Origin of the sequence: uncultured Thioclava sp. (assembly GCF_913064665.1) — a bacterium.
In the GTDB taxonomy this organism is placed as follows: domain Bacteria; phylum Pseudomonadota; class Alphaproteobacteria; order Rhodobacterales; family Rhodobacteraceae; genus Thioclava; species Thioclava arctica.
In genome coordinates, this window is sequence record NZ_CAJYBT010000005.1 from 57672 (window position 1) to 138544 (window position 80873).

61 protein-coding genes and 2 tRNA genes (1 of these 63 only partly in view) are annotated in these 80873 nt (G+C 60.8%); 20 read left to right on the top strand and 43 right to left on the bottom strand.

Annotation, left to right across the window (positions count from 1 at the left end; translation table 11 throughout):
• The 4 genes from QZ571_RS03200 to hemF form a co-directional block, all read right to left on the bottom strand.
• Window positions 1-17710, bottom strand: the 5' portion of a protein-coding gene (locus QZ571_RS03200) for a leukotoxin LktA family filamentous adhesin (RefSeq protein ID WP_295531662.1). Its footprint begins 2885 nt before the window's first position; only the first 17710 of its 20595 coding nucleotides appear in the window; its start codon is at window positions 17708-17710; its stop codon lies off the left edge, out of view.
• Window positions 17710-18399, bottom strand: coding sequence for a hypothetical protein (locus QZ571_RS03205; RefSeq protein WP_295531665.1), 690 nt, complete (start codon window positions 18397-18399; stop codon window positions 17710-17712). Before QZ571_RS03205 ends, QZ571_RS03200 begins: the two co-directional genes overlap by 1 nt.
• Window positions 18399-19103 carry a hypothetical protein gene (locus QZ571_RS03210; RefSeq protein WP_295531668.1) on the bottom strand — a complete coding sequence of 235 codons (705 nt, stop codon included), beginning with the start codon at window positions 19101-19103 and terminating at the stop codon, window positions 18399-18401. The genes QZ571_RS03205 and QZ571_RS03210 overlap by 1 nt, the downstream gene beginning before the upstream one ends.
• 971 nt (window positions 19104-20074) lie before the next feature.
• Complete coding sequence (gene hemF, locus QZ571_RS03215; protein ID WP_295531671.1) at window positions 20075-20974, bottom strand: oxygen-dependent coproporphyrinogen oxidase; 900 nt, start codon at window positions 20972-20974, stop codon at window positions 20075-20077.
• 111 nt (window positions 20975-21085) lie between these two features.
• Here hemF and QZ571_RS03220 point away from each other — a divergent pair, with 111 nt between their 5' ends.
• On the top strand, window positions 21086-21493 hold the full coding sequence (locus QZ571_RS03220) for a hypothetical protein (protein WP_295531674.1): 408 nt from the start codon (window positions 21086-21088) through the stop codon (window positions 21491-21493).
• 7 nt (window positions 21494-21500) lie between these two features.
• Here the strand turns inward: QZ571_RS03220 and QZ571_RS03225 are convergent, their stop codons facing one another.
• From QZ571_RS03225 to clpS, 3 genes are all read right to left on the bottom strand, one after another.
• Entirely contained in the window at window positions 21501-22310 is an 810-nt protein-coding gene (locus tag QZ571_RS03225) for an SDR family oxidoreductase (protein WP_295531677.1), read from the bottom strand.
• Between the two features lie 37 nt (window positions 22311-22347).
• A complete protein-coding gene (locus QZ571_RS03230) occupies window positions 22348-23394 on the bottom strand; it encodes a class I SAM-dependent methyltransferase (protein ID WP_295531680.1) in 1047 nt (348 codons plus the stop codon).
• A gap of 96 nt (window positions 23395-23490) precedes the next feature.
• A complete protein-coding gene (gene clpS, locus QZ571_RS03235) occupies window positions 23491-23814 on the bottom strand; it encodes an ATP-dependent Clp protease adapter ClpS (RefSeq protein ID WP_295531839.1) in 324 nt (107 codons plus the stop codon).
• Between the two features lie 122 nt (window positions 23815-23936).
• Between clpS and QZ571_RS03240 the strand changes: the two genes are divergently transcribed.
• Together QZ571_RS03240 and QZ571_RS03245 are read left to right on the top strand one after the other, a co-directional pair.
• On the top strand, window positions 23937-24659 hold the full coding sequence (locus QZ571_RS03240) for an HAD family hydrolase (protein WP_295531683.1): 723 nt from the start codon (window positions 23937-23939) through the stop codon (window positions 24657-24659).
• Between the two features lie 397 nt (window positions 24660-25056).
• Window positions 25057-26802, top strand: a complete 1746-nt coding sequence (locus QZ571_RS03245) for a serine hydrolase (protein WP_295531842.1) — start codon at window positions 25057-25059, stop codon at window positions 26800-26802.
• A gap of 130 nt (window positions 26803-26932) precedes the next feature.
• Here QZ571_RS03245 and ccoS read toward each other — a convergent pair whose 3' ends face one another.
• The 8 genes from ccoS to ccoN form a co-directional block, all read right to left on the bottom strand.
• Complete coding sequence (gene ccoS / locus QZ571_RS03250; protein ID WP_295531686.1) at window positions 26933-27094, bottom strand: cbb3-type cytochrome oxidase assembly protein CcoS; 162 nt, start codon at window positions 27092-27094, stop codon at window positions 26933-26935.
• 9 nt (window positions 27095-27103) lie between these two features.
• Entirely contained in the window at window positions 27104-29326 is a 2223-nt protein-coding gene (locus QZ571_RS03255; RefSeq protein WP_295531689.1) for a heavy metal translocating P-type ATPase, read from the bottom strand.
• A gap of 4 nt (window positions 29327-29330) precedes the next feature.
• The gene (locus QZ571_RS03260; RefSeq protein ID WP_295531845.1) at window positions 29331-29786 is read right to left on the bottom strand and encodes a FixH family protein; all 456 of its coding nucleotides are present in this window, start codon (window positions 29784-29786) and stop codon (window positions 29331-29333) included.
• Window positions 29787-29791: 5 nt separating this feature from the next.
• Complete coding sequence (ccoG, locus tag QZ571_RS03265) at window positions 29792-31240, bottom strand: cytochrome c oxidase accessory protein CcoG (RefSeq protein ID WP_295531692.1); 1449 nt, start codon at window positions 31238-31240, stop codon at window positions 29792-29794.
• A gap of 363 nt (window positions 31241-31603) precedes the next feature.
• Entirely contained in the window at window positions 31604-32485 is an 882-nt protein-coding gene (ccoP, locus tag QZ571_RS03270; RefSeq protein ID WP_295531696.1) for a cytochrome-c oxidase, cbb3-type subunit III, read from the bottom strand.
• Between the two features lie 32 nt (window positions 32486-32517).
• Window positions 32518-32718, bottom strand: a complete 201-nt coding sequence (locus QZ571_RS03275) for a cbb3-type cytochrome c oxidase subunit 3 (RefSeq protein WP_295531699.1) — start codon at window positions 32716-32718, stop codon at window positions 32518-32520.
• A 12-nt stretch (window positions 32719-32730) separates the two neighbouring features.
• Window positions 32731-33459 carry a cytochrome-c oxidase, cbb3-type subunit II gene (gene ccoO / locus QZ571_RS03280; RefSeq protein WP_295531702.1) on the bottom strand — a complete coding sequence of 243 codons (729 nt, stop codon included), beginning with the start codon at window positions 33457-33459 and terminating at the stop codon, window positions 32731-32733.
• A gap of 12 nt (window positions 33460-33471) precedes the next feature.
• A complete protein-coding gene (ccoN, locus tag QZ571_RS03285; protein WP_295531705.1) occupies window positions 33472-35073 on the bottom strand; it encodes a cytochrome-c oxidase, cbb3-type subunit I in 1602 nt (533 codons plus the stop codon).
• A gap of 258 nt (window positions 35074-35331) precedes the next feature.
• Between ccoN and QZ571_RS03290 the strand changes: the two genes are divergently transcribed.
• Both QZ571_RS03290 and QZ571_RS03295 read left to right on the top strand, forming a co-directional pair.
• Window positions 35332-36171, top strand: a complete 840-nt coding sequence (locus tag QZ571_RS03290; protein ID WP_295531708.1) for a universal stress protein — start codon at window positions 35332-35334, stop codon at window positions 36169-36171.
• 112 nt (window positions 36172-36283) lie between these two features.
• A complete protein-coding gene (locus tag QZ571_RS03295) occupies window positions 36284-36640 on the top strand; it encodes a DUF1428 domain-containing protein (protein ID WP_295531711.1) in 357 nt (118 codons plus the stop codon).
• A 52-nt stretch (window positions 36641-36692) separates the two neighbouring features.
• On the opposite strand, the gene fnrL is transcribed toward QZ571_RS03295, so the two are convergent.
• Window positions 36693-37439: a transcriptional regulator FnrL gene (fnrL, locus tag QZ571_RS03300; protein WP_295531714.1), complete on the bottom strand. Its 747-nt coding sequence runs from the start codon at window positions 37437-37439 to the stop codon at window positions 36693-36695.
• Between the two features lie 62 nt (window positions 37440-37501).
• Here fnrL and hemN point away from each other — a divergent pair, with 62 nt between their 5' ends.
• Complete coding sequence (gene hemN / locus QZ571_RS03305) at window positions 37502-38857, top strand: oxygen-independent coproporphyrinogen III oxidase (protein WP_295531718.1); 1356 nt, start codon at window positions 37502-37504, stop codon at window positions 38855-38857.
• 55 nt (window positions 38858-38912) lie between these two features.
• On the opposite strand, the gene QZ571_RS03310 is transcribed toward hemN, so the two are convergent.
• From QZ571_RS03310 to QZ571_RS03335, 6 genes are all read right to left on the bottom strand, one after another.
• A complete protein-coding gene (locus QZ571_RS03310; RefSeq protein WP_295531721.1) occupies window positions 38913-40139 on the bottom strand; it encodes a glycosyltransferase in 1227 nt (408 codons plus the stop codon).
• Window positions 40140-40141: 2 nt separating this feature from the next.
• Window positions 40142-41746 (bottom strand): ABC transporter ATP-binding protein, encoded by a 1605-nt coding sequence (locus tag QZ571_RS03315; protein ID WP_295531724.1) that lies wholly within the window; start codon window positions 41744-41746, stop codon window positions 40142-40144.
• On the bottom strand, window positions 41743-42852 hold the full coding sequence (locus QZ571_RS03320) for an ABC transporter permease (protein ID WP_295531848.1): 1110 nt from the start codon (window positions 42850-42852) through the stop codon (window positions 41743-41745). Before QZ571_RS03320 ends, QZ571_RS03315 begins: the two co-directional genes overlap by 4 nt.
• A complete protein-coding gene (locus QZ571_RS03325) occupies window positions 42852-44009 on the bottom strand; it encodes a microcin C ABC transporter permease YejB (RefSeq protein ID WP_295531727.1) in 1158 nt (385 codons plus the stop codon). Before QZ571_RS03325 ends, QZ571_RS03320 begins: the two co-directional genes overlap by 1 nt.
• A 32-nt stretch (window positions 44010-44041) precedes the next feature.
• Window positions 44042-45991 (bottom strand): extracellular solute-binding protein, encoded by a 1950-nt coding sequence (locus QZ571_RS03330; RefSeq protein ID WP_295531730.1) that lies wholly within the window; start codon window positions 45989-45991, stop codon window positions 44042-44044.
• 167 nt (window positions 45992-46158) lie between these two features.
• Window positions 46159-46713, bottom strand: coding sequence for a cytochrome c family protein (locus QZ571_RS03335; protein ID WP_295531734.1), 555 nt, complete (start codon window positions 46711-46713; stop codon window positions 46159-46161).
• 288 nt (window positions 46714-47001) lie between these two features.
• On the opposite strand from QZ571_RS03335, the gene QZ571_RS03340 reads away from it, so the two are divergent.
• On the top strand, window positions 47002-47871 hold the full coding sequence (locus tag QZ571_RS03340) for a prephenate dehydratase (protein WP_295531737.1): 870 nt from the start codon (window positions 47002-47004) through the stop codon (window positions 47869-47871).
• Between the two features lie 11 nt (window positions 47872-47882).
• Here QZ571_RS03340 and QZ571_RS03345 read toward each other — a convergent pair whose 3' ends face one another.
• Together QZ571_RS03345 and nudC are read right to left on the bottom strand one after the other, a co-directional pair.
• Window positions 47883-48356, bottom strand: a complete 474-nt coding sequence (locus QZ571_RS03345) for an SRPBCC family protein (RefSeq protein WP_295531739.1) — start codon at window positions 48354-48356, stop codon at window positions 47883-47885.
• Window positions 48357-48402: 46 nt separating this feature from the next.
• Window positions 48403-49416 carry an NAD(+) diphosphatase gene (nudC, locus tag QZ571_RS03350; RefSeq protein WP_295531742.1) on the bottom strand — a complete coding sequence of 338 codons (1014 nt, stop codon included), beginning with the start codon at window positions 49414-49416 and terminating at the stop codon, window positions 48403-48405.
• A gap of 217 nt (window positions 49417-49633) precedes the next feature.
• Between nudC and QZ571_RS03355 the strand changes: the two genes are divergently transcribed.
• From QZ571_RS03355 to QZ571_RS03380, 6 genes are all read left to right on the top strand, one after another.
• Complete coding sequence (locus QZ571_RS03355; RefSeq protein ID WP_295531744.1) at window positions 49634-51544, top strand: 5'-nucleotidase C-terminal domain-containing protein; 1911 nt, start codon at window positions 49634-49636, stop codon at window positions 51542-51544.
• Between the two features lie 180 nt (window positions 51545-51724).
• Entirely contained in the window at window positions 51725-52738 is a 1014-nt protein-coding gene (locus tag QZ571_RS03360) for an ABC transporter substrate-binding protein (RefSeq protein ID WP_295531747.1), read from the top strand.
• Window positions 52739-52800: 62 nt separating this feature from the next.
• Window positions 52801-53589, top strand: coding sequence for an ABC transporter ATP-binding protein (locus QZ571_RS03365; RefSeq protein WP_295531751.1), 789 nt, complete (start codon window positions 52801-52803; stop codon window positions 53587-53589).
• A complete protein-coding gene (locus QZ571_RS03370) occupies window positions 53589-54350 on the top strand; it encodes an ABC transporter permease (protein WP_295531754.1) in 762 nt (253 codons plus the stop codon). Before QZ571_RS03365 ends, QZ571_RS03370 begins: the two co-directional genes overlap by 1 nt.
• A gap of 137 nt (window positions 54351-54487) precedes the next feature.
• Window positions 54488-54562, top strand: a tRNA-Gly gene (locus QZ571_RS03375).
• A gap of 20 nt (window positions 54563-54582) precedes the next feature.
• Window positions 54583-54657: transfer RNA gene (locus tag QZ571_RS03380), tRNA-Gly, on the top strand.
• A 57-nt stretch (window positions 54658-54714) separates the two neighbouring features.
• Here the strand turns inward: QZ571_RS03380 and QZ571_RS03385 are convergent.
• Both QZ571_RS03385 and QZ571_RS03390 read right to left on the bottom strand, forming a co-directional pair.
• Window positions 54715-55029 (bottom strand): hypothetical protein, encoded by a 315-nt coding sequence (locus tag QZ571_RS03385; RefSeq protein WP_295531757.1) that lies wholly within the window; start codon window positions 55027-55029, stop codon window positions 54715-54717.
• A gap of 26 nt (window positions 55030-55055) precedes the next feature.
• The gene (locus tag QZ571_RS03390; RefSeq protein ID WP_295531760.1) at window positions 55056-55208 is read right to left on the bottom strand and encodes a hypothetical protein; all 153 of its coding nucleotides are present in this window, start codon (window positions 55206-55208) and stop codon (window positions 55056-55058) included.
• Between the two features lie 153 nt (window positions 55209-55361).
• On the opposite strand from QZ571_RS03390, the gene hisB reads away from it, so the two are divergent.
• From hisB to QZ571_RS03405, 3 genes are read left to right on the top strand one after another with little or no spacing between them, the layout of a single operon-like run.
• Window positions 55362-55949 carry an imidazoleglycerol-phosphate dehydratase HisB gene (gene hisB, locus QZ571_RS03395; protein ID WP_295531763.1) on the top strand — a complete coding sequence of 196 codons (588 nt, stop codon included), beginning with the start codon at window positions 55362-55364 and terminating at the stop codon, window positions 55947-55949.
• Entirely contained in the window at window positions 55949-56587 is a 639-nt protein-coding gene (gene hisH, locus QZ571_RS03400) for an imidazole glycerol phosphate synthase subunit HisH (protein WP_295531766.1), read from the top strand. Before hisB ends, hisH begins: the two co-directional genes overlap by 1 nt.
• The gene (locus tag QZ571_RS03405) at window positions 56584-57252 is read left to right on the top strand and encodes an adenine nucleotide alpha hydrolase (protein ID WP_295531769.1); all 669 of its coding nucleotides are present in this window, start codon (window positions 56584-56586) and stop codon (window positions 57250-57252) included. Before hisH ends, QZ571_RS03405 begins: the two co-directional genes overlap by 4 nt.
• On the opposite strand, the gene QZ571_RS03410 is transcribed toward QZ571_RS03405, so the two are convergent.
• Window positions 57253-57642, bottom strand: a complete 390-nt coding sequence (locus tag QZ571_RS03410; protein WP_295531773.1) for a DUF2147 domain-containing protein — start codon at window positions 57640-57642, stop codon at window positions 57253-57255.
• 162 nt (window positions 57643-57804) lie between these two features.
• Between QZ571_RS03410 and hisA the strand changes: the two genes are divergently transcribed.
• The gene (gene hisA / locus QZ571_RS03415) at window positions 57805-58524 is read left to right on the top strand and encodes a 1-(5-phosphoribosyl)-5-[(5-phosphoribosylamino)methylideneamino]imidazole-4-carboxamide isomerase (RefSeq protein WP_295531776.1); all 720 of its coding nucleotides are present in this window, start codon (window positions 57805-57807) and stop codon (window positions 58522-58524) included.
• A 22-nt stretch (window positions 58525-58546) separates the two neighbouring features.
• On the opposite strand, the gene QZ571_RS03420 is transcribed toward hisA, so the two are convergent.
• From QZ571_RS03420 to uxaC, 11 genes are all read right to left on the bottom strand, one after another.
• Window positions 58547-59422, bottom strand: coding sequence for a sugar kinase (locus QZ571_RS03420; RefSeq protein WP_295531779.1), 876 nt, complete (start codon window positions 59420-59422; stop codon window positions 58547-58549).
• Window positions 59419-60942, bottom strand: a complete 1524-nt coding sequence (locus QZ571_RS03425) for a UxaA family hydrolase (protein WP_295531782.1) — start codon at window positions 60940-60942, stop codon at window positions 59419-59421. The genes QZ571_RS03420 and QZ571_RS03425 overlap by 4 nt, the downstream gene beginning before the upstream one ends.
• The gene (gene uxuA, locus QZ571_RS03430) at window positions 60935-62125 is read right to left on the bottom strand and encodes a mannonate dehydratase (RefSeq protein ID WP_295531785.1); all 1191 of its coding nucleotides are present in this window, start codon (window positions 62123-62125) and stop codon (window positions 60935-60937) included. The genes QZ571_RS03425 and uxuA overlap by 8 nt, the downstream gene beginning before the upstream one ends.
• Window positions 62122-63561, bottom strand: a complete 1440-nt coding sequence (locus tag QZ571_RS03435) for a mannitol dehydrogenase family protein (protein ID WP_295531851.1) — start codon at window positions 63559-63561, stop codon at window positions 62122-62124. The genes uxuA and QZ571_RS03435 overlap by 4 nt, the downstream gene beginning before the upstream one ends.
• Window positions 63539-64282: a 2-dehydro-3-deoxy-D-gluconate 5-dehydrogenase KduD gene (kduD, locus tag QZ571_RS03440; RefSeq protein WP_295531788.1), complete on the bottom strand. Its 744-nt coding sequence runs from the start codon at window positions 64280-64282 to the stop codon at window positions 63539-63541. Before kduD ends, QZ571_RS03435 begins: the two co-directional genes overlap by 23 nt.
• Window positions 64279-65103, bottom strand: coding sequence for a 5-dehydro-4-deoxy-D-glucuronate isomerase (kduI, locus tag QZ571_RS03445; RefSeq protein WP_295531791.1), 825 nt, complete (start codon window positions 65101-65103; stop codon window positions 64279-64281). Before kduI ends, kduD begins: the two co-directional genes overlap by 4 nt.
• A gap of 11 nt (window positions 65104-65114) precedes the next feature.
• Window positions 65115-65420: a cupin domain-containing protein gene (locus tag QZ571_RS03450; RefSeq protein ID WP_295531794.1), complete on the bottom strand. Its 306-nt coding sequence runs from the start codon at window positions 65418-65420 to the stop codon at window positions 65115-65117.
• A 14-nt stretch (window positions 65421-65434) separates the two neighbouring features.
• On the bottom strand, window positions 65435-66715 hold the full coding sequence (locus tag QZ571_RS03455; RefSeq protein ID WP_295531797.1) for a TRAP transporter large permease: 1281 nt from the start codon (window positions 66713-66715) through the stop codon (window positions 65435-65437).
• Window positions 66716-66719: 4 nt separating this feature from the next.
• On the bottom strand, window positions 66720-67277 hold the full coding sequence (locus QZ571_RS03460; protein WP_295531800.1) for a TRAP transporter small permease: 558 nt from the start codon (window positions 67275-67277) through the stop codon (window positions 66720-66722).
• A gap of 62 nt (window positions 67278-67339) precedes the next feature.
• Window positions 67340-68320 (bottom strand): TRAP transporter substrate-binding protein, encoded by a 981-nt coding sequence (locus QZ571_RS03465; protein ID WP_295531803.1) that lies wholly within the window; start codon window positions 68318-68320, stop codon window positions 67340-67342.
• Window positions 68321-68348: 28 nt separating this feature from the next.
• Window positions 68349-69755 carry a glucuronate isomerase gene (gene uxaC, locus QZ571_RS03470; protein ID WP_295531806.1) on the bottom strand — a complete coding sequence of 469 codons (1407 nt, stop codon included), beginning with the start codon at window positions 69753-69755 and terminating at the stop codon, window positions 68349-68351.
• A gap of 101 nt (window positions 69756-69856) precedes the next feature.
• Here uxaC and QZ571_RS03475 point away from each other — a divergent pair, with 101 nt between their 5' ends.
• Window positions 69857-70570, top strand: coding sequence for a GntR family transcriptional regulator (locus QZ571_RS03475; protein WP_295531810.1), 714 nt, complete (start codon window positions 69857-69859; stop codon window positions 70568-70570).
• Here QZ571_RS03475 and QZ571_RS03480 read toward each other — a convergent pair.
• Both QZ571_RS03480 and QZ571_RS03485 read right to left on the bottom strand, forming a co-directional pair.
• Window positions 70525-73698 (bottom strand): efflux RND transporter permease subunit, encoded by a 3174-nt coding sequence (locus QZ571_RS03480; RefSeq protein ID WP_295531813.1) that lies wholly within the window; start codon window positions 73696-73698, stop codon window positions 70525-70527. The genes QZ571_RS03475 and QZ571_RS03480 overlap by 46 nt on opposite strands.
• The gene (locus QZ571_RS03485; RefSeq protein WP_295531816.1) at window positions 73695-75035 is read right to left on the bottom strand and encodes an efflux RND transporter periplasmic adaptor subunit; all 1341 of its coding nucleotides are present in this window, start codon (window positions 75033-75035) and stop codon (window positions 73695-73697) included. The genes QZ571_RS03480 and QZ571_RS03485 overlap by 4 nt, the downstream gene beginning before the upstream one ends.
• 308 nt (window positions 75036-75343) lie before the next feature.
• On the opposite strand from QZ571_RS03485, the gene QZ571_RS03490 reads away from it, so the two are divergent.
• The gene (locus QZ571_RS03490) at window positions 75344-76183 is read left to right on the top strand and encodes a crotonase/enoyl-CoA hydratase family protein (RefSeq protein WP_295531819.1); all 840 of its coding nucleotides are present in this window, start codon (window positions 75344-75346) and stop codon (window positions 76181-76183) included.
• A 53-nt stretch (window positions 76184-76236) separates the two neighbouring features.
• Here QZ571_RS03490 and QZ571_RS03495 read toward each other — a convergent pair whose 3' ends face one another.
• Window positions 76237-77892: an FAD-binding dehydrogenase gene (locus QZ571_RS03495; RefSeq protein ID WP_295531822.1), complete on the bottom strand. Its 1656-nt coding sequence runs from the start codon at window positions 77890-77892 to the stop codon at window positions 76237-76239.
• Between the two features lie 427 nt (window positions 77893-78319).
• On the opposite strand from QZ571_RS03495, the gene QZ571_RS03500 reads away from it, so the two are divergent.
• Window positions 78320-79150 (top strand): response regulator transcription factor, encoded by an 831-nt coding sequence (locus tag QZ571_RS03500; RefSeq protein ID WP_295531825.1) that lies wholly within the window; start codon window positions 78320-78322, stop codon window positions 79148-79150.
• A gap of 17 nt (window positions 79151-79167) precedes the next feature.
• Here the strand turns inward: QZ571_RS03500 and QZ571_RS03505 are convergent, their stop codons facing one another.
• Complete coding sequence (locus QZ571_RS03505) at window positions 79168-80631, bottom strand: oligosaccharide flippase family protein (protein ID WP_295531827.1); 1464 nt, start codon at window positions 80629-80631, stop codon at window positions 79168-79170.
• A gap of 20 nt (window positions 80632-80651) precedes the next feature.
• The coding region (locus tag QZ571_RS03510; protein WP_295531829.1) for a hypothetical protein at window positions 80652-80873 on the bottom strand (222 nt) is incomplete at its 5' end.

Sequence of the window (80873 nt, forward strand, 5' to 3'; positions counted from 1 at the left end):
TCAACGCCCCCGGTGACAGCGCAAAGGCCAATTGGCGATCGCTCCATGTGGAGCCACGCTTCAGGGCCGCGATATCATCGGGATGATCCACGGGGTTGTAGATATAGCCTGCGTCGTAGCTTGACGTAAGGCCACCAACTTCGGTGTTCAGGCGGTGATATTGATCGGTAAGTTGCGTCTGGTAATCCGCGATATCCACGCCCTGATCCACCAGTGTTTTATACTGCAAGGACGTCGGATCGAGTGTGTAATTGAACGTCGGATCATAGGCAGCACCGTTATCGGGCTGGCTTTGACGGATTTTCCAATAGGTTTTGTAGTCGGCATTGCGACCGCTCGCAAAAGCGTCAATCGCAAGCTGGACCTTGGCGGTATTTGCGGCAGAGCCCTTGATCAGCCCCAGCGAATTCCAATAGCCCAGCAATTCGTTATAGGTCCGGGTATCGACGGTCTGGATCGGGTTGTTGTCAAGGATCTGGCCCGTAGTGTCGAGCAAGACATCGCCGCCCAGCGACACGACCTGATCAATCAGCATCGTGCCATCGGCATTCCCGGTCCAAGCCTGCGCGCCCGTCCCCCAATCGCTTGCGGTGATCCCGATATCGCCCGACGCCAGAACGCTGAGCCCATATTCGGGATCGGGGTTCACAGCATCGCCGAAGTTGCGATTTGCCAGCGAATAACCGGTGTTCACCTGCAGCGGATTGGCGATCGAGCCGATCGCGCCGTTGCCAGCACTCAGCGTCACGCGCGGCGCTTGAATAAGAGCTGCGGTATCAACGATCGGATGGTTGGTGTTGGGCGCAATGAACTGCGCCGTCTGCCCGGCTTGAATGTCCTTGCCGACACTGATGTTGACATGGCCATCGCCCGCAGCGGGATTGCCCGCAGCCGTCACCCTTTGAATGAGAACGCCATTGGGCGCGTTCAGATTGACATTGCCCGCAGCCGCCGTCGCGATCAGCGCGCCGTTGCCATTTGCCGCACCGTCCATGCGCAATTGCACGGGGGCGGTCACACCGGCCCCGATCGAGCCTCCGGCCGTCAGCGCAACCCGGCGCGCCGTTACCAGCGCCCCCGGATCACCCGAAAGGATCGAGTGACCCGCACCGGTCGCTGCGATTTCAACATCCCCGTTGCGGGCACTGACCGGCCCATTCAGCGTCACTTTCGTGGGCGATGTGATCGATACTGCGGCCGTATTCTGACCGATAAAGTTGATCGCAATCGGGTAATCAGCCTTGAGGGCGTAGGTCTTGATGGTCGTGTAATACTGATCCAGCAGGTAGCTCGTGGTAACCGTGGAATCGATACACAGCGTCCACCAGTTACAGCTCCGGCTGCTTTGCCCCGTCTGCTTGTAGCTCGAGCGCGGATCGCTGAACGAGAAGTCGCCCGTCACCAACTGATTGGGATTATTCGGATCTGTGACGGGGTCAAAGTTCAGGCTGCTATTGGGCGTTTCGGTGTAGTTCGTCGGGCTGGTGAGCAGGATCGCAGGCGCGTTGGCTCCCGTTCCGCTGCTCGTCACGATCGTTCCGTTAGAGGCTTTGAACAGAGTCGTCCCGGTCGGCGTATAGTCTTGGCTCAGATAGGTGCCGTCAGCCAGGCGCGTATCGGCGAGGACATTCGGCGCGCCGATAGACGAGAAGCTGGTATTGCTGCTGATCTCAAGCGCACTTGAGCCAAACAATTGCTGGCTCTTGGTCTGCACATTCACCTGAAGACGATAGTCTGTCGACGTCGTCCAGATGTAGCGCAGGTTGGAGGTTGTAGCATAGCTTGTCGCACGGTCCGCGCCGCTGACCGCGACCGGAGAAAGCGTTTGCCCCGCATAGCTGGGAATGCCCGTCGCCGTGTCCAAAGTCCCGGTTTGCGTAGCCACCATGATCTGGCCCGAGGCCTGTCCGGGCACATAATCGCGCGTATAAACAGTGTGTTTGACGTTGACCTTGGTTGGCAGGGATGCCGCGTCCACATGGGTAATGTCGGTGATGTCGATCACCCCGGCAGTGCCGCGACCCAGCGTTCCGCTCGTATCTGCGCCAGCGTCGATCGTCTGAAGAACCAGCGGGATGTTGCTGGCATTGGACACGTTGATCCGCCCGAAACCGTCCAGAACATTGAGCTGTCCGCCGCTTGAAGCGGTGTTCAGGATCTGGCCATAGAGCTGGATATAGCCACCATGCACCTCGGCGCCATTGACGACATATTCCGCATTATCAACGTCATAGCTGGCGCCAATATTATCGCCAGGGCTTGCGACTACCTGATAGGCAAGACTGCTGGCGCTTGTCGCTGCTTTGTAGGCGTTTGCCTGCGCGATCTTGAATTCCAGCCGTGGGGTCACACCCGTGCCGCTAATGTAATCCTTGATGTTGATCATCTGCGGCTCGCCGCCGCCCGATACCGGGATCACATAGATCGGGTTTGTCGAAGCATCGCGCGCGATCGCCTCATTATAGTCGGTAATCGCGGCTCTGAGTGCCGTGGTATCAAGCCCGATCGGGTTGAGATTGAGCGTGATCACCTGCCCTTGATTGTTGGTCACTGTGGTGATCGCAGAGGGCGTCCCGCCAGCGGTAATGCTTGCGCGGTAGGCATCAGATTTCGCCTTGATCGCGGTTGACGAGACGCCGATCTGCATTGGATCAAGCGCCGTAAGCGTCGGATCCGCCGCCAGATTCAGCGACAGATCCACGATGCCTGACTGGATCGTGCTGTTGATGTTGAGATAGCGCGCGCTGATCGAGATCGCACCATTCGCAACAATGCCGATCCCGGCCTCGGCGGCGCTTTTGGGATTGTTGAAGCTCGCCGGATCGCCACCGATATGGTCAAACCCATTAACATAGCTAGAGACGAAATCGCCGTTCTTCGCCAGAATATTGACCGATCCGGCATTGATCGCGCCATAGACAAAGATATTGCCGTATTCGCTGGTAAGATCGACCGTCCCATCGACGTTGTTGACCACTCCATTGACGATCAGATCCGGCGGAGCCAATCCGCGCTGGTTTGCGGGCCAAGAGATGCTGGTCGGGTTGTAATTATTCGTCAAAGTCACAATTGGCCGACTGCTTGTCAGACCAGTGATAACCTGACTGAAGTTGCTTGAACTCGGCTGGCCGGGTGCGAAGGCGGCAACATCTTCCTTCGAATTCACAAGCACATCATTCACCCGGACATGGCCCGCGTCATAGGACGGCATCGTGATATTGTTGACCTTGAGCGTCGCGGCCGTGTTGTTGGTCACGTTGATCTCGGCATTGCCGGGGGCAGACAGAATGCCCGTGCCGCCACCCGTCACGATATTGCCCGACAGGTAAATATTGCCAAGCCGCGCCGCGACATCATGCAAGGTGATCATCGGCGTTGAGGGGGCCGCAGCCGGGGCGGTCGAAGCCCCGGGAATCTGTGCGTTCAAATCTGCGATTGTCGCGGCCAAAGTCGAGGCTTGCGTGGCGAAGGTCGCGATCGTGTAGCTGCCAGCCGTCGGCGCGCTGCCGGTCAATGTCGAGACGCGGTCGCTTACCGTCGAATTCACCGAGCCAAGTGCCGTCGTCCAAGCGTTCACGAATGTCTTTGCGTTGGCCACGACGTTGAGATTGTTCTTCACAGCTCCCGTCGTGACGGCTCCGCCATTGGCACGTGTCGTCAGGTTCGTGAGATTGGTATTGATCGTACCCATCTTGGTATTGAGGTTGTCACTGGCGGTCTTGATCGCGGTGTTATTGGTGACGATCGTGTTGAGCTTTGTCGCGATCTGCCCCTGTGCCGTGCTCACCTGTGCCGTGGTGGAACTTGGGTTGTTGATGATCGCGATCAGGCCCGTGATATCCGCTTGCAGCGCCTCATTTGCCGCCTGCTTCGTCTTGATGGTTGATTGATAGCCAGACGCGTCCGACAGCGCATTCGCGACATTGCCGTCATACGTGTTGTAATCCGCAATCAAAGCCTGGGCTGCGGCATAGTCCGGGTTCGGCTTGGTCCCGCCACTTCCATCGGGAATGGTCGCAGGTGTCGCGACGGCGGCCGTATAGGCCGACAAGGTCGCTGCCTGTGCGCGCGTCGCCGCGACATAAGACGTATAATCGTTTGCCGTCCCGTTGTCATAGCTGTCCGCGATACTGCTTGGCAGCGCGTCACTGACGACAGTCGCCTGATTGGTGAAGCCGGTCGTGACCCCATCAAGCTGAACCTGTGTGGCGGTCTTTTGGTCGATCAGCTGCTGCTTTTCCGACTTGCCCGCCGCATAGGCGACAAGGCTGAAATTGCCACTGGCATCGCGCGTCCCAAGTCCAAGTGCGATCAACTTCTGCTCAAGGAAGTTGATTTCGTTCTGATATGCGCCAAGCGCGACCGTGTCGCCCTGCGTATTCTTGATCAGCAGGTTCAACTGGTTCAGGCGCTGGATGATCACCGAATTATCCGCCGTGATCGTGCTGCGGTCGATCCCATTCTCGCCGATCGTGCCGCTGATAGCGATGCACGAGACGTTGGCGGGGTCGCAGGACGCGCCATAATTCAGCGTCAGCGATTTGAATTTCTGCAGCCCCGTCGCAACCAGACCCTTCAGGTCGAGACGTCCGGTCCCGGTATTGCTGGTGGTGCCACCGTGATAGTCAAAGGTGACTTCATCGCCGCCAAACAATTCGCTTACAGCACTCGCCGCTGCAGCCAGAGCCTGACGGTAAATGTCGGTGCCCGTGCCAACCGCAGACAGCGTGATATCGCCGCGATCCGCGCCGATCCTGATGTTACCCGCAGCCAGAATGCCTTTCAGCGGCGGCGGATTCGTATTGTCCGATGTGCCCTGCGTCACGCTCGCATTGTCGGTCAAATTGGCCTGAGCATCGGGTGAACCCGCAATTGGGATGGCGGAATTGTTGTACAGATCGATCGTGGTGTGCAGATTCACCGTCGAACGCGCACCCGTCGGGCTGCGGCCCGCATAGATATTGACCGTCGCGTGGCTGGGCAGCGAGCCATCCGCTGGCGTGATCCCGTCGCTCGCCGCAATGCGGGCATCCGTGCCAATCGCGACCGTATTCGCGACCCCAAGATTGGCCCAGGAATGCCCATCCGGCGCCCCCGCAACCCCATAGGTGGTCGCAGCGCTGCGGCCATCCATCTCGGACTGGTTCCAAGCGCCGATATTGATATCACCCACATCGACCAGCAAGGTGGCGTTTGAGCCGATATTGACAGTCGCGTTTTGGGTGGCCCCAAGTTCGACCACCGAAGACGCGGTCGCAATCGCGCCAGCCGAATCCAGCTTGGCTTTTTGATGCGTGATCAGCTCGTTATAAGCCTCGACCTGCAACAGCGAGAGACCCGCAGTCGGCAGCAGCAAGCGAATGTCGCTATCCGCGCCAACATTGGCTTGGGTGTCTTGCGTGACCGAGACTTTCACCTTGCCCGCCGGCAGGTTCAACAAACCGCCCGAGCCGGAATCCACGTTCCAAGCAGCGTTATCGGCATTGAAAGCAGGAATCACCGCGTCGGTCAGCGAATACGCCGTTTGACCTAAGAAGAAGTTATGCGCTTTGCTTGCAGCCTTGATCGAAAGTTTGGCCGCGCGCACCCAAGCGTTGTCGCCCAGATAGGCATTTACATCGGTATTGACCGTATGGTCCATCAAAGCGCCGCTGGCCCCAACAAGCGAGGCTTGCGTGCTATCCACAGAGCCGCCGAAAATTGCACTATGGGTGGCGTTGATATCAACAAGACCGTTGATCACGCTGATCAGGAATTTATGGCTGGCCGAGCTGGTGTCGATATAGGCCTCGGTCGTGCCGGTCGCCGATGTCACACCCTTGGACGCGGCCCCCGCGACCACCCCGCCCGAGCCCGCAACGGCCGTAGCAAAGTTGCTATCGGTCCCATTCGCCGCGACGGTGAGGTTCCCTGCGGTGACCCCATTCATGTCGCTCACTGTGGCGCGCGTGTCGGTCGCAGATGTTGACTTGGCGTTGTTGCTGCCAAGGGCTGCGATGCCAAACACATAGCCGGTCGCATCCGCAGTTTGATGTGTTGTGGAATTGGCCTTGATCTCGACCAGACCGCTCGCATTGATGGTGCTGCCAGAGACATTCGTCTCGGCCTTGGAGTCATTCAGACTTTGGGCATCGCTGCCCGCCAGCCCGACGAGAGCCCCTGCAACCGCAACGGCATCGGCCGTGTTGCTGCCTCCGGTGATCGTCGTCGCGATGTTGACCGAGCCGCCATCCAGAACCGAGCCGCCGTGAACGTCATTGGCCAGCGTAGCCTTAAGCGTGGAATGGGCCAGCGAAACGCCCGCAGCCAAGCCACCCGAAAGCGCCGCGCCACCCGCATCGGTCGAGGCGCTGTTATTGGCGCTGACCGTGCTTGCGATCGCGCCGCTGGTGTAGATCTGTGCCGCGTTCATCTCGGTCGCGACCGTGGTGGTCACATTCCCCGTGGAAACCGCGCCCTGCAAAGCCGCGCCAATACCGCCCCCTGCTGCAACCGTCTTGGAAATGACGCCATCATTCGACGAGGCGCCAAGCGCCACGCTTGCGCTGCGCGACACATCGGTCCCGATGGTGACGCCCTGATCACTTGTCGCCCCTGACGCATCCGCCCCAAGCGCGGATTTGGTTTGCCCGCCGATGCTTGCTTTCGCGACCGAAACCCCTGCCGCGCCCGAAATTCCGAACGACAGCCCCAAGGATTTGACATCAATCGTGCGCGTCGAGGTGGCATTCACGGCAGCCGCACCGCTCAGCGCGATGTTCGCCCCGTTGATATAGGCGTAAGTATCTGAATCATCGGAAATAACCGATACAGCCGCGGCCAGCCCGAACCCACCGGCAGCCCCCACCACTGCATTCGTCTTCAGCGCATGAAGGGTCTGCGCATTCAGCGTCAGCCCCGCCGCAGAGATATTGGCCGCTCCTGAAAGCTGCGCGGTGTTGGTCGTATCGACATTTTGCACCACGATGCCCGCGCCAACCCCGGCGACACCCGCCGCCGCAGCCCCCGCCGTAAAGGTCGTGTTCAGCGCGTCATAGCTGCGCACGCCCAGCGCGTTTCCTGCCGTGATATTGGCTCGTCCGATATTGGCCGAGGTGCCCGCCGGAACCGAAAGCCCCGTGCTTGGCGCAGTGTCGAGCGTGATCGCCTCGCGCGCGGTCTGTGCGCGTGTGCTTGCGTCTTTCACATGGCTGTCGGTATCGCTGCTTGCAAACAGGCTGCTCACACCGGCCCCAGAGTTGTCATTGGTCTGACCGCTGGCTTGATCGGTGATATCATTGAGCGTGAATTTGCCATCGCTGGCATCGCTCATCTTGTCATCGGCCTCACCGCCCGGGGTGATCCCGTTGCCATAGTCATACACCGCGATCGCAGCCCCGATCGACACAACCCCCGCAGCGCCCGCCACGATAACCGAGTTGCCTGCCTTGTTGGACAACGCATTAACCAGAACATCATTCTTCGCAGTCATGGTGACATTATCAGCGACACTCGCGCTGGTCGTGGTCTTGATCACACCGACATCCACGGTGCCCGCAAGCCCGACAAAACCAACGGCAAGGCCACCGGCATAGACGTTGGAGATCGACGTATCGCGCGCCGTCACAATCACATCTTGCGCACCCGAAGCGCCCGCTTGCGCCACATTCTGGTTGATCTGCGCATTGGCCCCGATATTGGCCGTGGTCGTGATATTTTGCAGCTGCACCGTCACGACACCGCTGATCCCGGCATACAGCCCGCCCGATGCCGAAGCGGCAATCGACAGGTTGCTCTCGCCCGAGGTCGCCGCGACGTTGATCCCGCGCGCCGCCATGGTCGAGGTCATATTGGTCCCGGTGTAACCCGCAAAGCTGTTGGCGCTATTGCCAAGCGCCGTCACATTGGCATTTGCCGCGATATCAGCCGTCGTGGTCTTGTTGATCGACAGCACACCAATGGCACCGCCAACCCCCGCCGCGCCAAGCCCGACCGAAACCGAACCGTTCATCGAGGCCACGCGCGTCTGATCATCCGCCAGAACCTGCACATTGCCACCCGCCACCGTGGTGCCGCCAAATTCGGCCGTCGTCACATCGGTCACCGAAATGACGCCAACACCGCCCGCCAGCGCAACAGTGCCTGCCCCCGCCGCCGCCGCCGAGAAGGCGCCAAAATCTGCCTGAGCGCGCGCTGTCACAGCAACATCGCCCTTGGCCGCCATGGTCGCGCCCGTATCGACCGTCGCTTTCGTGGTGCTATTCACCATCGCGACCGTGACGCCCGCACCCGCTCCAACGCTCCCGCCAAGGGCAACCGCCCCGGCAATGCCAAGATCGTAAGTGTCGCTTGCAGCGGCAACCGTCACGCCTTGATTGGCATTCACCGCCCCCGCCAGCTTGTTGATCTGCGCCGCGCCAATGCTTGCCTGCGTGTCCGAGGTGATCAGCGGCACGTTGCCCGAAAGAGCGACCGCCGCAGTGCCCGCACCGCCAAAGCCAACCTCAAGCGAGCGCACTGCATTCGAGGCGGCCGCATTGACCACAACGCCATGCGCGGTCTGCGAATGGGCCGTGGAATTGCGCGTTTGGGTCAGCAACGAAATGCCCGTGTCGCGCGCATCCGCAGCCGTCAAACCGACAGTGCTGGCAGAGCTTGCATTCGCCGCGGTCAAGCCGGTGGAACTATCCCAATCGGGCAGCTCCGCGCCTTGGAAGTTATCCGCGAATGCCGTGAAGCTTGTATCAAAATCAGACACATAGGTAACGCCAGTCCCATTCCCCAGCGCGGTCACCTGTGCGAGATCCGCAATCACAGCATGGGTCGTGTTGTCAATGATGACGATCCCGACAGACGCCCCGATACCAGCACTGCCACCAACCCCGGCCGAGCCCACCAGCGAATCCACGGTAGCGAAATCATTGGCCAGTACGGCCACGTCGTCATTGGCAAAGACCTTGGCGCTTTCTCCGATGCGCGCCGTCGTGGTGTTTTCGATGGTGTAGACTGCGACAGCACCGGCCAGACCGGCGCTTTGGCTCACACCCGCACTAAGGGCGATCGTATTGGCCGCTTCGCGACTTTGCGCGCTAACCCCAACATCGTTGGCCGTGACGGCGGCATTATCGCCAATGGTGGCGGAAACGGTCTTGCCGAGAACGCCGACAGCCACACCCGCGCCCGCACCAACGGAGCCGCCGATCCCGACAGCACCGGGGAACGTGTCAAGCGTCGTGTCATCGCTCGCCGTGACAGACACATCCCCGACGGTTCCGCTTTGGCCAATCTGGGCGTAGGTGCCAATCTGCGCTTCGGTCGTAGTATCAAGCACATAGGTGCCAGACCCCACCCCGACGCCGACACTTTGCGACGCGCCCCCAGCCACCGCAAAGGTCTTGCCGGTTTCGCTGGCACTGGCGGCAATATTCAGCGCACCCGACTTCGAGATTTGCACCGCGTTCGCGGCACTCGTGCCATCGGCCAAGGCGGCCCGCGTCACATTGTTGATTGTGACAACCGAAACCCCGGCCCCGATTCCCGCACTGCCACCAATCCCAAGGCCACCCGCGACACTGAGATTGTCGAAATCGTTATTCGCCAGCACCGAGACATCGCCCGAAGCCGCGATATGCGCCCCTGCCCCAACCAGGGCCTCGACGTCACTGTCAGAGACCAGAACGCTCGCCACACCGGCCACGCCCACATTGCTGCCAGCCGCCGCGCTGACGCCGATCACCTTGATCGATTGCGCGCCATCGGCCGAAATATCGACGGCACCCGCATCAACCAATTGCCCGTCTGCCGACAGTTGCGCGGTCGTTTTCCCCGTGCTGGAGACCACCGAACTGGAAACACCCACACCAACCTTGCTGCTAAGCGCGACACCGCCCGAAAGCGCCTTGGCATCCAGCGTATTCTTCGCAGAGATCGTGACATTCCCGCCATTTGCGTCAACGCTGGTGGCCGCCGTGCTTGCGGGGGTCGTCAGGCTTTTGCCAATGGCCGCCGAGGTGTCATCCGAGAACACCATGACCGAGAATGAGCCCTGAACGGCAACTTTGCTCGCCTGCGCGCCACCGATCGCCTCGGTGTAATAATTGCCCGTGCTAAAGAGCGGCTGATTGACGATATTCTCTTGGAAATCCTTAAGATCGGTAAAGTTGAACGCGACCGTGGGGTCGATTTTCTTGTTGGTTGCGGCGACCTTGACCGCCCCCGAAGTCAGCGACGTGCCCGCACCGATATTGGCGGTATAGCTGTTGTCCGAAACGACAACGGCAACCGAGGCGCCAATCCCCGCCTGACCGCTGGAACGCGCGACACTTGTGGATTTCGCGCTCATTCGGCTGGCGTTATCTGCCGTGACATTGACCGCACCGACGCGGCTCAGGCTGCCAATGGTGACATTGTCACCGATCAAGGCTGCAGTCGTTGTGTTGGACACATCAACCGCCAAGGCCCCGGCAACACTGACTTTTTTCGAAGAGGCCCCGGCATATGCCAGCGCAGACAAGCCGTTGAGGAAATCGGTCTTACCCGCCTCGTGCGCCATGTTCTGGCTGCTATCGGCCGTCACATTGATCTCGCCCGCGCGCGCAATCGTCGCACCATCAGCGATTCGCGCCGTGGCGCTATTGTTGGAAATGCTCAGCGCGACGCCCACGCCCACGCCGATCTGTGCGCCTGTCGCAGCCCCGTCACCCTTGGTCGCGATATTGGTTTCGTTGCGCGCCGACACCGTCAGATCGTTGCTCAGCGAGACCGTGACCGCACCCAGCGTGGCGGTGACGGCATCTTGCGCTGCTGCGACCCCAACGGCCGCCGCGACAGTGACCTTGGCCCCGCCCTTGCCGGTCTTTTGGTCCGACCCGTCGGTCCCTTTTTGGTAATTCTTCGTCTCATCAAGGGTCTTCGTGCTTTCAGCATCAGAGGTTTGCGAAGGTTCCTTGTCTTTGCCACCGCCTGCGCTGGCATCGGCATAGGCCTCATAGCTGCGCGTGGACTCTGCTGAAATTTCAAGCGAATCCGCCATCAAGTTGCGTGCAAGCTCTGCCGAAGTCGCGGAAGTATTCTTAAGATCGGTCGCCTTGTCACCGCCCCCTGCAATCACCGCAACCGCCGCACCGACGCCGACCTTGCCACCCTTGGCCTCGCCCGTGCCCGTCGCAGTGTTTTCGCCGCTATTGGTGGCCGCAATTGTGACATCGCCCGCCGTGTTGATCGCGTTGCCGGTTCCTATGCGCGCGCGCGTCGTCTGATCCAAAAGCGCGAGTGCCACCACCGCGTCAATCGCGATGCCGCCCTCAGAGCCTGCCTTGGCCTCGGTTTCGGTCGAGATGTCGGAATTGGCCAGCACCGAAATGCCCGCCCCGTTATTGAAGGCCGCGCCATCCTTGATCTCGGCGATGGCGTCGGTGGTGATCAGGTTCAGCGCCACCGACGCGCCAATTCCGACCTTACCGCCGGTGGTCGCACTATCATCAACCGGTGTGGCGCTGGCATTGGCCACCATCTGCTGATCGGCCGAAACCGTCGAGGCCCCCGTGTTCGCATTCACAATCGCGCTGCCCGAAACCGTGGCCTCGCTTGAAGAGTTGATCAGGTTCAGCGCCAATGCGCCCGCAAGACCAACCGTGGTGCCACCCGCGCCCGACTTGGCGTCGGTGATGAATGTATCGACATGCGGCGTGTCCAGCGGGGCGGCCTTGAGCGCGGAAACCGTCACACCATCGGCGCTGTAATTCGCAGCCCCGAGGCTTGCGACATTGCTGGAGGTGATCGCGTTGACCGCAGCGGCGGCCCCGATCGACACTTTGGAATCTGCCGCACTTGCATCGGCCGTAACCGACCCATCCGTGGCATTGATCGCCAAGACCGTCAGACGACCACCCGCCGTGATATTCTGGCCATCCGGCAGCGCCGCACTGACCGAAGACGTCACCACATTCACGCCAATCGCGGCGGCTACCGAAAGCTTGCCTTCGCTCGTACTCGCCGAGTGATCTTGATTGGCAGTCTCTGTCGTTCCGGCCTGCTGATCGGCATCGCCCACATTGCTGTCAGATTGCGTGGTCTTGGCAAAATCGAGCTGTCCCGTGACCCGGTCATCGACATTGCCTTCGCCATCGCTGGATTCATCGTTGCTGTCTGCGCCAGCGGCCCCCGAGGCTCCGGCCGTGACCGTAAGCGTCCCCGCAGAGCTACCTGCGGCCTTGAAGGTCACATCACCCGTCGTCGCCGTAATCGAGCGCCCCGTCGACACGACAACCTTATCGGTCACCAGCGCCAGCGAAAGCGCCGCACCGACAGCCGCCTTCGATCCCGCCGCTTTTGCCGAAGCCGAGGTCGTCTCGGTCGCGCTCTGCTCGGCCTCGACTGCGACTTCACCGACAACAGTCAAGGTGCTGGGATCGCTGCCAATTGTGGCGCTTGTTGTGTTGGTGACGAGCGCCAGAGACAGCACCGGAACAATCCCGACACCGCCCGAAGCGCCCGCTTCGGCCTCGGTTTCGATCTCATGCTCGGCCTGCGCCTTGAGGGTCAAGGCCTCTGCATCGTTAAGCGTCACGTTATCGCCGATCTTAGCAATCGAACGATTGCCGACGATATTGATCGCAGCCGAAGCCCCCAATCCAAAAGTGCCCCCTGCTGTGCCCTCGACCGGCAGCGCCTTGGCGGTTTCCTTGGTCTGGTTGTCCGCCGTGATCGACACCGCGCCATGCAGCGTCACAATGGCATCATCAGCGATGCTGGCAACGCTTTGCGTGTCGATCAGGTTCAGCCCCAGCGCGCCTGCGATACCAATCTTGGAGCCGCCCGCCCCCGAGGTCGCACTGGCAAGATAGCTGTCTGCGCGGGTCGCCAAGCTTGCGGGATTTGCGGCCAGCGATGCCACATCCAACTTGCTTGCTGAAATCTCAAGGCTTTTGACGTCATGGGTTGCAGCCCCCAGCGTCGCGTCATTGACCGCGTGGACCACGTTCACCGAAACCGCAGCGCCGATCCCGACCTGCGCCTGCGCGCCCTCTTCGCCAACCGCAGAGGCGTTGGTCGTGGCTTTGCCATCGGTGTTGCTGGCGGTCAGAATTTTGAGCGCGCCCGTGGGCGAGGAAATGCTGATATCATTGGGAACGCTGGCCAGAACGGTGGCGTTCTGGATGTTCACCGCCACGCCCGCCGCAACGGTGACTTTGCCTTGGCTGGTCTCGGCAGAGTGGTTTTCAGAGGCTGCCGTATCGGTCGCGCCCTGCTGTTCGGCGTCGCCAACGCCCGATGCGTCTTGCTGATCGCGTGCGCTGCTCAATTGGCCATCGACCGTGTCATCCACGGTGGCGTCCTGACCGGCTTCGGCATTGCCGGACTCATCAGCCGGGGCACCGCCAGAGGCGCTTGCCTCGGCGCTCAGCGTGTTGAGCGAGGCTCCTGCGGCGGAAATGGTCACATCGCCACCCGCCGAGATGTTGCGTTTAGTGGTCGCGGTGACCGTGTCATTCACTAGGTTCAGCGCCAAGGCCGCGCCAACCGCCGCCGTGCCGCCCGCAGCCTGCCCTTTGGCAGACGTCGTCGCACTGGCTTGCTGAATCGCGGCAATGGTGACCTGTCCCGAGGTCGTAACGCCCGCCAGCTGCGTGCCAAGCTGTGCCATGGTCGTGTTGTTCACCATTGCAAGCGCAACCACCGGCGTGATCGACACACCGCCCGAAGATCCGGCCTCGGCGGTGGTGGTGATATCGTGCACGGCGCTGGCCGAAAGGGTGATGCCCCCCGCCCCGTTTAGCGCGGCACCATCGCCCAGAGTGGCCGTCGAGCGGTTGGCAACGATATTTATCGCGACCGAGGCGCCGACCCCGACTTTGCCCCCCGCAGCGCCCGTTTCATCAGGCAGCGCGGTGGCGGTCGTAGTCGTCTCGTTATCGCTGCTCAGCGTCAGATCGCCGCCCGTCAGCGTCACCGTCGCGTTATCGGCGATGGTGGCCTGACTTTGCGTATCGACAAGGTTCAGCGCCAGCGATCCGGCCAGCCCGACCTTCGAGCCGCCCGCGCCCGATGTGGCGCTGGTAAGATAGGTATCGCCAAGCGCATCAGCAGGATCACCCGCAACCAGCTTTGCCACATCCAGCTTGAGCGCCGAAACAGTGACAGAGGTCGCGTTCACCGTGCCATCACCCAAGGTGGCATCATTTTTGGTATGCACCACGTTGACCGCGACAGCGGCACCAATGCCAACGGCAGCAGGCGTATCGCCCACGGCGGTCCCGTCCGTCGTGACCGATCCGGTCGTGTTATTCGCAGTCTCAACGCTCAGCGCGCCACCTGCGGTAATCGAACGCCCATCGGGCACGCCTGCGCTGACAGATGCGGTCTGGACATTCACGCCCACCGCGGCGGCAACCGTGACCTTGCCCTCACCCGTCGAGGCCGAACGTCCGCTTTCATCGGCGGCACCATCTGCGCTGGCTTGCTGTTGCTCACTATCGCCAACCCCAGCGCTGTCTTGCTGATCAGAGGCATGGGTCAGGTTGCTTGTGACCGTGCTATCGACATTGCTGTCCTGCCCGGGCGCTGCGTCGCCGTTCTCTTCTGCGGCCTCAGCGCCAGAGGCACTCGCCGTGGCCTCAAGCGTATTCAGCGAAGCCCCCCAGCTGCGCAAGCTTACGTTGCCAACAGCGTTCAGATCGCGCAGCGTGGTTGCCGAGACGCGATCATTGACAAGCGCGACCGCGACAGCCGCCCCAATCGCGGCCTTGCTGCCCGCAGCGGTGCCCGAGGCCGTCGTGTTTTCGGTTGCCTGCAGGCTCGCCAAAATACTGATATCACCCGCAGAATGCTGCACCGATGTGCCAGTGCCAAGCTGTGCTGTGGTGGTGTTGTTCACCAGTGAAAGCGCCAGAGCCGGCGTGACGGAAATCCCGCCGCTCGAACCCGCTTCGGCCGTGGTGGTGATCGCGTGCACTGAATCGGCTGAGAGCGTCAGCGATCCAAGGTTGGTGATGCTCGTGCCGTTTGCCACGCTTGCGATGGTCCGGTTGGCCACGATATTGCTGGCAACCGAGGCCCCAACGCCCACATTGCCCGTCGCCCCGGTGGTGTCGGGAATCGCGCTGGCGGTCGAGACCGAGTCATCCGTGGCACGGATTCCCACATCGCCACCGCTGATCGCGACGGGGCCGGTGGCTGTGACGCTGGCTTGGCTTTGCGTGTCGACAAGGTTCACGGCCAGCGACCCAGCGACTCCGACGCTGGTTCCGCCTGCGCCTGACGTGGTGTGCGTGACGAAGCTGTTGGCCCCACCCGCGCGCATCTGCGCACTCAGATCGAGGCTGCCCGCAGTGATGCCCTGACCGCCCAAAGTGGCGTTATTTTGCACTTTCGCCAAATTGATGCCGACCGCCACACCCACACCAACATTCGAGTCCAGCGCCGACCCGTCAGCCGTCACATCAGCGCTATTGGAGGTCTGCGTGCGGATCGCGGCGCCCGCGGTGATGTCCGAGGCGCGATCGGACGTCATGCTGGCCGTGGTGGTCGATGTCAGATCCGACAGTGCAAAGGCACCGACAACCGACACTTTGCCCTCAGATGTGCTCTCATAGGGCTGATATTCGGGATCATCGAGATAGGTCGCAGCCTCACTGCCCGCTTGGGGCTCTGATGCGCCGCCCGCAGTCGCTGCGGCATTGGCCACACTATCGGTTGCGCTGATCGCATCAAGCGACAGGCTGTCAGCGCGGATATAGCCCGAGGCATCGACCGTGGCTTCGGTAATCGCCTTGACCACGCTGACGGCGACGCTTGCGCCAAACGCGGCGGCGACGGGTGTGGCATCCGCATGGCTGGTGACCGTGTTGGTTGCGCCCAAGCTGGCCGCCCCCGCGATGATCAGATCGGCGGTGCCGATATGGGTCGTGGCCGAGCTGTTCACCGTCGAAACGGCTACCGCGCCATCGGCGCTGGAATTAGCGGGAACCAGGGACTTGGTCGCGATCTGGCTATCGGCGGTTGCGATAGAAGACAGATCGGCGCTGGCGGCCTGGATATTTGCGCCACCGATCACATCGACAGAGGCACTGACATTGGTAACCACAACGCCAATTGGCAAATTGGCGGCCGTAGCCGCCGTCGAAGCCGTGGCCCGCGCCGTCAAAGCGCCAGATGCGGTGATTGTTCCGCCATCAATCGAGACGGCCGCGTTCGCTGTTGGCGTTGAGGCCAAGATCGTCAAAGGCGCAGCCGTGGAACTGGCCAGCAGATTCACATCACCACCACGGATTTCGCCAGCGATGGTAATTTGGGCCGTTCCGCCCGTGGCTTGTGTCGCGTTCAGCGTCACAGCGCCCGCAGTGCCGCCGCCAAGCGCTTGCGCGTTCAGCAAACCGCCCGCAGCCACACTGATCGTCGGCGCGGTCAGCGTGATATCGCCCGAAGCCCCGCCCGATAGCGTCGTGTCGATGCTGCCACCGGCCTCGATGGTGATCGAATTATCGGCTAGAATCGACGTATTCACACCTGCGTTCAGGATCGAATTTCCAGCCGTGATCGTCACGTCGATCGGGTCGATCAAAAGCGTGCCACCCGCCCCGGTATCGGACAGAAGATCAAGCGCAACCGCGCCGATTTCGGCGTATTTGCCGCTCAGTTCGACAAAACCACCCGCGCCGCTTCCCGCGCCATGGGCAGACACCACCGCCCCGGTCTGGGCGAAAAGCGAGCTGCCGGCATAGACCACGATCGTACCGCCGATACCTGCCTTGCCCGCACCATCAGCGCTGAGTTCCGCGGTGGGCGCGAGGGTCGTGTCGCCCCCCGATTTGATGTTGATCTTGCCGCCCTTGCCCGAGGCACTTGCCCCGACGCGGACCTTGCCGCGAATATTGGCATTGCCAGCCGCCACGATCGAAATGACGCCATTGCGGCTGACCATCGCGCCGCCTTCGCTCAGGCCGCTGGAATTCACCGTCGCGTCAAAACGCTGGCGTTGGGTCAGTTGATCGGCCGTTACGCGGCTCCCGGTCGGCCCGGTCAGCGTTACGTTCTGACCATCCAGAGTAATGCCATTTTGCGCATTGATCACGCCCGAGATCGAAATGAACCCCGACGATGACAGCGGGATCTCGCCGCGCATCAACTTGCCCGCGGCATCCTGATTGATCGTGCCATCCGCGCCAATCACGGATTCCAGGAACTTGTCGGTCGGCGTGTTGACCGTCAGGGAGCCGACATTGACCACCCCGGACTGTCCCACGATAAAGCCATGAGAATCCGAGAAAAAGACATTACCGCCGATCTGGCCACTTTTATAGGAGTTCAGCACGCCATCAATCATCACCGGCCCGTCGCGCACGATATTGACAAGGTTTCCGGTGCCGTCGGGCAGATACAGGTTTACCGTGGTGCCCGCGCTCTGCTCGAACTTGCTAAACGAGTTATAGCCAGTGTTTTGCGAGATTGTTGCGGTGGTAATCCCGGTTTGGCTGCCATTGACCGTCACCGTCGTTTTGGTGCGGCCATCCGTGATGATCGTATTGCCAGTCGCAACCGCATCTTGCGCAAACACGCTTCCGCTGCCTGCCAGCGCAGCAATTGCGCCAAGGGCGATCGTGCCGACGCCAAAGCGCAGACTTTCGCCAAGCGAGCGATGCGTTGGTTCGGGCCCATGTGCGAAAGCCGCAAACTGAGGCTGAACCACAGTCTTGATACGGCGGGAACGACGACGATGGGCCCGATGGGACATTAGAATGATCCTTTAGGGAGCTTGAAGATATCAGGCTCGTTAGGGGCAGCCGAATAAAGCAGATCAAGACTGGCGGGCGTCAGCGTATTGCCCCCGTCCTGCCCTGCCGAGAATGCGCCCTGAAGCAGCAACAGCGTCACGTGATCTTGGGCATCGACACCGCGGAACATCAAAATCCCGCTGCCGATGACAACATTGGTCTTGATCGAATTCTGCGCGTAGGCCTCGCCCATGAAATGATTGCGCAGCAACTCGCCGTTTTCATACAGCATCGACGCGGTCATCGTGGGGTCGGTCTTTTCGCTCCAGGTGACACCCACCTGGATCAGCTTTTTGGTCAAGTACCCAAAGACGTAGGAGACCTGCGCAATCCCACCGTGCCGGATCAGGTTTGGCACCGAGACCGTAAGAATATGCGTGCGCTCGACCGAGTGTTCCCCGGTTTGAATCGCATCATCCTTGATCTCGAAATCCGACAGGATCGCGGCGCGCACCGCCGCTTCATCCATCCCGAAGCGCGCCGAGCGGAACCCCTCGACCACGCTTGTTTCCTGCACGCCCTCTTGTGCGGGGGCCTCGGTCTCGGGCTGAGCGACGGCCGTCTCGGGCGACACGTCGGCTTGCGACAACTCCGCATCAACCTCGATCGGCTGGTTGCTGGATTTCGTGGTGTTGGCAGTTTTGGTCATTAGAAAGACCCTTCCGGGAGTTTGAAAATATCAGGGGCGTTGGGGTCAGCCGAATACAGCAAATCAAGGCTGGCCGGCGTCAGCGTCTTGCGCCCGTCATCGCCAGTCGTGAAGGTCCCCTGCAGCAGCAAAAGCGTCGCGTGGTTCTCGCTATCGGCCGCGCGAAACATCAGAATTCCGTTGGGCAAAGCGACATTCGTCTTGATCGTTTCGGGTGCATAGGCCTCGGCCATGAAATGACTGCGCAGCACGTCGCCGTTGTCATACAGCATCTTCGCCGTCATCTTCGGGTCGGTCTTGCCGCTCCAGGTGACGCCCACTTGGATCAGTTTTTTGGATGAATATCCAAACACATAAGACACTTGGGCCATCCCGCCCTCGGGGATCAGATTGGGCACTTCGATGGTCAAGATCTGAGTCCGCTCGACGGCGTTTTCTCCGGCCTGAATCTTGTCCTCTTTCGTGGCGAAATCCTTTGCGATCGCTGCGCGAACCGCCTTTTCATCCATCCCGAACTTAGCCGAACGAAACCCATCAACCGTGATCGTGGTGCGCGCGTCGGCCGAGGCTTCAGGTTTTGGCAACGGGGCTGCAGTCGCGGTATCCGAGAACGCGGGAGTCACCGCTGTGGTCGCAAGAAAGCTCGCCACTCCAAGCGCGACAAGGAGGGGGCGGGAGGCAGAAAATTTTCGGCGAAACGACATATGTTCCTCTTGGGTCAATACTATGGCTCCGAGCAGACGCGCCCGGCTTGTGTCACTTGGACGGGGCGTGATGGCTAAATTGCACATCACGCTCAGCTTTCCGCGCGCAGCTTAGCCGCACGCAAAATTCTCGAAGACTGACGGGAGAACACGCAGGATATGCGCAGCGACACCTTGCAGACTGCAGATGATTCGCATCGTGAAGACAGCGATTTCATGGCCGAATCAGCAGCGCTCACCTGCGACAATTTGCCCAATAGACGCACCTGCAAGCCGCGCCGCAATTGCCTTACGAATAAGGGAATTACACGCAGAATTGACGAATCGTTATCACTAACATTTCGACAGAAATCGTCCCCAAATGTGCGCAGAAAATCCAACGCACCGTCCCCCCGGATTATTTTATTGCCTATATTTAGAGCCAATTTTTCAAAAAATTCAAGCGTTTCGCCATTTTCCGCGGCAATTAGTTTCCGTTAGGACAAGCAAGCGACGCGATGCAGGCGCCAGCTCGACACTGAAAGCGAGTCAACAATATGTGCGTTAATCGTGTCCCAATGTGCATTGCACGCGGCCACAATCTGCGCCCTCGATCCATACGCCCAGACGTCCAAACCGTCCTCGCCTTGATGAGAGGCGGGTTTGAGCGGCATAATAATTTCAATCCGAAAAGTTATGGCCTGATACGTCCGCGCAATCGAATAGGACTGTGCCAAGCCCCTGTAAGCACAGCCAAAAGGGCTGTAATTCCGCGATCTGACGCAGCGCTTATTCTGGTTCGCCTTTACAGCGATATATCCAAGGCTCGGAGTTGAAACCCAACCCTAGATAAATGCGGCGATCGCAAGGACCGCGAGGCGCGTATTGGGCCATTGCCGCACACGCCCCCGGTCATCCCGTCTGCACCAATTGCACCAAAGAGACGTGCGCGATCTACGCGCGGGATATTGGATCGTCGCAGCTTGACCCGCTCAATACCACTTCGCGATCGGGGGCAGGCTCATTAGAACCGCATCCGCGTTATGCCCCGTCTCAAGCCCGAATTTCGTACCCCGGTCATAGACCAGATTATATTCGGCATAGAGCCCGCGATGGCGCAGCTGGGTTTCGCGATCTTCCTCGGACCAATCTTGCACCCGACGTTTTTCAATCAGGGGCAGATAGGCAGGCAGGAACGCCGCGCCGACCGCTTGGGTAAAGGCGAAATCCTCGTCCCACGCGTCGGTGTTGAGATCGTCATAAAAAATCCCGCCCACCCCGCGCGCACGACCGCGATGGGGGATAAAGAAATACTCATCCGCCCAAGCTTTGAAGTGATCGTAATAGGTGCCGTCATGGGCATCGCAAGCGCGCTTCATCTCGGCATGAAAATGCGCGGTGTCTTCGTCATATTCCAGGCAGGGGTTGAGGTCTGCCCCGCCCCCGAACCACCACGCGCCCGGCGTCCAGAACATCCGCGTGTTCATATGCACAGCCGGGCAATGCGGGTTTTGCAGATGCGCCACAAGGCTGATCCCGGCGGCCCAGAAGCGCGGATCTTCCTCCATGCCGGGCACGCCGCGCGCCGCCATCGCTTTTTGCGCGCGCGGGGCCAATTCGCCCCATACGGTCGAAATATTCACCCCGACTTTCTCAAACACCCGCCCGCCGCGCAGCACTGACATCTTGCCGCCGCCGTGATCCTCGCCATTGGGGCCGGTGCGCTTGGTCGGCGTCACTTCGAACTGGCCGGGGGCGGCATCGGCCAAGGGACCTTCGGCATGGCTTGCCTCCAATCCCTCAAAGCCCGCCACGATCTGATCGCGCAGGTCCGAAAACCACTGACTGGCTTGCGCCTTGCGGGCGTCGAAATCCTCGGTTGCGTCGGTCATGGCTTGGCCTCCCATTTGCATGCGGGTTTGATAACAGGGCGATGTGCGCGCGAAAAGGGCGCGATTGATCCCAGCGGGCGCGCGCCGTAAGCTGGCGCAAAGGAGAACCCCATGCGCCCTGCCATTGCGTTACTCGCCCTGATTGCCCTGACCGCCTGCGGCACCCCGCAAGAGCGCTGCATCCGCCAATCCACCGCTGAATTGCGCCGCATCGACACACTGCTAGGCGAGGTGCAGGCCAATCTTGCGCGCGGCTATGCGTGGCAAAGCTATGAAACCACCTTAACCCGCTGGGAAGTGTGCGGCACGCGCACGGTGACAAAGGGGGATAAAACCTACGAAACACCGCGCATGTGTCTTGAGGATCATACCATCACGAGCCGCCGCGCTGTGCCGATTGATCCGGTTGTGGAAACCCGCAAGCGCGACAATCTGTTGGCCAAGAAGCGCGAGCTCACGGCTTTGGCGCAACGCCAGATCGCGCAATGCCGCGCCCTTTATCCCGAAGAGAGCAAATAGCGCGCGCCTAGAACGCTGGCACCTGAACGCGGTCTAGCAGGCCCCGCCCGCCATCGATCTGCACGATCTGCCCGGTCACAAAGCTCGCCCCAGACGAGGCGAGATATTGCACCGTTTCCGCCAATTCCGAGGGCGCCGCAATTCGGCCCAGCGGCGTGCCCGCACAGATCGCCTCGCGCCAATCCTCATTGGTCTTGAGAGCATCTTGCAGCGAACGCGACATCACCGACCCTAACGACACGCCATTGACCCGGATGCGATGGGGCGCAAGGGCCACCGCCAGCGAGCGGATCGCCTGATCTTGTGCCGCACAAGCTATTGAATAGGCCATCAATTCCGGCTGCGTGCGACTGGAGGCCAGCGACGACACGTTGATGATTGACCCAATCTCCCCCTCGCTGCGGTCTTCATCTTCGGCCTGTTTCATCATCCGCTTTGCCGTCATTTGCGAAATCCGCAGCGCCGATTTCATATTTTTCGACAGCATATCATCAAGCACTTCGGTCGAGGGCTCCAACGGATCACAGGGCGCAAAGGCGCGCGCGGTATTGACCAGAATATCGATCCGGTCAAAGGCATCGACCGTCGCCGAGAGCAGGTTTTTCACCGTCAGTTTCTGGCACAGATCGCCTGCGAAATAGCGCGCAGGGCCCTCGGATTTTGCGGCCTCACCAAGTTCGGAGGCAAGTTTCTCTTCGTCGATATCAGCGAACATGACCTGCGCCCCGCGATCAAGGAAATGGCGCGCAACGGCCAGCCCGATCCCATGAGCGGCCCCAGTAACAATGGCGGTCTTGCCGGAGATGGAAAGCGACATGGCTCTCTCCCAATGGTTTGGCTGAACGTAACCGCGTTTAACGTCGAGCGCGAGAGGGGCGTGCGGCGGCGGTGCGGTTTTGGTCGCGCGCGCTCAAGACACCCTGCGCGCGGGTGATGCGAAACCGCGTGGACGGCCCGCTTGGAGGAGTGACCTCTTGGATGTCGCGAAAGGTCTGGGCCAGCGCATCGCCGTAGGGCAGATGGCGATTGGCCACCATCCACAGCGTGCCAGAGGGCGTCAGCAGACGCGCGGCGGCGGCGATGAACGCCTCGCCCAGCCCCGGTTCGGCATCGCGGCTTTTGTGAAAGGGCGGGTTCATCACGATCGCATCATAGCGCGGACCTGCGGGCAGCCGCGTCACGTCCTCCCAGTGGAACTTCGCGCGCGGATCGGTGATGTTGCGCCGCGCGCAGTCCAGCGCGATTGCATCGGCCTCATATAGCGCGATCTCTTGGACGCCCCCGCGTGCCAAGACCTGCCCGCTTAGCCAACCCCAACCCGCGCCCAGATCGGCCACCCGCGCAGGCAGCGTTTCGGGCAGGCAGGCGGCCAGTAGCGCCGATCCCTCATCCACACCATCGGCGGAAAACACGCCCGGACGCGTCACAAACCCCGGCGCGGCCTCGTACTCGCGCGCGGCCCAATCTGCCAGCGCCTTCGGATCGGCGGGGAAACGCGCGATCTTGCCATGCGCCTTGGCAATTGGCGCATCCAAGGCCACATGCCCACGCAATTCCTTGAGCAAGGAATCGATCCCCTCGGATTTTGCGCCGTCGATATAAATCGACCCGCCCGGCGTCACGCTGGCACAGGCCTGCGCCAACAGCGCACGCGCCTGCGCCTTGGCGCGCGGGGCAAAGACAACCGCCGCCGCGTAGGGGCCTGCGGGGGTCTGCGCCATCGCGACACCGCGCGCGGCCAATGCGTCATGATCGGGCTTGAACGGCTGGATCGCGACCAAACGCTCGAGCGGCAAAGCGCTGAGATCCTGCGCGCCAGCGGGGGCAAATAGCGCAATCTGCCCCTCATCAGGCAGGGGCTCGGATGCCGCGAGGGCAAAGGACAGGCGAGATTGGCTCATGGCAGACAACGTATCCCGATCAGCAAAGGCGCCCGTCCCTTAGGGCCGAGGCGCAACAATAGCAAGCCTCGCCCAGCGGCGGCGCAGCGCCTGGGGTTAGTCTTTTTCCATCGTGCATTGCAGCGGATGCTGATGACGGCGCGCGAAATCCATCACCTGAACGACCTTGGTTTCCGCCACCTCAAAGCTGAAGACACCGACCACCGCCAACCCCTTTTTGTGCACGGTCAGCATGATCTCGAAAGATTGCGCATGGTTGAGCCCAAAGAACCGCTCAAGGATGTGCACGACGAATTCCATCGGCGTGTAATCATCATTCAGCAGCAGCACCTTATACATCGGAGGACGCTGCGTTTTCGGCCGGGTCTTAGTGGCGACACCGGTCTCGTCTTCGCGATCGTCGTCATTGTCGTGCGACATCATGTAAAACGGCTCGGTCAAGGCATCTCCGCCAGATCAGGAATCGTTGAGGGCTCTGGCGGAATATAGGGTCTTCGTGACATATGAAAAGCCTCTGAGCGCGCTTAAGATAAAGGCAAGTGATGCAAATCAGCACAATCGGCTTTGATGCGGACGACACGCTTTGGCACAATGAACGCGTCTTCGCGCTTACACAGGCCCATTTTACGCAAGCAATGGCCGAGTATATCCCCCAAGATGCGCAAGGCCCCGATCATCTGGCCGAGCGGCTGATCGCAGCGGAACGACGCAACATTTCCCATTACGGTTTCGGCGTCAAAGGGTTCACGCTGTCGATGATTGAAACCGCGATCGAGGTCAGCGAGGGGCGCGTGCCTGCCTCGGTTCTGGCCGAAATCCTCGCCGCCGGGCGCGAGATGCTGTCGCATCCCGTCGACCTGCTGCCCCATGCCCGCGCCACCATCGAGGCGCTGTCGGGACAGTATCGACTGGTCCTGATCACCAAGGGCGATTTGATTGATCAGGAACGCAAACTGGCGCAATCGGGTCTGGGCGATCTGTTTGACGCGGTGGAAATCGTCTCTGACAAAACGCCCGAAATCTATACCCGCGCCTTTGAGCGCCACGGCAGCGGGGCCTCAAATGGCCTGATGGCGGGAAATTCGCTCAAATCCGATGTCATACCGATGATCGAGGCCGGCGGCTGGGGCGTGCATATCCCCCATGATCTGACCTGGGCGCTTGAACACGCGCCCGCCCCGCTCAACCATCCGCGATTTGCACAACTGCCCGATCTCAGCACCCTGCCCGCATTGATCCAACAGCTCGCGCGGGGCGGCACCTGATGGCCCCATTCGCATCTGCAAAAATTTCCCCGCCAAAGGCATGCCCGGCCAAAATCCGCGTGTACGTCGCGGAAAGGCGCGTCCACCCTAAGCCCAGCAAAACACCATCCCTAGAGGGGTCACCTTTGGGTCACCCTCTACATGTTGTGGTATTGCATGAATGTCGCATTGAAAGCTCTTGAAAATAGGCGGTTTTCAGGTCGCAGCACTCATGTTAGGCTGAAACCAAATCAAGCCCCAAAGCCGCCAACGATGTGGCACATAAAAATCGGGGCAACGAGGCAGTGAAAGGGTTAGAGCCGTGACCACGCTTATGTGCTGGGTCCGTCAAGGGCTGTTCGTATTTTTATTGGCAATTTTCGCACCGCTCGGCGCGATCGCTGCACCTTTTGCGGCGATGGTAATGGACATGCGCTCGGGCGAGGTGCTGTATTCGAAAAATGCCGATACGCCGCTGCATCCTGCCTCGTTGACCAAGATGATGACGCTCTACATCACCTTTCAAGCGATCGAGCACGGCGAGTTCAGCCTCGATTCCATCGTTACGGTCACCAAGCACGCCGCCTCACAGCCGCCCTCACGTCTGGGTCTGCGCCCGGGGCAAAAGATCGCCGTGCGCTATCTGATCCGCGCCGCCGCGATCAAATCGGCCAATGATGCCGCCGCCGCCCTTGGCGATTATATCGGCGGCGATGAGGCTGGCTTTGCCGCGCGCATGAACCGCACCGCCAAACAGCTTGGGATGAACGACACCCATTTCGTCAACGCCAACGGGTTGACGCGTAAGGGCCATTTGTCGTCAGCCCATGACATGACCACTCTGGGCCGCCATTTGTTTTTCGATTTTCCGCAATATTACAACATTTTCTCGCGTCATTCCGCGGATGCCAAAATCGCCACCGTCTATTCCACCAACCGCCGTTTCCTCAGTGCCTATAAGGGCGCAGACGGGATCAAGACCGGCTATACCTCGGCCTCGGGGTTTAACCTGACCGCCTCGGCCAAGCGCGGAAATGAACGCATCATCGCAACCGTGTTCGGCGGCACTTCGACCGCGCAGCGCAATGCGAAAATGGCCGAGCTGTTGGATATGGGCTTCAAGCGCGCGCCCAGAAATGCGCGCATTCTGCCCCCTACAGTCCCGCGCTACATCCCGCCACAAGGCGACGCGCCGATGCTCGTGGCGCAGAAACTGGCCCCCAAAGAAAGCCCGCGCCCCGATACCCGGCCCTCCCCACCGCGCGCGGATAGCGATGCCATTGCGCTGGCGCTGGCAGCGGCCGTGCAAGGCGATCAGGTCGAGGAAAACGTAGCGGACACGCCCGAAGATGTGGCCGAAGAAACCGATACAGCCGCGCCGGACATGCAAGTTGCTGACGCGGGGAACGCGGCAAGCGAGACGATCGACGGCGCTGGTATTGGGGCCCAGATCGTTGCAAGCCCGCGCCCGATGCCCGCTCCGCGTTCGATCTTGATGGCACAGGCGCAACAGGCGAAACCCGCCGAAGTTACTGGCGCGACACCGCTGGCGCAGGCCGCCGCAAGCGATGCCGCCGCCGCGGCTGAACCCAGCGATATCCAACTGGCGTCTTATGAACCCGACAGCGCTGCTGCTGCCGCTGCGCCGACGGGGCCGAAATTTGTGCAAAATACCCCGCCGCAACCCGAAACGGTTGAATTGGCACAGGCTCGCGCGCTTGATCTGGGCGATGAAAGCAAAGCCGAAGGAGATGCGGTTGAACCCATTCCGGGATTTGCCCAAACCACCAAACCGCAGCCCGAAACGGCCGCGATGGCCAATCAGCCCACCAAGGATCAGCCCAGCGAGATCATCCTTGCCGCCCTCACCCCCGAGGCCCCTACCCCCGCCCCCAAGCCGCGCGTGGTTGCGCGTGTCTCCAGCTCGGGCGGACGCAATTGGGGGGTTAGCCTTGGGCTCTTTGGGTCGAACTTTGCCGCCGAGCGCCACCTGCTGACCACCGCCTTGATGGATAGCGATACGCTGGGCGAAGCGCTGCGCAAGGTTGCCACGCGCAAAACCGGCTATGAGGCAAACTTCGTAGGCATGACGCAAGACGGCGCTCAACTGGCCTGCGCCCGCCTGCAAGCGCGCGCGATGGATTGCACGGTGATCGGTCCCTGACTCTCCTCCCCAGAGAACCGATCTGAAAAAGCCGCGCTCCCGAGCGCGGCTTTTTCAATGTTCCCTTCTCATATGTCGAACTAACCCAGGGACTGACGCAAGCTGGCAGGGCAGCGCCCCACGCATGTTTTCACTCTTGCTTGGGACGGTCGTCAAACTCATCGGACAAGATCCGCTCGGCATCGCCCTTGGGGTCTTCATATTGCCGGTTTTTAATCGACCACCAAAAAGCCGTCAGCCCAATGCCCCCCAAAAACAGTGAGATCGGAATGAAATAGATCAGCACATCCATGACGTTCCCCTAGCGCAGGCGCAGCGAGTTCAGCGAGACCGTGATTGAGCTGGCCGACATAGCAAGTGCGGCCATCAACGGCGTGGCCAGCCCCATCAAAGCCAGCGGCACCGCGACCGCGTTATAGACGATCGAAATCGCGAAGTTCTGCTTGATCCGTCGGCGCGCATGTTTGGCAATCCGGGCGGCTTCGGCAATCGGGGCCAAGTCCTGCCCCAGCAGCACGATATCAGAAGCCGTGCGCGCCGCATCCAGTGCCGAGGCGGGCGAGACCGAGACATGCGCACCCGCGAGGGCTGCAGTGTCGTTGAGCCCATCGCCCACCATCAACACGCGGTGCCCCTCATGGGTCAGATCTGCCACAAGCTGTGCTTTTTCCATCGGCAGAGCGCCAGCGCGAAACTGTGTAATGCCCAAACGGGCCGCAAGATCAGCGACCGCCGCTTCAACATCCCCCGAGACCAGCCAGACCGATTTGCCTTGCGCAACCAGCCCCGCAACGGCCTCTTCGGCACCCGGGCGCAAGCTGTCGACAAAGCGGATCGATACAGGAGCTTCATCACCAATCTTGAGATGAGTGGCCGTGCTCGCGCCCTCCTCTGCGCCAATCCAATTGGCCCGCCCCATGCGCACGATCTGCCCTTGCCAATGCCCCTCGACACCGTAGCCGGGCACTTCACGGATATCTTCCAGCGCGGCAGCCGTTGCCCCCTGCCCAAGCGCCGCTTGATGCAGTGCGCGCGCCAGCGGATGCGACGAACCCTCAGCCAAGGCCATCGCCACCGACAGCGCCTTGGGCGAAAGATCAGACAGGTTTTGCGGGCGCGGCGCGCCCATGGTCAGCGTTCCGGTCTTGTCGAACACGACGGTGTCAATCTCGGCGAGGCGTTCCAGCGCGGTTCCATCCTTGATTAACAAACCTTTGCGAAACAGCTTGCCCGAAGCGGCCGTGACCACCGCAGGCACGGCGAGACCCAGCGCACAAGGGCAGGTGATGATCAGCACAGCCGCTGCGATATTCACCGCAAGGCGGAAATCGCCCCCCGTCACCCAGGCCCAGGCGCAAAATGCGGTAAAGGACAGGATATGCACGATCGGCGCATAGGCACGTGCGGCGCGCTCAGCCAGCGAAGTGTATTTCGTCTTCGCGCTTTCGGCCATCGCCACCAGATCGGCCATACGATGCAGCGAGCTATCCTTGCCCGCCGCCGTGACTCGGATCATCAGCGGCCCGGTCAGGTTCACTTCGCCCGCGCTCAGAACCATGCCGGGGCCGACCTGAACGGGCAGGCTTTCACCGGTCAGCAGCGAGCGGTCGGATTCGGAATGCCCCTCGATCACCTCGCCATCGGCGGGGATGCGGCCACCGGGGCGCACGCGCATCAGATCGCCCACGACCAGCTCACCCACAGGCACCACGACCTCAACGCCATCGCGCAAAATAGTGGCGCGGGGCACTTCGAGCGCGGCCAGTTCCTCGGCAGCCGAGCGCGCCACAGCGCGGGTGCGATAGTCCAGATAGCGGCCCACCAGCAGGAAGAAGGTCAGCATCGTGGCAGCTTCGAAATAGGCATGCGCGCCCGAATGCATCGTCTCGAACAGGGAAATCCCAAGCGCCAGCAGGATCGCCAGCGAGATCGGAACATCCATGCCCAACCGCCCGCCACGCAACGAATAATAGGCGCTGGCAAAGAAGGGCTGGCCGGAAAAGATGATCGTCGGAATCGCGATGGCCGCCGAAACCCAGTGGAACAGGTCGCGCGTGGCATCCTGCGCGCCCGACCAGACCGCGACCGAGAGCAGCATGATATTCATCATCGCGAACCCGGCCACGCCAATGCGCATCAACAGATCGCGCCCACGCTTATCAGCCTCGGTGGCCGACAGCATGCCCGCATCAAGTTCGTGCGATTCATAGCCGATTTTATCAAGTGCCGCGATCAACCCCGCAGGTTCGACCCCGGTCTCGGCATCGACCGAGGCGCGTTTGAGCGTCAGGTTCACGCGCGCCGATTTCACGCCGGGCTGCTTCATCAGCTCGCGTTCGACATCGGTGATACAGACCGCGCAATGGGCCGTGGGCAGCGACAGCATGATCCGCGCGCCCTTGATATCGCCCGATTTCGCCAACTGCTCCGCCGAAGGGGCGGCCAGACAGGCCGGACACGCAGAGGCGGAGACTCGCTCCTCCTCATAGGTATTTGCATTGGATGGGGCCGGTGAGACCGTCATCGCATCAGCCTTTCACGAACAAATCAATCCGCTGGCTGAACTGCGTGCCGTCAGCGGCCTCGGCATCAAGGTGGATCAGCCACGCCCCGGGCGCAAGCGCCAAGGGAGCGACGAAAATGCCACCGACATAATTAAACTTCGGCGTCACATCATCGCGCACGTGGGTGGTGCGCCCCACCAGCGCCTTGAGCGAGGCCACCTTTGCAGGCAGCCCCGATTTATCGCGGATCACAAGGCTCAGCTTGCCATCCGAATACTCAGGTTCCACGACCCAGCCCAGCGCCTCTTGCGCGGCCCGGTTCTTATCGAACACCTGCGAGGCGACATAGGAATTCTTGACCTCCAGACCGGGAAAGGTGGAGACCGCGTTCCAGGCCATCACGAGGTTCACCGTGATGATCACGCCAAAGGCGCCTACCGCGATCATCAGAACCTTTCGACCGGTCAGTGGTTTGGCCATCGTGCTCATTTCGCCTTTCCGTTAAAGACCGTGTCGGTTGAGACGCGATCGGTAGTGGCGGTATCCGAAATCCAGACTCGCATTTCCGTGCGATCCGAGGTTGCGGGCACCGACCCGGGTGCAGCCATGATATAGAGCCGCTGGGTCATCGTTTCATCGGCAGGCACGGTGACCGTGTCGCCCTGTTGCCCTTCGAGCACAACGCTCATCGCGTTTTGATTGACGCCATCTGGGGCCACGACGGTGACTTTGAACGCCGTGGCTTCGCCCGCCTTGTTGCGCAAGCGCAGCGTGTAGATGTTGCGGATCGCGCCACTGGGTTCGACCACATACAGCGGATCGCGGTTTGGCGTGATGTTGAAATCAATCGGCGAGCGCATGAACAAAGCCGCCACAAGACCGACACCGATCGCGCCCCAAAGCGTGAAATACATGATCGTGCGCGGGCGCAGGATGTGTTTCCATACGTTGACGACAGGATTGCCCGCCTTTTCGTTGGTTTCATCCTTCAGCGCCATATAGCCAATCAGGCCGCGCGGCTTGCCGATTTTATCCATCACCTCGTTACAGGCATCGATGCACAGACCGCAGGTGATGCATTCCAACTGCTGACCATCACGAATATCGATGCCCATCGGGCAGACGTTGAAACAGGCCATACAGTCGATGCAATCGCCCTGCGTCGGGTCGTGTTCACCCTTTTTCAACTTGCCACGTGGCTCTCCGCGCCATTCGCGATAGGCGATGGTGATGGTGTCTTCATCCATCATCGCGGCCTGAATGCGCGGCCAAGGGCAGGCATAGATACAGATCTGTTCGCGCGCAAAGCCACCAAAGGCAAAGGTGATCAAGGCCGCAACGGTGATGGTGATGTAGGCCACAGACGAGGCCGTCCCGTGGATCAGGTTATTAAGCAGCGTCGGCGCATCGGTGAAGTAAAACACCCATGCCCCGCCCGTCGCCACGCCGATCAGCAGCCACAACACCCATTTCGTGATGCGTTTGCGGATCTTCTCCGCGTTCCAGTTTTGACGCAGCAGGCGAATACGCGCGTTGCGATCCCCCTCAACCCAGCGCTCGACAAGAATAAACAGATCGGTCCAGACGGTTTGCGGGCAGGCATAGCCACACCACACGCGCCCCAAGGCCGAAGTGAACAAGAACAGCCCCAGCCCCGCCATGATCAACAGGCCAGCGACGAAATAGAACTCGTGCGGCCAGATTTCGATCATGAAAAAGAAGAAACGCCGGTTTGCCAGATCCATCAGAACGGCCTGATTGGGCAGTTCGGGCCCACGATCCCAGCGGATCCACGGCGTGATGTAGTAAAACCCGAGCATCAAGGACATCAAAATCCATTTGAGGCTGCGGAACTGACCTTTGACGCGACGCGGAAAGATCGGCTCTCGGGCGGCGTAAAGCGGCGGGGGTTCGACTGGATCGGTGGAGCTCACGACTCTCTCCGTATGGTTACAACGCGTCCTCAGCGTCTTCTCCTATGACACAGTTGTGAAGACTTTGACCTGCGTCAAAAAGACAGATTTAGGATGCAACAAATCTTTGCGCCCTTGGCTGATTGACTGAATATCCCGAAAGCGGCGGCGCCAAAGCCCTCATCACGACACTGTGGGGCGGCCAAAAAATCCTTGCATGCAGAAAAGATACATTCAAGGCTACGCTTTGGTAACCCCGCAACGTAAAAAAGAGGACCCGCGCCTGGGCCCTCTTGATCAAGGGCACCGGCACCCCCAGGAAACGCGCGAACAGGACGGGGGTGCCGGTGCTACCCGAGGGGCCAAAGCCCCTTGGGATCACTGTTACTGACCACCGCCAAGGCCGTGGACATAAGCGGTGACGGCGCGAATGTCAGCTTCGGACAGACGCTCGTTCCAGTTGGGCATCACACCCGTGCGGGCGTTGGCCACGGTATAGGTGATCGTGTCCACATCCCCGCCATACAGCCAGATCGCATCTGTCAGGTTGGGCGCACCCTGTGCCTGATCGCCAGTGCCATCTTCAGCATGACAGGCCGAACAGTTGTCTGCGAACACGGTCTCACCAGCGGCCGCCAGAGTGGCGTCGTTGTCCTGACCCGAGATCTTGCGGACATATTGCACGACCTGAGAGATTTCCTCTGTGCTGAGGATCTCGTCCTTGCCGAACGCCGGCATCTGCGAAAAGCGGGCCTCTTCTGTGGGGTCCGTTTCGTTGCGAATGCCGTGGGTGACGGTGAAATGGATATCGTCCATCGTGCCGCCCCACAGCCAGTCGCTATCCAGAAGGTTCGGATAGCCAAGCTGCGAATTACCGCCCGCACCCGCACCATGGCACTGGGCACACCAAGTTCTGAAGATCGCCCCACCCGCGTTCTGGGTGAAGTTCTTCAGCTCGGGATCACTGGCGATTTCGTCAAGATTGACGGCAACCAGCTTTTCCTGCACCGGCTTGTTCATCGCGGCGAACTTGTCGATATCGGCCTGCACATTTGCCCGGGTCGATGACCCGAGAAGACCCGGCGTCGCGCCCGATTTAAAGATCGGCCAAGCGGGCATCGCGATCGAATAGCCGATGCCCCAGATGATGCAGATATAGAAGGTATACAGCCACCATTTCGGCAGTGGGTTGTTATACTCTTCAATGCCGTCCCACTGGTGACCAGTGGTCTCGACCTCGTGTTTTTTCGTCGGTTTTTTGCTCATAATTCCACGCCTCCTTAGCTAACGTGGCGCCGTCATTCGCCCCGGTCCCGGTTTTCACCGGGAGCGGAGGAACTGGCGGGTTTGTCTTCATGCCGGAAGGGAATGTCGGACGTATCCTCGTAGGTCTTGCGCGACCCGGGCCGGAAGACCCAGACGACAATCCCGAGGAAGAACACGAACAAGAAGATCAGAAACCAGCTGTCCGCGAATTCCCTGAAGATATGATAGTCCATTTTTATACTCCCTTACCGGCTAGCCACGGGCTGGAAGGTCGAGAAGTCGACCATCGTGCCAAGCACCTGCAAGTAGGCGATCAGCGCGTCCATCTCGGAAAGACCGGGACGCCCATCGAAGTTGCGAACATTGACGGCGTTGGGATAGCGCTCCAACAGACCATCGGTGTCGGCATCGGGATCCGCCTGCGCCATGAAGTCGGCCTTGGCGTTCTCGATCATGTCCGAATTATACGGCACACCCACCATCGCATCGGTGGACAAACGATCGCTGATATAGCGCCCGTCGATCATCCGGTTCGAAAGGAAGCCGTATTTCGGCATCACCGATTCTGGCACAACCGATTGCGGGTTGGTCAGGTGATCCACATGCCACGCATCCGAGTAGCGGCCACCCACACGGGCGAGGTCAGGCCCCGTCCGCTTGGAGCCCCACTGGAACGGATGGTCATATTTGCTCTCTGCTGCCAGCGAGTAATGACCATAGCGTTCCACCTCATCGCGCATCGGGCGGATCATCTGCGAGTGGCACAGATAGCACCCTTCGCGGATATAGACATCGCGCCCGGTCAGCTCCAGCGGCGTGTAGGGCCGCACCCCTTCAACATCCTCGATAACGTTTTCGAGGTAGAAAAGCGGTGCGATCTCTACGATGCCGCCGATGGTGACAACGAGAAAGGCGAAGATCAGAAGCAGTGTCGCGTTCCGTTCAAGGACGGAGTGTTTGTCGAGAAGTCCCATTCTGTCCTCTCCTTATTCTGCCGGAACGGCGGCAACCGAACGTGTTTCCACGCGAGGTTGACGAGCGACCGTCATCCACAAGTTATAGGCCATGATCATCCCACCAGCGAGGTAAAGAACCCCGCCCAGACCCCGCACCACGAACATCGGGTGCATTGCGGCTACGGTGTCCGCAAAGGCGTTCACAAGGAAGCCCTGGCTATCCACTTCGCGCCACATCAGACCTTGCATGATCCCCGCAACCCACATCGAGGAGGCGTAAAGAACGATCCCGATCGTAGCGAGCCAGAAGTGCCAGCTCACGAGTTTCAACGAATACAGACCTTCACGGGCCCACAGCCGCGGCACAAGGAAGTAGAGCGTGCCGAAGGTGATCATGCCGTTCCAGCCCAGCGCACCCGAGTGCACGTGACCGATCGTCCAATCCGTGTAGTGCGACAGCGAGTTCACCGCCTTGATCGACATCATCGGGCCTTCGAAGGTGGACATGCCGTAAAAGCCGACCGACACCACCATCATACGGATGATCGGATCGGTGCGCAGCTTGTCCCATGCGCCCGAAAGCGTCATCAGGCCGTTGATCATGCCACCCCAGGACGGCATCCACAGGATGATCGAAAAGGTCATGCCCAACGTGCCAGCCCAGTCGGGCAGCGCGGTATAGTGCAAGTGGTGCGGACCGGCCCAGATATACAGGAAGATCAGCGCCCAGAAGTGCACGATCGACAGTTTATACGAATAAACCGGGCGCTCGGCTTGCTTGGGCACGAAGTAATACATCATCCCCAGGAAACCCGCCGTCAAGAAGAAGCCCACTGCATTGTGGCCGTACCACCACTGCGTCATCGCGTCCTGCACGCCCGAGAACACCTGCACCGACTTGGAGCCGAAGAACGACACCGGGATGGCGAGGTTGTTCACGAGGTGAAGCATCGCAATCGTCACGATGAAGGACAGGTAGAACCAGTTGGCAACGTAGATATGGGGTTCTTTGCGCTTGAAGATGGTGCCGAGGAAGACCAGCAAATAGGCCACCCAGACAACGGTCAGCCAGATATCGACATGCCATTCCGGCTCGGCATATTCCTTGGACTGCGTCGCGCCCAGGATGTAGCCGGACGCGGCCAGCACGATGAACAGGTTGTAGCCCCAGAACACGAACCAGCCAAGGCCGCCGCCCCAAAGACGCGCCGCCGAGGTGCGCTGCACCACATAAAAGCTCGACGCGATCAAAGCGTTGCCGCCAAAGGCGAAAATCACCGCAGAGGTGTGCAACGGCCGCAACTTGCCAAAGTTCAGATAGCCCTGCGCCCATTCGAAATTCAGCGACGGATAAGCCAGCTGAAATGCAATGATGACGGCCACGAGGAAACCGACCACACCCCAAAAAGTGGTGGCGATAACCCCGGCGCGAACCACACCGTCAAAATATTCATTCTGAGAGGCCGGTTGATGGCTCCCCATGGTGCGAAGCACCCAGATAAACGCGATTGCTGCTGCCAGCATGATCTCGACCGCGTTGACCTGATAGGCAAGATCGCGCGCGTTGCCAGCCGCAATAGCGGCCAGTACCGCTACCAGGCCAAGCGCAATCAGCTTGATATAATCCCACATTTTGTGCGTCCCTTCGTCGTGTCTGTCCCCCGAAGCGAAGCCCGCAATACGAGAATCCCCCAAGGAGTGACTTTAGCCGTTGTGGTCTCAGGGTATGCACGATGCCTTGATCTGCATCAAATGATCGCGAGGGGGTTGCGCGATTTGGTCGCAGGTTTGTGATTTTGACGCCACGGGCCTTGATCCGGATCAAAGCCGCGTCGACATGATCGGGTTAATCTGGCTTAACTGGAAATCCGAGAGCGCGGAGTGAGCCTAATGTCCTACAAAACCATACTGACAATCGTGACCAACCCTAAGGTCGATGCGTCCCAGCTTGATACGGCGATTGCGGTGGCGCGGCGACGCGATGCGCACCTTGATGTGCTGTGCATGGGAATTGATCGTACCCAAACCGGGTATTACTACGCTGGTGCGACGGCATTTGTGCAACAAGAGACCATTGATCGCGCTCAGGATGAGGCGCGCCTTGCCAATGAGGCCGTGCGTGCCCGCCTGCGTAGCGAAGATATTCGCTGGGGCGCCGATACCGTCGTCTCGCAGATTGGCGCTATGGCCACCGTTGTCGGACAGCGCGCGCGGTTTGCCGATCTGGTCGTGATGGGCCGCCCTTATGGGGACGGGCGCGGCACCGATCTGGAAGCCGCGATTGAAGCTGCCCTGTTCGAAGGTCAGGTGCCCGTCGCAATCGTGCCCGACAGCTATAAAGGCGACATCCCCGCCAAACGCGTGGTCATCGCGTGGAACCAGTCGCACGAAGCAATGCGCGCCGTGCGCGCCGCTCTGCCGGTGCTGAAATCGGCCGATCTGGTGGATATCACCGTGATCGACCCGCCCACGCATGGCCCCGAACGCTCTGATCCCGGCGGCCAACTCAGCCAGATGCTGGCGCGTCATGGCGTCAATACTGAGGTCTCGGTGCTATCCAAAACGATGCCGCGGGTGTCAGACGTGCTTAACCGGCATATCCGCGACAGCAATGCCGACGCGCTGGTGATGGGGGCTTACGGCCATTCGCGCTTCCGCGAGGCAATTTTGGGCGGTGCCACCCGGCATATGCTGGAAATGGCCGATGTGCCGGTGATCATGGCGCATTGAGCCTTAGCCAAACGCTGCAATCGGACAGAAGGGCGCTCTCTCGGGCGCCCTTTTTCATTGCCTGCACGCCCCGCCCCATGCGACGATTACCTTAGTAAACAGGGAGGCTGCGATGAGCTATGTGACCGCATTCATGACGGCGGTGCCCGAACAAAACAAGGCGCGCTATATCGAGATGGCCCGCAAGAGCTGGGGTTTGTTCGTTGATTTCGGCGCAATCGAAATGACCGAGTGCTGGGAAGACAACGTCCCCGACGGCAAGGTGACCTCGTTTCCGATGGCCGTAAAGCGTGAAGCCGGTGAAAAGGTCGTCGTCTCGTGGATTCGCTGGCCCAACCGCTCCTCGGCGGATCGCTGTTTCGCCTCGATGGAAAGCGATCCGCGCTGGCAGGCAATGGGCGAGATGCCCTTTGACGGCATGCGGATGATGTGGGGCGGATTCGAGCCGATCTTCAGCGCACAGCGCTAGGCGCGAAACCCTCAACCCTGTCGAAGGTGATACCCCGGGGCCGAAACGCCCCTCAGATCAGAAAGCCGCCGTCGCTGTCATCGCCCGCTTCCATCAGCAGCCGGTCCATATCGGGCACGCTGACATGGCGCTTGCCTTCCAGCACGATCACCCCGTCGCGTTTAAGCGCCGAAATCTGGCGACTGACCGTTTCAAGCGTGAGCCCGAGATAATCGGCCATCGCCTCGCGGGTAAGCGGCAGATCGAAGGTGACCTCACTGGTCTGCGCGGCATGATTGATCGGCGCATCGCGCCGCGCCACGATTGAAAGCAGCGAGGCGATCTTTTCGCGCGCCGTCTTGCGGCCCAAAAGCAGCATCCATTCGCGCGCCGCATCCAACTCGTCCAGAGTCATCTGCAACAACCTCTGCGCGATATGGGGCGTGCGCTCCATCATCTCTTCGAAGGGCTTTTTGCGAAAGCAACACATCAAGATATTGGTGGTCGCGGTGACATTATAAGCCGCGCCCGAACGCCCCGGACGGCCGACAAAATCAGACGGGAGCAACAGCCCCACCATCTGCGTGCGCCCATCTTCCAGCGTCTGCGTCAGCGTCGCAATTCCCGACACAACCGAAGCCACGAAATCCATCTTGTCGCCCGCCCAGACCACGGTCTGACCGGCCTCAAAGCTGCGATAATATTTGATATCCTCGAGCTCTTCGATCTCGTCAACATCACAACGCGCACAGACCGCCCGATGGCGGATCGGACAATCCCCACAAGTCAGGGAAACAGGATGAACGTCGTCATGAGGCATGCGGTGTTTCGTCTTGATCTGTGTCAATTTCTCACGCCGATCTTACAACTAAAGATACGTCTATGAAACAGGAATCGCAACTCGCCAAGCTTGGCCTTTTCGATGCAAAAGTGCCACGCTACACCTCTTATCCTACAGCACCGCATTTCGCGGGCGGCGTTGGGCCGGATACTTTTTCTAGCTGGATCGAGCAGATTCCGGCGGGTGGATCGATCTCGCTTTATCTACATGTGCCGTTCTGCCGCAGGTTGTGCTGGTTCTGCGCCTGCCGCACGCAAGGCACGCAAAGCGATGAGTCGGTGCGCGCCTATTCCGAGGTTTTGCTGGCCGAATTGCAAATGCTGCGCGACCGGCTAGCGCCGGGCGTGACGCTGTCGCGCCTGCATTGGGGCGGTGGAACGCCGACCTTGATGCCCGCCGATATGATGAAGCGGCTGGCCGATGCGGTGTTTGACGTGGTGCCGATGGGCGAAGGCGCCGAGTTCTCAGTCGAGATTGACCCCAATGAGATCGACGCCCCCCGGATGGACGCATTGGTGGGTGCGGGCATGAACCGCGCCTCGATCGGGGTGCAGGATTTCGACCCGCAAATCCAGAAAATCATCGGACGCGAGCAAAGCTACGAGATAACCAAGGCCGCCGTGGACATGATTCGCGAGCGCGGCGTGGCCAGCCTGAATGCCGATATCCTGTATGGTCTGCCCCATCAGACCCCCGCGAAGATCGCCAATTCGGTGCAGCAGTTGCTGTCGCTTGGGCCCGATCGCGTGGCGCTGTATGGTTATGCGCATGTGCCGTGGATGGCGCGGCGTCAGACGATGATTCCGTCAGATCATCTGCCCACCCCGCAAGAACGGCTCAAACTGTTCGAAGTGGCGCGCGATCTGTTCGTGGCCGATGGCTATGACGAGATCGGCATTGATCACTTCGCCCTGCCCACGGATGGCTTATCGATCGCGCAAAAGAACGGCAAGCTGCGGCGCAATTTCCAAGGCTATACCGATGATCTTGCCGAAGCGCTGGTCGGGCTTGGAGCCTCGTCAATTTCGCGTTTCCCGCAGGGCTATGCGCAAAACGCCTCGGCCACGTCGAAACATACCGGCGCGATCCGCGAAGGGCAGTTCTCCACCGCGCGCGGCCATGTCTTCAGCGCCGAAGACAAGCTGCGCGGTCGCATGATCGAAGCCCTGATGTCGGATTTCGAGATCAAGACGGATGAGCTGGTGCGCGATTTTGGTGCCAAGCCGCATGAGTTGGCGCAGATGTTTTCAACCTGTGTCGATAAGTTCGGCGATATGGTCGAGATGACGACCGAGGGGCTGCGCATCCCCGTCAAGGGCCGCCCGCTGACGCGCATGATCGCGCGCCATTTCGACGTCTATGATATGTCGGCCTCTAGCCACAGTTCGGCGATCTGAGGCGCGATTTTGGGTGATAGGATCGGGCGTCTGGGACACTGGGCACCCTTTCCCCCTACCCCCGGCGGTGCGCGCCTTCGACGAACTCAATCAGCCGCGGCAGGCATTTCGTTTTGAGATCATAGGTCTCAACGATATGGCGGCGCGCGGCCTCGCGCATCGGCGCATAGGTTTCAGGTTCGCTCAGCCCCTCGATCAACGCCTCTGCCCAGCCTGCGATGTCAAAGAACTCGACCAGCCGCCCGGTCTCGCCATCGCGGATCACCTCGCGCACCGGCGCAGTATCCGAAGCCACCACCGCACAGCCCGCCGCCATCGATTCCAGCAGCGACCAGCTAAGAACAAACGGGTAGGTCAGATAGGCATGCACGCGGCTGACATGCAGCAGGTTAACGTAATCCGCGTAAGGGATGCGGCCCAGAAAATGCACGCGATCCAGATCAAGCTGGCCACCGACCTCGGTCAGGAATTTCTGCTTCCAGCTTTCGGCGTCCTTGGGCGGGGCGCCATAGCTTTGCCCCTCCTCGCCCACGATCAGCACATGGGCCTTGGGGCGCGCCGCCAGCACTTCGGGCAATGCGCGCATAAAGCTGTGAAAGCCACGATAGGGTTCTAGCGAGCGGTTGACGAAAGTCACCACCTCATCGCCGGGACGGAAAACCCGCGTGGTTCCGGGAACGGTGAAACGGGCATCGGCGCGCGGCGCAAGACGGTCGGTATCAACGCCATCATGGCACACGGTGATCTTGGCACGCAGCTCGGGCGGGAAAGTGTCGGCCTGAAACTGCGTGGGCGACAGCCCCGCATCCGCCTGCACCATCGACTGCACCAGATGCGCCGAACGCGCCACGGTCGAGACCCGCGCCTCAAGGCCGGGGCGGGCGAATTCCGGGTCGAAATCGGTATCCAGACCCGTCGTGCGATACATCAGTTCGGCATAGACTAGCAGTTTCGCCTGCGGCCAGACCTCGCGCAGGAACAGGGTTTCGCCCCAGCCGGAATGGCCAACGATCACATCGGGCGCATAGCCATTCTTGTCACGCAACTGACGCGCGGCAAGGGCGGCGCGCGCGCCCCGTTCGGCGCTTTGTGCATAAAGCCGCGTCAGGCCAGATGACAGCGTCACCTCGTCGGGCTTGCGGTATTTCACCACCCGCACCGGCGAAGCGCGGGTGTTAGTTTCAGCCGTGAGCGCCAGCACCTCATGGCCGCGCGCTACCAGCGCAGGCGCGAGATGGGGGAACTGGCCGGGGAAATTCTGATGAACGAACAGGATTTTCATGCTCAGGCCGTTTCAAGCGCCGTCTCGCCCAAAGCGGCGGCCATCAACTGGCGGGTATAGGCGGTTTGTGGGTTAGCAAAGACATCACGCGCCAGCCCCGCCTCGACGACATCGCCGCGCTTCATCACCATGATCTTGTGGCTCAGCGCGCGCACCACGCGCAAATCGTGGCTGATGAACAGATAGGCCAGCCCGTGACGGCGCTGCAAATCACGCAACAGATCGACGATCTGCACCTGCACCGTCATATCCAGCGCCGAGGTCGGCTCGTCCAGCACCACCACTTTGGGCCGCAAGATCATCGCGCGCGCAATCGCGATGCGCTGGCGCTGACCGCCGGAAAACTCATGCGGGTAGCGCTCCATCATCGCGGGGTCGAGCCCGGTTTCAGCCATAATTTCGGCCACCATATCGCGGCGATTGCGCCCCTTCTCGACGCCATGCACCGTCAGTCCCTCAGCGATGATCTGCTCCACCGTGAGGCGCGGACTGAGGCTGCCGAACGGGTCTTGGAACACGATCTGCATGTCCCGGCGCAGCGCACGCAACCGCCCCGCCTGCCAGCGCGAGATATCCTCGTTTTCATACAGGATCGGCCCCTCGGAGGCGATCAGCCGCATGATCGCAAGCGCCAGCGTGGTCTTGCCCGAGCCGCTTTCGCCCACGATCCCCAAGGTCTCGCCCGCGCGCACAGACAGCGAGGCGTCATTGACCGCCTGCACATGGCCCACCGTCTTGCGCAGCAATCCGCGTTGGATGGGAAACCAGATTTTCAGATGCTCGGTGCGCACGACTTCGGGGGAATTTTCCGGCACCGGATCGGCGAGGCCCGTGGGTTCGGCCTCCAGCAGTTTGCGGGTATAGGGGTGGCGCGGATTGGCGAAGATCTCTTCGGTCGGGCCTTGCTCGACGATCTCGCCGTTTTGCATCACGCAGACCCGGTCCGCGATGCGCCGCACCACGCCCAGATCATGACTGATGAACAACAGGCTCATGCCCATGTCGCGTTTCAGATCGGCCAGCAGGTCAAGGATCTGCGCCTGAATGGTCACATCAAGTGCTGTGGTCGGCTCATCCGCGATCAGCAGTTCAGGCCCATTGGCCAGCGCCATCGCGATCATCACGCGCTGGCGTTGCCCTCCCGAAAGCTGGTGGGGGTAATCGTCCAGACGGCTTGCAGGATCGGGGATGCCGACCTTGTCGAGCAGTTCAATCACACGCGCGCGCGCCGCAGCCCCGCGCAGACCTTGGTGCAGCGACAGGCTTTCGCTGATCTGTTTTTCCAGCGTGTGCAGCGGATTAAGCGATGTCATCGGCTCTTGAAAGATAAAGCTGATATCATTGCCGCGCGTGGCCATCAGATCGCGTTCCGACGCACCGATCATCTCGCGGCCGGCATAGCGGATCGAGCCCTCAAGCCGCGCCGTGCCTCCCAAAAGCGCCACAGTCGACAGCGCCGTGACCGACTTTCCAGAGCCGGATTCGCCCACAAGCGCGACCGTCTCGCCATTGCCGACGCTAAAGCTGACGCCCTTCACCGCTTGGGTATATTTCCCCTCCGAGCGAAACGACACGCGCAGGTTTTCGACCTCAAGAACCGGTTTCATTGAAACACCTTTCTGGGGTCGAACGCGTCGCGGATGCCCTCAAAGATAAAGACCAGCAGCGACAACATGATCGCGAAGGTGAAAAACGCCGAAAAGGCCAGCCAGGGCGCGTTCAGGTGCTGTTTGCCTTGCAGCGCCAGCTCGCCCAGCGAGGGTGCCGATGAGGGCAGCCCGTAGCCGAGGTAATCGAGCGAGGCCAGCGCCCCGATCGCGCCCGTGATGACAAAGGGTAGCATGGTCAGCGTCGCCACCATCGCGTTGGGCAGGATGTGGCGGAACATGATCACCCGGTCGCTCACGCCCAGCGCGCGCGCGGCGCGGACATATTCGAAATTGCGCGCGCGCAGGAATTCCGCGCGCACCACGCCCACCAGCGCAGGCCAGCCAAACAGGATCGAGACAAACACCAGCAACCAGAAACTGCGCCCCAAAATCGCGAACAGGATGATGATGACGTAAAGCGAGGGCGTAGAGGACCAGATTTCGAGGATGCGCTGGAAGAACAAATCGACCTTGCCGCCGAAATAGCCCTGCACCGCACCCGCCGAAATCCCGATAAGCGAGCCGATCCCCGTCACGATCAGCGCAAACATCACCGAGGTGCGGAACCCGTAAATCACCCGTGCCACCACATCGCGTGCGGTGTCATCGGTGCCCAGCCAATGCGCCGCGTCAGGCGCCGAGGGGGCTGTGCCGACATCGTTGATCGTGTTGTAGCTATAGGGGATCACCGGCCAGATCATCCATCCTTTGTCGATCTTTTCGCCATCGATCTCGCCGGTTTCCTGGGCCTGCTCCATCACCGCCTGCGGATCGTCATCGAAACAGGCCTCATTGCCGCCCGTCACGATCAGGCATTGCACCGCCGGGTCGCGATAGATCGCCTGCGTGCGGAAATCGCCACCAAAGGCGGTCTCGGGATAGAACTTGTAGATCGGGAAATAGTAATGCCCGCGATAGTTCACTACGATGGGTTTGTCATTGGCGATAAATTCGGCCAGCAGCGCGCCGATGAACAGCACGCCAAAGATCATCAGCGACCAGAGCGCGCGGCGATTGGTCTTGAAATTGCGCCAGCGGCGGGCGTTGAGCGGGCTTAGGCGCATCATCCGGCCCTCTTCTCAAAGTCGATGCGCGGATCGACAAAGACATACATCAGGTCAGACAGAATATTCACCACAAGGCTGATGAGCCCGAACATATAGAGCGTGCCGAAGATCACCGGGTAGTCGCGTTCAACCGCCGCTTGGAACCCCAGCAAGCCCAACCCGTCGAGCGAAAAGATCGTCTCGACGATGATCGAAGCGCCAAAGAACACGCCCAAGAATTGCGAGGGAAAGCCTGCGATCACGATCAGCATCGCATTGCGGAAGACATGGCCATACAGCACCTTCTTCTCGCTCAACCCCTTCGCGCGCGCGGTCATCACATATTGTTTGTTGATCTCTTCGAGGAAGGAGTTCTTCGTCAGCAGGGTCATCGTGGCAAAGCTGGCAATCGTCGTCGCCGTCACGGGCAGCGCGATGTGCCAGAGATAGTCGAGCGCCTTGCCAACAAGGCTGAGCTGGGCGAAATCATCCGAGGTCAGGCCGCGCAGCGGGAAAATTTTCCAATAGGACCCACCCGCAAACAACACCATCAACATCACCGCAAACAAGAAGCCGGGAATGGCGTAACCGACGATGATCGCGCCGCTGGTCCAGGTATCGAATTTCGTGCCATCGCGCACCGCCTTGCGAATGCCCAGCGGGATCGAGATGAGATAGGCCAGCAGCGTCGACCACAACCCCAGCGTGATCGAGACCGGCATCTTATCCAGCACCAGATTGATCACGCTTTCATTGCGAAAAAAGCTCTTGCCGAAATCGAAGGTGGCATAGCTTTTCATCATGATGAAAAACCGCTCCCAGCCGGGAATTTTTTCCTTGTGGCAAGCGGGGTTTTTCAGGTCCGGCGTGCCGGTAAAGCCCGCATCGCAAGTGATGCGCGCATAGCCCATCTGCACCTCAAGCTGGCTGAGCAATTCGGGCGAGATGCCGCGCGCGCCCTGATAGCCGCTATCCTCGACGCCGCCTTGGCCCTGACTGCCCGCGTCGCCCCCGCCCGAGATGTTGCGCATCGAATCCGCATCGCCCTGCACGCGGGCAATGACCTGTTCGATCGGTCCGCCGGGGACGAATTGCGTCAGCGTAAAGTTGATGATCATGATCCCCAACAGCGTGGGGATCACCATCAGCAATCGCCGCAAGATATAGGCACCCATTTTCGGCCCTCTGCTCGTTGGTGCGCGCGGCCTTAAAGAGCGCCGCTCGCTTTCAGTTTCTTGGCCTTTTCGGCGTCATACCACCAGAAATCCAGCTCTCCCAGAGAATAGGGCGGAAGGGCGGCGGGGTGTTCATACATGTCGTAATAGGCGACCGTGTGGCTGGGTTTATACCATTGCGGCACCCAGAACCGAAGGCTGCGCAGGGCGCGGTCCAGCGCATGCACGCGCGGCTCCAGTTCATCATGGGTTTTGGCCTGCTCGACCAGCTTGATCAGCGCGTCGATGGCCGGGTTTTGCAGCCCCATCTTGTTGAACACATCATCGGTGCTTTTCGAACCAAAATACTGCTGCAGATTCGATCCGGGAATGTAGTCCTGACCCAGATGAGCAGTAATCATATCGAAATCATGGCTGCGCTCGCGATTGGTGAATTCGCTGTCATCCACGCGCTCCATCTTGGCATCGATCCCCAGTGCGCGCAGATTTTGCACATAAGGCGTGATGACGCGGTCAAAAGTCTGACTGTCATTGAGGATCGCAACACTCAATGTCTCGCCCTTGGCGTTGCGACGGATCCCATCGCTGCCCACGATCCAGCCTGCATCCTCCAGCAGTTTGGCCGCTTTGCGCATGTTCTTGCGGTCCAACTGGCGCTTGCCGGAAAGGGGTTGCACGACCGCATCATCGGTCAATATCCCCGCAGGCAGATCGCCCGCCAAAGGTGTAAGGAGTTTCAGCTCCGCAGCCGAAGGCTTGCCCTGCGCCTGCAAATCGGAATTTTCCCAGATGCTTTCGACCCGGTCATATAGCCCGTAAAACAGCGTCTCGTTGGACCATTCGAAATTGAACATCAGCCCCAGCGCCTCGCGCACCCGGATATCGTCGAATTTTGGCCGCCGCAGGTTGATCACGAACGCCTGCCCCGAGGCGATATTGCCATCGGGCAGTTCGGCCTTCACGACCTCGCCCTTTTCCACCGCCGGGAAGGTGTAGCCATTAGCCCAGATGCTGGAGCTGGCCTCGTTGCGAAACGTGTAGGTGCCGCCCTTGAAGCCCTCAAACGCCGATTGGTAATCGCCGTAATATTCGATCCGAATACGGTCGAAATTGGCCCGCCCTTTGTTGATTGGCAAATTTGCCCCCCAATAGTCCGGGTTGCGTTTCCAAGACACCGTGCGGTTGTCCTTGGCGGCGTCAAACATATAGGGCCCCGAGCCGATGAAGGGCACATCCGAGGTCTGCGACAGGTCGATCTTATCTTTCTCGAACTGCGCCTTGGAGAATACCGGCAACCCGCCAACGGCCTGAATGATATCGCGGCGCGGATAATCGGGCATGAAAGTGAACTTGATATGGCTGGGGTCGATCACCTCGGCGGATTTGACCTGCTGAGCGATCACCGCGCGAAACGAGCTGAGCCCCTTGTCGCGCAACTGTTCATAGGAAAATACCACATCGTCGGCGGTCAGAGGCGAGCCATCCGAGAATTTGATCCCGTCGCGTAGGGTGAAGATCACCCAATCCTTGCTGGCGGGGTATTGCAGGCTTTTGCATAGCAGACAGTATAGCTCGCCCACCGTATCGGCCGTGCCCTCCATCAGCGATTCCAGCGGCGCCGAGGCCAAAGCGGCCGCGCGACCCTGAATTGAATAGGGGTTATAATTGTCAAAGCCGCCGGGCGCCCATTCCGAGATTTCTCCGCCCTTGGGCGCGTCCGGGTTGACGTAATCGAGATTGGCAAAATCGGCGGGGTATTTCAGCGATCCCAGCGTGGCGATGCCATAAGTGGTGACCACATCCCCAGACGCATCCGCAGGTGTCGTGGTCGTCGCGGTGTCTTGTGTGGCGGTGTCCTGCGCATGTGCGCCAAATGCCAGCCCGACCCAGATCAAAGCCCCCGCGATCAGCGCCAGCGCACTGCCTGCAATCCGGTCTTGCTGCGTTCTCTCATTCGTTCTCACCGCTACACGCGCTTTCACTCTACACTCCCACCTTGTTATCGCACATCTCAGGGGCCGCCTTTTGATCACGCTAGCGGTCCAACACCCCGGTGGGCAAGTTACGAAACTGTAAGGCGGCGCGCGCGAATGTGAAAGGGCCGCTCCCGGCGGGAACGGCCCTGATAACAGATCGCAAAAAACGCGCCTTATTGGGTATGTTCTTGCAGATAGGCGATCACATCATTGCGGTCTTCGGCCTTTTTGAGGCCCGCAAAGGACATCTTGTTGCCGGGAACATATTCTTTGGGGTTGGCCAGATAAGCATTGATCGCCTCAAGCGTCCACTCGCCGCCATGCGATTTCATCGCATCGGAATAGTTGAAATCGGCCACAGAGCCAACTGCGCGATTGATCACGCCATCCAGATGCGGACCAACGCCGTTCTTGCCTTCGACGCTGTGGCAGGCCTTGCACTTGCCAAAGACCTTCGCGCCCTTGCCAGCATCGCCATCGCCCAGAACGATGGTTTCTTCAGCTTTGGTCTCTGTCTCGGCAGCCGCGTCACCCTCGGTTGCCAGCAAATCGCCGGGCGCCGCGGACATCATGGTGCCCGCCGCTGCCGCCTCGTGTTCACCACCCGAGTGGTCTTCGGACTCGCCGACATGATAGAGAGCGCTCGACGCCCAAGCCATCAAGAGAAAAAACAGCAAAGCGCCCAATAGCGCGCCAGCAAGCTTGGTGAGGGTCATCGTATTGAACATTTTCCGTCCCTGGATATGTCGTCTTTGTCTCTTGCATCTACCCGGTTGGGGCGTGGAAAATCAAGCGAACTTTACTTGCCGTGATCGGATTTTCATTGCGTCGGCCCTGCTTTGACTGCGCCAACCTGTTTGCACCAAAGGGCCCGGGCTGGCTCGGCCAAGCCCTCTTTTCTTTGTGGGCAAGCCGGGCTAGGCACAGTTTGGACCAGTTTGGGCACAAGGGGCCAAGGCGAAAGCGCCCGCTGTGAAGGACCCGAAGCGAAGGACCCGAAGCGAAGGAATTGCGTGATGTCAGACAACCAAAGCAGCAAATCGCGCGTCCCGCCACATGGGCGCATCGCCTTTCAGGGGGAGTTGGGGGCCTATTCGCATCAAGCCTGCCGCGACGCCCGCCCCGATCTTGAGGCCGTGCCTTGCCGCAGCTTTGAGGACGTGATCGACACCGTCAAACGAGGCGCGGCGGATCTGGCGATGCTGCCGGTGGAAAATACCACCTACGGGCGAGTCGCCGATATTCACCGCCTGCTGCCCGAAAGCGGTTTGCGCATCGTGGATGAGGCCTTTGTGCGCGTCCATATCAGCCTGATGGCCCTGCCCGGCGTGCAGATCGAAGAGCTGGAAAAAGTGCGCGCGCATCTGGTCTTGATTCCGCAGGCGGCAAGTTTTCTGGCGCGCTACAACATTCGCGGCGAACCGGCGGCCGATAGCGCGGGGGCGGCTGCGGAACTAGCGCAGGCACAGACCCGCACCATCGGGGTTCTGGCATCGGATATGGCAGCCGAGACCTATGGCTTAAATATTCTGGCCCGCCACATCGAGGATAACGCCCATAACACCACGCGCTTTTTGATCATGGGCAAGACCGCCGATCAGACCCGGCGCGGCGAGCTGATGATGACCACTTTCGTGTTTCGCGTGCGCAACATTCCTGCCGCGCTTTATAAGGCGATGGGCGGGTTTGCGACCAATGGCGTGAACATGACCAAGCTCGAAAGCTACATGGTGGGCGGCAATTTCACGGCCACCCAGTTCTATGCCGATGTCGAGGGCCATCCCGATGATCCCGCCCTTGCGCGCGCGCTCGAAGAGCTGGATTATTTCACCGATTATCTCGAAATCTTGGGCGTCTACCCGGCCGATCCGCGTCGCAAGCGCTGAGGACGGTCGTACTAGGCGCGGGCGGTTTTTTCAGCTTGCCGTTCTAAGTCTTGGGCGAAATGGCCCACGCGCTCGTCGAAACGCCGGTCCAGATTGCCTTTGCCAAGCTTGGCAGATTGCACCATCAGACGCGCGCCCAAGGTGCGCGGCCTGACCTCCAACGCGGTTTGCATCCGTGTGCGCGTCTTGGACAGCTCGGTGACCAACATCTCAAGACGGGCCTCAAAACTCGTTGACGTGCCAAGGTAAACCAGTGCCTCGGGGCGCTCAAAGGTGGCCAGATCGGTGATCATCTGGCGCTCGCGCCCACGAAAGCGAAAGCCGATCTCCCACGACATGCCCGCCCCCGGGATCGCCAGCGTATCAAGGCGCTTGAGTGTGATCCCACGGCGCAGCGCGACACGCTCGAACGAACTGAAATCTGCCAACCGGTCGAAAATAAACTCGGCCGGGGCCGCGATATCCTTGCGGGTGGAAAATTTCATACCGTTTATCCTCACTTCGTGCCGACGCTCGGCGCGCAAACTGGCCTTAAAGCAAACGATCCGCAAGCCACTGACGCATCATCCAGCCCGCAATCGCGCCAACGCGTGGCGGAGAAATTACCGCGTCACGCCCTGCCACCACATCCAACAGCCGCTCGCGGGTGATCCACATCGCATCCTCGATTTCGGTGGGATCGACGGTGATCTCCTCGCTCAGCGCCTCGCCGTGACAGCCCAGCATCAGTGAGGACGGAAATGGCCAGGGCTGCGAGGCGATAAAGCGCACCGCACCGACCTGCACGCCGGTTTCCTCGGCCACCTCGCGGCGCACCGCTTTTTCAACCGTTTCACCGGGCTCCATGAACCCTGCAAGCGTGGAATACATCCCCTCAGGCCAACCCGGAGACCGCCCCAGCAACAGGCGGTTTCCCTTTGTTATCATCATGATGACAGCCGGATCCGTGCGCGGAAAATGCGAGGCCCCACAGGTGGCACAACGACGCTGCCAGCCCGCATCCTTCAGATCGCTTGGCGCGCCGCAAACGGCACAAAACCGGTGCGAGCGGTGCCATTCAAACATCGCGCGCGCGGTGGCTGCCAATTCCGCCTCAAGCGGGCCAAGGCGCGCCATTGCGCCGCGCAACTCGGCGAACTGATGGCTGTCTGGCAGGCTCGGGTGGCCCAGCTCGGTGGCGTCGAAAGACACGCCGCCCTCGGGCAACGATTCCTGTGGCTCATACGCAGAGACATCGCGCGCAAAAAAAGCCCCCGCCGCCTCGCTTGCGCCCAAAACGCCATCCGAAAGCCTGCCCAGATAAATCTCGGGGCCCGCGAGGGTGGCGAAAAGCGCGTGATCGGGGGACAGCAGGCCCAACCCTTCGGGGCTCAGCAACACCCTGCCTCGCCAGATTGGCAAGACGCGGGTGTCAGGCTGCGCGCGCAAGTGTTTCAAGCCTTGAGGATCGCGGCGCAACTGGTCATCGCGGTCCAGCCCATTGGCGCCACTGAAGGCAGGCAGATCATCACGCCAATCTGGCATGGGAACGTAGTCGTTGGGCATGGCGCGGGCTCCTTTTGCGCGGATTCTTCCCATATTGACGTAGGCTTGACCAGTCACGGGGGCGTGTTGCGACCCAGAGCCCTGCGCAAAAATAGCACAAACAATTTTACCTCTAGCTCGAATATGCTTTCTACCATAGGTTGTAGAATCGAAGGCGAAGCTAGCTCGACTAACGAGCGCTCGCAAGAAGCCGTGCAAATACGGTGAGGGGATAGAGATGGAAGGGTTGCCATTTGAGGCGCCGCAGGTTGAGACCTGTGCGAAGACGGTGACGCTCACGATCCGTGTACTTAAGACAACGGATCTTCATGGTCATGTGCGCGCCTATGACTATTTCACCGATAAAACCAACCATGGTGCGGGGCTTGCCGCGCTTGCCAATGAGATCGCGAAGGCGCGCCGCCAAATACCAAATTGTCTGCTTTTCGACATTGGCGATTTTCTGCAAGGCACCCCGCTGACCCAGCTTTGGGGGGAATCCCCCGGCCCCAACCGCCAACGTGTCAACCCGATGGTCGCGGCAATGAATGCGGTGGGCTATGATGCGGGAACGCTGGGCAATCACGAATTCGATTTCGGTCTGGATCAACTCAATCACGCGCTTCTGGCCGCGCATTTCCCGATCGTCAGCGCCAATCTCATCCTGTCGCCGGACGCCCAAAGCGCCCATCCCGCGCTGTCGCTGCCGCCTTGGGTAATGCTGAAACGCGAGATGTGCGATAGCACCGGGGCGCGCCAGTCTTTGCGCATCGCAGTCATTGGCTTCCTGCCCAAGCAGCCCGATTCACTCGTGCAAGGCGAGGGAGTCGACGGGTTTTTCTTTGGCGACAGCCTGACAGCGGCGCGCGCGCAGATGCGCGTGATCAAAGCGGCCAAGCCTGATCTGGTGATCGCGCTGGCCCATACCGGGATCGCGCCGCCAAACCTGGACGGACCGCTTGAGGGGGGGGCCAAAAATTGCGCCCTCGCGCTTGCGGCAGTTGACGGGATCGACGTGATTTTGGCCGGGCATGACCACCTAACCTTTCCCGGTCCAGAATGGCCTGCGATCGAGGGTGTGGACCCGATCCAAGCGACACTGCACGGCAAACCAGCGCTCAATTCCGGGTCATACGGCAGCCATCTGGGCGTGCTTGACCTGACCCTACAAAAAGAGGCGGACGGCCCTTGGCGTATCGCGCGCCACATAGCCGAATTGCGCAAACCCCGCGCCATTGAGGCCCCCGCCGTCATCGCCGCAAGCAAACATGCCCATCGCAGTACGCTGGCCCATATTCGGCGTGAAATCGGCACGCTGGAAACGCCCTTGCACAGCTATTTCGCGCTGCTGGGACCAGACCCGATCCTCACGCTTTTTGCGCAGATCAAAACCGATTTCGCCCGTCGGGTTCTGGCCGGCACCCCCGAGGGCGAACTGCCGCTTTTATGCGCCACCTCCTCGTTCAAGGCGGGGGGGCGGCACGGGCCAAGCAACTATGTCTCGATTGCGCCGGGACCGCTGCGAATCAATCATATTGACGACCTCTACCTGTTCAACAACACGCTGGCTGCGGTTGAAATTACCGGGGCAGATCTGCGCAAATGGCTCGAACAAGCCTGTCGTATTTTCCACCAGATCCCGGCGGGAACACAGGGGCATTGGCTGCGCAACCAAGGCTGTCCCAGCTACAATTTCGATGTCATTTCCGGCGTAAGCTATCAAATCGATATCAGCCGCCCCTCGCGCTATGATCTTGAGGGGGTTGAGCGCCACACCGGCCCGGGACGCATCCGCGCGCTGTGCTATCAGGGCCACCCCGTCGCGGATGCGCAACGCTTCCTTGTGTTGACCAACTGCTACCGCCTTACGCAAGGCGGACGTTTTGGCATCTGCGGACGCCAGGTTTCGCTGTCCAACCAGCCCATCAAAATCCGCGATTTGCTGCTCCAAAAAGTTCGCGGCTCAAAGCCACTGCAGATCGCAGCCCAACGGAATTGGAGATTTGCCCCGATGGCGGGCACCAGCGTGATCTTCCGCACCGCACCTGACGCGATCAACCACCTCGCCCAACTCACGGCCACCGGGCTGGATGTAGCCCCGATGGGATTAGACGATGACGGCTTTTTGCAGATCAAACTCGCCCTATGAACCCTTCTGTGCATCAAAAACGAGCAACCGCACATCATATCGCCCACAATTCCATCAGATCGCCGTGATCGACATGGCGGCGCAGGAACCCGCCCCCAATTCGCTTTCGCCAAGCCCCATTGTGCGCAGGATCAGTTTGAATGGCCTGTTTTGACCACGATATTGACTATGAGGATTGCAATGTTTCACCCCAAATCTGCCGTAATCGCCACGCTCGCATTCACTTTCAGCGCAGCGCTTGCGCAAGGCGAAACCAAGATACCTTTTGCACTGGACTGGAAATTCGAGGGGCCGTCTGCACCCTATTTCTTGGCCATTGATGACGGGCTGTATGGGGCAGCGGGGCTGGATGTCGAGATTTCCGAGGGCAAAGGGTCGCTCGATGCGATCCCGAAAGTCGCCACCGGCGCTTATCCGGTGGGATTTGCCGATATCAACTCATTGATGAAATTCCTCGACCAAAACCCCGGCGCGCCGGTCACGGCGGTGATGATGGTCTATGACAAGCCACCCTTCGCGGTAGTCGGGCGCAAGGATCTAGGTATCAACGCGCCCAAGGATCTGGAAGGTAAAATTCTGGGCGCGCCGCCCCCAGATGGCGCATGGGCGCAGTTCCCGATCTTCGCCAAAGAGACCGGTCTGGACATCACCAAGATCAAGGTCGAGCCGGTGGGCTTTCCGGTGCGCGAGCCGATGCTTGCCGAGGGCAAGGTCGATGCGGTGACCGGCTTCTCGTTCTCCTCGACGCTCAACCTCAAACGTCTTGGCGTGCCGCTCGATCAGCAATCGGTGCTGCTGATGGCCGATTATGGCGTGGCGCTGTATGGCAATGCGATCATTGTGAATACCGATTACGCCAAGGCCCATCCCGACGAGATCACCGGTTTCATCAAGGCCACCGCCGAGGGCTGGAAGGCCGCGATTGCCGATCCGGGCACGGCGGTTGACGCGCTGATTAAACGCAACCCCGCTGCCGATAAGGCGCTGGAAACCGAGCGTCTGCAAATGGCGATCGACGCCAATGTTTTGACCGATTTCGTCAAGGAACACGGGATCGGCAGCATCGATCCTGCCCGCATGGACGCCGCGATCGAACAAACCAAACTGGTCTATGAATTCACGCATACCCCTGATGCGCGCGTGTATTTCGACAGCAGCTATCTGCCCACCGATGGCAGCCTGAAAATCGACTGATCCTCCCCGGGGGCGGGCGGCTCCTCCCGTCGTTCGTCCCCACTTTTTTGTTTGGCAGGTTCATGGACACGCTCATCGACATTCGCGGCGTTACGCACGCCTATCAGACGAAACACGGCCCCCTTCCGGTGCTGGACGGGCTTAATCTGTCAGTGCCCGAGGGCGAGTTCTGCGCCGTCGTCGGCCCCTCGGGATGCGGAAAATCCACGCTGACACGGCTGGTGGCAGGGTTGATGAAACCCGATCGGGGCGAGGTGTTCTTGCATGGCGAAAAGGTCACGAGCCCGCGCAAGACCGTCGGCATGGCCTTTCAAAACCCGGTCCTGCTGGAATGGCGCAGCATTCTGGAAAACGTGATGTTGCCGCTGGAAATCGTCGCGCCGAGTATGGCGCGCGCCGATAAGGTCGCGCGCGCCGAGCATCTGCTGGAGATGGTGGGCCTGAAGGGATTCGAGAATAAGCGCCCGTCGGAATTGTCGGGCGGGATGCGCCAGCGCGCCAGCCTGTGCCGCTCGATCGTGCATAAGCCCCAAGTGCTGATCATGGACGAACCCTTTGGCGCGCTTGACAATTTCACGCGCGAAGACCTGTGGCAGACGATGCGCGACCTGCGTGCCGCCGAACCCTTTACCGCCGTTCTGATCACCCATGACCTGCGCGAAAGCGTGTTTCTGGGCGATCAGGTGGTCGTGCTGTCAGGCCGTCCGGCGCGCACGCAATATGTGCTCGATGTCGATCTGCCCGGCGACCGCAGCATCGACATTCTGTATGAACCCAAGGCCGTGGATATGCTGCATCTTCTGCGCGATCAAATTCGCATCGCCCAAGGGCGCGACGAGGGGGTGCATTGATGGATTGGAAGAAAATCGCAACGCCGCTGCTGTCTGTCGTGGCCTTCCTGGCGCTGTGGGAATTCATCGTCTGGATCAACAACTGGCCCAATTACGTCATGGCCTCGCCGTCCGATCTGCCCGCCGCCTATGAGAAATACTGGAAACTGTTCCTGATCGACAGCTGGCAGACGCTGTGGCGCACGGTGGCAGGGCTGGCGCTTGCGGTGGTGTTTGGCACGTTTCTGGGTATGGTCATGGGGTTTTCCAAGACCGCGCGTGACGCACTGTATCCGCTGCTGGTCGGCTTCAACGCAATCCCCAAGGCCACGCTGGTGCCTGTGCTGTCGCTGCTGTTCATCGGGGCGCATGATTTCAACACCGTTCTGATGGCGTTCCTGATTTCGTTCTTCCCAATCGCGGTGTCGGTCGGGATCGGCCTGTCCACGTTAGAACCGGAATACCGCGACATTCTGGGCGCGCTTGGGGCGTCAAAGCTGACGATTTTCCGCAAGATCGCCCTGCCCAAGACCCTACCCGAGTTTTTCGGCGCGCTGAAAGTCTCGGTCACGCTGGCCTTCATCGGCACCAATCTGGTGGAAATCATCTCGCCCCATGGCAAGGGGCTGGGGTCGCTGTTTCAATCTGGCGCGACCAATGGCGATTACCCGCTGATGTTTGCGGTGCTCATCGCGCTCGCCTTCCTTGGGATCGTTTTGTATTACGCGGTCGTGGCGCTGGAGAAGGTTTTTGCCGGCTGGGCCGAGCGCCCCGCAAGCTAAGGAAAACGGTGCGCTGGAGAATCCGCACCATTCACGCCCTGCTCGCCCGCGGAAAATCCGAAAATTGTCATCCGCGATGAATTTCCTCTTGCGGCGGCGCGCGCGATCCCCTAAATCCGCGACCACTGAACCGGTATGCGGGCGTAGCTCAGGGGTAGAGCATAACCTTGCCAAGGTTAGGGTCGGGCGTTCGAATCGCCTCGCCCGCTCCAGTTCAGACATACCCAAGGATGCGGGCGTAGCTCAGGGGTAGAGCATAACCTTGCCAAGGTTAGGGTCGGGCGTTCGAATCGCCTCGCCCGCTCCAAAACAAAAGACCTCCCTTCGGGGAGGTCTTTGTCATTTCAAACGCTGCGACAGGGCATCAGCCAGTTACACGAGATGGCTGCGCCAACTGCTCAAGCGACGAGCGGCTGCACTGCGGACTGAGCAGGTACTGGGCACAAATATCAGGAGCGCCCGAGCTTGGTGCGCAATCGACCGGGCCTTTGTCCAAGAAATACGTCGCGATCTCGGCCAGATTATCGACCTTAACCGGGCGGCGCAAAACGCAGCGCAGCGAAGAGAGCATCGAAAACAGCTCACCTTGCGAAAACAATTCGCTCTCTGAGAGCAAACTCGTCACCAGATCCGGGGTGCAAAACTGCGCACTCAGCGCCGTCGAAAGCGCACTTTCCACTTCGCCGCGTGAGCATTGGGAAAGAGCTATGCAATCAGCAGATCGAGCGTGTTCACCCGCACTTCTTTCCTTGCACAGGGCACGGTGTCGACCGAAACGACATCGCAACCCTGAAGATACCGATTTTGATGCACGACCAAAATGTCCGGCCCGGCCTCTTCTACAATCAAAACCTTCATCGTCGGTTCCGCGTTCAGATATATGCATTAGAAAAGAGCAGGTTCCGTTCAAAACCGCCTAAAGAAAACAGCGCGAGACGGAACTTAAAGGACAAACGCTTAACAACCTCTTTGCACCGGCCTATAAGGCAGACAGCAACAAGGAGCCGCCCGATGCGCAAGGCCAAGATCAGCCGCACCACTGCCGAGACCGATATCTCTGTCGAGATCAATCTTGATGGTCAGGGAACCTATGACAACCAGACCGGCGTCGGGTTTTTCGACCACATGCTGGACCAGCTGTCGCGCCATTCGCTGATCGACATGACCATCCGCGCCAAGGGCGATCTGCATATCGACGATCACCACACGGTCGAGGATGTGGGCATCGCACTGGGTCAGGCTTTGACCCAGGCGCTTGGCGACAAGCGTGGCATTCGCCGCTACGGGCATTTCGCGCTGGCGATGGATGATGCGCAGATCAGCACCGCGCTCGATCTGTCGGCGCGTCCGTTCCTTGTATGGAACTGTGACATGCCCACCGCCAAGATCGGCACGTTTGACACCGAACTGGTGCGCGAGTTCTTTCAGGCGTTGTCCACCCATGGCGGCATCACCCTGCATGTTGACCGCGTGCATGGGCTCAATTCGCACCACATCGCAGAGGCGGCGTTCAAATCGGTCGCGCGTGCGCTGCGCATGGCCGTGGAGCCCGACCCGCGCATGGCCGACAGCCTGCCCTCGACCAAAGGGGCGCTCTGATGCTGACGGCGCTGGTTGATTACGACAGCGGCAACCTGCATTCGGCGGAAAAGGCGTTTCACCGCATGGCTGCCGAGACCGGGCATGGCACGATTGTCGTAACCTCGGAACCCGACGTCGTGGCGCGCGCGGATCGCATCGTGCTGCCCGGCGATGGGGCCTACCCGTCGTGCCGCGCCGCGCTGCACCGCTATAAAGGGCTGGCCGAGGCGATCGAAGAGGCCGTGACCATCAAATCCCGCCCCTTCCTTGGCATATGCATCGGCATGCAGATGTTGGCCACGCGCGGGCTGGAGTTCGAAGAAACCGAAGGCTTCGGCTGGGTGCCCGGCGAGGTGGTCAAGATCACCCCCGATGATCCGGCGATGAAAGTGCCGCATATGGGCTGGAACGATCTGGTGATCGACACGCCCCACCCGGTGCTCGAAGGCATCGCAACGGGCGATCACGCCTATTTCGTGCATAGCTATCACTTCAAGGTGGCCGAGCGCGCCGATCTGCTGGCCCATGTGGATTATGGCGGTCCGATCACGGCCATTGTCGGGCGCGGCAATGTCGTGGGCACGCAGTTCCACCCTGAGAAATCGCAAGCCACCGGGCTGCGCCTGATCGCGAACTTTCTCGGCTGGAAACCATGAGCCTGCCGCGCGCGGTCCTCAGTTGGTCGTCTGGCAAAGATTGCGCGATGGCGCTGCATGTTTGTCGCAGCGAAGGGCTGGCCGATATCGTCGCGCTGCTGTGCACCACCAACGAGGCGTTTGACCGCGTCGCGATGCATGGCACGCGCAACGCCATCCTGCGCGCTCAGGCGGCGGCGGCTGGCCTGCCTCTGATCGAAGTGCCGTTGCCCTGGCCCTGCTCGAACGCCGATTACGAAGCGCGTATGGCGGCAGCGATGGATCAAGTCCGTGCGCTGGATATCGAGACAATGGTGTTTGGCGATCTGTTTCTGGAAGATGTGCGCGACTACCGGATCGCGAAACTGGAACCGCTTGGCATTACCGCGCTGTTCCCGCTTTGGGGCCGCCCGACAGATGAACTGGCCCGCGAGATGATCGCGTTGGGGTTTGAAACCCATCTGGTTACGGTCGATCCGTCCAAGCTTGACGCCTCTTTCGCGGGGCGCGAATTCGATGCGAACCTACTGGCCGACCTGCCCGAAGGCGTCGATCCCTGCGGCGAGAATGGCGAGTTTCACACCGCCGTCTCGGCAGGTCCGATCTTTGACGCCCCGATCAAGGTGGCGGTCGGCGAAACCGTGCTGCGTGACGGTTTCGCCTATGCCGATCTCAGCCTCAGCTGATCACTTCACGCGCTGCCAATCCTGCGATTTGCAGAACAGCCCGCCCGCGACACAGCCAGCCAGCGCCATCGCGCTGCCCTGCACCTTGATCTTGCCGAGATAGATTTTGTTGTTGGAGGGGCGCCAGACCTTGCCCTCGTATTTGCCGCCTCCCTTGGGCGCCATGTCGATGACGATCTCCTTGCCCTCGTTGCCGGTCTTCACCTCTTGCCCCTTCGCATCGAAGCTTTTGGTAATGTTGCCACAAAACGCCGCACCGCAAGGTTTGATCGTGACGTAGGCGAACTTGCCCGCATCGGGCTGGGTCTTCCACATGCCCTCAATCGGGTCGGCCAGAACCGCCCCCGCACTCAGCGCCATTGCGGCCGCTGCCAGTATCAGTGTCTTCATGGTAAATCTCCTCCCTTTTACCGTTCTCACCCATCTGGCCACGGCCCCTGATTCCGGGCAAGCCTGACGTGACGTCCGCGTCAATCTGGCCTATGCGTGCGTCCCCCTCTTGCCCCGCGCCCCCGCGCCGTGGCATGAGGCGCAAAACGATGGAGAGCCACGATGATCCTGTATCCCGCGATCGACCTGAAAGACGGGCAATGCGTTCGCCTTCTGCATGGCGAGATGGATAAGGCGACCGTGTTTGGCGATGATCCAGCAGCGCAAGCGGCCAGCTTTGAGGCGGCGGGGTGCGAATGGGTGCATCTGGTCGATCTGAACGGCGCCTTCGCGGGCGAACCGGTCAACGCCGCCGCGGTCGAGGCCATCCTCGCGCGCATCAAGGTGCCCGCGCAGTTGGGCGGCGGCATCCGCGATATGGCCACAATCGAACGCTGGTTGGAACGCGGCCTTGCCCGCGTGATCCTTGGCACCGTCGCAGTCGAAAACCCTGATCTGGTGCGCGAAGCCGCACGCGCTTTCCCCGGTCAGGTCGCCGTCGGCATCGACGCGCGCAATGGCAAAGTCGCGACCAAAGGCTGGGCCGAAGAGACCGACGTGATGGTCACCGACCTCGCGCGCAGCTTTGAAGACGCGGGCGTTGCGGCGATCATCTACACCGACATCCTGCGCGATGGCGCAATGGGCGGGCCCAATATCGCCGCGACCGAGGCCTTGGCGCGCGCCGTCGACATTCCGGTGATCGCCTCGGGCGGCGTGTCATCCCTGCCCGACCTGATCGCGCTGCGCGACACTGGCGTGATCGCAGGCGCGATTTCAGGCCGTGCGCTGTATGACGGGGCGCTTGATCTGAAAACGGCTTTGGCCGCGCTGAAAGCCTGAGGCGGCCAGCGCCCTGCCCCGCTTAGATGATCGCGCCGGGCTGGGCGATCACCTTGAGCGCTTGGGCATGGCCGCGCAGCAACCTGTCGGTTTGCGACGCCCCCTGCAGATAGGCCGCCAACCACGCGCCGTTAAAACTGTCACCCGCCGCAGTAGTGTCGACGATCGTTTGAGCCGCAGGAACCGTCGGCGTCGCGCAGTTGGGATCAAGCGGCAAAGGGCCTTGCTCGCCCCGTTTCAGCGCCCCCGCATTCAGCCCCCAGCCGTTCAGGCGCGCGCGCACCGCCGCACCATCGCGATCGCCAAACAACGCCATCTCATCATCCAGCGACGGCAGACCGATATCGGCGACACGCCAAGCAGCCTCAATCGTGGCCTTTGCGGTGGCGACATCTTCCCACAGCCGAGGGCGATAATTGGAATCAAAGGCGATTTGCGCGCGATGCCCGGCCAGATGCTCCAACAGCGCGATGCGGATCGAGGGCGGCAAGATCGCCAGCGTGATGCCGCTCAGATAGATCATATCCGCGCCCGCAAGCTGGGCAAAGCCGTCTTCGAACAACGTGCGCGCGGCGGATTGATCGCGCCAATAGGAAAAGCTGCGCTCGCCCGCCCCATCCAGCGCAATCGCGTAGAGGCCGGGCAGGCGCGTGGGGTGGCGGGTGATGCGCGCGCAATCCACGCCCTGCGCGGCGATAAACCCGCGCATCCGGTCCGAGACCGCATCCCCCCCCAGCACGCTGACAAAGCCGACCTGCGCCGCCGCACCGATATTGCGCGAAAGATAGACAGCCGTATTCAGCGTATCGCCAGCATAGCTGATCTGCTGTCCGGGACGGTCAAAGGACAGCTCGACCATTGCCTCACCCACGCAGGCGATGACGGTTTTCTTGCTCACATCACTGCTCCGATTTGCCAAGGTTGGAACTCGTTATCACCAAGGCCCAGTTCTTCCGATTTGCTCCGCGCCCCCGAGGCCACGCTCAGGATCGCCTCGAAAATCTCCGCCCCTTTTTGCGCGATTGGCACGCCTTGCGACAAGATATCGCCACACCCGATATCCATATCATCGGGCATCGCGCGCATCAGCGCATCCGAGGTCGCCAGTTTCAACGTCGGCGCGGGCTTGGAGCCAAACGCAGAGCCGCGCCCGGTGGTAAAGACCACGATCTGCGCGCCGCCCGCGATCTGACCCGTCGCCGAGACCGGATCATAGCCGGGGCTGTCCATGAAACTCAGCCCCGCTGCGCTGACCCGTTCACCATAGTCATAAAACGCGCGCAGCGGTGTCGCCCCGGCCTTGGCCACCGCCCCGAGCGATTTCTCAAGGATCGTGGTGATGCCGCCCTGTTTGTTGCCGGGGCTGGGATTGTTATCCATCGACCCGCCCCCTTGCGCGGCATAGCCCTCCCACCAGTTGAGACAGGCCATCAAACGGCGCGCGACCTCTGGCGTGGTGCGGCGCAACAGCAGGTCTTCGGCACCGTGAATTTCGGGGGTTTCAGACAAGATCACACCGCCCCCCTGCCCCACGATCAAATCCGAGGCCACACCGAGCGCCGGGTTTGCTGTGATCCCCGAGAACCCGTCCGAGCCGCCGCATTGCAACCCGATGCGCAGGCTTGAAACCGGGCAATCGCTGCGCCCGGTCGCGTTGACCTGCGGCAAGATCGCACGGATCTTAGCCTTGATCGCGTCAATCGTGGCGCGCGTGCCTCCGGTCTCTTGAATCGTAAGCGCGTGAAGGCGTTCCCGGCCCGCATCACCGAAATGTGCCTGCATCCGCGCGATCTGCATGACCTCGCAGCCCAGTCCGACAAAGATCGCAGCCCCGACATTGGGATGGGTCGCATGCCCCCAAAGCACGCGTTCAAGGATCTGCGCGCCCAGCCCCGTCGCGGCCATGCCACAGCCCGTGCTATGGGCAAAGGCCGCGATCCCATCGACATTGGGATAGGGCTCCAGCAGCCCCTCGGTTTCGGCCTCGAACGCGGCGCGTTTTATGACTGTCGCCGAGCAGTTGACCGTGGCACAGAGCGCGATGAAATTACGCGTGCCAACTTGACCATTCGCGCGCGCATATCCGCGAAAACGGCGCGCGGGTTGATCGCGTGGAATGGCCGCCTCTGCGCGCGCCAAATCGGCCCCGATCTGGTGGCTTTGATCGTGATCGCCAAAGGTGCAGTTCTGAGTGTGGACATGCGCGCCAAGCGCAATCGGCTGGCTGGCGCGCCCGATAAACTGGCCGAATTTGATCACCGGATCCCCCGCAGCCATCGCGACACGCGCGATCTTGTGGCCAGCCGCGACGGGATGGGACAGCGGCGCGCCTTTGCCCAGCGGACAGCTACCTTCTGCGGCACGCAGCGGCAAAACCGCGACCGTGTCGTCGGGATGCAAGATGATCGGCTCAGCCATTGGCACCTTCGCGCCCCTTTAGTCCCGCGATCACGCCGCGCAATTCCGCCAGCCCGCGCATCCGCCCGATCAGCGGATAGCCCGGAAACGCGTTGCGCGCGCCATCGTCAAGCAGCGCATGGCCGTGATCGGGGCGGAAGGGCAGCGCGCAATCGTGCCGCCCCGTCGCGCGGCGGTGCCCCTCTTGCGCAAGCAAAGCGTCGATCAGCGCGACCAGATCGCTATCGCCCTCCAGATGGGCGGCCTCTTCGAAACTGCCATCGCTCTCTTTGCGCACATTGCGCAGATGCACGAAATGGATGCGCTCGCCAAAGCGGCGCGCGATCTGCACCAGATCGTTTTGCGGGTTCGCCCCCAGCGACCCGGAACAAAGCGTCAGACCATTGGCCGGACTGTCATAGGCGTCCAGAATCCATGCGATATCCTCTTCGTTGGAAACAACGCGTGGCAGGCCCAAAATGTCGCGCGGCGGATCATCTGGATGCACGCCAAAGCGCAGACCAAGCTCTTCGGCCGCCGGGATCACCTCGTTCAGGAAGCGCTTGTAATGGGCGCGAATTTCCGCCCGCCCGATCCCGTCATACAGTGCAAGCTGGGCGCGCAACCCGGCAATATCGTAGCGATCAAACGCGCCGGGCAGACCCGACATGATCGCGTGCAGCAGCGCCTCGCGCTCGCCCTGAGAGCTGGCCTGAAACCATGTCGCCGCTTTGGTGCGCACGTCCTGCGCGTAATCGTCCTGCGCCCCTGCACGGCCCAACATATGGATCTCGAACGCGGCCATTTTATAGGCCTCAAAGCGCAGGCAAGTCCCGCCACGCGCAAGCGGCGCGGTCAGATCGGTGCGCGTCCAATCCAGCACCGGCATAAAATTGTAGCAGATCGTGGTGATCCCTTCGGCGGCCAGATTGGCCATCGACTGACGGTAATTGGCGAAAAGCTGTGTCAGGTCGCCATCGCCCCGTTTGATGCGCTCGTGGATCGGCAGGCTCTCGGCAACGTGCCAATGCAAGCCCGCCGCCTCGATCAGGGCGCGCCGCGCAGCGATTGCTTCGCGCGGCCAAACCTCGCCATAAGGGATCTCATGCAGAGCGGTCACGATTCCCGACGCCCCGGTCTGCGCGATCTCGGGCAGGGTAATCGCGTCTAGCTCGGGGCCATACCAACGCCAACTTTCGATCATTGCGCCACCTCCTGCACGGCCACGCGCGCACCCTTTGCCAGCAAGGTTTCATAGGCCTGCGTGACCGGTTCTTGCAGCTTGGCGGCCAGCGCATCCGAGAACACCGCGCGCAAGGATAGCAGCGCTGCAACCTTGCCGCTGGCCGTCTCAGCACTGTCCGAAAGCCCGCGCAATTGCGCCGCCAGCGGGTCTTTGACCTCAATCGGCTGGCCCGTTTCATCCACGCCGCCGACATAGCGCATCCACGCCGCAATCGCGAGCATCAGCCCCGGACAAGTCCGCCCATCCGCCAGCGTTTCCGCCACCGTGCTAAGAATGCGCTGGGGCAGTTTCTGGCTGCCATCCATCGCGATCTGCCACGTCCGATGACGGATCGCGGGATTGGCATAGCGTGCAGCCAGCGCCTCGGCATATTCAGATAGCGACACGCCCGGCGGCGGTGTCAGCACGGGGATGATCTCGGATTGCCACAGATGCCGGACAAACCGCACCATCGCCGGGTCGGCCATCGCATCTGCAATCGTCTCATGGCCTGCGAGATAGCCCAGATAGGCCAGCGCGGAATGGGTGCCGTTGAGCATGCGCAGCTTCATATGCTCATACGGCGTCACATCCGCGACCAACTCGGCCCCGGCGACGCCCCAATCCGGGCGGGCGTTGGCTACGAAATCATCCTCGATCACCCATTGGCTAAAGGGTTCGGGCGCGACAGGGGCGGCGTCATGATAGCCCGTCAAGTCCTCAAGACGCGCGATGTCTTCGGGTTTGGTGGCGGGCACAATCCGGTCCACCATCGTGGCGGGAAAGCGCCCCTCGTCCGCAATCCAATCGGCAAGCGCGGGGTCGATCCGACGCGCCAGATTCAGCACCACACCGCGCAGCATCGGCCCGTTTTCGGGCAAGTTGTCACAGCTCAGAACGGTAAAGGGCGCAAGCCCGCGTGCGCGCCGCATTTGCAACGCACGCACCAGATAGCCCGGCGCCGAGACCGGCAGGTCATGGCTAAGATCATGCACGATATCGGGGTGATCTGGGTTGAGCGCCCCGCTTGCGGGCGCGTGGCAATAGCCCTTTTCGGTGATCGTCAGCGTCACGATACGGATCGCAGGATCGACCATCGCTTCAAGCACCGCTTGGGGGTCTTCGCGCGCCACCAGAACGTCGCGCACGATCTCGATGCGCTGCGCCTCGTCGCCAGCCGCGCCACGCAGCAACACGCTATAGGCAAAGCCCTGCGGCGCCAGCGCGTCGCGCATCGTGGGCGATTGCAGCGACACCCCGACAATGCCCCAATCACCGCCCGAGCTCGCCACCGCCTTGGCGGTATAAACCGCACCATGCGCGCGATAAAACGCGCCAAGCCCAAGATGCACGATACCGGCCTTGGGGGCGGGGTTTACGCGGGTCATTCGATCAGCGGGCAAGCCAGCCTCCATCAACATTGAGAACCGCGCCATGGATGTAGCGCGCGGCGGGGGAACACAGGAACGCAGCGGTGCCACCGATATCTTCGGGCGCGCCCCAGCGACCGGCGGGAATGCGTTCAAGGATTGCGTCGTTGCGCGCGGGATCGGCGCGCAACGCAGCGGTGTTATTGGTCGCGATATAGCCCGGCGCGATGGCGTTGACGTTGATCCCCTTGGCCGCCCATTCATTGGCCAAGATCTTGGTGAGCCCCGCCACGCCATGTTTGGACGCAGTATAAGAGGGCACGCGAATGCCGCCCTGAAACGACAGTAACGAGGCGATATTGACCACCGCCGCAGGGGTGTTCCCCTCGGCCAGCGCGGCCTTCGCAAAGGCTTGCGTGGTGAAAAACAACGCCTTGAGATTGACGTCCATCACCGCGTCCCAATCGTCCTCGGTGAACTCCAGACTGTCGGCGCGCCGGATGATCCCGGCATTATTGATCAAGATCGAATAGCCCTGCCCCGCAAAGACATCGCGCGCCGCCATCGGATCGGCAAAATCAAGCGTCAGGGTTTCGCCCACGCCGCCCCGCGCCGCAATCATCGCAACCGTCTCATCACAGGCCCGGCGGCCCGCGCAAGTGACGCGCGCCCCCTGAGCGGCAAGGGCGACGGCAATCGCCTGCCCGATTCCGGTATTGGCACCGCTCACCAGCGCGCGCCGATCTGATAGAGAAAACGCACTCATTTCAAATCTGCCGGCTGGACGAAATCCATATCGGTGTAATCGACATTGTCGCCCGCCATCGCCCAGATGAAGGTGTATTCGCCAATTCCCGCCCCCGCATGGATCGACCACGGCGGCGAGATCGCAGCCTCTTCATTGGCGATCATCAGATGACGGGTTTCTTGCGGCTCGCCCATCAGATGCAGGACACGCGCCTCGGGCTGCATACCCCAATAAAGATAGGCCTCCATCCGGCGATCATGGACATGGGCAGGCATCGTGTTCCAGACTGACCCGTCAAGCAACTGCGTATAGCCCAGCACCAACTGGCAGCTTTCCATGACGGTCGGGTGGATGAACTGGTTGATGACACGCTTGTTCGAGGTCGCCGCCTCGCCCATCTCGACGCGCTTGGCCTCGGCAAGTTTGATCAAACGGTGGGGGAACGCGCGATGGGCGGGGGCGGACACAAGATAGAACCGCCCCGCGCCCGCAAATGTCACAGGGCCCGCACCCATCCCCAGATAGAGCACGTCGCCGCGCCCCATATCCCAGGTCTCTCCCGCCGCCGAAACGCGCCCCGGCCCGCCGATATTGACCACCCCCAATTCGCGCCGCTCAAGAAAGGTGGCGGTTTTGGTTTCTGCCACCTGATCGAGCGTCAGCGGCGCCCCATTCGGCACAGCCCCGCCCAGCGTGAAGCGGTCGTAATGGGTGTAAATCAGCCGGATCTCGCCGGGCGCAAACAAACCGGTGCCCAGAAAATGCTGACGCAGCTCTTGCGTGCCCATGCTGCGGGCGTGATCGGGATGGATGGCGTGACGGGTTTCGACGCTCAGCATTGGAAGTCCTTTCACAAAAAATCGTCGCGGCGCGGGGTAAAACTGTCGATCAATTCTCCGGTCTCAAGGCAGTGGCAGCCATGCTCGGCCCCGCCCGGGATCAGCAAACTGTCGCCCGCGCGCAGGTCATGCTCTTCGCCGTTCAGCAAAAACCGAAACCGCCCCGAGACGCAGTAGCTCGACTGCACATGAGGATGGGAATGCAACGCGCCTTTCGCACCCGCCTCAAAGCGAACCGAGACCAGCATCAACTCGGGGGCCTCGGCCAGAACCTGTCGGGCAACACCGCGATCAGGATGGGTGATTGGATAGCTCATGAGACATCGTCCTCTCAGTGGAACACAGATGGCAGCCAAAGCGAGAGCGCAGGAATATAGGTCACCAGCATCAGCGTCGCGAAGGTTGCAAGATAGAACGGCCAGATTGATTTCATCACCGTCGAGATCGGCACCTTGCCCACCGCGCAGCCGACAAACAGCACCGCGCCGACAGGAGGCGTGCAAAGCCCGATCCCGAGGTTAAGCACCAGGATCACCCCGAAATGCACCGGATTGACCCCGAACGCCTCGGCGACGGGCAAGAAGATCGGCGTGGTAATCACGATCAGCGGCGACATATCCATGAACGTGCCCAGCACCAGCAAAAGCAGGTTGATCAACAGCAAGATCACGATCGGATTATGCGAGAAGTTTTCCAGCACATGGATCAGTTTCGCAGGCACTTGCAGATAGGCCAGAAGCCAGCCGAACGAGGCTGCGCAGCCAATCACCATCAGCACCATCGCCGTCGTGCGCACCGCGCCTTTGGTGGCCTCGATGAAATCAGACAGCTTCATCGTGCGATACAGGAAGACCGTCACCAGCAGCGCATAGACCACCGCGATATTGGAGCTTTCCGATGCCGTGAAAACCCCCGAGCGCACACCGCCAAAGATGATCAGGATCATGATCAGGCCGGGCACCGCATTCCAGAATAACCGCCCAAGTGCCTTGCGACCGGGGAAGGGCTCGGTTGGATAGCCACGGCGCTTGGCGACGAAATAGGCGGCCACCATCAGCGACAGCGCCAACACCAGACCCGGAATGATTCCGGCGGTGAACAGATCGGCAATCGAGATTTTCCCGCCCGCCGAAATCGAGTAGATAATCATGTTATGGCTGGGCGGCAGCATCAGCGCGATGATCGCCGCAGTCACGGTGATATTGACGCCGTAATCGGCCCCATAGCCGCGCGCGCGCATCTGCGGCACCATCAACCCGCCGACCGCCGAGGCATCCGCCGCCGCCGAGCCTGAAACGCCGCCAAACATCACCGAGGCAAGGATATTCACCTGCCCCAGACCGCCGCGAATATGGCCCACCAGCGCGCCCGCCAGCGCCACCAAGCGGCGCGCAATATCGCCGCGCACCATCAGATCCCCGGCATAGATGAAAAACGGAATCGCCATCAGCGCAAACACCGACACGCCAGAATTCAGGCGCTGGAACACCACCACTGGCGGCAGCCCGAGATAGGTGACCGTGGCGAAGGACGCGACGCCCAGACAAAACGCCACCGGCGTTCCGATCAGCAACAAGACAGAGAACGTCCCGAACAAAATCCAGAGTTCCATAGCATCAGTTCCCTTCGCCTACAGGGGCCGCGCCTTCAAGCTCAGCCGCCTCGTGATCGTCGCCAAACCGCGCTGTCGGCAGTCCCGCAAGCCGGCGCAGGATGCGCTCGGCGCAAAAGATCATCAGCAGCGCCCCGCCCGCCAAGACCGGCACAAAGCGAAAGGCCCCCGAAACCCCGATCCCCGAGATCGTCGTCGACGCCATCTTGTCAGCCAGAAGCCAGCCGTATTTGAGCATCCCGAACCCAAAAGCCGCGACCACCAGATCCGAAATCGAAAAGAAGGTAAGACGCGCCTTTTCGGGCAGCACAAAGAGCAACACGTCAAAGCTCAGGTGATAGCCCTCGCGAATGCCCACGGCGGCACCGAGAAAGATGAACCAGCCCATCAGAATGACGCTGGCAGGTTCAGCCCAGAACAGGCTTGAGCCCAAGACATAGCGGTAAAACACTTGGGCAAAGACGAAAGCTGTCATCAGCACCAGTCCGATCCCGGACAGCCATAGGGCAGCCTGACCCAGCCATCCGGTCCAGACGGCCAGTTTCTCCATAACGTCGCGCATTGCTGGGATCTCCAGAAGATGAGTGGGCCCCCGCCGCAGCGGGCGGGGGCCGGGCGATCAGATCACTGGGTCGCTTGAATGCGCGCGACCAGATCCTTTGCCTCAGGCGTGGTCACGTATTTGTCGTAGACCGGCTTCATCGCGTCGATGAAGGGTTGCTTGTCGATGTCTTTGACCACTTTGACACCCGCCGCGACGACTTTGTCCTCGGATTTTTTCTCTTGCTCGGCCCACAGTTTGCGCTCAAGCGTTTCAGAGTTTTTCGCCGCAGCCTTGATGACCGTTTGATCCTCGGGGCTCAGCTTGTTCCAAGTCGTTTTCGACATCGCCACCAGCTCAGGCACCATCAGGTGTTGATCCAGCGTGTAATAGGGCGCGACTTCGTAATGGCCCGAGCTGTCATAAGAGGGCCAATTGTTTTCCGCACCATCAATAACGCCGGTCTGGATCGAGGAATACACCTCGCCATACGGCATCGGCGTGGCATTGGCGCCAAGCGCCTTCATCATGTCAACGAAGACGTCGTTTTGCATGACGCGGAACTTCATGCCCTTGAGATCGGCAATCGAGTTGATCGGGTGCTTGGAGTTGTAAAAGCTGCGCGAACCGGAATCGTAATTGGCCAATTGCACAAGGTCATGCGATTCAAAGGCTTTGCCAACTTCGGCACCGATCGGACCGTCGAGAACGTGGTGCTGATGTTCGACCGAGCGGAACAGATAGGGCAACGAGAACAGCTGCGTTTCCGGCACGATATCGTTGAACGTGCCAAACGAAGCGCGCACCATATCAATCACGCCCAATTGGGTCTGCTCGATCGTGTCTTTTTCCTCGCCAAGCTGGGCCGAGGGATAGACCTCGATGCAGATCCGGCCATCCGTTTTGGCCTCAACCTCTTTGGCCATGGCTTTCACCGCCTCAACGGTCGGATAGCCATCGGGGTGGGTGTCAGACGAGCGCAACGTCATGTCGCAAGCCGATGCGGCTGTGGCAAATGCGGCAGATGCCAGCAATGCTGCAAGTGTTGTCAAAGTCTTCTTCATTCTCTCTCTCCTCCCAAAGATCGCTCGTTCAGAGCTTGTAGGCCTGTCGTGCAAGCCTGTGTGTGAGGTCTTGTATGACCTCATAAGCATCCTCCTCCGACAGCCGCCCTGTGGCGACCAGATTGGCGAGGAATCCAGCATCGACCCGGCGGGCCACATCATGGCGCGCCGGGATCGACAGATAGGCGCGCGTGTCGTCATTGAAGCCCACGGTGTTATAAAACCCCGCCGTTTCCGTGATCATTTCGCGATAGCGCCACATGCCCTCAAAGCTGTCATGGAACCACCACGCGGGGCCAAGACGCAGACAGGGATAGACACCCGCCAGCGGCGCGAGTTCGCGCGCATAGGATGTCTCATCAAGGGTGAACAGAATGACGCGCAGATCGGGTTCTTCGCCCACCGCATCCAACAGCGGCTTGAGCGCCGCGACGTAATCGGTGCGCGTCGGGATGTCATAGCCCTTGTCGCGCCCAAAGCGTTGATGCACCGGGGTAGAATGGTTGCGCCACGAGCCGGGGTGGATTTGCATGACCAGCCCGTCTTCAACCGACATCTTCGCCATCTCGGTCAGCATCTGGGCGCGAAACGCCTCGCGCTCGGCGGCATCGGCCTGACCTGCCAGCACCTTGTCATAAAGCGCCTTTGCCCCGGCCCGATCAAGATTGAGCGTCGCCGCCGTGCGATGACCATGATCGCTTGAGGTCGCTCCAAAGGATTTGAAATAGCCGCGCCGGTCGCGATGCGCGTCGAGATAGGCATCAAACGAGGTGCTGCTTTGCCCACCGAGCGCACAGAACTGCTCGATATTATCCCCAAAACCCTCAAAGTCCGGATCGGTCACGGCATCGGGGCGATAGGCTGTAATCACCCGCCCGTCCCAGCCACTCTCACCGATCATCTTGTGCCATTTCAGGTCATCAAGCGGGCTTTCCGTCGTCGCGATCACCTCGATATTGAAGCGTTTGAACAAGGCGCGCGGGCGCATCTCGGGGCGCGTCAATGCCTGCGAAATCCGGTCGTAATAGTCATCGGCGGTCGCCGCACTCAGCGGCGTGTCAAATCCAAAGACGGTCTCAAAGGCATGATCGAGCCAAAGCCGCGACGGCGTTGCGCGAAACAGATGATAGTGCTGGGCAAAGCAGCGCCAGATTTTGCGCCCGTCGGTTTCGCTCGCGCCCCCATCGACGCGCGGCACACCCAGACTTTCCAGCGGCACGCCCTGCGAATGCAGCATCCGAAACACATAATGATCGGGCGTGACAAGCAACTGCGCGGGGTCCGCGAACGGTGCGTCTTGGGCAAACCAGCGCGGGTCGGTATGGCCATGAGGCGAGACGATGGGCGCATTTTTGACCGCGTCATACAGTGCGCGCGCCAGCGCACGCACCCCTTGATCGACTGGTAAAAGACGATTTTCGTCAAGCAGCGCCATGGCATCCGCCTCCCCTCGTTGCTAAGGCTTGTAGCAGTAGACAACCGCTACACTAATAGACTAATATGCTAGAATATTCGACCCGTCAATAAGGAGTCACGATGTCCGACGCCATGCTCTTGCCACAGCTCGATCTGAATGCGCGCCCCTCGGTCGCGGATCAGGTCTTTGCCGAGCTGCATCGTCAGATCCTCTCGCTGGAACTTGCGCCGGGCGCAAAGCTGTCAGAGGTCGAGGTCGCCAGGCAGATGGGGGTGTCGCGTCAACCGGTGCGCGATGCATTCTACCGGCTGTCAAAACAGGGGTTTTTGCTGATCCGGCCGCAGCGTGCGACAACCGTATCACTGATTTCATCCGATGCCGTGATGCAGGCAAGCTTCATTCGCACCGCCTTGGAAATTGAAACGATCCGCGTCGCCACCGAAGCGCTGAGCGAGGCCGATCTGCGCGCGCTGCACGATGTGCTGGCAGAACAGCGCGCCGCCGTCGAGCGCGAAGACCGCATCGGGTTTCATCGGCTGGATGATCAATTCCACCGCGAGATTTGCACCCGCGCGGGCATCGGCTTCACATGGGAGCTGATCGCCGAGAACAAGGGGCATATGGACCGGGTGCGCATGCTGTCGCTGTCCTTCGCCTCGCGCGATGCCTTTGACGATCACGAGCACATAATGGCCGCGCTAGAGGCGCGCAACGTCGAGGCCTCGACCATGGCAATGCGCACGCATCTGGCGCGAATCCGCACCCAGATTCACCGCATCCGCGCCGATCATTCTGCCCTGTTTGAAGCGGGTGATGACAGCTCGCCTGCGTAAACCTGGGTCTTATCGCTGGCCCCGTCGTCCTGCGTATCTTTGGTGTTGGCGACATTCACCCCGAAATCTTCCAGCACCGCCAGAATGGCCGGGGTCACGAACAGCGACAGCAGCGTCGCAGCCGTCAGACCAAAGGCCAGACTTGCCACAATCGGGCGCAGGAATTGCGCCTGTGTGCTTTGCTCTAACAGCAGCGGACCCAGACCGACCACCGTGGTCAAAGAGGTTAGGAAAATCGCGCGGAAGCGATCGCGCACCGCCTCGCGTCCCGCATCCAGCATCGAGGCCCCCGCCGCGCGACGCTCTCCGATAAAGGCGTCCAGCAAGATCGAGTCATTCACCACAACCCCCGCCAAAGTCGCAAGCCCCACAAGGCTTGGCAGCGAGATTTGCAACCCCAGCGTCAAATGCCCCCACATCACGCCAACCAGACTAAGCGGCACCACCGCCAGCACCGCAACGGGGCGAATAAAGCTGCTCATATAGAAGGACAACAGCAGGTAAACCCCGATGATCCCCGCCGCCATGTAGCGCGCCAAAGATGCCCCCGTAGTGGCGGTATCCTCGGCCTCGCCCAGAATGACCACCTTCACGCCGGGGCGCTTTTTCGCCAATTCGGGCAGGTAATCGGCCCGCATCGCCGCCATCAGCTCGCCAGAATTGGCGATATCGGGATTGATCGAGCCTTGCACCGAAACCGCGCGCTGCCCGTTCACATGGCTGATCGTGTTGAAGCCGCGCGTTTGCGTTACATCCGCCACCGCCGAAAGCGGCACCAGCGCGCCATTCGCGCCCGGCACGCGCAGCGCCAAGATATCGCCCAGCGTCTTGCGATCAGATGCCGCTAGGCGGGCGACCACATCAATCTGCCCATAAGCATCAGAGAACGACGCCGCGCTGTCGCCACGAAAGGCGGCGCGCAGCTCGCTTGCCAGCGCCTGCGGCGTAACCCCCAAAAGATTGGCAGCACCGGGACGCATCCGCACCACGATTTCAGGCTTGCCCGGTTGCAGATCGAAGGTCACATCGCGCACCCCGTCAAAGCCGCGAAAGAACTTGCGCAATTCGCGTGCGGTCAGCGCCAGCTCGTCTAGATCATTGCCCTCAACCAGCAAATCAATCGGCTTGCCTCCCGCCCCACGTTCCTTATCGGTAAAGCGGATCGCGGCCATATCGGGCATCTGTCCGGTCAGCTTTTTCCACTGATCGACAATCGTGCTGACCTCGGTCGTGCGCACGCCTGCGGGCAGCAATGCGGCGCTGATCGTGGCCATATTCGGCCCTGCGCTGGGGCTGTCAGCATTATAACCATAGGTGATCGTGTAGTTTTTCACCAAGGGCTGGGCACCGGGCTGATCGGGGCTGAGATCGCTGTTCATCTGCTCAAGCGCCTTGACGACCTTTGCCACCCGCGCCTCGGTGCGCTCCAGCGGCGACCCTGCCGCCAGCAAAAGGCGCGCCTCGACCGTGTCGCTTTCCAGCGTCGGGAAGCTTTGGAACTTGATCAGCCCACCCGTGAAGGGCGCAATCGACAGCGCCACAAGCAAGATCGCGAGTCCGATCGTGAGATAGCGAAAGCGCAGCGCCAGACCCGCGAGCGGCACAATCACGCCATCGCGAAACCGATCAAACGCGCCATTGACCGCACGGCTCACCCGCCCCGGTCGCACATCGCCATGCAGCGAATGACGCATATGCGCAGGCAGGATAAGGAACGCCTCGATCAGACTGACAGTCAGCGTAATCAACAGCACGATCGGGATATATTTCAGCAGCGCCCCGATATTGCCGCTCAGAAAGCTCAGCGGTCCGATGATCATCGCCGTCGTCAAGAACGAGGCAATCACCCCCGGCCCGACCTGCATCACCCCGTTGAGGGCTGCCTGCCGCGCGCTTTCGCCCGCCTGTCGGCGGCGCACGATGTTTTCAGAGATAACAATGGCATCATCCATCAACAGACCTGTCGCCACCAACAGCGCCACCATCGTCATCATGTTGATGGTATAGCCCAAAAGCTGCATCACAAAGATCGCCCCGAGGAACGAAATCGGAAGCCCCATCGCGACCCAGAACGACATGCGAAAGCCAAAGAACAGCCACATCGCCACCAGCACCAAGATCAGCCCCTGCACACCGTTCCAGCCGATAATGCGCAGCCGCTCGCGGATGTTTTCCGTCGAATCCGCTGAAATCGTCAGCTTGATATTGCCCGGAGCCTCAGCCTGCGCCTGTGCCAGATCGCGGTCCAGCGCGGCTTTCACCTTGAGCGCATCTTGCGAGGCGGTTTTGGACACGGCCACGATGGCCGCGCGTTCCCCGTCGAAATAGCTGGCCTGCGAAGGATCATCAAAGCCCTCGCGGATCGTCGCGACATCGCCCAGCCGCACCTCGCCCCCTGCCGCACTTCCCGCGATCGGAATTTGCGCCAATTCATACGGCGTGCGCTTTTCGCCCAGGAACCGGATCGCGGTCTCTCCAGAGGGGCCTTGCAGCGTGCCCGCAGGCATATCCAGACTGTGACGGGCAAGTGCCGCACCGATATCGGTCATATCAAGATGGAGCCGCTCCAGCGCGGTCTGGTTGAATTCCACCCCGATTTCGCGATTGGAAAACCCTTTGACATCAACTAGCGAGATCGCCGGATCCGCGCGCAGCCGGTCGGCCAAATTCTGGCCATAGGCAAACAGCACCGCCGGATCTTTGGGCCCTGTCACGGCAATTGAGGCGACCGAACTGACCCGTTCGACAATCTGAACCACGGGCGCATCGGCCTTGTCGGGAAAGCTTGAAATGCCATCCAGCGTGTCTTTTACATCATTGTAAAACCGCGTCATGTTGGCGCCTTCGATCATCTCGGCAGTGATCAGGGCCATGTTTTCGCGCGCAAGACAGGTCAGCTTGGCAAGGTTCTCGACCTTCATCAGCAGCGGATCAGCAAGCGTGCAAATCCCGGTTTCCACCTCGGAGGGGGCGGCGCCGGGATAAGTGATGCGCACCGACACTTCCGAGGGCGGCGTGACGGGGAACGTGTCGCGCTGGAGCGTTGGCAGGGCCAGCAACCCCAGCCCCGCGATCGCGATCATCAGGATATTGGCCGCCGTGCGGTGGCCTGCAAACAGCGCGATCATTGCGCGGCCTCTTTGGATTTACCCGCACCGCTGCCCGGTTTCGCCTCCGCTGCGGTCTGCCCCAGCGCCTCGGCGGCGATCTGGGCCTTGCGCGCCTCATCCTCGACCGGCTTAACGGCCATGCCCGGCACCGCGATGGAAGGATCGGTCACCACCAGCTTGTCACCCGGTGACAACCCCTTGCTTACCACCGCCAGATCCCCCGAGGTGAACCCGATCACCACGGGCCGCTTTTCCAGCGTGCCCTCCGCCGAAATCACCAGCGCCATACCGTTTTGCACCGCCTCGGCGGGCACCACGAGAGCCTGTTGTTTGGGGGCCGACAGTTCGACTTCGACAAACATGTTGCGCCGCAATGGCGGGCGCTCTCCGGCGACGCTTTGGGCTTGCGGATCGGTGACGCGCACCACCACAGGCGCGCTTTGCGTGCGCTCATCAATCGCGTCGCCCATCCGCTCGACCTTGGCGGGCCACACCACGACATGCCCTGGCGCGGGCAGTTTGACCTGCGCCTTGAGCTTGGTGACGGCTGCGTTTTCCCCCGCAAGGCGCAGCAGTGGCCCTATCCGCCCAATCGGGAATTGCGCCGAAATATCTGCAGCGTCCACGCCCTCTCCCGTCAACAGAACCTGCCCGCGATTGACATATTGGCCGATATCCGCGCTCAGATCGCTCACGCGCAGATCATAAGGCGCACGAATGTCGGCAAAGCCGATTGAGCGTTCTAGCGCCGCACGTTGCGTGGCCAGAACATCGCGCTCGGCCGCATTCAGGGCGAGTTGATTGTTCAGCTCAGTCACCTTGGTGCGCGCGGTCAATTCCTGACGTTGCGTGGCATCCAGCGCGGCCTGCGTCACCACGCCTTGAGTGTTGAGCCGCGTCTGGCGTTCCAGATCGGCACGTACCAAATCCAGATCAGACTGCGCCAAGGCCAGACTTGCGCGCACCGTGTCATCCTTGATGCTCGAGGCCGCGATTTGCGCATCGACCCCGGCCAAGGTCAGCTTCATGTCGCTATCGTCGATGCGAAACACCAAGCTGCCCTGTTTGACGATATCGCCCGGCGCTAGCGGCTTGGCGACCTCGGTAATCGCCCCTTCGATACGCGCCACCGCACGCCATTCGCGCACCGGCGCAACCGAGCCATAGCCCGTCACGCGAGGGATCAGGGCGATGGGCGCAACGGTGATGACACGCACCAAAGTGGGCGGACGGCTCACCGCACCGGGCTCTGGCAGTTTTCGCAGATTGCCCGCGAAGAAGATGCCCGCCACACCAAGCGCCACCGGCACCGCCACCATAAGAGCACGCCGCATCACGAGGCCAACTGTCGCCATTCCAAAACCCTACCCTTATCGTGTACTTGCGAAAGACTTTGCGCGATGAAAACGCAAGTTTCGAGTCCTTATTTCTAGCGACATCGAGATCGCGATCATGGGTTTGCGTCACAGTATTGCGCAATATCGGGTAGGGCCGCGACATCGCGCGCCAGCCTGCCAATAAGACCAGAACATTTCCGCAAACGGCGCCGCGCATGTCCCCCAACTGCCGTTACGTTTCGCAACCCCGCCCCGCAAAGTCGTTTTCGCAATAGCCGCCTCGGTGCTATGAAGACCCAAGCCCCCAGCCAGATCATGAGGCACAGATGACCGACATGCCCTCCTCGCAGTATTTCGTTGTTACGATCACAGATGGCGTTGCACATCTTGAGATGAACAACCCCGACAAGGCCAATAGCATGACGCCCGATTTCTGGGCGGATCTGCCGCGCATTGCGGCCGCGCTTGATGCCGATCCGGCGGTGCGCTGTGTCGTGCTGTCCGGACGCGGGCGGCATTTCACCTCGGGGATGGATCTGGCGGTGTTCAACGGCATCACCGCCTTGATGCAATCCGAGCCGGGGCGCGGGGCCTATGCGCTGCGCGATCTGGTGACAAAGTTTCAAGCCGCGCTCAGCAGTCTTGAAACGCTGCGCGTGCCCGTCATCGCCGCGACGCATGGCGTTTGCCTTGGCGGTGGGATCGACCTGATCACGGCCTGTGACATTCGCATCGCCAGCGCCGAGACCGCCTTTGGGATCGAAGAAATCCATATCGGCATGACGGCGGATGTCGGCACGCTGCAACGCCTGCCCAAGCTGATCGCGCCGGGTATCGTGCGCGAACTGGCCTATACGGGACGGCGGTTCAGCGCGGATGAGGCCAAGGGCTGGGGGCTTGTGAATGCAATCCTTCCCGACCGCGACGCCACCATCGCCGCCGCCCTTGCGATGGCCCATGAGATCGCGGCGAAATCGCCGCTGGCAATTGCGGGCACCAAGCAGGCGCTGACCTATGCGCGCGATCACTCGGTGGCCGATGGGCTAGATCAGATCGCGACGTGGAATGGCGGCATGCTGCGCCCTGAAGATTTGATGAAAGCGCTGCAAGCCAAGATGACGAAGCAAACCGCGCTGTTTGCCGATCTGCTCAACGACGCGGGCTGAGCCACGTTACCAAGGGATCGCGCTGCGTTTGTCGGACCTGCGGCGCGCCCCGATCAGGCGTTTCGCCCGGCTAGGCGCCCCGAGAACAGGCAGCCGCCCAGGAACGTGCCCTCCAGCGCGTTATAGCCGTGATAGCCGCCCCCGCCAAAGCCCGCGACCTCCCCGGCGGCAAATAACCCACCAATCGGCTGGCCCGCTTGATCCAGCACCTGCCCGCTCAGATCGGTATGCAGCCCACCCAAAGACTTGCGCGTCAGCACATTCAGCCGCACCGCGATCAGCGGACCGCAACTTGGATCAAGGATCTTGTGCGGCTTGGCAGTGCGGATCAGGCGATCGCCCAGATAGGCGCGCGCGCCGCGAATGGCGGTGATCTGGGCATCCTTGGAAAACCGATTGTCAATTTCGCGATCACGCGCTTCGATCTGACGCTGAATATGGGCCAGATCCAGCGGGATTTCGGGCACGAGTTGCGCCATGCCCGCAACCAGCTCGGGCAAGCTGTCGCGCACAATGAAATCCGCGCCATGGGACTTGAACGCCTCGATCGGCGCGGGCGCGCCCTTGCCCAGCCGCGACTTGAGCACCGCACCCCATTTTGCCGCCGTCAGATCGGGATTTTGCTCGGATCCTGACAGCGCGAATTCCTTTTCGATGATCTTCTGGGTCAGGATGAACCAGCTATGGCCATGCCCGGTGCGCAAAATCCGCTTGAGCGTGCTCAGCGTGTCAAAGCCCGGAAAGCAGGGCGCCCCCATCCGCTCTCCCAAGGCATCAAACCACATCGCGCTGGGGCCGGGCAGAATGCGGATACCGTGATTGGGCCAGATCGGGTCCCAGTTCGCAATCCCTTCGCAGTAATGCCACATCCGGTCGCCATTGATCACCGCAGCCCCCGCCGCTTGGGCAACCTGCTGCATGCGCCCATCGACATAATCGGGCACGCCCGCAACCATTTTCGCAGGCGCCGGACCAAGGCGCTCTTGCGGCCAACTCTGGCGCACCAAAGCGTGGTTGCCCCCGATCCCCCCAGAGGTGACCACGACCGATTCTGCCGCAAATTCAACCGCCCCGATCACATCGCGATTGCTGCTTTGGCCGCGCGGCGCATCATCGGCGGCCAGCATCTCGGCGCGCACCCCGGTGATCCGGCCCTGCGTGGTGATCAAGTCCGTTACGCGATGGCGAAACGCAAAGATCAGCGCGCCCTCGGCCTGCGCTTGGCGCACGCGCCGCTCAAACGGGGCGACCACCCCGGTGCCCGTCCCCCAAGTCACGTGAAAGCGCGGCACCGAGTTGCCATGCCCATCCGCCAGCGCGCCGCCCCGCTCGGCCCAGCCCACGACCGGGAACCAGCGCATCCCAAGACCATGCAGCCAAGCGCGCATCTCGCCGCTTGCGAAATCCAGATAGGCGTTCGCGAACCTCTTGGGATTGGCATCCTCGGGCCGGTCGAACTGCGCCGCGCCAAACCAGTCCTGCGCCGCCAGATCGCGCGAGTCGCGAATGCCAAAGCGGCGTTGTTCGGGCGTATCGATCATGAACAGCCCGCCCAGCGACCAGAACGCCTGCCCGCCCAAAGATTGCACGCCCTCCTGATCCATCAGCAGAACCGAGCGCCCGCGCGCCACCGCCTCCACCACCGCAACCAGCCCTGCCAGCCCCGCCCCCACAACAATCACGTCAAATTTCGATCCTTGGGCGGTCATCGGGTTCTCCTGGCGATGTCTGAGAGCGCGATCCGAACCAAACCGCGCGATGCCCCCAGCCTATCGCGCCCTTAGGTTTGCACAACCCACGCCGCGCCGGGTCGTGCAGATTTGCCCCCCGAGAATCGGAAAGGAAACCCACAACAAAAGCGCCCCTGCATTCAATATATAATATTCACCCTCCAAAAGAGTTAATACATTATTAACTTTTGTTAGTGCGACCGATCCGAGAATGCACAACGATATTCATCACAGCCAGTTGATGATTCTGGAAATCAAAAGGTTTAATAAATGGAATGGCTAACATCTAAATAAGTACCCCAATCGGTTAATAGCAATTAAATTGCGTTAACCTACTGAAATCGTGTCTCTATCCGGCCCCACACGGACGACGCCAAAAGTCCACGCCTTGAAAGGGATAAAACGAATGAACAAGGAAGTCACCGAACGGTTTACACCGGTCAGCTATTGCCACGCAGTTTCAGAAACAAACCTGCGTCCTGCGGCTTTTAATCCTCAATCGGAAGACCGAAGGAAGCCATTCTCTCAGCGCGTGACACCGCTGACAGATCGCGCCCCGGATTTCGACGTGTATGTCGTCATCGACAATCGCGCGCTGGAACGGGCGTGCTTTGTGCAATGCCTTCAGCAACGCTGCGAAGGCTCGACCATTGTCGATTACGAAACGCTGGCGGATTGGCGCGATGACATCGGCTCGACCGACGCCCGCCAAGTCATTCTCAGCAACCTCGGGTCGCGCTCTTTGGCGGATGAAAAAGTGCGCGCCGATTTGCAGAAACTGGTCGCCGAGGCCGGAGAGGTGCCCGTCGTCGTGCTTGGCGCTTGCGAAGATATCGAGGCCAGCATTTCGGCGCTGGAATGCGGCGCTGCGGGCTATATCTCGCCCTGTGTGCGCTTCGTGGATATCGTCGAGGCCACGCGCCTTGCCGTTGGGGGTGGTATCTTTTTGCCACGCGCCGCGCTGATGGCGCTGCGCAAGACTGCGCCTGAGCCGGTCGAAGGCCGTGTAACGGTTCTGGATCATTTCACCGATCGACAGCTTGCCGTGGCCGATGCGCTGCGCTGTGGTGCGGCCAACAAGATGATCGCCTATCAGCTGCAACTGCGCGAAAGCACTGTGAAAGTTCATATCCGCAACATCTTCCAGAAGCTGAAAGCAACAAACCGCACCGAGGCGGCGTTCTTGCTCAATCAGATGAACGGCTGGCCCGAAGCAGCCGACGGCGCCCCGAGATAACGGGGCGCCCCCGGGCGTCAAGGCTGGCGCACCCCCCAGATCAGCGGGACTTTCGCGCGCAGAAAACTGCGCGCGGCCCCGAGTTCTTGCGACAAGGGGTGGCGCATCATCTGCAGGCCCGCAACCCAGCCAATCGCCGCCCCGATGATCGCCAGCACGGTGCTGAGCCCGCTCAGGGCGTTCCAGGACCCGACTGCCAGAACGATCACCGCCGGCAGGGCCACGGTCACAAGCGTGACGCCACCGCTGCGCAGCAACACAAGGCCCAGCTCCGCCCAAGCGAAGGGCACTTTGCGGCGCACGAAAATCATCACGGTGATGACCTGAATCGGACCTGTCAGAAACAGGCTCAATGCCATCACATGCACCCCGAACCGCGACGCCCCCAGCATGATCAGGAAACACGGCGGCAGCGCGATCATCATCGCCACGGCCATATCGCGCACCCGGCCCAACGTGACCAGAACCGGGTAGCACAGATAGACCGGGAAGAGACAAAAGAAGGCCAGCGCCACGATCCGCACCAGCGGCACGACCTCCAGCCATTGCGGACCCAGCAACAGGCGCACAATCGGATCGGCCAGAACAGCGATCATCGCCAAGGCAGGCCATTGCAGCCCCGAAATATAAGACAGTCCCATCAGGAACGGCGCCTTGAGCGTGCCATTATCGCGCGCATGACTGGCAAGTGCAGGCAACAGCACGGGCTGCACCGCGCTCAGGATCAGGCGATCTGGCAGTTGCGACAAAGAGATCGCACGCGCAAACAACCCCACCGCCCCAAAGCCCAGCACACGGCCCAATATCAAACGCGGGAAGGCATCAAACAACATGCCCAAAAGCGTGACGATGCTGGACCACGCGCCAAAGGGCACCACGAGTCGCCAATCGCGCAAAGTGGGCACAAAGATCCACCAGAGCGGACGGCAGATCACCGCGCCCATCGCCGTGACACAGGCCGCCAGCACCGAGCCCCAAACAAGGCTGAACGGCCCGTAGCCCGCAAGCGCGAGCCCAATGGTCATGCTGGCATTGGCAAACCCGGCCGCGACATTGATCGCCGCCACCGCTCCAAAGGCCATGTCGCGACGCAGCAGCGCCAAAAGCGGCGTGCTGATCGGAGCGACCAAAAACGCCAGCGCCGCGATCCGGATCAGCCCGGCAAGCTTGGGATCTGCATAAAACTGCGCAAGGGTCTCGGCCCCAAACAGCGCCAAACCACCCAGCACCAGCGACATGCAGGTGATGATCGTCACCGCCGTGCGCACCAATCGCGGCGCCAGATCGGGCTCGCGGATCAGGAACGTGCCGATGCCGAAATCGCGAAACGCCTCGATCAGGATCACGATGGTGCTGGCAACCAGAAACAGCCCGACTTCGGCGGGGGTCAGGATGCGCGAGACAATCGCCATCGTGAGGATGCTCATCAGCACGACCGAAACCTTGTCGGCGAGCGCAAAGGCAAAAGAGCGGCGAACCATGGCTTGCGTCCTTTATGCGGTCAGGGCTTGACGTGTCGATCGCGTGAGGCCACGCGAAAGCGCCGCTCGCGCAGATAATAATACGAGGTGCGACAGGCATCGCGCAGGGTTTGCGTCAGCTGCGGGCGCGCCATAGCGGCTTCGTGGCAGACCTGCGCAAGCCCATCGCCGACCGCCTCGAGCCCATGATATTTCACAACGAAACTGCGGCCAAATTCACCCAGCGCATGGCGCGTTTCGCT

Bases quoted from the DNA above. Each gene is read 5' to 3' on its own strand.
- QZ571_RS03425 (WP_295531782.1), bottom strand. From the start codon at position 60,942: ATGGCTGAGCCGATCATCTTGCATCCCGACGACACGGTCGCGGTTTTG.
- QZ571_RS03490 (WP_295531819.1), top strand. From the start codon at position 75,344: ATGACCGACATGCCCTCCTCGCAGTATTTCGTTGTTACGATCACAGAT.
- QZ571_RS03310 (WP_295531721.1), bottom strand. From the start codon at position 40,139: ATGAAAATCCTGTTCGTTCATCAGAATTTCCCCGGCCAGTTCCCCCAT.
- QZ571_RS03220 (WP_295531674.1), top strand. From the start codon at position 21,086: ATGCGCCCTGCCATTGCGTTACTCGCCCTGATTGCCCTGACCGCCTGC.
- QZ571_RS03210 (WP_295531668.1), bottom strand. From the start codon at position 19,103: ATGTCGTTTCGCCGAAAATTTTCTGCCTCCCGCCCCCTCCTTGTCGCG.
- QZ571_RS03390 (WP_295531760.1), bottom strand. From the start codon at position 55,208: ATGAAGGTTTTGATTGTAGAAGAGGCCGGGCCGGACATTTTGGTCGTG.
- QZ571_RS03500 (WP_295531825.1), top strand. From the start codon at position 78,320: ATGAACAAGGAAGTCACCGAACGGTTTACACCGGTCAGCTATTGCCAC.
- QZ571_RS03475 (WP_295531810.1), top strand. From the start codon at position 69,857: ATGTCCGACGCCATGCTCTTGCCACAGCTCGATCTGAATGCGCGCCCC.
- QZ571_RS03460 (WP_295531800.1), bottom strand. From the start codon at position 67,277: ATGCGCGACGTTATGGAGAAACTGGCCGTCTGGACCGGATGGCTGGGT.
- hemF (WP_295531671.1), bottom strand. From the start codon at position 20,974: ATGACCGACGCAACCGAGGATTTCGACGCCCGCAAGGCGCAAGCCAGT.
- QZ571_RS03485 (WP_295531816.1), bottom strand. From the start codon at position 75,035: ATGGCGACAGTTGGCCTCGTGATGCGGCGTGCTCTTATGGTGGCGGTG.
- QZ571_RS03410 (WP_295531773.1), bottom strand. From the start codon at position 57,642: ATGAAGACACTGATACTGGCAGCGGCCGCAATGGCGCTGAGTGCGGGG.
- uxaC (WP_295531806.1), bottom strand. From the start codon at position 69,755: ATGGCGCTGCTTGACGAAAATCGTCTTTTACCAGTCGATCAAGGGGTG.
- QZ571_RS03255 (WP_295531689.1), bottom strand. From the start codon at position 29,326: ATGACGGTCTCACCGGCCCCATCCAATGCAAATACCTATGAGGAGGAG.
- nudC (WP_295531742.1), bottom strand. From the start codon at position 49,416: ATGCCCAACGACTACGTTCCCATGCCAGATTGGCGTGATGATCTGCCT.
- ccoS (WP_295531686.1), bottom strand. From the start codon at position 27,094: ATGGATGTGCTGATCTATTTCATTCCGATCTCACTGTTTTTGGGGGGC.
- uxuA (WP_295531785.1), bottom strand. From the start codon at position 62,125: ATGATCGAAAGTTGGCGTTGGTATGGCCCCGAGCTAGACGCGATTACC.
- QZ571_RS03240 (WP_295531683.1), top strand. From the start codon at position 23,937: ATGCAAATCAGCACAATCGGCTTTGATGCGGACGACACGCTTTGGCAC.
- kduI (WP_295531791.1), bottom strand. From the start codon at position 65,103: ATGCTGAGCGTCGAAACCCGTCACGCCATCCATCCCGATCACGCCCGC.
- hisB (WP_295531763.1), top strand. From the start codon at position 55,362: ATGCGCAAGGCCAAGATCAGCCGCACCACTGCCGAGACCGATATCTCT.
- QZ571_RS03290 (WP_295531708.1), top strand. From the start codon at position 35,332: ATGTCCTACAAAACCATACTGACAATCGTGACCAACCCTAAGGTCGAT.
- QZ571_RS03245 (WP_295531842.1), top strand. From the start codon at position 25,057: ATGGTAATGGACATGCGCTCGGGCGAGGTGCTGTATTCGAAAAATGCC.
- QZ571_RS03480 (WP_295531813.1), bottom strand. From the start codon at position 73,698: ATGATCGCGCTGTTTGCAGGCCACCGCACGGCGGCCAATATCCTGATG.
- QZ571_RS03495 (WP_295531822.1), bottom strand. From the start codon at position 77,892: ATGACCGCCCAAGGATCGAAATTTGACGTGATTGTTGTGGGGGCGGGG.
- QZ571_RS03230 (WP_295531680.1), bottom strand. From the start codon at position 23,394: ATGAGCCAATCTCGCCTGTCCTTTGCCCTCGCGGCATCCGAGCCCCTG.
- hemN (WP_295531718.1), top strand. From the start codon at position 37,502: ATGAAACAGGAATCGCAACTCGCCAAGCTTGGCCTTTTCGATGCAAAA.
- QZ571_RS03260 (WP_295531845.1), bottom strand. From the start codon at position 29,786: ATGGCCAAACCACTGACCGGTCGAAAGGTTCTGATGATCGCGGTAGGC.
- kduD (WP_295531788.1), bottom strand. From the start codon at position 64,282: ATGAGTGCGTTTTCTCTATCAGATCGGCGCGCGCTGGTGAGCGGTGCC.
- QZ571_RS03225 (WP_295531677.1), bottom strand. From the start codon at position 22,310: ATGTCGCTTTCCATCTCCGGCAAGACCGCCATTGTTACTGGGGCCGCT.
- QZ571_RS03370 (WP_295531754.1), top strand. From the start codon at position 53,589: ATGGATTGGAAGAAAATCGCAACGCCGCTGCTGTCTGTCGTGGCCTTC.
- fnrL (WP_295531714.1), bottom strand. From the start codon at position 37,439: ATGCCTCATGACGACGTTCATCCTGTTTCCCTGACTTGTGGGGATTGT.
- QZ571_RS03435 (WP_295531851.1), bottom strand. From the start codon at position 63,561: ATGGAGGCTGGCTTGCCCGCTGATCGAATGACCCGCGTAAACCCCGCC.
- QZ571_RS03335 (WP_295531734.1), bottom strand. From the start codon at position 46,713: ATGTTCAATACGATGACCCTCACCAAGCTTGCTGGCGCGCTATTGGGC.
- QZ571_RS03315 (WP_295531724.1), bottom strand. From the start codon at position 41,746: ATGAAACCGGTTCTTGAGGTCGAAAACCTGCGCGTGTCGTTTCGCTCG.
- QZ571_RS03355 (WP_295531744.1), top strand. From the start codon at position 49,634: ATGGAAGGGTTGCCATTTGAGGCGCCGCAGGTTGAGACCTGTGCGAAG.
- clpS (WP_295531839.1), bottom strand. From the start codon at position 23,814: ATGTCGCACGACAATGACGACGATCGCGAAGACGAGACCGGTGTCGCC.
- QZ571_RS03275 (WP_295531699.1), bottom strand. From the start codon at position 32,718: ATGGACTATCATATCTTCAGGGAATTCGCGGACAGCTGGTTTCTGATC.
- QZ571_RS03340 (WP_295531737.1), top strand. From the start codon at position 47,002: ATGTCAGACAACCAAAGCAGCAAATCGCGCGTCCCGCCACATGGGCGC.
- ccoP (WP_295531696.1), bottom strand. From the start codon at position 32,485: ATGAGCAAAAAACCGACGAAAAAACACGAGGTCGAGACCACTGGTCAC.
- QZ571_RS03465 (WP_295531803.1), bottom strand. From the start codon at position 68,320: ATGAAGAAGACTTTGACAACACTTGCAGCATTGCTGGCATCTGCCGCA.
- QZ571_RS03320 (WP_295531848.1), bottom strand. From the start codon at position 42,852: ATGCGCCTAAGCCCGCTCAACGCCCGCCGCTGGCGCAATTTCAAGACC.
- hisH (WP_295531766.1), top strand. From the start codon at position 55,949: ATGCTGACGGCGCTGGTTGATTACGACAGCGGCAACCTGCATTCGGCG.
- hisA (WP_295531776.1), top strand. From the start codon at position 57,805: ATGATCCTGTATCCCGCGATCGACCTGAAAGACGGGCAATGCGTTCGC.
- QZ571_RS03325 (WP_295531727.1), bottom strand. From the start codon at position 44,009: ATGGGTGCCTATATCTTGCGGCGATTGCTGATGGTGATCCCCACGCTG.
- QZ571_RS03205 (WP_295531665.1), bottom strand. From the start codon at position 18,399: ATGACCAAAACTGCCAACACCACGAAATCCAGCAACCAGCCGATCGAG.
- QZ571_RS03360 (WP_295531747.1), top strand. From the start codon at position 51,725: ATGTTTCACCCCAAATCTGCCGTAATCGCCACGCTCGCATTCACTTTC.
- QZ571_RS03455 (WP_295531797.1), bottom strand. From the start codon at position 66,715: ATGGAACTCTGGATTTTGTTCGGGACGTTCTCTGTCTTGTTGCTGATC.
- QZ571_RS03295 (WP_295531711.1), top strand. From the start codon at position 36,284: ATGAGCTATGTGACCGCATTCATGACGGCGGTGCCCGAACAAAACAAG.
- QZ571_RS03405 (WP_295531769.1), top strand. From the start codon at position 56,584: ATGAGCCTGCCGCGCGCGGTCCTCAGTTGGTCGTCTGGCAAAGATTGC.
- QZ571_RS03365 (WP_295531751.1), top strand. From the start codon at position 52,801: ATGGACACGCTCATCGACATTCGCGGCGTTACGCACGCCTATCAGACG.
- QZ571_RS03450 (WP_295531794.1), bottom strand. From the start codon at position 65,420: ATGAGCTATCCAATCACCCATCCTGATCGCGGTGTTGCCCGACAGGTT.
- QZ571_RS03345 (WP_295531739.1), bottom strand. From the start codon at position 48,356: ATGAAATTTTCCACCCGCAAGGATATCGCGGCCCCGGCCGAGTTTATT.
- QZ571_RS03505 (WP_295531827.1), bottom strand. From the start codon at position 80,631: ATGGTTCGCCGCTCTTTTGCCTTTGCGCTCGCCGACAAGGTTTCGGTC.
- ccoO (WP_295531702.1), bottom strand. From the start codon at position 33,459: ATGGGACTTCTCGACAAACACTCCGTCCTTGAACGGAACGCGACACTG.
- ccoN (WP_295531705.1), bottom strand. From the start codon at position 35,073: ATGTGGGATTATATCAAGCTGATTGCGCTTGGCCTGGTAGCGGTACTG.